A 115,343-nucleotide genomic window follows, 5' to 3' on the forward strand; every position below is an offset into this window, starting at 1 on the left:
GCCCCGGTGCTGGTCCTGCTGATCATCTTCCTGCCCGACGGCATCGTCGGGTCGTACCTGAAGCGCCAGGCACGCCGCACCGCGGCCGCGCCGATGGTGGCCACGCCGCCGCCGATGCGGCCGACGGCAAGGCCGCTGCCCCCGCCCCCGCTTCCGCCGGAGCCGACCATGCTTGAGATCCGCAACCTGACCAAGAAATTCGGCGGGCTGACCGCGGTCAACGACGTCTCGGTGACCTTCGAGGCCGGCCATATCAACGCGATCATCGGCCCCAACGGCGCCGGCAAGACGACGTTCTTCAACCTGGTCGCCGGCACCCATGCGCCGACTTCGGGCGAGGTACTGTTCAAGGGCACCAACGTGGCCGGCAAGCGCGCCGACCACATCGCGCGGATGGGCATCGCGCGGACCTTCCAGGCCACCGCGCTGTTCGATCGCGCCACCGTGCTCGACAACCTGATCGTCGGCCACCGGCTGCGCACGCATGCGGGCCCGCGCGACGTCTTGTTCAACACGAAGCGGTTGCGTGAGGAAGAGCGGCTGTGCCGCGACAAGGCCGAGGAGGCGCTGGACTTCGTCGGGCTGTCGCACCTCGCGCACGAGGTGGCGTCCGACATCACGCAGGAGGAGCGCAAGCGCGTCGCCTTCGCGCTGGCGCTGGCCACCGGCCCCGAGCTGCTGCTGCTCGACGAACCGGCCGGCGGCGTCAACCCCGAGGAGACCGTGGGCCTGGCCGAGCTGATCCGCAAGATGGTCCGGCACGGCAAGACGGTCTGCCTGATCGAACACAAGATGGACATGATCATGCGGCTGGCCGACAAGATCATGGTGCTGAACTACGGCGAGAAGATCGCCGAGGGCACGCCGGCGGAAATCCAGCGCAATCCGCAGGTCATCGAAGCCTATCTGGGAGCCGACCATGTTGCAGCTTGAACGCGTATCGCTTTCCTACGGCAGCTTCCGCGCGCTCGACAACATCACGCTGCACGCCAAGGCCGGCGAACTGGTGGTGCTGCTCGGCGCGAACGGCGCCGGCAAGAGCTCGATCTTCCTGGCGATGAGCGGCATCCACCGGACCAGCGGCGGCAGCATGCGCTTCGACGGCCGCGAGCTTTCCGGCATGAAGCCGTCGCAGATCGTGCAGGCCGGGCTGGTGCACTGCCCCGAGGGCCGCAAGCTGTTCCCGGCGATGAGCGTGCAGAAGAACCTGACGCTCGGCGCCTACGTGCATCGCCGCGACAGCGCCGGCATCAAGCGCTCGCTGGAGGAGGTCTACGAGCTGTTCCCGATCCTGCAGCAGAAGAAGGACGATCCCGCCGGCTCGCTGTCGGGCGGCCAGCAGCAGATGGTCGCGCTCGGCCGCGCGCTGATGGGCCGGCCGCGCGCGCTGCTGCTCGACGAGCCGTCGCTGGGGCTGGCGCCGCTGGTGGTCAAGCAGATGTTCGAGGTGATCCAGCGCATCAACCGTGCCGGCACCACCGTGCTGCTGGCCGAGCAGAACGCCTATGCGGCGCTGGGCATCGCCCATCGCGGCTACGTGATCGAGGGCGGGCGCATCGTGATGAAGGGCGATCGCGATTCGCTGCTCAATGACGAGGGCGTGCGCCGGGCCTATATCGGCGGGTGATGCCGCGCACAACGGCTCGCCCGCGCCAATCGGGACAACACCGCATTCAACCAGGACCATCCGGGCCACGACCCGATGGCACTTTCATCGTTTAAGGAGACGGAACATGCAGAACGCCACCAAACCCCGCCGCAAGCTGTTGCCGCTGGCGGCCACCGCGCTGGCCGCCTTGCTGGCCACCGGCGCGGCCTTCGCGCAGGAAGTGGTCAAGCTCGGCTACACCGGCCCGCTGTCGGGCGGCGCCGCGCTGTACGGCAAGAACGTGCTGTCGGGCATCCAGATGGCGGTCGACGAGCTGAACGCCAGCGGCGTCGAGGTGGGCGGCAAGAAGGTCAAGTTCGAAGTGGTCGCGCTCGACGACAAGTACGCGCCGGCGGAATCCGCGATCAACGCGCGCCGCCTGGTGCAGCAGCACAAGACGCCGGCCGTGTTCGTGCCGCATTCGGGCGGTATCTTCGCGCTGCAGGCCTTCAACGAACAAGAGAAGTTCATCGTGATGGCGTACTCCAGCGTGCCGCGCATCACCGACGCCGGCAACAAGCTGACGATCCGCATCCCGCCGGCGTACACCGGCTATATCGAACCGTTCGTCAAGGCGCAGATGAAGCGCTTCGGCAAGAACGTCGCGCTGGTGCCGGCCGACCACGACTACGCCAAGGCGTGGGTGCAGGCCTTCGTGCCGGCCTGGGAGAAGGCGGGCGGCAAGGTCGTCGGCAACAACCCGATGTCCTATACCAAGGCGACCGACTTCTACAGCGGCGTGTCGCGCGTGATCGCCGACAAGCCGGACGTGCTGTTCGTCGGCGGCCCGTCCGAGCCGACCGCACTGGTCGTCAAGCAGGCTCGCGAACTCGGCTTCAAGGGCGGCTTCATCGTGATGGACCAGGCCAAGCTCGATGAAATGGCGCGCGTGACCAACGGTCTGGGCATGCTGGAGGGCGCCATCGGCGTGCTGCCGCTGAACAGCGACAGCCGGCCGGCGACGCAGGCCTTCAACAACAAGTACAAGAAGCTGCACGACGGCAAGGATGCGACCACCGAGATGTCGCTGAACTACACGATGGTGCATACGCTGGCCAACGCGATGAAGCTGGCCGGCACCACCACCGACGCCACGGCGATCCGCGCCAAGATGCCCGACGCGATGAAGACGCTGCCGAAGGAGCTCAACCCGAACGAGATCGACGGCATCGATGCCAAGGGCGGTTCGATGGCCGATACCGTGGTCGGCTGGGTCCAGGGCGGCAAGATCAGCCAGGTGCGGCTGTCGGAGCTGGCGAAATAAGGGAGCGACCCGCGCAGGCGGCAAAAGGAAAGGGCCCGCAACGGGCCCTTTCGCTGGCGATCCCCGCTGCGGCGGGGATCGTCGTTTTCACGGTCCGGATGTCCGCGCCCTTCGGATCTTCGGCCCTTTCCGGTCCTTTGCGTCTGCGCTCCTTCGTGACTTTCAGTCCCTGGCCAGCCGCTGCTGCTCGTACAAGCGGTCGGTCAGCTGATCCGCCGGCATCGGCTTGCCGTACAGATAGCCCTGGACCTCGTGGCAGCCGTTCGCCAGCAGGAAATCGCGCTGCTCGACCGTCTCGACGCCCTCGGCGATCACGCCGATGTGCAGGCTGGCGCCGACATTGATCACCGAGCGGACGATGGCCGCGTCGACCGGGTCCTGTGTCACGTTGCGGATGAAGGACTGATCGATCTTGATGCGGTCGACCGGGAAGGTCTTCAGGAAGCTCAGCGACGCATAGCCGGTGCCAAAGTCGTCGCACGTCAGCGTCACGCCATCGCGGCGCAGCGTCTGCAGTTGGCCGGACACCTCGTCGCCCTGCTGCAGGGCGATGGTCTCGGTGATCTCCAGTTCCAGCCGGTTCGGCTCCAGCGCAAGCTCGCGCAGCACGTGCCGAACCTCGGTCAGCAGGCGGCTTTCGGCCAGTTGCGCCGCGAACAGGTTGATCGCCACGCGCGGCGCCTGCTCGAACTGCAGCGACCAGGTCCGCGCCTGCGCGCACGCCGTCTGCAGCAGCCACATGCCCACGTCGATCGCGACGCTGCTGGCAGCCAGCGCATCGATAAAGGCTGCGGGAGCCAGCAGGCCCTGGGTCGGATGGCGCCAGCGCATCAGCGCCTCGGCGCCGACGATGCGGCCATCGCGCAGATCGACCTGGGGCTGGTACAGCAGCTCGAATTGCCGCTACGCATAGGCTTCGCGCAAGGCCTGCACCAGCGACAGACGGCTGGTCACGTCGGCGCGCATCTGCGCCTTGAAGAAACGAATCGTGCGGCCGCCATCGCGCTTGGCCCGTGCCAGCGCCAGACTGGCCGAGGCCAGCGCATCCGAGGCATTGTCGCCGCCGGCCGGCATCACGCAGGCACCCAGGCTCGCCAGCACATAGTGGCGGTGGCCATTGCAGTCATACGGCTCGGACAGCAGCGACAGGATCGCCGCGCTGACGTGGCGAACCAGTGTGGGATCGTAGATCGAGGGCAGCAGCACGGCGAACTCGTCGCCGCCGGTGCGGCCGATCACGGCATCGCGCGGCGAAGCGTCGCGCAAGCGGCGGGCCATCTGCTGCAGGATGCGGTCACCCTCGCGATGACCGTGCATGTCATTGAAGGCGCGGAAGTCGTCGATGCCGATCAGCACCAGCGCGCAGCGCGGCACGGCCTCGGTCTGCAGGCGTGCTTCGAGCTTGCTCAAGAAGAATGGGCGGCTTGCTACCCCGGTCAACGGATCGGTGTCCGCCGCCGGAACCGCGCCAGCCGCCATCGCCTCCGACCTGGCCACTATCCCCGCCCCGTTTGTGATTGTCGACATCGTGCTCGGTCAGCTATCCCGGCAAGTGTGACGAAAAATTGGAAAAAAGCAAGCGGGGTGAAGGATGAGATGCCTTGCTAGTTAAAACAATGGCAAACAACGGTAGACGAACTGCTTCTTATTACCCTCGCTCTTCCGCCATGCGGAACTGCGGCGCGCGATTCGTTGCCAGGGCTGGGCTGGCGGGTGTGACGCAGGAGGCTGTCGGATTTCTCCGACAGCTATATCGGAGAGCGCAGCGTTTCGAGTCACCGGCACCCCCACTATCGTTCCATCACGGCACGCGGCCGGACCCGGACCACCACCAGGAATGCGGCAATCCGTTGGCTGACCATGCCAACGGATTCGCCAACCCTTGGCCTCGAGTGGCACGACGCGGGCGGCCCCGTAACTTCTTCGATTTCATTTCACCTGCAAGGGGAAATCCATGAAGCTGTTCTCGAAATCCGGGATTGCACTGGGACTGATGGTGGCGGCCAGCGCCATGCTGGCGGCATGCGGCGGCGGCGATGATGGCATCGACGACCGTCTCGGCCTGAACGAACCACAAACGCGCGTGATTCACGCCGTGCCTCCGATCCCGACCACCCTCAATCTCGACGTCTATCAGAACGGCGCGCGGACGTCCCTGCAGAATATTCCGTACAAGTTCGTCGCCCGCTATTCGGACGTCGATGACGGCAACCACCTGTTCACGTTCAACGCCGCCGGCACGCAGACCGAAGTGGGCCGCGCCCAGGTCGACGCAGCCACCGGTCACAAGTACACGATCGTGGCGCTGCCGGGCGACGATCGCGCCGACACGCTGGTGATCGACGATCCGTACGAGAAGGGCCTGCTGTCGAACAAGGCCCGGGTGCGCGCGGTCAACGCCGCGTTCAATGCGCAGAACGTCGATATCTACGTGACCGCCCCGTCGGTGGATCTGAATACGGTCAACCCGACCTTCGCCAACGTGGCCTACAAGTCGGCGGTGCCGGCCTCGGGCCAGGACTCGAACGAGTTCGACGGCGGCAACAACTACCAGATCCGCATTACCACCGCGGGTACCAAGCAGGTGATCTTCAGCTCGGGCGCGATCACGATCGACAACAACGCCGACTGGCTGATCATGCCGATCCCGGTCGATGGCATCGCATCCGCCGTGCCGAACAACATCAAGGTGCTGGTGGCCAAGGCCAACGACGACTCGCAGACGGCCATCGAGCTGGTCAGCCAGTAACGAGGGCTCGCCTTCTCGCGACGTTGTTCTCCCTCGCCCCTCAGGGGCAGAGGGGTGAACAAGACCGGAAGCTCAAACGACAATCGGCGGCGGCCTCAACGGTCGCCGCCGATTTCGTTTTGCAGCACATCGAGATGGGACAGGTAGGCGTCCAGCTCTTCGCGGCCGCTGTCGGTGATCGAGTAGACCCGGCCGTTGCCTTCGACCAGTTCCGCGGTGATCGCCCGTGCGATCAGCAGGCTGCGCAGGATCGGGCGCAGCGAGCGGATGTTCTTCTCGATGCCATGTTCGCGCAGCCGCTCGACGAGAGCGAGCACCGTGGCCGGACTGGACTGCACGAACTTCAGGATATAGAGCCGGGAAACGAGACTATCGATGGTTGGTCTTTTCATGCAACGATAGACATGCGCAAAACGACCGGGCCGGTCGGCGCCCGGAATGGCTCCGTGGCGCCGGCCGGCCCGGTTTCTCTCTACTCCTCCTGGAAGGCGATTTCGCGCTTGGCCTTGATCGAGGGCAGCGCCACCACCGCCACCAGCGCCGCGGCGGCAATCAGCAGGCCCATCGACAGCGGACGGGTGAAGAACACCGAGAACTCGCCACGCGAGAGCAGCAGCGTGCGGCGGAAGTTCTCTTCCATCATCGGTCCGAGCACGAAGCCGAGCAGCAGCGGCGCCGGTTCGCACTTGAGCTTCAGGAACAGATAGCCCACCACGCCGAAGCCCGCGGCCATGAAGACGTCGAAGGTCTGGTTGTTGACCGAATAGACGCCGATGCCGCAGAACACCAGGATCGCCGGATACAGGAAGCGATACGGCACGGTCAGCAGCTTGACCCAGATGCCGATCAGCGGCAGGTTCAGGATGATCAGCATCAGGTTGCCGATCCACATCGAGGCGATCAGCCCCCAGAACAGCGAGGGGTTGCTGGTCATCACCTGCGGACCCGGCTGGATGTTGTGGATCGTCATCGCACCGACCATCAGCGCCATCACCGCGTTGGGCGGAATGCCCAGCGTCAGCAGCGGGATGAACGAGGTCTGCGCCGCGGCGTTGTTGGCCGATTCCGGACCCGCCACGCCTTCGATCGCGCCCTTGCCGAACTCGTGCGAGTACTTCGACGACTTCTTCTCCAGCGTGTACGCCGCGAACGAAGCCAGCGAGGCGCCGCCGCCAGGCAGGATGCCCAGCGCCGAGCCGAGCGCGGTACCGCGCAGCACGGCCGGCATCATCCGCTTGAAGTCGGCCTTGGTCGGGAACAGGTTGGTCACGCGATCGGTGAAGGTCTCGCGGTTCTCCTTCTGCTCCAGGTTGGCGATGATCTCGGCAAAGCCGAACATGCCCATGGCGAGCGCGACGAAGTCGATGCCGTCGGTCAGTTCCGGGATGTCGAACGAGAAGCGTGCCGCGCCGGAGTTGACGTCGGTGCCGACCAGGCCGAGCAGCAGGCCCAGCACGATCATCGAGATCGCCTTGACCAGCGAACCCGAGGCCAGCACCACGGCGCCGATCAGGCCCAGCACCATCAGCGAGAAGTATTCGGCGGGGCCGAACTTGAAGGCCAGCTCCGACAGCGGGCCGGCAAAGGCCGCCAGGATCAGCGTGGCCACGCAGCCGGCGAAGAACGAGCCGAGGCCGGCGGTGGCCAGCGCCACGCCCGCACGTCCGCGCCGCGCCATCTGGTAGCCGTCGATCGTGGTCACCACCGACGACGATTCGCCCGGCAGGTTGACCAGGATCGCGGTGGTCGAGCCGCCGTACTGCGCGCCGTAGTAGATGCCGGCCAGCATGATCAGCGCGGCCACCGGCGGCAGCGTGTACGTGATCGGCAGCAGCATCGCGATCGTCGCGAGCGGGCCGAGGCCCGGCAGCACGCCGATCAGCGTGCCGAGCAGGCAGCCGAGGAAGGCGTAGGCCAGGTTCTGGAACGACAGCGCGGTCGAGAAGCCGAGCGTCAAATGTTCAAGCAATTCCATCTGCGCGCTCCTTAGCCCGTGATGAACGCCGGCCACACCGGCATCTGCAGGTTGATGCCGTAGACGAAGGCGCCCATGCTGATCAGCACCAGCACCACGCTGTTGAGCAGCGCGCCCTTCCAGCTGAATTCATGGCTGGCCATCGACGACACGATGACCAGCACGAATACCGACAGCACCATGCCGAGCGGCTTGAGCAACAGGCCGAACAGCACCACCGAACCCAGGATCCACAGCAGGATCTTGATGTCCCAGCGCTCCATCCGGTCTTCCTCGCCCTTGCTCGACAGCGAGCTCAGCAGCACCAGCGCGCCGAGTCCGGCCAGCACCAGGCCGAGCAGGAAGGGGAAATATCCGGGACCCATCTTCGCGGCCGTCCCCATCGAATAGCCGCGAGCGACAAAGGAAAAGCCCAGGCCGACCAGCACGAACATCAGGCCGGAGGCGAAGTCCTTTTGGCTGCGTATGCGCAACATGATTCTCCTCGTTAAATGCAAAGCCGCACGGCACAGGCTCTGTGCCGAAAGCGGATGCAACGTTAGAGAAGCGTGCTTTCAGCGCCCTTTCAGTTGTCTGGTTTCAGGGTTAACCACGGCAACAAATGCACGCTTGCATCATGCCGTGATGCTTTTTGAAAGGCATGTGAAAGCGAGATGTAGGCTCGTTGAAAGGAACGGCCATCGAAGGCGCCAGACAGGCGAGCCACGCGTCCATGCCCGACGCGGTAAGCTAACGGGTTCGGAGCCGGGGGGCGCCCGCTCGGCCCCACCCCCAATTCCCGACAGCGGACCCAGCACTTACGACACAGGACACAGGACACAGGAGAAGCCATGTACCAGGACCTCGCCCTTTATATCGATGGGGAGTTCGTCAAAGGCGGCGGCCGCCGCGAACAGGACGTGATCAATCCCGCCACGCAGGAAGTGCTGGGCAAACTGCCGCACGCCAGCACCGCGGATCTGGACCGCGCCCTGGCGGCCGCGCAGCGCGCCTTCGACAGCTGGAAGAAGACCTCGCCGCTGGAGCGCGCGAAGATCCTGCGCCGCGTCGGCGAGCTGACCCGCGAGCGCGCGAAAGAAATCGGCCGCAATATCACGCTGGACCAGGGCAAGCCGCTGGCCGAGGCGGTCGCGGAAGTGATGATCTGCGCCGAGCATGCCGACTGGCATGCCGAGGAATGCCGCCGCATCTATGGCCGCGTGATTCCGCCGCGCAATCCGAACGTGCGGCAGATCGTCGTGCGCGAACCGATCGGCGTCTGCGCGGCCTTCACGCCGTGGAACTTCCCCTTCAACCAGGCGATCCGCAAGATCGTGTCGGCGCTCGGCGCGGGCTGCACGCTGATCCTGAAGGGTCCGGAGGATTCGCCCAGCGCCGTGGTCGCGCTGGCCCAGCTGTTCCACGATGCCGGCCTGCCGCCGGGCGTGCTGAACATCGTCTGGGGCGTGCCGAGCGAGGTCTCGACCTATCTGATCGAATCGCCGATCGTGCGCAAGATCTCGTTCACCGGCTCGGTGCCCGTCGGCAAGCAGCTGGCCGCGCTGGCCGGCGCGCACATGAAGCGCGTGACGATGGAGCTTGGCGGCCATTCGCCGGTGCTGGTGTTCGACGACGCCGATATCGAACCGGCCGCCGAGATGCTGGCCCGCTTCAAGATCCGCAATGCCGGCCAGGTCTGCGTATCGCCGACCCGTTTCTACGTCCAGGAAAAGGCCTACGACCGCTTCCTGGCCCGCTTCACCGAGGTCATGGGTTCGATCAAGGTCGGCGACGGCCTGGAGGACGGCACGCAGATGGGTCCGCTCGCGCACGAGCGCCGCATCGCCTCGATGGAGCAGTTCCTCGACGATGCCAGCCATCGCGGCGGCAAGGTCGTCGCCGGCGGCGCGCGCATCGGCAGCAAGGGATATTTCTTCGCGCCCACGGTGGTCACCGACCTGCCCGACGACGCCAGGCTGATGGTCGACGAGCCGTTCGGCCCGGTGGCGCCGGTGACGCGCTTCAAGGACGCCGAGGAAGCGCTGCGGCGCGCCAACAGCCTGCCGTACGGCCTGGCCTCGTATGTCTTCACCAACTCGCTGAAGACCGCGACGCTGGTCTCCAACGGGCTCGAGGCCGGCATGGTCAATATCAACCATTTCGGCATGGCACTGGCCGAGACGCCGTTCGGCGGCATCAAGGACTCCGGCATCGGCAGCGAAGGCGGCATGGAGACCTTCGACGGCTACCTGGTGACCAAATTCATCACGCAGGTGTGATGACCGCCATGCTGCGATAGCACATCGTCCTCGCGCAAGGGGGGGCGACGTGCCGCCGGCGACCGCCATCGCGCGTTCTCCGGCGCGCAATTCTTACAAGGCTTTCATCGCGCGGGCGCCGACACTGGCGCTCGCGACACCCGTCCAGGCGCATCGCGCCGCACCCCTCCCCGTTGGGCACCGAATTTGCTCGAACGAGGTATTGCCGCCACGTGGCGCGGCAACTCCCGTCGAAGCGGATTGCCCCATGTCCTTGACGCATTCGGAGCCGGCCAGCGCCCTGGCCCCATCTTCGCCCCCTGCCGCCGACACCTCGGCGTTCGCGTCCGTACCGGCCCGCACCATCGAACTGCGCGTCAACGGCGCCTTGCATGTCGTGACGGTCGAGCCCCGCACCACGCTGCTGGACGCGCTGCGCGAACAACTGGGCCTGACCGGCACCAAGAAGGGCTGCGACCGCGGCCAGTGCGGGGCGTGCACGGTGCTGATCGATGGCCGCCGCATCAATGCCTGCCTGACGCTGGCGGTAATGCAGGAAGATCGCGACATCACCACCATCGAGGGACTGGCCGACGGCGGCCGCCTGCATCCGATGCAGGCCGCCTTCGTCGCGCATGACGCGCTGCAATGCGGCTACTGCACGCCGGGCCAGATCTGCTCGGCGGTGGCGATGCTGGCCGAGGCGCGCGACGGCCGGGCCAGCGCGGTAACGCCGCCGGGGCAATCGGCGCACGGGGCGCACTCGGCGGCGGCGCTGACCGACGACGAGATCCGCGAGCGGATGAGCGGCAACCTGTGCCGCTGCGGGGCCTATCCCAATATCGTTGCAGCGATCCGGTCGGTCGCGGCGCACGACGGCGGCGGCGACACGCATCGCGCCGGGGATGGGCATATCGATTCCCGCTGAGCCCGGGACCGCCGCCATGCATTCATTCGACTACGACCGCGCCGACAGCCTCGACACGGCGCTGCAGCTGGGCAAGCAGCCCGGCGCGCGCTTCGTCGCGGGCGGCACCAATCTGCTCGATCTGATCAAGGCCGGCGTCGAACGGCCACAGCGGCTGGTCGATGTCGGCCGGCTGCCGCTGGCAAGCATCGACGCAACGCCCGATGGCGGCATCCGCATTGGCGCGATGGTCGGCAATGCCGATGCCGCCGATCATCCGCTGGTGCGCGGGCACTATCCGCTGCTGCAGGCCGCGCTGCTGGCCGGCGCCTCGCCGCAGTTGCGCAATATGGCGACGATCGGCGGCAATCTGATGCAGCGCACGCGCTGCCATTACTTCTACGACATTGGCTTCGACGCCTGCAACAAGCGCGACCCCGGCTCGGGATGCGCCGCGCGCGACGGCGTGCAGCGCCAGCATGCGATTCTCGGCGCGAGCGAGCATTGCATCGCCACGCATCCGTCGGACATGTGCGTGGCGCTGGTGGCGTTGGACGCATCAGTGGTCGTGCGCTGCGCGGGAGGCGAGCGCCGCATCCCCGTGGAGGACTTTCACCGCCTGCCCGGGGACACACCGGAGCGCGATACCAATCTCGAGGCCGGCGAGCTGATCGTCGCGGTGGAATTGCCGCCGTCGCGCTGCGGCGCCCATTGCCACTATCTGAAGGTGCGCGACCGCGCCAGCTATGCGTTCGCGCTGGTATCGGTCGCCGCCGCGCTGCAACTGGACGGCGGCATCGTGCGCGCGGCGCGCATCGTGCTGGGTGGCGTCGCGCACAAGCCGTGGCGCGCGCAGGCGGCCGAGCAATCGCTGCGCGATCGTCCGCTGGACGGGACCGCGCTGCGCCAGGCCGCCACGCTGTCGGTGCAGGGCGCGCAGCCCTGCCCTGGCAACGCCTTCAAGGTCGAACTGGCGCAGCGCGCGGTGATCCGGGCGCTGTCCATCGCGGGAGGCATGCGATGAGCTTGCGGGAGAACCCCACCGGGAACGTTGGCGGGAGCGTGCCGGATATCGCCCGCCACCATGTCGACCGCGTCGACGGCGTGCTGAAGGTCACCGGGCGCGCGCACTACACCGCCGACCACCAGCTGCCCAACGTGCTGCAGGCGATCATGGTCACCAGTACCATTGCCGCCGGCGAGGTGGCATCGATCGACACCGGCGCGGCGGAGCGGATGCCCGGCGTTCGCCTGGTGATGACCCCGTTCAACGCGCCCCGGCTGCCGAAGAACGGCAAGGCGGCCGCGGGCGAGATGCCTGCCGGCCGCGTGATGAACCTGCTGCAGGACACCAGCGTGCGCTACAACAACCAGCCGATCGCGCTGGTCGTAGCCGATACGCTGGACCAGGCCCGCGAGGCCGCGCGCCATCTGCGCATCGCCTATCGCCGGCAGCCGGCGACGCTGGACTTCGCCAAGGCCAAGGCGCGGGCCTACGAACCGCGCAAGGTCAAGAACGAGTCGGCGGACACCGCGCGCGGCGACCTCAATGCGGCGATGCGCGAGGCCACGACCACGATCGACGCGACCTACACCACGCCGATGCAGCACCACAACGCGATGGAGCCGCACGCCACCATCGCCGCGTGGGACGGCGACACGCTGACGCTGTACGACGCGACACAGTACGTGGCCGGCGTGCGCAAGGCCGTGGCCAAGACCTTCGGCATCCCGGCCGACAAGGTCCGCGTGATCTGCCCCTTCGTCGGCGGCGGCTTCGGCGGCAAGGGCTCGGTCTGGTCGCATGTGGTGCTGGCCGCGATGGCGGCGCGCGCGGTGGGCCGTCCCGTCAAGCTGGCGGTCGAGCGCCCGCAGCTGTTTGGCCTCGCCGGCGAGCGGCCGCCGACCGAACAGCGCGTACTGGCCGCCGCGCGCGAGGACGGCACACTGACCGGCCTGCGCCACGACGTGGTGACGGCGACCTCGTATCTGGAAGACTGGGTCGAGCCCGCCGCGATGATGACGCGGCTGCTCTATGGCTGCCCGACCGTCCATACCAGCCATCGCCTCGTCAAGCTGCATATCGGCACGCCGACCTTCATGCGCGCGCCCGGCGATGCCAGCGGCAGCTTCGCGCTCGAATCGGCGCTGGACGAGCTGGCCCATGCGCTGAAGGTGGATCCGGTCGAGCTGCGGCTGCGCAACGATACCGATACCGACCTGAGCCAGAACCTGCCATTCTCCAGCCGGCGGATGAGCGAGTGCTTTCGTCTCGGCGCGGACGAATTTGGCTGGTGGCAACGCGACCCGACCCCGCGCAGCATGCGCGCCGATGGCAAGCTGGCCGGCATGGGCGTGGCCACCGCGACCTATCCGGCGATGCGGCAGGCGGCCACCGCCACCGCCATCATCGAGCCGGACGGCAGCGCCTGCATCCGCTGCGCGACGCACGACCTGGGCACCGGCACCTATACCGTGATGACGCAGGTCGCGGCCGAAGCGCTGGGAATGCCGCCTGCGCAGATCCGCTTCGAGCTTGGCGACACCGCCTTCCCCGACGCGCCGATCGCCGGCGGCTCGCAGACGGTGGCCAGCGTGGCGCCGGCCGTGCAGGCGGCAGCCAGCGCGGCACGGCAGGTGCTGATCGACCGCGCCGTGGCCGACCGTGCCTCGCCGCTGTTCGGCGCGCCGCCCGAGGATGTCACGGTAGCCGACGGCTGGCTGGCCCGGGCATCCGATCCCGCCTGCCGCGAATCCATCGCGGCGACGATGGCGCGCAATGGCGGTCAACGGATCGAGGCCACGCGCACGGCCGAGCCGGGCGACGAGACGCAGCGCCATTCGATGCATTCGTTCGGCGCGATCTTCGCGGAGGTCCATGTCGACCCCGATCTCGGGGAAGTGCGCGTGCACCGGATGCTCGGCACCTTCGGCGTCGGCCGCTTGCTGAACCGCAAGACCGGCCACAGCCAGCTGATGGGCGGCATGGTGTGGGGCATCGGCCTGGCGCTGCACGAGGCCTCGTTGCTCGATCCGCGCAGCGGACGCATCGCCAACGGCAATCTGGCGGAGTACCACGTGCCGGTGAACGCCGATGTCGGCCAGGTCGATGTCATGGTCGTCGACGAGTTCGACCCGCATATCAATCCGCTCGGCGCCAAGGGCATCGGCGAAATCGGGATCGTCGGCGCCGGCGCGGCGATCGCCAATGCGGTGTTCCATGCGACCGGCAAGCGGATACGGCACCTGCCGATCACGCCCGACAAGCTGCTGTAAGCGGCAGGCCTTCCACCGTGCTTATTTACAAGCCATCCCGGCAAAGATTGCACCGTCGATGGTGGCGGCGCGTCCTGCCAGCGCGACGGCACCGTGTCACCGCTCGCGGCGACGGTACGGTTTTTGCGGCCATTGCCCGGTACGTCCATGATCGATGGAGACCGAAATGAACGGCAGCAGAGACAACGGCAATCGTCCGCCGATGCGGCCCCGGGACACCGGCGAGGACCGGCGCGGACGCGGTACCGTGACCGGCGGCATGGAGTGGTTCCCCGAGGACCCGCGTACCGGCGAGGTCGCGGAAACCTGGCGCCATCGCGGCTATGGCGGATCGCGCGGCATGCGCGACGCCTACCATTATCGGCGCGGCGATACCGGCGCGATGGGCTCCGGCGGCGGCAGCGTCGGCTTCAACGAATTCGGCGAGCGTGGCACGAGCAGCGGCGCGGGCATGGGCGGCAGTACGGGCACGCGGCGCCCGCGCACCTTGCCCAAGGGCTATCGGCGCACCGACGAGCGCATCTGCGACGAGGTCTGCGAACGGCTGGCCGAGGCGCGCGAACTGGACGTGTCCGAGGTCACCGTGGAGGTCGGCTCGGGCATCGTCACGCTGAGCGGCACCGTGTCGGACCGGCGCGCCAAGTACCGCGTCGAGGATATCGCCGAGGAAGTGATGGGCGTCGACGAGGTCAGGAACAACATTCGCGTGCCGCGCTGACGGCGCGGCCGCCGGCTCCGTGCCGCGAGAGACAGCAAGGGGCGGCGCGCGTTACCGGGGGGCCGTCCCGGCTTCGGCCGCGCGAATGCGGTCCGCCTGTTCGCGCAGCGCCTGCATGAAGGCGTGCAGCACCTCGTCGTCGCCGCCCTTGCGCCATACCGCCCCGACCGGGCCGAACGATTCCCGGTCCCCGAGCGGCAGGATATGCAGCAGTCCCAGCGAGGCCAGATGCTCGGCCATCGCCGCGGAGCAGACGCCGACATAGTCGGTCTCGCGCAGCACCGCCTGCATGGTCACGATGGAACCGGTCTCGACAGCCGGGCGCAGACCCGCGGCGCCGTGCTCCAGCAGCACGGTATCGAGCCGCGTGCGCATCAGCGTCTCGCGCTGCGGCATCGCCCACGGATACGAGAACAGCTGGCCCCAGCGCAGCCGTCTGGCGTGCGCCAGCGGATGATGCGGACCGACCACCACCGCCATCGCGTCCTCGAACAGCACCTCATGCGCCAGATGCGGCCCGTAGGCCCGCGCGTCGATCGAACCGACCACCAGATCGAACTCGCGCTTCTCCAGGCGATCGAGCAGCGTGTTGAACGCGCCTTCGGTGACCTGGATCGACACATTGGGCTGCGTCCGCTGAAACGCGACGATGGCCCAGGGAATCAGATGCGCGACGCCGGCCAGCACGCTGCCCACATGCAGGCGCGCCACCGCGCCCCTGGCGATCGCGCCCAGTTCGTCGTGGGCGCGCGATACCTCGCCGAGCACGCGCACGGCGAGACGGCGCACGGCCTCGCCGGCCGGCGTCAGTTGCAGGCGGCGGCCGCGGATGGCCAGCCTGACGCCGGCCAGTTCCTCCATTTCGCTGAGCCAGTGCGACACCGCGGACTGCGTCATATGCAGCCGCGTCGCGGCGGCCGACAGCGTGCCCGCGTCGTGAAGAATCAGGAAGGATTCGAGGTGCCGCACCCGCAGTCGGCGCGCCCAGGCGATGCTGTGGTCGGATGGATCCATGAGCGAATACTAATAGATGGTTCGAAACAATTCACTAGGTGCGTTTGCGGTTCGGCCCAATAATTTCCCGGCATCCAGGCGCCAGACCTGGAATTCGACGGACCTGGACACTGCCACCATCTATGAGAAAAACTTCCCTTTTCCACTTCGCTGTTCCTCTTGCCCTCGCCTTCGGCGTGGCCGCACCGAGCTACGCCTGCGGTGAGCCTGGCGCGTCGTCGCGCCCGATCCGCCTGGTCGTCTCGCAGCAGGCCGGTGGCAGCACGGATACCCTGGCCCGCATGTGGGCCGAGCGCGTCGGCAAGACGCTGCAGACGCCGATCGTGGTGGAGAACCGCGCCGGCGCGGGCGGCATCATCGCGGCCAAGTACGTGCTGAGCCAGCCAGCCGACGGCTGCACGCTGTTCCTTGCGGGCGTCTCGCAGATGGTGCTGAACAAGTTCGTCTATGCGCCGCTGGCCTACAAGCCGGAATCCGATTTCGCGCCGGTGTCGATGCTGGCCACCGTGCCCTTCGTGCTGGTCGCCAATCCGCAATCGGGCCTGCGCAACTATCGCGAGCTGGTCGATGCCGCCAAGGCCAAGCCCGGCAGCATCAGCTTCGCCTCGTCGGGCAACGGCAACTCAACCCATCTGGTGGTCGAGCTGATGCAGAAGCAGCAGGGCATCAAGCTGCTGCACGTGCCGTATCGCGGCGAGCCGGATGGCGTGGTATCGACCGTCTCCGGTGCGACGCAGGTGATGGCGCCGGTGCTGAGCACCGCGCTGCCGCAGATCAAGGCCGGCAAGCTGACGCCGCTGATGCTGTTCGCGTCCAAACGCGTGCCCGAGCTGCCGGATGTGCCGACCGCCGCCGAGCTGGGCCTGAAGGGCTTCGAGAACATCGGCTGGAGCGGCATCGCGGCGAAGGCTGGCACGCCGGCCAACGTCATCGCGCGGCTGCACGCCGCGACGCAGACCTTCCTGGCCGAGCCGGCCGTGGTCGACAAGCTCAAGTCGATGCAGGTGCTGCCGATGCCGGGCCCGTCGGACCAGCTGATGGAACTGACCGTGCGCGACACCGCCAAGTGGCAGGGCGCGATCGGCGACCTGGACCTGAGCGCGAAGTAAGCCTCGCCCCTCCCGTCATCCACGCAATCCCGCGCCGGGATGCGCCATCGGCATCGCCGCCGGCGCATCCCGGCGCAAACCTATCGAGACAAGCAATGACCCGAAGTGGAATGGTGTCCTGCCCGCAGCCGGAGGCGGCCGAGTCCGGCATCGAGATCCTGCGCGCCGGCGGCAATGCGGCCGACGCCGCGGTCGCCTGCGCGCTGGCGCAAACCGTCGTCGATCCGCTGATGTGCGGCATCGCGGGCTTCGGCACCGCCGCCGTCTATATGCCCGGCAGCGGCGCGCACGAATACATCGACTTCCATGCGACCGCGCCGGCGGCGGCGCGCCCCGACATGTGGGCCGATCTGCTGGAAGGCGAAGCGCGCGACGGCTTCGGCTTCTTCATCAAGGACCGGCTGAACGACATCGGCTACCAATCGATCGCGACGCCGGGCACGCTGCGCGGGCTGGAAGCGCTGCATCGCAGCCACGGCAGGCTGCCGTGGAAAGAGGTGGTGCAGCCGGCGATCCAGTGGGCGCGCGACGGCTACTTCGTCCGCCCCGGCATGTATGCGTTCTGGATCGACGAGGCGACGCTGGGCCGCGCCAGCAACCGCGAGCGCCTGGCCTTCAGCGAAAGCGGCCGCCAACTGTATTGCCGGCCCGACGGATCGCCGCATACCATCGGCACCCCGCTGAAGAATCGCGACTACGCCGATACGCTGGAGCGGATCGCGTCCGGCGGCGTCGATGCGTTCTATCTGGGCGAGATCGCGGAGCAGATCGTCGCCGACATGCGCGAACACGGCGCGCTGCTGTCCCGCGAGGACCTGGCCGGCTACCGGGCCGTACGTACCGCGCCGCTGGTCGGCGGCTACCGCGGCCGCCGCGTCACCACCAATCGGCCGCCCGGCGGCGGCGCGATGCTGCTGCAGATGCTGGCCATCCTCGAGCAGTTCGATCTGCGCGCGCTGCGGCACAACAGCCCCGACTACATCCGCGTGGTCTGCGAGGCGATGAAGCAGGCGACCATCGACAAGGACCGCTTCATCGGCGATCCCGCCTTTGTCGACGTGCCGCTGGACCGGCTGCTGTCGCCCGACTACGCCCGCGAGGTCGCCCAGCGCATCCGCGATGGCCAGCGCGCCGAAGTGCCGCGCGTCAATCCGGGCCATGCGGTGCCGCGCGACACCACGCATCTGTCGGTCGTCGACGGCGAGGGCAATTGCGTGTCGCTGACGCACTCGCTGGCGATGCCGTCGGGGGTGATCACGCCGGGCCTGGGCTTCATGTACAACGGCTGCATGGGTGTATTCGACCCGCGCCCGGGACGCGCGGGCAGCATCGCGCCCGGCAAGCGCCGCTTCACCTCGTCGTGCCCGACCATCGTCTTCAAGGACGACAAGCCCGAGATCGTGCTGGGCGCGCCGGGCGGCACGCAGATCGCGATGGGCGTGCTGCAGAGCATCGTCAATGTGGTCGACTTCGACATGCCGATGCAGGCCGCCGTGTCCGCGCCGCGCTTCTCGTCGACCAGCAACGCGATCGACGTCTGCAACCGTATCCCGCGCTATGTCACGCGCGAGCTGGAGCAGGACGGCTATCCCGTGATACGCAACCCGTACAACTACACGATCGGCTGGGTGCACGCGGTGCGGATCGTCGACGGGCGGCTGGAAGGCGGCGCCGATCCGGGGCGCGACGGCGTGGCGCTGGAGATCGAGGTGCCAACGGCATAGCGCGCTGGCTGTCGACAACCGGGCGCGATGCGGGGCACGCCAACCTCACGGGTTGGCGTGCCCCTGTTCCGTCCGGTGTTGTGGCCGAGCGCTCGACTGCTTGTCTGGATACCGAACCACCAGTGCAAAGCTCGCCCAACACAGCAGGGTCATCGACAAGGCCACGGCGCCGAGTTGACCGCTCGGCAGGAACGGCGCCGTGGCCTGTGTCGCCAGGGCGCCCGTCGCGAGCAATGCCAGCACCATCAGCGCCGACGCGCGTCCGAGTTGGGCGTTCGGCACCGACAGCGCCTCGCTGAACGCGGTCGGGCCGCGTATGCCCAGCACCGCGCAGAACGCGGCCCAGAACGCCAGCAGCCACGGATAGGAAAGTCGGTCGGCCCACCATGCCGCCAACAGCGCGGTGCAAAGCAGCCCATGCAGCAGCGCGCCCAGCTGGATCGCATGGCGCGGGCCCAGCCGGTTGCTGATCCGGCCGGCCTGGCTGGCCGCGACGATGAACCCCGCCACGCCGCAGACCTGCGCCAGCGCAAAGCCGCTCTGGCCTGTGCCGGCGAGCGCGGGAAGGACTTGCGGCGCGCTGGCGACGAAGGCGATCAACGCGCCGAACGACAGCGAATGGGCCAGCGCCAGTCCGACGAAATGCCAATTGCACAGCAGGGCGCGATAGCCGACCCGTCCGGCTTTCTCCTCGGTCTCTGGCAGCGCGACCGGTGTAGCCCGCAGTGCGAACGGAGCGGACACCAGCGCGACGATGCCGATGATGGCGAAGGTCGTGCGCCAATCGGCGATCAGCAGCAGCGCGGTGCCAAGGACCGGCCCCGCAGCGGGCACGATCGCCTCGATCATCGCGATCGCGGCGATGCCACGCACCCCGTCCTGCTCGGGCAGCGTCGCGCGCACGACGGTCGGCACGACCACTGTCGCGGCCCCCGCCGCGATGCCTTGTATCAGGCGAAGGCCAAGCAGCACCGGCAGATCAGGTGCCAGCGCGCAGCCGAAGCTGGTCAGGATCAGGGCCAGCAAGCCCGTCTGCACGTAGCGCCTCGGGCCGATCCGGTGCAGCATCTCGCCCCAGACCAGTTGCGAGGCGGCCAGGCCCAGCAGGAAGATCGCGATGGTCAACTGCCCTTGCGCCACCGTGATGCCGAGATCGCGCTGCATCGTCGGCACGGCAGGCAGATACAGATCCATCGTCAGCATGCTCGCCGCCGTGATGGTGGCCAGCGGAAGGACCGTACGAATCGATGGCTTCGACAAAGGAGACTCCTTGCAGCCGGCTCGGACACTAGGTCCGTCGCCGCATCACCAGATACAGCCCGGCGGCGGCGATCGCCATGCCGGGCCAGGCCGCCAGCGGGATGGTCTCGCCCAGCACCGCCCAGGCGATCAGCGCGGTGGTGGGCGGCACCAGGAAGAACAGCGCCGAGACGCGCGAGGCCTCGCCGTGGCGGACCATCGCAAGCAGCAGCGTCATCGCGACGATCGAGTTGGCGACGACCAGATAGGTCAACGATCCCAACAGCGCCGGCGTCCATTGCACCCGCATCGGTTCGAGCCACCACGCCAGCGGCGCGGTGACCGCCAGCCCGACGCCGTATTGCACCAGATTGGCCGTCAGCGGATGGGTGTCCCGGCCGAAGCGCTTTTCCCACAGCGTGCCGGCGGTCATCACCAGCAAGGCCAGCACCGCGAACAGCAGCGCCAGCCGCGACGACAGGTCGATCGACGAGGTGGCGACAATCACCATCGCGGCGCCGCTCGCGCCCAGCAGCAGCCCGATCCAGCGCACCCGCCCGACCCGTTCGCCGGCGATCGCCGGGGCAAGCAGTCCGACGAGAATGGGCTGCTGCGAGGTGATCAGCGCCACCGCGCCCGACGACAAGCCGTACTTCAGGCTCAGATAGGTGAACGAGAAATAGCCCGCCTGCAGCAGCAGGCCAACCATCGCCAGATGGCCCCATGCCGCCCACGTGGCCGGCAGGGCGGGCCGCACCCACAGCCACGGCAGCACCAGCAGCGCCACCACGCACGCGTAGCGCAACGCGAGAAAGGTCAGCGGATCGGCGTAGGCCAGGCCGAGCTTGAGGAAGACGAAGCCGCTCGACCACAGCAGCAGGAACAGCGCGGGCGCGGCCTTCAGCCATGCGGGGACGGCGCTTGCGGAGCGGGTCGGCGGGATCATGGAGGGACGGGATGTCGGTCGGGGGCGGGCCGGTGTCGGTCTGGCGCCGACTACCGTTTCGGTCCAGCGGGAATACTATACGAACTCGCTCCCCGGCTCCCGCCCCCGCGGCTCACCGAACCAATAACAATGAAGCCCGACGCCAGACTCGTTACCGGCCCGATCGGCCGTACCCTGCTGCTGTTTTCGCTGCCCGTGCTCGGCAGCAACATCCTGCAATCGCTGAACGCCTCGATCAATTCGATCTGGGTGGGCCATTATCTCGGCGAGGCGGCGCTGACGGCGACGTCGAACGCCAATATCGTGCTGTTCTTCCTGCTCGGCGTGGTGTTCGGCATCAGCATGGCCAACACCATCATGATCGGACAGGCGGTCGGCGCGCGCGACCTCGACGAGGCCCGGCGCGTGGTCGGCACCAGCACCACGTTCTTCGTGCTGCTGTCAGTGATCGCCGCGGCGCTGGGCTATCTGTTCACGCCGGACATCCTCGGCGCGATGGGCACGCCTGCGGACGCGCGGCCGCTGGCGATCCGCTATCTGCGGATCATCTTCCTGGCGCTGCCCTTCATGTACTTCTACAACTTCGTGATGATGACGCTGCGTGGGGCCGGCGACTCGCGCACGCCGTTCTATTTCATGCTGTTGTCGGTGGTGCTCGACGTCGCGCTGAACCCGCTGCTGATCTTCGGCCTCGGACCGATTCCGCGCATGGACATCGCGGGCTCGGCGCTGGCAACGCTGATCGCGCAGCTGGTCAGCCTGGCGGCAATGATGTGGCTGCTCTATCGCCGCAAGCATTTCCTGACGCTGCATCGGGGCCAGTTGCGCTATCTGCGCCCCGACCTCGGCATCCTGCGCGCGCTGGTGGCCAAGGGACTGCCGATGGGCCTGCAGATGGTCGTGATCTCGTCGTCCGCGATCGTGATGATGGCGCTGGTCAACCAGTACGGCTCGCAGACCGCGGCGGCGTACGGCGTCGCCTCGCAGCTATGGACCTACGTGCAGATGCCGGCGCTGGCCGTCGGCGCCAGCGTCTCGTCGATGGTCGCGCAGAACGTCGGCGCCAGCCGCTGGGATCGCGTCGGGCGCATCACCGGCATGGGGCTGGCATTCAATCTGGCGATGACCGGGGCGCTCGTCGGCCTGGTCTATCTGTTCAACCGGCATTCGCTGGGCCTGTTCCTGCCGGACGACGGCGGCGCAATCGAGATCGCCCAGCACATCAACGCGATCGTGCTGTGGTCGTTCATCCTGTTCGGCTTCACCATCGTGCTGTTCGGCACGGTCCGCGCAACCGGCGCGGTGATGGCCCCGCTGGCGGTGCTGTTCGTGTCGATGTGGGTGGTGCGCCTGCCGTTCGCCTGGTGGCTCGGCCGCACGATGGGCGCGGACGCGGTGTGGTGGAGCTTTCCGCTTGGCTCGGTGGTGTCGATCGCGCTGGCGGCCGCGTACTACCGCTTCGGCAACTGGCGCGCCAGCCAGATACTGCCAGCCGCGCCACCCGCCTGTGAAGTGGTCGGCCAGGCGCCGGATACCAGCATGGGAACGCCGGCGGAGGATGCGTTGAAGCCGGCCAATGAGCCAGCCTGAGCCTCGCCGTTTCCAGGGTGATACGAAGGCGTGCCGCTCGGTGTCCGAAAAACGAGTACAAGATTTCGGACAAGCAGCCTGCCTTTATCGGAAGAACTCGCCCCGCATCACGAACGTATAGTCCGCCTCGACCGCCATCAGCCAGACCAGCACCAGCAGGCACAGCGGCGGCAGCAGGATCGCGTAGACCAGCGCCAGGCGCTCCCACGCCATGTGCATGAACACGGCGACGATCAGGCCGGCCTTGGCGACCATGAAGATCAGGATCAGCGTCCAGCGCAGTGCGCCCTGCACGTGGAAGTAGTCGACCGCATACGACATGGCCGACAGCACGAACAGCAACCCCCAGATCTTCAGGTAGAGACCGATCGGATGGGCCTGGCCGGTGGCGCCGTGCCCCTGGTCGGCCGCGGGCGCGGCGCCGTGCGACGGCATCGGGGAATCGTGCAGCATGGGCTCGGACATGGCGGACCTCACCACAGGTAGAAGAAAGCGAAGATGAACACCCAGACCAGGTCGACGAAGTGCCAGTACAGGCCGGCGATTTCGACGATCTGATAGTTGCCGGTGCGCTCGTAGCGGCCGCGCAGCACGCGCATGGCGACAACCAGCAGATAGATGACGCCGCACGACACGTGCAGGCCGTGGAAGCCGGTGATCATGAAGAACGACGAACCGAACTGCGCCGCGCCCATCGGATTGCCCCACGGACGCACGCCCTCCTCGATCAGCTTGGTCCATTCGAATGCCTGCATGCCGACGAAGGTGGCGCCGAGCGCGGCGGTGGCCAGCATCAGCATCGCGCAGCGGGCCCGGTCGCGCCGATAGGCGAAGTTGACGGCCATCGCCATGGTGCCGCTGCTGGTGATCAGCACGAACGTCATGATCGCGATCAGGATCAGCGGAATCGATTCGCCGCCGATCGTCAGCGCGAACACCTCGCTGGGATTGGGCCACGGCACCGTGGTCGTCATCCGCACCGTCATGTAGCTGATCAGGAAGCAGCTGAAGACGAAGGTGTCGGACAACAGGAAGATCCACATCATGGCCTTGCCCCACGACACCTGGAAGGCGTGCCGGTCCGAACCCCAGTCGGCCAGCATGCCGCGCCAGCCGCCGTGCGCCGAGGCCGCGGTATGCGAGGCGGTGTGTGCCACGGAATCGGTGACGCGATCGCCGGGATGCAGTTGGGTCGCCATATCGCCTCCTTCGCTTGCCTGGCCGCCTGTTACGCGTACTTGCTGCGCGTACTTGCTGCGCGATCAGGCGGTACCGCAGATGTAGCGCACGATTTCCGGGGTCAGCCAGCCGAGCGCGGCCAGCAGCACCAGCCATACCGCCAGCATGAAGTGCCAGTAACGGGCCAGCAGCCGCACGCGCAGCGCGGCCCCGGCCCGCGCGCCGGCGCGAACCCCCTGCCACGCGGCGATCCACGCCACCAGGCCGCCGACCATATGCAGGCCGTGCATCCCGGTCAGCATGTAGAAGAAGCTGCCGGCCGGATTGTTGGCCGGCAGGATCTCGGCGGCGCCCAGCGCCTGCCACGCCCACAACTGACTGGCGACAAAGCCCAGCGCGCCGATCCCGCCCAGCATCAGCGCCCGCCGCGCGTTCGTGTGCTCGCCGGTCCGTGCCGCACGGGCTGCCTGCCACATCGCCACGCTGCCGACGACCAGCAGCGCCGTCGACAGCCACACTTGCCACGGCAGCGCGATCCGATGCCAGTCGGCCGAGTCCATGCGCAGGCCGAAGGCGACGACGAACAGCGAGAACAGCGAGGTGACCACGCCCATGAAGACCCACAGCGCGACGCTGGCGGGCGTCGAGCCGGACGCGTGCTGACGCATCGCATCGCCGCCGCGAGGGGCGGGGCCATCGTCGCCGCGCGTGACTCGGTACAGTGCTCCGGTATTCATGCGACGGCTCCCTGGCTGGCGTGCGGTTCCGGTTCGGCGCCGCCGGCCTCCGGCGGCGCATTCTGCGCGATGAAGTCCTCGCGCGCGCCGGGCACGCTATAGGCGTAGGCCCAGCGATACACCACCGGCAGATGCGGGCCCCAGTTGCCGTGCTCCGGCGGCGTCTGCGGCGTCTGCCATTCGAGCGAGGCGGCCCGCCACGGATTGGCGCCGGCCGGCTCGCCGCGGCGCGCGCTCCGGATCAGGTTCCAGACGAACAGCAACTGCGCCGCGGCCACGACGAAGGCCGCCACCGAGATATAAGCGTTCAGCACGTGTGCCGACTCGGGGATGAACGCGTAGTTCTCGAAGGCGTAATAGCGGCGCGGCATGCCCAGGATGCCGAGGTAATGCATCGGGAAGAAGATCGCGTAGGTGCCGACGAAGGTGACCCAGAAATGCACGCGGCCCAGCGTGTCGTTCAGCATTCGACCGGTGACCTTCGGGTACCAGTGATAGATGCCGCCGAACACGACGAGGATCGGCGATACGCCCATCACCATGTGGAAGTGCGCGACCACGAAATAGGTATTCGACAGCGGGATATCGACGCTGACGTTGCCGAGAAACAGGCCGGTCAGTCCGCCGATCAGGAAGGTGCTGATGAAACCGATTGCGAACAGCATCGGCACCGAGAAGTGGATGTCGCCGCGCCACAGCGTCAGCACCCAGTTGTAGACCTTGATCGCGGTCGGAATCGCGATGATCAGCGTCGTGGTCGCGAAGAAGAAACCGAAGTACGGGTTCATGCCGCTGACGAACATATGGTGGGCCCACACCACCACCGACAGCACGCCGATCGCCAGGATCGCCCACACCATGGTCCGATAGCCGAAGATGCTCTTGCGCGCGTGCACGCTGATCAGGTCCGACACGATGCCAAAGGCCGGCAGCGCGACGATATAGACCTCGGGATGGCCGAAGAACCAGAACAGGTGCTGGAACAGCAGCGGGCTGCCGCCCTTGTAGTCGAGCTGCTGTCCCATCGACACCATCGACGGCATGAAGAAACTGGTGCCGATGGTCTTGTCGAGCAGCATCATCACGCCGGAGACGAACAACGCGGGAAACGCCAGCAGCGCCAGGATCGTGGCCATGAAGATGCCCCAGACGGCCAGCGGCATCCGCATCAGCGTCATGCCTTCGGTGCGCGCCTGCAGCACCGTGGTCACGTAGTTCAGGCCGCCCATGGTCGCGGCGACGATGAAGATCAGCAGCGACACCAGCATCAGGATGATGCCCCAGTCGTAGCCGGGCGTGCCGGGCAGGATCGCCTGGGGCGGATACAGCGTCCAGCCGGCGCCGGTCGGCCCCCCTGGCACGAAAAAGCTGGCGAGCAGCACGATCACCGACAGCAGATAGACCCAGAAGCTCAACATGTTGAGGAACGGGAATACCATGTCGCGCGCCCCGACCATCAGCGGGATCAGGTAGTTGCCAAAGCCGCCGAGAAACAGCGCGGTCAGCAGATAGATCACCATGATCATGCCGTGCATGGTCACGTACTGGTAGTACGCGTTCGCGTCGATGAAATCGAAGCGCCCGGGAAAGCCCAGCTGCATCCGCATCAGGTTCGACAGCACGACGCCGACCAGCCCCACCACGATGGCGACGATCGTGTACTGCACCGCAATCACCTTGTGGTCCTGGCTCCAGACATAACGCGTCCAGAAGCTGGTGGGCCCGTGGTGGACGGCATCGTCGGCGTAGGCCATGGTGATCTCTCCTGCGGTCGGTGACCTGTCGTGGCGGGCCGCATCCGGCTCCGGACACGGCGCTGCCCTCTGTACTGCTGCGCTGCGGTTGCGCCGTGCCTATTTGCCCGCCGCCTCGCGCGGCGCGCCCGCGGTGGACCGGATATAGGCGATCAGCGCGTTGACCTCGTCCTCGGTGAGCGGCATCTTCGGCATGATCGGCGCGAAGCCCTTGACCACACGCTGCTGCGGCTCACGGATTTCGGTACGCAGATAGTCGTCGTCGACCTTGGCGCTGCTGCCGTCGGTGAAGGTCGTCGTATGCCCGTACAGGCCTTTCCAGGTCGGCCCGACGCTCGGCGAGCCATCGATGCTGTGGCAGGCGACGCAGCCCTTGCTCTGCGCCAGCGTCCGGCCCTGTTCGGCGAGATCGGCGGCGGCGGGGCCGGGTCCGCGTGTGCCGATCGGCTGCGCCGGCACCGTGGCGGCGGCGGCGGGCTGCCCCGCGCGCATCGCGACGAAGGTCTGCTGCTTCTGCAGCCAGGCGGTAAAGGCGGCCGGCTCGTCGACCACCACCTTGCCGCGCATGTTGTGATGGCCGACCCCGCACAGCTGCGCGCACAGCACGTCGAAGGTACCGGCCCGCGTCGGCGTGAACCAGAACGAGGTCACCATGCCGGGCACCATGTTCATGCGGGCGCGGAACTCCGGCACGTAGAAGTCGTGCAGCACGTCCTTCGAGCGCGCCAGGATCTTGATGGGCCGCCCCAGCGGCAGATGAAGTTCCGGGCCGGCGACGATGATGTCGTCCTGTCCGTTCGGATCGTCGGGATTCAGTCCGAGCGGATTGCCGGGGCCGACGAAGCGGGGATCGGTGGTGCCGAATTGCCCGCCCGCGCCCGGGAAGCGGAAGCCCCACGACCACTGCTGTCCGACCACCTCGACCAGCATCGCGTCGCGCGGCGGACGCACATAGTCCGCATAGACGAACAGGCCCGGCGCCAGCAGCGCCATGATGCCCAGCGTGGTGCCGCCGATCAGCCAGAGTTCGAGCTTGTGATTGACCGGCTGGTAGGCCGCGCGGCTGCCGTCGCGATGGCGATAACGCCAGACCATGTAGCCGACGAACAGGATGATGCCGATGAAGAAGGCGCCGGTGATGACGATCGTGATGGTCAGCGTGTCGTCCATCTGCTTCCAGTTGGACGCGAGCGGCGTCGCCCACCACGGGCTCAGGAAGTGGAAGAGCACCGAAGCGACAACCATGACCACGAGTGCGATGGCGAGCGCCATATCGACCCCTCCTTCTGTGCCGCCGGCACGAGGGCTGCCCAAGTCACGCAGGTAGGATAAGACTAGTGCATCCGATCAGCCCGATTCAAGGCGGGGCGACGCGCAGGCCGTGCCGCATCGCACAAGCCACGCGCATTTCGATCCAGCGACGACGCACCGGCACCGGCACGCCCAAAAAAAAGCGGCGGCCGGAGGCAAACCCCGACCGCCGCGCATGCGCCGTCGCGCCTCAGTGCGTGACGTCCTTGCTTTCCAGCTTCCAGTACGCCGCTGCCACACACATGCCGAACACGATGTTGCCAAACAGGGTGTGCCAGCCCCGCGCATCCGCAAACCACGGGAAAAAGCGCGTCATGCCATGGAAGTTGATCAGGTAGATCACCAGGCCGAACACCGCGCCGACCAGCAGCGCCATGCCGAGGCTGGAATCGAGCTGGAACGGCGCCATGATCGCCGCCAGGATCATGCCGAGCACGGCGCCCAGCACGAAGTGGATCACCAGTGCGGCCGTGACCGTCGCCAGGCTGAACATGCCGCTCTGCAGCACGTCGGGACCCATGACGATGGCGGCGATCATCCGCGTGGTGGGCCACGGGTTGGTGTCCGCGATCATGGTCGACCAGAACAGCTCGAGCACCAGCAGCAACGCGCCGGCAGCCAGGCCGGACACCGCGGCCGCGCTCCAGTCGGGCACGCGGCGCACATAGTGGTGCGAATGCATGTGAAGTTCCATTGCCACCTCCGTACGCTGTGACGAGACCGGGTCTCGTTCATTTGCACAGCATAGGACACGCGGCCGCGATCGGCGCGAAGGCCTGCATGCCTCGGGTCAACCCCGAGCGGCAAAGACCTTGGATAGTGCGCCCCGCTGCCTATACTGCAGGCATAACAGCATTCCCCACAGAGAGAGAGGAAAGGAGACCGCCATGCCGACCCTGGACATGCACGACCTCGTGTTCCTGATTCCGATGGCGCTGGTTGGGATTATCGTGATGGGCATGGTGCCCGTTGCAGCGCGGCCACTGCAGATCAGTTGCCGCACGCTCGGCGCAATCGCCGGCGCGCTGCTGGGCCTGGCCGTGCTCGAGGCGATCCCGCTGCTGATCTGAACGGATCAGCTGGCCACGGGCTCCGAGCCGGTCCTCGACCGACTCGGCACTTGCCGGTGCGATTTGCATCGCGACCGGCGGGGAGGCTGACATGTCCCTGTTCTGGATCGCCACCCTGCTCGCTGCCGCGCTGGCGCTGACGGTCGGACGCGCGCTGTGGCGCAGCATGCGGCCCACGCGGATGCGCTGGCGCCATTGCCGGCGGATGCGGCGGCGCGCCATGCCGACGCCGCGCAACCGGCCGCACGCCGGCTCGCACGGGGTCCAGCAAAACCGCCTGCACCACGGCTAGCAAGGCTTCCTGCGACGCATCATTCCAAACGCGAAGGGAACGCTCGCGTCGCGTGCCGACGCCGTGCGTCAGATCTCGATCATCGCGAAATCGGCCTTCGCCACATCGCATTCCGGGCAGCGCCAATCTTCGGGAATCTCTTCCCAACGCGTGCCGGGCGCGATGCCGTCGTCCGGCCAGCCCTGCTCCTCGTCATAGACCCAACCGCAAATCAGGCACACCCAGGTCTTGTAGGCGACGGCTTCCTGCTGCAAAACTCACTCCTTTATTCAATCCGGAGCGAATCATACGCGTTTTTGCTGCGGCGCCACGATGAGCAGCCCGCGCGCGGTCCGGACGAATGCGGCTGCGCCCCCCGGCGTGCAGGGGCGTCGGGCTGGCATGCAGGTTGCAGCGGATCGGCGATCCCGCTTCCGATCCGAGCACCGCCGATGCCCGCCATTCCACGCGACGCACCCGGGGACCATAGCCTGGCCATGCTGGCCGACCCCTATCGCTTCATCGCCAAACGCTGCCGCGCGCTGCAATCCGACGTCTTCGAAACGCGCGTGCTGCTGCGCCGCACGCTGTGCATGACCGGGCCCGAGGCGGCCGCGCTGTTCTACGATCCGCAGCGGTTCCAGCGCGGCGGTGCCGCGCCCGAGCCGGTGCGCGCGACGCTGTTCGGCAAGGGCGGCGTGCAGACGCTCGACGGCGACGCGCACCGGATGCGCAAGGCGCTGTTCATGCATGCGACCGCGCCCGAGCGCATTGCGACGTTGTCCGACGCGGTCGCGCAGCAATGGCTGCTGTCCGCGCGGTCTTGGTCCGATGGCCAGCCGGTGGCGCTGTACGACGCGCTGCACCCGCTGCTGACCCGCGCCGTCTGCAGCTGGGCTGGCGTGCCGTTGCGCGAACACGAGGTCGAGCCCCGTTGCCGGCAACTGACTGCGATGTTCGACCAGGCGGCTGCGCCTGGACTGGGCCATTTCCGCTCGCGGCGCGCACGCGATCGCGTCGAGGCGTGGCTGTCGCGGCTGATCGATCAGGCACGGGCCGGGCAGTTCGAGATTCTCGAGCACACGCCGATGCATACGGTGGCGTGGCACCACGATGCGGATGGCCAGCTGCTGCCGCCGCGCATCGCCGCCGTGGAACTGGCGAATCTGCTGCGGCCGACCGTGGCGGTCTCCGTCTTCATCGTGTTCGTCGCGCACGCGCTTCACCTGCATCCGGCATGCCGCGAGCGCCTGCAGCAAGGCGATCCCGCTTATCTCGACGCCTTCGTGCAGGAAGTGCGGCGCTGGTATCCGTTCTTTCCGGCGGTGGTGGCGCGGGTGCGGGACGATTTCGAATGGAAAGGCTATCGCTTTGTGCGCGGCCGGCGAGTGATGCTGGACCTGTATGGCACCAACCACGATCCGCGCAGCTGGGACGACCCGGAGGCGTTCGCGCCCGAGCGCTTCCTGGCCCGCGCGCCGACGCCGTTCGACTTCATCCCGCAGGGCGGTGCGCAGGCCGCCGACCATCATCGCTGCCCGGGCGAGGGCGTCACCGTCGCGCTGATGAAGCAGGCGGTCCTGTTCCTGCTGCGCGGGCTGCGTTATACGGTGCCGGAGCAGGACCTGACGCTGGACTTCGGCAGGCTGCCGGCGCTGCCGCGCGATCGCATGGTGATTCGCGACGTGCGGCTGGTGCACCGGCGCGCCGGCGCCGCTACTGCCGGATCGTGAAGTCCACGCGGTTCGGCGAGCCCTTGTCCTTGATGCCGTCGGTATCGAGCTTGGGTGCGGTCAGGAACAGACGCGCCTCGGGTACCTTGCCCTCGCGCTCGAGCGCCTGCTTGACGGTCAGCGCGCGCCGCTCGGCCAGCTGCCGCAGGCCCGAGTCGGTGACCGGCGCGTTCTGCAGCAGCAGCGCTTCCATTTCCGCGGTCGGCAGCGACTTGGCCATGCCGATCAGGTTGCGCGGCTTCTTGATCGACGAGCGCCGGTAGACCGCTTCCAGGTACTTCGGGTACTCCTGCGGGCTGACGGTCACCTTGGCACCCTGCTCGCCGTCCTCGTCGTCGGCCGCGCGCTGCTCGCGCGCCGACTGCCGCAAGTCGCGCACCTTCTGCTCGGCCACCTGCTCGTCGAGCCAGGCTCGGCGCGCACCGGCGGCATCGGTGGCCGGATCGATGCGGCCGGTGATCTCCAGCCGCAGGCCGGGCCGATCGTTCAGCGCCTTGCCCAGCGTCTCGACCTTCTTGCGCCCGGCATCGGTCAGATTCGCCGAACCGGGGGCAAACTCGACATAGCCCAGTTCGTCGCCGCCGCCGAAGGCCGAGGCGATCAGCGAAAACGGCGAGGTGATGGCCTTGGTCAGCAGATTGATGATCACGCGCACGATGACGCCGCCGATGCTGAACTCGGGGTCCGACAGCGAGCCCGACACCGGCAGGTTGACGTCGATCACGCCATTGCGGTCCTTCAGCAGCGAGACCGCCAGCAGCACCGGCAGCTTGGTCGCGGTCGGGCTGTCGACCTTGTCGCCGAACGTCAGCTGGTCCAGGAACAGATGGTTGCTGGCGTTCAGCTGGCCGTTCTCGATCTTGTAGGCGACGTCGACCGTCATCTTGCCCTTGGTGATCGGATAGCCGGCGTACTTGGTCGCATACGGGGTCAGGCGAGTCAGCTCGACGCCGGCCGCCTTCGCGGCGATATCGAGGTAGAGCTGCTCGCCGAGCGGGTTCAGCTTGCCGCTGATCGTCACCGGGGCATCGTCGTCGAGCCGGCCCTCGAGCACCAGATCCGCCGGTGCCGGATCGCCGGTCGACACCTTCGAGATCGAGCCGTGCATGCCGGTCAGGTTGGCGGTGTAGTTCGGCTTGACGAAGAAGTCCGAGAAGTTGATGTTGCCCTTGTCGATCTTCACACCGCCGATGCGGATCTGCGGACCGGCCGCGGTGCCCTTGGTCGAAGGCGCCGCCGGCGCGGAGGCGCTGGCAGCGACCGTGGCCGAGGCGGACTGGGCCTGGGGCGCGCTGGCCGGTGCCGGCGCGGTGCTGGCCTGCGTCAGGCTGGTAGTCGGCGCCGGCTGGCCCTGCTGCGCGCCGCCGGACACCACGTCCTGCAGATTCAGCCGGCCGTTGGCGTTCAGGATCACGCGCGCATAGAAGTCGTTCAGCGCGATCTGGCCCAGCGCCAGCCGCAACGGCCCCTTGCTGTCGTCCATATGGAAGTCGATGCCGCTGAGCCCCAGCGAGCGCCAGCGGATGAAGTCCTCGCCATTGAGGCGGTCGACCGTACGCACATTGCTCAGCTGCGCGGCGCCGGCGAAGGTCGCGGCCACCGGCTTGCCGCTGGGCACGGCGACCGCGAGCTTGCCGTTGACGGTGGCATTGCCCGCGCGCAGCGCGGCGTTGAAGCGATCGGCGAGATAAGGCTGGAATGGCGCCAGATCCAGTTGCTTCGCATCGACGCGCATCTGCAGTGCCGGCAGCGTGGGCTGCACGGTACCGTCCAGCGACAGCACGCCGCGGCGGCCCGATTCGGCCTTGGCCTTCAGTGCGATCGGCGCGGCGGCCAGGGGCCAGCGGACGGCGCCGGTCTTGACGTCGATCCCGCGCAATTGGTGGACCACGGGGCGATTGCCGTTGGCAGCGGCCGGCTGGTAGTCGGTCAGGCGCAGCTTGCCGCCGTCGATGGCGATGCTGCCGACTTCGACCTGCCACGGTTTGGCGGGCGCAGCGGCGGCGTTCGTCCGCGCCGCCGCGGTCGAGGCCCGGGCGGCCTTCCCGCTCGCGGCCCGCGACTGCGCCACCCAGATGCGCGAGGCCTCGACCAGTTCGCCGCGATGATCGCGCACCGCGGCAAATTGCGGGTGGCTCAGGCCGATCTGTGCGATCTGCAGCGACTGCGCGGCCAGATCGAAGCGCAGGCCGTCCAGCGTCAGCTTGTCGGCGCTGACCAGCGGCAGCTTGTCGCCGACCAGATCGCCGCGCTGGCGGGCGCGTTGCTCGCCACGCCTGGCGGCGGCCTGGTCCGCCGGCGCAGCGGCAACGCGCGCGGCCGCGACCGGATCGCGCAGGGCCACATGGACGTTGCTCATCGCGACGCGCGAATTGTCCAGCGACAGCGCGAAGGCCGGCGCGGCCCACGACATCCGGTAGTTCAGTTCGGCATCGAGCGCGGACTGGCCCAGTTCGATGCGCAGCTCGCCCGGGAACCAGGCGGCGAAGGTCTGCGGCCGCAGTCCGTTGGCGCGCAGCGTGCCGGCCAGCGTGGCGTCCCGCAGCGACAATGTGCCCTGGTGCGCGATGGTCTGGCCGTCGGCGACCGCGAGCGTGGCGTCGAGCCTGGCCGGCTTGTCGCTGTCGCCGGACAGCCCATCGATCTGCACGTCGATCGGGCCGAGCGCCAGCGTGCCGGGGCCGGAGAACGCCGCCTCGTCGCGCAGTGCGACGCGGGCCTGCTTCAGCGCGACGCGATCGATCGTGTAGCGCCAGGGCTTGGCGTCGGCGGCGGGCCGCGCCGTCTGTGCCGTCTGCGCAGCGGCGGGTGCCGAAGCGGCCGGTGCGGAGGCGGAAGCCAGCGGGGCGGAGGCGGAAGCCGATGCGGTTGCCGGGGCCGGGGCCGATGCCGATGCCGATGCCGATGCCGATGCCGATGCCGATGCCGATGCCGATGCGGCTGCGGCGGGCGCAGCGGGTTTCGCCACTGCAGGGGCCGTCGCCGTTGCCCGCGGCAGGAAAGCCGTAGCGAGGTCCAGCGTGCCATCGGCGCGCCGCAGCGCGCGCACGTCCAACCCGTCCAGCGTCACGCCGCGCAGATGGATCAGATTGTCGGCCGGCGCCAGCCGCGCGATATCGACCGTCAGGTTGCCGGCCTGCAGCAGCGGCGTGCCGTCGCGCTTGCGCACATCGGCCTCGCGCAGCGAGGCGGTGCCGGAGACCTCGATCTGCTGCTGGTCCTGCTGCTGGCGAAAGCCCACGACCAGCCGCGTATCGAGCTTGCCGGCCTTGACCTCGGCGTCGGTCAGCCGCGGCGCGAACGGCATGAAGCGGACCAGATCGAGGCCATTCAGATCGAGGTTCAGCTTCGCTTCGCGCGCATCGGCGAACGGCAGCATGGTGCCGCTGACGGCCAGCGGCGAGCCGTTGATATGGGCGCTGATGGTGGGCTGCGTGACGATATTGACGTCGTGCGGCAGGTTCGACAGGAAGGGCAGCGTGACGGTCAGATGATCGACGCGCTGCGTTTCGCCGAGCATCTTGTCGTCGAAGCGCAGCGAACTTTCCGTCAGCGCGATGTTGTTGATCGAGAAGCGGGCCGGTTCGCCATCGTCCGGACCCTTGGGCCTGGCTTCCAGCCGGTCGCGGATATCGTCGAAACTGAGCCGGCCGTCCGCTTCACGGACGACATGGACGGCGAGCCGGTCGATATGGACCGCGTCGACCACCGGAGCGAGGCGCCACAGCGACGCGATCGACGCGTCGATGTCGGCCGACCCCAGCGTCAGCATCGGCGTGGTGCCGTCCGGCTCGAAGATCGTGACATCGCCGACCGTCGCGGCCAGCGAGAACGGCCGCACCTGGGCCGTGCCGATCGTCACCTTGCGTCCCAGCGCCTCGCTGGCCTGGCTCGCCGCCAGCGAGCGGATCAGCGGCGGTCCGCCGAAGTAGCCGGCCAGACCGAAAATCGCCACTGCCGCCGCAATGCCGCCCGCCACGCGCAGGCCGGTACGCCGGCGCGGCGTCGCCGTGGCGGCCTGCATCGAAATCTTGAATGCCATGTCGTCCCGAAGAATTTGACCCCCACAACCGCACGCGCCGGGCGGTTCCGCCTCGCCGTCATCGCGGCCTCGCGCCCTCCCGATACACGTCCTTGGCTCCAGTTGTGCTCTGGATCCCACTTTTTTGGGCATTATGGTAATGCTTCATGACAGTGTGCGGGGGATTATTGCGACCGGCGCGCCGGCGGCAGCGCGTCCGATCTGGTATCGTTTCGCCTTTGCGAAGCGTTCCGTCGCATGCCAAAGGCGCACCCGTCCTCTGGCCCTGCCTCTCTCCCGCGCTGTACCCGCCGGCCGTACCCTCACACTTACCCGTGTTAGCGCGCTTCGCATGCGATCTCTTCCATGCGAGTTTCCCCAATGTCCACCACCAGCAGTACTGTTGGCGCCGGCGGCGCGTCGCTCGAACGCGCCGCGCGCCCGCTGACCGGCCAGGATTACAAGACCCTGTCCCTCGCCGCCCTGGGCGGCGCCCTCGAGTTCTACGACTTCATCATCTTCGTCTTCTTCGCCACCGTGATCGGCCAGCTGTTCTTCCCGCCGTCGATCCCGGACTGGCTGCGGCAGCTGCAGACCTTCGGCATCTTCGCGGCCGGCTATCTGGCACGTCCGCTGGGCGGCATCATCATGGCCCACTTCGGCGACCTGCTCGGGCGCAAGAAGATGTTCACGCTGTCGATCCTGCTGATGTCGGTGCCGACGCTGCTGATGGGCCTGCTGCCGCCTATCATGCGATCGGCCTGCTGGCGCCCGTCGCGCTGCTGCTGCTGCGCGTGCTGCAGGGCGCGGCGGTCGGCGGCGAAGTCCCGGGCGCCTGGGTCTTCGTGTCCGAACACGTGCCGACCCGTCACGTCGGCTATGCCTGCGGCACGCTGACGGCGGGGCTGACCGCCGGCATCCTGCTCGGCTCTCTGGTGGCGACCGGCATCAACACGATCTTCACGCCGGAGCAGCTGACCGACTGGGGCTGGCGCGTGCCGTTCCTGCTCGGCGGCGTGTTCGGCATCGCGTCGATGTATCTGCGCCGCTGGCTGCATGAAACCCCGGTATTTGCCGAGCTGCAGCGCAAGAAGGCGCTGGCCGCGGAAATGCCGCTGAAGGCCGTGGTGCGCGACCATCGCGGCGCGGTGGCGGTGTCGATGCTGCTGACGTGGATGCTGTCGGCCGGCATCGTCGTCGTGATCCTGATGACGCCGACTTTCCTGCAGAAGCTCTACGGCTTCGACGCGCGCACGGCGCTGGTCGCCAACAGCGTGGCCACGCTGTGCCTGTCGATCGGCTGCGTGGTGGCCGGCGCGCTGGCCGACCGCATCGGCGCCCGCCGCACGCTGTTCTTCGGCGGCCTGTTCCTGGCGGTCAGCAGCTATCTGTTCTACACGGTGATCCATCAGCGCCCCGACCTGCTGCTGCCGCTCTATGCGATCGCAGGCTTCGCGGTGGGCACGATCGGCGCGGTGCCGTTCGTGCTGGTCAACGCCTTCCCCGCGCATGTCCGCTTCTCCGGGCTGTCGTTCTCGTACAACCTGTCGTACGCGATCTTCGGCGGGCTGACGCCGATGGCGGTGACGCTGATGCTGAAGAACGATCCGCTGGCCCCCGCGCACTATGTCGTCGCGCTGTGCGCGCTGGGCATGGTGACGGCGCTGTTCGCACGCAAGTCCGCCAGGCTGTAAGCGGAGCGGGCGGCCGGCCAGCGCGGGGCGGACCCTTAGCGCCGATGCTCGCGGAAGAACTCCCACATCAGCATGCTGGCCGCGGGGCCGGTATCGCTGTGGTAGCGATAGGCCGGATCGCCGCCGCTCCACGCGTGGCCGAGCCCGGCCACCTCGCATAGCTGCACCAGCTCCTGGCGCGCATGGCCGAAGCGGGACTCGAGATAGTGGCCGGCGGGCACGCGCGCGGCATCGCCTTCGTCATTGGCCCGCTCGTGCGGCACCGGCTCGCCGTTGCGGCGCTGGCTGTCGACGCGATCGGGCAAGCGGTTGTAGGCCAGGAATTGCCGCGCCAGCAGCCGTGCATTGACCGGATGCACGACCTCGTCGTCCATGCCATGCAGGATCAGCGCCGGCATCGGCTTGCCGGCCAGCGCGGCGCCCGCCGCATCGAGCAGGGTCGCCGGCTCGGCCCGCGAGCCGTGCTGCATCGCCCGCAACCCCGAGCGCGCCGAATCGGCGGCACCGACCACCACGCCGGAATGCAGGCCGACCGCGGCGACCTTGTCCGGATAGCGCAAGGCCACCACCGCCGCCATCGCGGCACCGGCGGACAGCCCGGCCAGATAGACCCGCTGCGGACAGACATCGCGCCGCAGCGCCAGCGCATCGATCAGCGCCGCGATCGCCTGCGCTTCGCGCGCGCCCTCGCTGGCGGCAAGGTCGAACCATTGCCAGCAGCGCTGCAATTGCCGGCGCAGCGGCTGTTCGGCATAGGCGACCAGGAACCCCTCGCGCTCGGCCAGCGCATTCATCCGCGTGCCGGCAGCGAAGTCTTCGGCCGTCTGCCGGCAACCATGCAGCATCACGACCAGCGGCAGCGGCCCCGCGTGCCGGCGCGACGGCTCGTAAAGCCAGTAGTTCATCTGCGAAACGAGTTCGCCCGGCATCGCCGGCAGCTTCAGGCGCCGCTGCGACCACTGGCCCGGCAGCGGCCCCGCGGGCAACGCCAGCGGCGGCGGCACGCGCATGCGCGCGGCCGGTGCCGCGGTGCCCGGCCCATGCAGCCGGTCGAACCAGCGGCCAAGGTGACGGGCCGACTGGCGGGGCAGCGTGCCGATCTGCCGCCATGGGCGCTGCCAATTTCCCATCAAGCTTCTTGCCATGCGCGTGTACGGAAGCGCGAGAACGCTCCGGTTCCATTTTTGCTGCGTTGCAGCATAGCACATGGCGTTGAACGCAATTCGCTTACCAATGTAGGACAGTGACTGACAGCACACCGGCAATCGGCTCGCTATGGTTTCGCCATGGCGAACGGGCAGCCCCGCCCCGCAGCCGCCATTCGAGGCGATTCTCGATACCGGTATCTTCATGCGGAACACGCTTTTGCTTTCGTTGCCCCACCCATGGCGCGCGGCCGCGCTGATCGCCTGCGCATCGTGGCCGGCCGTGGCCCAGCATGGCAACGCCGCCGCCTCGACCACCGCGGCGCCCAGCATGTCCGCACTGGCCCGGCTGCTGGTCGGCGTGGCAGACGGCCGGCCTACCGGCATGAACGGCGTCACCCGGCTGACCGGTTCCGGCGCCAATACCGATGTGGCGCTCGGCTCCGCCTGCCGCGAGCTGACGCGCTCCGGCCCGATCCTTCTCGATACCGCCACGCGCCTGGACGGCTGCCGCGGCGAGACCGGCAAGCGCGTCGTCTTCCATCTGAATCTGGTTCGCTTCGACGCGTCGCGCGAGGGCACCGCCGCCTTCATGGCCAGCGCGACGCCGGCACTGGTACGCGGCATCTGCCGCAATCCCGATGTCCCGGTGCTGGGCCGACTGGGCATCGCGCTGGTGTTTCGCTACACCGGCATCGGTGACCGTCCGGTCGGCGAAATCGCGATCGCACCGGGCCGCTGCGACCAGGAATGAGCGCGGCATCGGACTGCGGGCAACGCGTCCGATAGAACACCGTCCGCGTCGAACTGCGATAGTCGCGGCATGGCGCATTGGCTAGATTCCTCCGCTTCACCGTGTCCGTCCGGAGGTCGCTCGATGCCATCCCCCTTTGCCAATCGCGCGCCGTCCATCGCGGCGACGATGCGCCGGCCTGCCGATGCAGCGCTCTGAGCGCCGGCTGTACGGGCTGATGTCGTGCGGCTGCCTGCTGTGGGCGGCGCTGGTGGCAGCGGAGCTGGGCCGCACGCAGACGCCGCGCGACGATACCGCAGCCGTGCGCGAGCGGCTCGCCGACACGCTGACCGGCGCGGAACGCCGCTGGCTCGCCGCGCATCCGGTGGTGCGCTACAGCGCGTCGCCGATCGGTGGGCCGATGGCCTTCGTCGGTGCCGGCGGACATGCGGCCGGCATCGCGGTGCAGGCGCTGGAGCAGGTCGGCCGCATCACCGGCCTGCGTTTTCTGCCGGTCTGGCAGCAGGACCCGGCGGCCCGCGAAGCGGCGCTGCGCGACGGCACGGTGCTGCTGGTGCCCGCGGTGCCGGCGGACTGGTCCGCACCGCCGTCCGCACTGCCGTCCCCGCCTCCCGATGCCGCCGCGATGCGCGAACCCGGACGGCGCGCGCACCGGCTGCAGCCCTCGCTGCCCTATCTGATCACGCCATGGGTCATCACCACGCACGCCACCAACCGCAAGATCCGCGACGCGACCGCGCTGGCCGGCATGCGCATCGCCGTGCGCCGCGGCAGCCCCGGCCTGGCGGCGCGCCTTGCGCAGGTCCCCAACGCCACCATCATCCACACCAGTTCCACCAGCGAGGCCTACCGCATGGTCGCGCACGGCCAGGCCGACGCCGCGGTCGATACGCTGACCTGCGCCCACTACATGGTCCGATACGCCTTCGCGCCATGGCTGCGCGTGGCCGCCCCGCTGGGCCCGCAACCGGCGGCGATCGGCTTCGGCGTCTCGGCCGCCGCGCCGCAGCTGCGCATGATCCTGAACAAGGCGCTCGCCGCCATCCCGCCGACGCACTGGGACACGCTGCGGGCCGGCTGGGCGCCGTCGGCATCGATGCCGGCCACCGTGCCGGCACAGGTGTCCGCGCAGCAGCGGCAGCGGCCATGGCTGCTGACCGGCTCGCTCGGCACCATGCTGTGGATGACCGCAATGGGGGCATGCGCGGTCGCACTGCATCGCCACGGCCGGCGCATCGCCCGTGCCGCCACCACGCTGCACCGCCGCCTTGACGGCGGGCGCCCGGCCGGCCGCTCCGCGCCGGTACCGGACGTGGCGGCATCGTCCGGCGCGGACCGCCTGGGCTTCCTGGCCACGATCTGCCATGAGATCCGTACCCCGATGCACGCGGTGATCGGCATCCTCGACCTGCTGAAGCACAAGGCCGCGATCCATGGCGAGGCCCGCCACTACATCGACACGGCGCACGACTGCGCCAGGTCGCTGGTCGCGCTGGTCGGCGACCTGCTCGACATGGCCAGGCTGGAGGCGGGACGGATGGAAATCCGGCCGGAGCCGGTGCAGCTCGATACGCTGTTGCGGCAATGGGTCCAGGCGTTCCGTCCGCTGGCATCGTCGCGCGGCCTGCGCATCCGCCTGCAGCTGGACGCGCTGCGGGCCCGGCGCCACCGCGCCGATCCGCAGCGGCTGCGGCAGGTCGTCGGCAATCTGCTCAGCAATGCGATCAAGTTCGGCGGCCATGGCGACATCACCGTCAAGCTCGAGAGCGCGGGCGAGCACGTCGATCGCGAAACCGTGCGGATCATGGTGCGCGACCGTGGTCCGGGCATCGCCGCGGAGCAGATGCCGCGGCTGTTCGAACCGTTCTACCGGGCCGCGGAAGCAGGCGGACCCGGCGGCACCGGCCTGGGCCTGTCGATCTCGCGGCAGCTCGCCCGGCAGATGGGGGGCGAGCTCGAACTGATCAGCCGGCCGGGCCACGGCACCACCGCGCTGCTGACACTGACGCTGGCCGCGGAATCGTGCAGCGCACGCGCGCCGCACGGCAACCGTCATCCGGTCCCTTGCGGCGAGCCCGCCATCGCGCCGCTGGGCAAGCGCTATTGCGCGCTGATCGTCGATGACCATCCGGCCGGCAGGATGCTGCTGGCCCGCCAGCTGCGGCATCTGGGCGTGGAAGCCGTCGCTGCCGGCAACGCGCACGAGGCGCTGGTGCGGTTCGCCTCGCCGGACGCCGCATTCGATCTGGTGATCCTCGACTGCAATATGCCGGGCATGGACGGCTTCACGCTCGCGCGCAGGCTGCGCGTCCAGGAGCGCGCCCTGGCGCGACGGCGCGTGCCCGTGTTCGGCTACAGCGCCGACGCGCGGCCGCATAACCGTCAGCAGGCACTGGCGGCCGGCATGGACGATTGCCTGTTCAAGCCGATCGATCTCGACACGCTCGGCCGCGCCCTGCAACAGTGGCTGGCCGATCCGCCGGACGGGCAGCGCGTGCCGGCGCCGTTCGCCGCGGCCACCCCCGCATCGGCCTCCGATGCCGCGATACGGGCGGCCTTGCTGGCCGGCAACACCGCGGACCTGGCTGCGCTGCGCGTGGCCGTCGCGCGTGCAGACTGGCAGGCGGCCCACGCGGTCGCGCACCGTATCAAGGGCGCCGCCCGGCTGGTATCGGCCGATGCCGTCGCGCAAGCCTGCGAGGCCCTGGAAGCGGCCTGCGGCGACGGCGATGCGGCTGGCGTCGCGGCTGCGATGACGCAGCTGGTGCCGGCGCTGGCGCGGTGGGCCAGGACGCTGTCGCGCTGAGGCGTGCGCGACGACGCGATCCGCCGCGCCTGGCCTGGCCGCAGCATGCGCTCGAGTCCGGCGTTTTGAGATTGGTCTTATCCTTTCGCGCTGCCTTCCCCGCTAATCTGGCGGGGCATTGCAGCGCTTTCGGCCATTTCCCGTTTTTGGTCTGGAGGCGGGCATGCGCGCTGTCGCTGTATCGGGCCGAGGCATCGTCCTGTCCGTAGCCCCAACGTGTCACCGGTTACCCGATACCGATTCGACGCGCCTTGCGCCGCACGGCATTTGCCGCGCGGCGCTTCTTTTCCGATGGGCCGCACGCTCCGGGCACCAGCTGCGCTGCGCGCGGCTGCTCGGCAAGCCGGCGCAGGAGCAATGGCATGGCACTGAACATCGTCGTCGCGGACGACCATCCCGCGATCTCCCTGGCGATCCGTAGCGTTCTGCAGGGGCACGCCGGCTGGCAAGTCTGCGCTGACGCGACGACGCCCGAGGCGTTGTTTCGCGCGATCGCGACGTGCACGCCCGACGTCGTGGTCACCGACTACCATATGCCCGGCGGAGAGGCCAAGGACGGATTGCGGATGCTCGGCCAGATGCGACGGCAGCATCCGCAGATGCGCGTGGTGGTGCTGACGATGATGACCAACCCGCTGATCCTTCGCGCAATCGCCGAAGTGCCGGTGCAGGGCATCCTGCTGAAGGATTCGCCGCTCGACGAACTTGTGCATACGCTGGTCCAGGTCGAGCGCGGCCGCACCTATATCGGCAGATCGGCGGCGCGGATCCTGGCGGAATCGAGCGCGCGCTATCCGTGCCCGGAGGAGCGGGCCGGCATCGGCAGCCTGTCGGTGCGGGAAACGGAAGTGTTGCGGCTCTATCTGAGCGGCAAGTCGGTGACGCAGATCGCCACCGCGCTGAGCCGCAGCGTCAAGACGATCAGCCGGCAGAAGAACTGCGCGATGCAGAAGCTGGGGGCGAGCAACGACAGGGAACTGTTCGACTTTGCCGCCCGCCAGGATTTGATGCTGCCGCAGCCGTCGGCGGGTTAGCCGACGGCGTACGGCCGAGGATGCGCGCTTACTCGGCGGAGCGCGGCGCCGCGATGACCGGCGACACGGCAGTTTCGCCGCCATCCTGATCGTCGCCCGGGCGGCGCTGCTTGGCGCCGGCAGCACGCTGCTCCCAGAAGACCGCGTTGTCGATGCCGAGCGGACCGGGCACGAAGTTCGGATCGATGCCCTGGCGCTTTTGCGCCTCGTAGTCGCGCAGTGCCTTCAGCGCGGGCTTCTGCAGGATCACGATCGCCACGATGTTGAGCCATGCCATCAGGCCCACGCCGATGTCGCCCAGCGCCCAGGCCAGCGTCGCGGTGCGCACGCAGCCGTACAGTGTGGCGGCCAGGATCGCGACCTTCAGCAGGAACACCAGCCACGGGCGGTGGATCTTGCGGTTGATATACGCGACGTTGGTTTCGGCGATGTAGTAGTAGGCGACGATCGTCGTGAACGCGAAGAAGAACAGCGCGATCGCGACGAAGGCAGCGCCGAAGCCGGGCAGCACGCTTTCGACCGCATGCTGGGTGAAGCCAGGGCCCGCTTCCACGCCGGCCAGGCCGGTGTGCAGCGCTTCCTTGGCGGGGCCGACCACGTTGTAGGCGCCGGTGATCAGGATCATGAAGGCCGTCGCCGAGCAGACGAACAGCGTGTCGACATAGATCGAGAACGCCTGCACCAGGCCCTGCTTGGCCGGGTGCGACACTTCGGCAGCCGCCGAAGGATGGGGGCCGGTACCCTGGCCGGCTTCGTTCGAGTAGACGCCGCGCTTGACACCCCACTGGATCGCCAGGCCCAGCACCGCGCCGAAGGCCGACTCCAGGCCGAAGGCGCTACGCAGGATCAGGCTCATGACCTCGGGCAGCTTGCCGATATTGAGCGCGATGATGACGCAGGCGACCAGGATGTAGCCCAGCGCCATGAACGGCACCACGATTTCGGCGAACTTGGCGATACGCTTGACGCCGCCGAAGATGATCAGCCCCAGCAGGATCACCAGCACCGCGCCCGTCACTGCCGGTTCGATGCCGAACGAATTGGCCATGCCGGCCGCGATGCTGTTCGACTGCACGCCGGGCATCAGCACGCCGCAGGCCAGAATCGTCGCCAGCGCGAAGATCCACGCGTACCACTTGGTGCCGAGCCCCTTCTCGATGTAGTAGGCCGGACCGCCGCGATACTGGCCGTCGACCTCTTCCTTGTAGATCTGCGCCAGCGTCGATTCCACGAACGCCGTGCTGGCGCCGAGGAAGGCCATCACCCACATCCAGAACACCGCGCCCGGACCGCCGAAGGTAATGGCGGTCGCCACGCCGGCGATATTGCCGGTGCCGACCCGGCCCGACAACGACATCGCCAGCGCCTGGAAGGAACTGACACCCTGCGCCGACGACTTGCCGTCCAGCATCAGCCGGATCATGCCGAAGAAGTGGCGCACCTGGGCGAATCGAGTGCGAATGGAGAAATACAGACCGACGCCCAGGCACAGATAGATCAGTGCCGAGCTCCAGATGACGCCGTTGATGGCATCGACGATTTCGTTCATGGCGAATCTCCGAGTCGGGTCCGGGCGAGATGGTGCCCGTCATGTCGGCGGTCGAGGTGCCCCGGGGTCGAGGCAAAACCGCCCCCCTGGAAAAAGGCGTAACCATACCGCAACCGATCGTTATCTCCCCACCTAGGGAGAACCCGAATTCGTCGTCCGAAACGGCGCCTGGCGCGTTGTGGGATGGAGGATCGTGCACCACGAACGGGCATGACCCGCGGGGTCGCCGACGCCTGAAATTGTGTCGACGGGAAACAAAAAGCCGGCACTGACAGGCGGTTTTTACGTCACCGAACCACAAGTTACAGAACTGTTTCATGTTGTCGCCGCCGAGGCCGGCCGCAGGCCCGATCGTGCGTCGTAACCTGAACGCTCCCTACCGCTCCGATGGATGCAGAGGAATCTCATGTCTGAACGATTGATCATGCTGGACGTGCCCGGGGTGCTGTTCTCCGAGCGCTCCGCCGCGCGGCTGGGCGGCAAACCGGAAACCGGCGCGGTGCGCGAACTGCGCCTGTTCGATCCCGTCGCACTGGGCTTCGTACGGCGGCTGTTCGGGCTGGCCGGCGCCCGCGTGGTGCTGCCGTACGCCTGGGGCGTCGGCGCACGCTCGGTCCTGGTGCAGCAGCTGGACCTGCAGGTGCATGCGTTTGCGCCGGCCGCCACCGGCGGCTTCGGCGCCGAGGTAGCCGCCTACCTGGCGGCGACCCGGCCGATCCCGCAGAACTTCGTGGTAGTGACCGCCGATGCGGCCTCCGTCGACCCGTCGCTGCAGTCGCGGCTGATCGCACTGGACCCGGCCAACGGTCTGACGCTGGACGACTTCAAGCAGGCGCTGGACCTGCTGGGCGTTGCGTGCCCCAACGGCATGTACCCGCCGACGCAGCCCGACCCGCGCCTGCAGGCCCGCCTGCAGCAGCTGCGCCGCGCCGCGCGCCATGGCGCCCTGCCCGGCCTGGTGCCATCGCCCGTGGCCGAGCCCGCGCACGCCTGATCCAAGCTGTCCGCCCGGCGGCCGCGTGCGTCGGGATCGGCCCGCATAGGCAGGCCGGCCCCCGCGTCTGCATAATGTGGCGCATGAACCGAGGGGGCGGAGATGACAGCAGCCGCGCTGGCTGACCGACGCGGCATCCACTGGCGACGCGGCTGGCCGCGATATCTGCCAGCGGTCCTGGCCGCGGCCTGGACGCTGGGCTTGCAGGCCCAGCCTGCCCGCACGCCGGACACCACGGCCCCCTCCGCCGCTGCTGCCGCCCCGCCCGCCGACGCTGGCACGGCTCCCCCGGTCTGCCAGGCGCCCTGGTTCCGCAGCGGTGCCCGCGCGCAACTCGAGGCCGATGGCCAGATGCCGATGTCGATCACGATGACGGTGCGCCATCCCGGCCCCGTGCCGGGCGGCTGCGCGGCCTGGCTCGACATCCACTCCAAATCCGCGCTGGCGGCGATGATGGGACCGCCGGTCGTCATGGACCAGATGCACCGGCTGACGCTGCTCGGCGATGCGGGCGCCGCCCACGGCCGGATCAGCAGCCAGCACGCGACCATCAATGCGCAGGCGCGCTATGCCCGGCTGTTCGGCGAGGCGTCGTTCGAAGGCACGGGGCTGTTGTCCTATGCCGGCCACGACATCCGCGAAGGGGTCACGTTGCCCGGCGAGTCGCTGCACTCCAGCGCCAACCTGCAGATCAACAGCCTGCATTCGGGCGAAGCGGTGACGACGATCCGCGTGCCGCGCGCCTCGATCCACATCGGCGAGCGACGGGTCGGCCGCCGACAGCACATCGACACGCCGCTCGGCCGGCGCGAATGCCTGCCGATCCGCTACGACAAGCAGGCCTCGCTGGGCGAGGTCCATATCGGCGACGACGTCGAACGGCCCGACCCCTACAGCATGACGGTGACCGACTGGTACTGCCCCAGCGAAGCCTTCGTGTTGCGCACCGAGATCCGCCAGGGCGACCAGCAGCAGGTCATCGAGACCACGGCGATCGGCATGCCGGACAGCGGGCGGTAGCACACCACGGCCCTGTCACGGCCGCGCTACGGCCCGGCTGCCGCGGCGGCTCAGGCCGCCTGCAGGTCCTCGAGCGGTCCGAAGAACTCGAAGCGCAGGCGCTCGGGCGCAATGCCCAGCGCGCGCCCGTCGGCATAGACCGCGCGCATGAAGGCCTTCGGCCCCAGCAGATAGAGATCGACATCGCGATCGGCGGGCAGCCGGTTCGCCAGCAGCTCGCGCGTGACGAAGCCAACGGCGTGCGGGTCATCCCCGGGCCGCGGCGTGTCGTAGACGTAGCAAACGCTCACATTGTCGTGATTGGCGGCGATTGTATCGACGCGCTCGCGAAACGCATGGACGCCGCCGTGCCGCGCGGCATGGATGAAATGGATCGGCCGGCCCGCCGGCGCCGCCGCCTCGAGCATGCTGATCGCGGGCGTGATGCCGACCCCGCCGGTTACCAGCACCAGCGGTCGCTCGTTGGCCGCCGGCTCCAGCACGAAGTCCCCGCAGGGTTGCAGCGCCTCGAGCACATCGCCGACCGCGGCATGGTCGTGCAGCCAGTTCGACGCGCGGCCGCCGGGTTCGCGCTTGACGCTGATCCGGTACCACGGCTTGCCCGGCGCATCGGACAGCGAGTAGTGGCGACGGGTCGGCGCCCCGTCGATCGTCAGCAGCAGCGTCAGGTACTGGCCGGGCCGGAACGCCGGCAGCGCACCGCCGTCTGCCGGCTCCAGGTAGAACGAGGTAATGATCTCGCTTTCCTGCACCTTGCGCGCAATGCGCAGGCCGCGCGTGCCGCGCCAGCCGCCGGGCTGGGCCGCGTTGTCGCGGTAGACCGCCTCCTCGGCATCGATCAGGATCTTCGCCAGCACGCCATAGGCCTCGCCCCAGGCGCCGATGATCTCGTCGGTCGCCGCTTCGCCCAGCACGTCGCGGATCGCCTGCAGCAGGCAGCCGCCGACGATCGGGTAGTGCTCCGGCTGGACGCCCAGTGCGGCGTGCTTCTGCACGATGCGCGGCAGCGCGCCGGCCAGCGCGTCCAGCTGGTCGACATGGCTGGCGAAGGCGAGCACCGCGCCGGCCAGCGCCCTCGCCTGCGTGCCGTGGACCTGGTGGGCCTCGTTGAAGAAGGCCTTCAGCTCGGGATGCTTGCTCAGCAGCAGCCGATAGAAATGTTGCGTGATCGCTTCGCCGTGCTGCTTCAGCACGGGCACCGTGGCCTTGACCAGCGCGATGGTATTCGGGGACAGCATGAAAACGCTCCTGTGATTGGACGTCAATGGGTACCGTACTCATATCAAGCGCCGTGCCAGGGACAACGACCGGCGCAAGCCCTTGATTTCCATGGCATCATGGCGGGCAGTTGTCGAAACGACCACGCCACCATCGAGGTCGCAATGACCTCACCGTTGTCCACATGACTACAAACCCCGATTTCCCGACGCTTGCCGACGACGGCCGCTTCCGCCAGTTGCTGGCCGCCGTCCGCGGCATCGTCCATTGCGATGCCGCGGCCCTGCTGCGGCTGCAAGGGCAGGTACTGGTACCGGTCGCCGTGCACGGCCTGAGCGACGATGCGCTCGGACGCCGCTTCCCCGTGTCGGCCCACCCGCGGCTCGCGCAGCTGCTCGACAGCGAGGAGGGCGTGCGTTTCGCCGCCGACTGCGGCCTGCCGGATCCCTACGACGGCCTGATCGAGGGCCAGCCCGACATCCTGCCGATCCACGACTGCATGGGCGCGCCGCTGCATTGCGGCGGCCGGCTGTGGGGCCTGGTCACGCTGGACGCGCTGCGGCCCGGCGCGTTCGCCGACATCTCGGCGGCCCAGATGCAGGCCGTGGTGACGATGCTCGAATCGGGCATCGAGGCCGACGAGACGATCCGGGCGCTGGCCGAACGGGCGGCGCGCGAGCGCGAGATGAGCCGGGCGCTGCAGGCCCGCGGCCAGCCACGCGAGCTGATCGGCAAGAGCGCGGCAATGAAGCGGCTCAAGCAGGAAATCGACACCGTGGCCGGTTCGGATCTGAGCGTGCTGATCCTGGGCGAAACCGGGGTCGGCAAGGAGCTGGTGGCGCAGCGGCTGCACGACCGCTCCTCCCGCCGCGAACGGCCGCTGGTGCAGATCAACTGCGCGGCGTTGCCGGAGACGCTGGCCGACAGCGAGCTGTTCGGCCACAAGCGCGGCGCGTTTACAGGCGCGGTGCAGGACCGCGTCGGCAAATTCGAGCTGGCCGACGGCGGCACGCTGTTTCTCGACGAGGTGGGCGAGCTGCCGCTGCCGGTCCAGGCCAAGCTGCTGCGCGTGCTGCAGAGCGGGGAAGTGCAGCGGCCCGGCAGCGACCGGCTGCTGCGCGTCGATGTCCGCGTGCTGGCGGCGACCAACCGCGACCTCGGCAAGGCGGTCGCCGAGGGGCGCTTTCGTGCGGACCTGTACCACCGGCTGTCGGTCTATCCGCTGCGCGTGCCGCCGCTGCGCGAGCGCGGCCGCGACGTGCTCGCTCTGGCCGGCGGCTTTCTCGAGGAAAACCAGCACCGTCTCGGGGCACGCAACCTGCGGCTGGCGCCCGACGCGGCGCTGGCGCTGATGGCGTATTCATGGCCAGGCAATGTCCGCGAACTCGAACATCTGATCAGCCGGGCGGCGCTGCGCGCGCTGGCCGAACCGCGCCGCGGCGCGCGCTGGATCGCGATCGAACCGCGCCACCTGGGCCTGGACAGCGGCGCCGGCCGGCTGGCGCACGGCACCGAGGAGATCGCCCCCCACGGCCGGGCCGCCCCGGTGCAGCAGAACGACGGCCCAGCCCCGCGCTTCGAGCCATCGCCGCCGGCAAGCGCACCGCGGGCCGGCCCGCTGCCGGCGGGCGGCACGCTGCGCGAAGCGACCGACGAATTCCAGCGCCGCTGGATCGAAGCCGCACTGGCGCGGCACGGCGGCGCCTATGCGGCCGCCGCGCGCGAGGCCGGCATGGACCGCAGCAACTTCCACCGGCTGGCGCGCCGGCTGGGCGTCGCGCCCGAGATCCCGCTGCAGGCGCGGGCGGGCCGCCGCACCGATCCGCACTAGCGCATCCCGATCTGCCGGCCCTGCCCTTCACCACGAGCGGCGGCCAAGGCATACTTGGCCCTGCGAGCCGTTCGCCTGCCTGCACTCGCCGATCTCGACGGCCCGGCCAGAAAATTTTCTGTCGGCTGTCCCTGTGCAAACGCCGACTAGCGCCAATACTAGAGATCGGAGGCGCGCGGCCCGTAGTGCGCAATGACGCTTCGATCGACCACCCATAGCACCGGAAGCGAACCGTGTCGCGTCGTGTCTGGCCTATCGTTGTCCTGCTGGTCCTGGTTGGCGGCGCCTGCTATTTCGCCGCCCATCTGATCGCCGACGAGGTTCGCACCTCGCGGTGGCAGGCGCGCTATTTCCACGATTGGGGCCAGCGCCTGACCTACACGATCGCGCCCGGCGCCAGCGACCGCATCCGCTTTCCCGACGCCGGCCCCTACGACATGCGGCTCGGCTATGCGCGCATTCCGCACTACACCGAGCTGCTGGAAGCGCGCGGCTTCGTGCGCGAGCATCAGGCGCGGATGTCCAAGGCGATGCTGGAATACCTCGAACTGGGCCTGTACGCGCCGTATCGCGAAAAGACCCGCGCCGGGCTGGCGCTGCTCGATTGCAACGACCGCAGCGTCTCGGTGCAGCGCTTTCCCGAACGCCAGTACCAGGACTACCGCGAAGTGCCGCAGGTGCTGGCCAGCTCGCTGCTGTTCGTCGAGAACCAGGGGCTGCTCAATCCGGAATATCCGACCCGCAATCCCGCGCTCGACTGGCGCCGGCTCTCGCGCGCGGGCGTCGACCAGCTGTTCGCCATCGTCGACCGCGAGCGCGATACGCCGGGCGGCAGCACGCTGGCCACGCAGATCGAGAAATATCGCCATTCGCCGCACGGACGCACGGCGTCGATCTCCGAGAAGCTGCGGCAGATGGGTTCGGCCTCGGTGCGCGCCTATCTCGACGGCCGCGACACGGTGCGCGCGCGCGAGCGCATCGTGGTGGACTACCTGAATACCGTACCGCTGTCGGCCCGCAATGGCCGCGGCGAAATCCACGGCATCGGCGATGGCATGTACTACTGGTACGGGGAAGACTTCGACGAAGCCAACCGGATGCTGCACGAGATCGAGCAGAAGCCGCCGACGCCGCGCGAGGCGCAGGTCTTCAAGCAGGCGTTGTCGCTGATCATCGCGCAGCGCCGCCCCTCGTACCATCTGCGCCGCTACGACACCAACCTGGAGCCGCTGACCGACAGCTATCTGCGCCTGCTGGCCGGCGCCGGCGTGATCTCGCCCCGGCTGCGCGACGCCGCGCTGGCCGCGCGGCTGGACAAGGCGCCGATCCCCTCGCTGCCGCCGGCCGATCCCTTCGTCACGCGCAAGGCCATCAACCAGGTACGCGCCGATCTGTCGCGCCTGCTCGGCGTGTCGAGCCGCTACGATCTGGACCGGCTCGACCTGACCGTCGCCAGCACGATCAATACCGAAGCGCAGCGCCAGATCACCGCGACGCTGATGAAACTGCGCGACAAGCAGGGGGCGCGCGAGCTCGGCCTCTATGGCCACAACATGCTGCGCGACCATGACGATCCGTCGAAGCTGGTAGCCAGCTTCACGCTGTTCGAGCGGGTCGGCAATGCCAGCTATCTGCGCGTGCAGGCCGACAACATCGACCAGCCGTTCGACCTGAACAGCGGCGCGCGGCTCAATCTCGGCTCCACCGCCAAGCTGCGCACGCTGGTGACCTATCTGGAGATCCTGGCCGAGCTGCACGACCGCCATGCCGGCATGACGCGCGCCGAGCTGGAGCGCATCCCGGTCTCGCCGCAGGATGGGCTGACGCGCTGGACGATCGACTGGCTGCTGAAGAATCCGAACGGCGATCGGCGCGCGATGCTCGAGGCCGCGCTCGAACGCAAGTACGCCGGCGGCGCCGGCGAGGCGTTCTTCACAGGCGGCGGACTGCAGACCTTCACCAACTTCGAGCGCTCGGCCAGCGTGGCAAGCCTGACGGTGCGCAAGGCCTTCCAGCACTCGGTCAATCTGGTGTTCATCCGCATGATGCGCGACATCGTCCGCTACGAGGTCCACCGCGCGCATCCCGATGCCAGCGAGCTGCTGGCCGATCGCGATGCGCCAGGCCGCCGCAAATGGCTGGAGCGCTTCGCCGACGAGGAAGGCAGCCAGTTCCTGGCCGGCTTCTACCGCAAGTACAACGCGCTCGACAAGGACGGCCGCATCGCGTTGCTGCTGCAACGCGTGAAGCCTGTCGCGGTGCGCGTGGCAGTGGCCTTGCGCAGCGCCGATCCGGCCATGGACGAGGCCACCTTCGCGCGGCATCTGCGCGCGAAACTGGGCACGAAGCTGGACGACGAGGACGTGTACGCGCTCTACGACAAGTACGGCAAGGACAAATTCTCGCTGAACGACCGCGGCTACCTGTCGCGCATCCATCCGCTCGAACTGTGGTTGATCGACTATCTGGACCACCACTCCGAGGCCGATCTGAAGCAGGTGCTGGAGGCCAGCGCCGATGTCCGCCAGGAGGTCTACACCTGGCTGTTCCGCACGCGCAGCAAGGCTGGCCAGGACAACCGCATCCGCATCCTGCTCGAGCGCGATGCGTTCGAACGAATCGGCGAACGCTGGCGCCGGCTGGGCTATCCGTTCGATACGCTGACGCCCTCCTATGGCAGCGCGGTCGGTGCCTCCGGCGATCGTCCGGCGGCACTGTCGGAGCTGGCCGGCATCCTGCTCAACGGCGGATTGCAGCCGTACACCGAGACCGTGCGCTGGCTCGACTTCGCCGCCGGCACGCCCTACGAAACGCGCTTCGTGCTGCGGCCCGGACAGCGCAAGCGGCTGTTGCCGGAGGACGTCGCCGAACTCGCGCGGCGCTCGCTGCTGGACGTGGTCGAGGGCGGCACCGCGCGCTCGGCGCAGGGCGTCTTTCCGGCCGAGCGCGGCATGGCGCTTGGCGGCAAGACCGGCACCGGCGACCACCGGCACATGGTGTTCGGCCGCGGCGGCTACGTGATCGCATCGCGCGCGGTCAGCCGCTCCGCAACCTTCGTGTTCACCATCGGCGAGCGCTACTTCGGCACCGTCACGCTGCATGTACGCGGCCCCCACGCGGCGCGATACAACTTCACCAGCGCGCTGTCGGTCAAGCTGCTGCGCGGGCTGGCGCCGACCATCGTCGCGATGGACCCGCAGGCGGGTCCGGCAATGCTGGCCTGCACCGGCGGCTGAGAGCGCCAGGCGCGGAGCCGCCGTGCCAATGGCGCGGAGCTCCGATCGCCTGCGCACGGTTGACGCGATCTGTTCGCTGCCCCACCAATTCCCCGCTGCGCCGCGCCCGAAACGTCGCGCCGCGACTTTGCCCGCCCCGCCCCTGCGCTTACCATCAAGCAAACGACGAGCATCGGCACCCGCCGAGACGCAGGCAGAAAATACGTCGCTGTGGAACGGGGGCACCTTGGGCAGCTATATCGAAGACTACTGCGCGCGCATCCGGCAGGGCGGCGCCAACGCCGTCATCGCGCATCCGGTCGTCGTCGACAACGACGGCACCTACGTGATGCACTACGTGCCGTTCGAGCACGTCAACGCGACGGCACGCCTCGTGCTGGTCAGCACGACACCGGGACACATGCACCTGCGGCTCGCCGCCGAACTGACCGAGGCGCTGCTGCGCGCGCATGCACCGGGCCGTATCGTGCAACTGGAGAACAAGCGCCAGATCGAACTGGGCGGACCGCTGGTCAGGCCCAACCTGATCCGCATGCTCGATCATTTCGGCATCCCCTCGCTGGTCGGCGCCGAACGCGCGACCGCCCTGTGGGAGGACGGCTTTCACCTGCTGCAGCCGCTGGCCCTGCTGCCGCAGGCGACGATGCGCCGCGGCCTGGCCTTCGATGGCACGCTGGAAGCGCTGCTGGCCATACCGATGCTGCGCCGCGCGTTCGAGTCGCAGTTCCTCGAGCGGCTGACCCGCGTCCGCGACGATGCCGTGTTTCTGGCGCTGGGCCGCACCGCGTGGGCTGGGCTGTGCCATGCCGCGGAAACGGGCGCGATCGGCGCCGGCCAGCTGCTCGGCATGATGCCGGTGCCGGCGCGCGCCGGCAGCATGGTGCGCTATTTTCTTGGCGAGATCAGCGCGGCGAAGCTCTCGCCCAGGGATCCGGTCAGGCACCGCACCGCCTGGCTCGACGCGGCGCGGCGCGAATTGATCGAGAACGTGCGCCGCCATCGGCAGGCGCAGAGCGGCACGATGACGGGGACCACCACCGGCACCACTACCGGCACCACTACCGGGACCACTACCGCGGCGGCATGAACCCCGGACCGCTGGATACCCCGGCCGCTACAGCGTCTGCGTGCCGCTGACCGGCCGCAGGTCACGCGCGGCCTGCGCGGCCAGCTCGAAGGAACGCAGCCGCGCCTGGTGATCGTAGATCTGCGCGGTCAGCATCAGCTCGTCCGGACGCAGATCGTCGACGAAGCGCTGCATGCCCTCGCGCACCGTATCGAGGCCGCCGACCACCGAACAGGACAGCGAGCGGCGGATATGGGCGGCTTCGGTCTCGTTCCACATCGATTCGATATCGTCGACCGGCGGACGAATGCGCCCCGGCGTACCGCGCACCAATGCCAGGAACTGCTGCTGCAGCGAACTGAACAGCCGCGTCGCCTCGGCGTCGCTGTCGGCGGCGAACACGTTCAGGCCCAGCATCACGTAGGGCCGGGACAGCGCCTCGGACGGCCGGAAGGTCTGCCGATACAGATCGACCGCCTGGCGCATGAAGCCGGGCGCGAAATGCGAGGCAAAGGCGAACGGCAGGCCCATCGATGCCGCCAGCTGCGCGCTGAACAGGCTCGAGCCCAACAGCCACAGCGGCACCTTCAGGCCGGCCCCCGGTACCGCGCGCAGCCGCTGCCCGGGCCTCGGCTCGTCGAAATAGGCCTGCAGCTCCTCGACGTCCTGCGGGAAGGTGTCGGCGGTATCGTGGGTGGCGCTGCGGCGCAGGGCGCGGGCGGTCAGCTGATCGGTGCCCGGCGCACGGCCCAGGCCCAGGTCGATACGGCCCGGAAACAGCGAGGCCAGCGTGCCGAACTGCTCGGCGACCACCAGCGGCGAATGGTTGGGCAGCATGATGCCGCCCGATCCGACCCGGATGGTCGAGGTGCCGTTGGCAACGTAGCCGATCAGCACCGCGGTGGCGGCGCTGGCGATGCCGGGCATGTTGTGGTGCTCGGCCAGCCAGAAGCGGCGGTAGCCCCAGCGCTCGGCGTGCTGCGCGAGGTCCAGCGAATTGCGCATCGACTGTGCGGCGTCGCTTCCCTCGGGAATCGGCGACAGATCGAGCAGGGAATAGGCAGTGGTGGGAGCGGTCATGCGGGAAAGCGGTGCGGGAACGGTTATGGCCGGACATGCGGCGATCGAAGGCTCGTCGGCACTTCGACCCGGATGCACGCCGCGGCGCCGCCAGGGCGCAGGCCGCGGCGGCGATCGAATTGGAACGGCAACTATAGCCGTTCTCTTCCCGCGTTGTCGGAAGGGTCTCCCGCCCCGATCGATGCCGCGCCTGCCCCTTCAGGCCGCCAGCACAGGCTTCCGATGCAGCTGGTTCCAGGCGTCGATGCCGCCCAGCAGCGCCCAGGTATTGGCATAGCCGGCGGCCCGCAGCCGCTCGGCCAGCATCGCGGCGGACAGCTCGTTGGGGCAGGCGCAATAGACGACGATCTCCACCGCAGGCGGATGTTCGGCCAGCAGGTCCAGCGGCGCATCGGGATCGACCGGCAGCGCACCGGGGATGCGCTCGAGCGCGGCGCTGCCCGGGGCGCGCACGTCCAGCACCAGCGGCAGGCGGCCGTCCTGGCGCCGCGCTTCCAGTTCGTCGACGCTCATGCGCGGAATCAGCCGGGTGCGGCGCAGCAGCCGGACCCGCTTCCACCAGCGCCAGACGATGAACAGCGCGAGCGCCAGCAGCGCCAGCATCAGCGCCAGATGGCCATAGGTGCCGAAGGCGTCCAGCACGGCGTCGATGGCATCGCTGAACGCGGCGCCGATCATCAGCGCGCCGCCGGCCCAGACCACCGCGCCGATCGCGTCGTAGAACAGGAAGACCGTGAACGGCGTCGCCGTCATGCCCGCCATCGCGGTCGACAGCGCGCCCGCGCCCGGCAGCAGCTTGGAGAAGATCAGCGAGCGCGGGCCGAGCCGCAGATACAGCGACTGCGTCTGCCGGATGCAGCTGTCCTGCGACAGCGAGACCTTGCAGATGGTGCGCAGCATCGGCTGGCCCAGGCGCCGGCCTGCCACGTACCACAGCGAATCGGCGATCAGGCACGCCACCACCACGGCGCCCAGCACCGCGCCGATCGACGGGCCGGTCTCGCGCATGCCGAGCGCCCCGGCCACCAGCAGCAGCGGATAGGCAGGCACCGGCAGGCCGGCCTGCTCGATCAGCACGTTCAGAAATACCAGCGTCAGTCCATGCTGTTCCAGCAGGACCTGCAATTCGCCCACGGCGGTCTCCCGGTCAATGATCGAAGGCGCGATGATTCGCGATATGGACGGAGTTTGCCAGCATCGGGGCCACCGTGGCCGATCCTGGCCTAGACGATCGTTTCAAAATCTCTGAATGTCGGATGCGCGCGAGCGCTCGCCCTGCGCCGCAAGCCGTGGCAAGATGGCGCCGAAGCGGCTCGGACCCGCCGGCCGCTCGCAACTGGGAGATGCGTATGCTGTCATTCCTCGGTACGGTGATCGTCGGCCTGATCGTCGGGCTGATCGCCAGGGCGATCAAGCCTGGCGACGACAAGATGGGCTGGATCTTGACCATATTGCTCGGCATAGGCGGTTCGCTGATCGCCGGATATGTCGGCCAGGCGCTCGGCTGGTATCGCCCCGGGGAGCCGGCCGGCTGGATCGCCTCGGTGATCGGCGCGATCGTGCTGCTGGTGATCTACGGGCTGGTGCGGCGCAGAGCCTGACGCCTGCCCGACGGGCGGGGCCGTCGGCGGCCCCGCTCATCTTTCCCATCGTTCCTTTGCGCCCCGGCCCCGCTGCCGGACTCGCGCTCCGCTGCTCCCGGTACGCCCCGTCCGCACGACAGTGCCGACGCTAGCAAGACATTCCCATCCGCCGCAGCGCCTCTTCGATCCCCGCCAGTGCGGCGAGCATGCCCGCACCGATCGCCTCCTTGCGCAACGCCATCAATTCGGCCTGTAGTCCGGTACGGCCGCCGTCCGCCGCGCCGCGGCCCAGCGCCGCCAGCACACGAGCGCGCCGAATCTGGAATTGCGCCCACGGAAACGGCTCCGGCCGCGTATAGGCCTGCAGCGCGTCGGCATAGCGGTCCGCGTCGTCCCAGCGGCCATTGCGCAGCGAGACCTCCATCGCGGCTTCATAGAGATCGAGATGGCAATGGCTGACGCAGCTTTGCGCAAGGATCGCCTCGCCCTGCGCCAGCGCGCGGCGCTGCCTGTCCGGATCGCGCGAGGTGCGGGCGAGAAAGCCCAGGATCATCGGGCCGGAATAGCGCATGCCGGTGTCGCGACTCAGGGCCAGCGCTTCGTCGAGCAGCTGCTCTGCGGCTTCCGGGTGTCCCTGGTTGCCGATGGCCAGCGCCCGCCGCCCTGCCAGTTCCGCCTCGAAGCGACGCGCGCCCAGCCGCCGGGCCAGCGCCAGCGCCCGTTCGGCATGCGCCTGCGATTTGGCCCATTCTCCGGTCTGCTGTTCGGTCGACGCCATCACGTCGTAGGCCAGCAGCTCGATGCGGGCATCGCCGATCCGGCGGGCGATGCGCAGCGCCTCGTCGCAACGCGCCAGCGCGGACGACAGCGCATGGCACAGGCTGTCGACCGCACCGACCATCGGCAGGTTCGCCCCTTCGATCCGCACGAAGCCGCGCGCGCGGGCCAGCTCGACGCAGCGGACGAAATGCGCGCGGGCGGTGACCATCCGTCCCTGCTGGTAGTAGGCATCGCCGAGGCCGCCGAGCGCGCGGGCCTCGCCCAGCGCCGAGCCGGCCGCGCCGGCGTGCCGCAGCGCGCGCTGGTGCGCGCTCAGGCAGGCGTCGATATCCCCCATCGGAAAATGAACGTTGCCGCGCAGCGATTCGATCTGCGCCAGCATGTCGTCGTCGCCGATCGCCGCGGCGCCGCGCTGCGCATGCTGCAGGGCGATCAGCGCACGCTCGTAGCGGTCCAGCAGCCGCAGCGCCGAGGCCACGCCGAACCATGCGCGGGTGCGCTGGCCGTGGTCGCCGGCCAGCGCCACGGCATGCTCGAAGGCCTTCAACGCTTCGGCCGGTTGCCCGAGGTTCAGCGTCAGCTCGCCGCGCAGGCAGGCCAGAGACTGCCGGATGGCGCCATCGCCGGCCAGCTGCAGCGCGCGCTCGACCAGGCGCAGCGCCCGCTCGTTGCGAAAGTGGCCCGCCTCGTGCTGCGCCGCCGCCTCGTAGGCCGTCGGGGCATCGGGGTCGCTGGCGGCGTCCAGATGCTCGGCATGCAGCATCGGATCGCGGCTTCGATACCAGTCGGCGGCACGCCGATGCAGTGCGAGCCGGCGCGACTTGAGCAGCGACGCGTAGACGGCCTGATGGATCAGCGCATGCATGAACAGATAGTCTTCGCCCTCGGGCCGCAGCAGCGCGTGCCGCACCAGCGCATCGCAGGGGTCGCCGGCCGTGCCGAGCAGGTGGCGCAGCGCCGCCGGAGAGAAGCGCTGGCCCAGCACCGCGGCCGCCTGCAGCGCCTGGCGATGCGGCTCGGGCAGACGGTCCATGCGCGCCAGCACAATGCTCTGCAGCGTGCCGGGCAGCGCGTCGGCGTCCGTATCGGGCGCCGCGTTGCGCAGCAGCTGATCGAGAAAGAGCGGATTGCCTTCGGCGCGGCGGATGCAGGAGTCCGCCAGCTGCTCGTCGACATGGCGATAGCGCGTCGCCAGCTCGCGCGCCTCGGCATCGTTCAGCGGCCCCAGGTCGATCGTGGTCAGCGACGCGCTGCCGGCGGCCGCGCGCCAGCCGCTGTCGAGCGGATCCTGCTCCGGCCGCACGGTCATCGCCAGCACCAGCCGGCAGGTGCGCGTCGCGGCCGCGATCCGGGCCAGGCAATCGAGCAGCGCGCGCTCGGCCCAGTGCACGTCCTCGACGACGATCAGCAGCGGCTTGAGCGCGCTGCGCCGGGCCACCTGCGCCAGCACGAAGCGCTGCACGCCGCGCTGGCGCGCGCCGGCATCCATCGCCGCCAGCGCCGCGGCCTGCGCCTCGGGCTGCGGTACGTCGAGCAGATCGAAGGCAAACGGCACGTCGTCATCGTCGATGCGGCCGCCGGCGACGGCCTGCGCAATGACGGCGGCACGTGCATCGACGCCGGCGCAGGCATCGATGCCGAACAGTCCGCGCACCAGCACGCGCAACGGATCGCCCGACGTACCGACGCCGAAATCGAGCACCAGCGCGCGCAGCGCTTCCATGCCGTGCTCGCGCCCCAGCGCGACGAAGCGCTCGGCGAGCCGGCTCTTGCCGATGCCGGCTTCGCCACGGATCACGACCACGCGGCCCTGTCCCGAGCGCAGGCAATCGCCGGCGACGCCGGCCAGTTGCACCAGTTCGGCCTGCCGCCCGACGAAGGCGTGCTGCGGCGGCGTCTCGGCGGCATCGAGAAACCGGTGCACACGCCACAGCGGTATCGGCTCGGCGATGCCCGGCATCGACACATCGGTCAGGTGCTCGACCTCCAGGCGCCCTGGCAAGGCCAGAAAGACGCGGTTCGACACCACGGCCTCGCCGGCCTGCGCGTGCTCCATCACGCGCGCGGCAACGTTGACCGGCGGACCGGTCAGCGTCATGGCGCCCCCGTTCGAGGACGCGGCGGCGAACAGTACCTGTCCGCTGGCGACGCCGACCCGCACCGCCGGCGGCGTCGCGCACTCGGGGCACAGGCGGCGCACGCCGTCGTGCAGGCCGACGGCGACGTGCATCGCGCGTTCGGCATCGTTGCCATGCGCCACCGGCACGCCGAACACGACGGTCAGCCGCGCGCCGATCTCGTCGGTCACGGCACCGCCACACGCGGCCGCGAGCGCCCGCGCCCGTTCGCGCCAGCGGATCAGCAGGCCGTGGAGCTGCTCGGCGTCGAGGCCGGCGGCATGGGCACCGATATCGTCGACGCTGGCGACGACGACTACGGCATGGCGCGGCTCCGGCGTCCTCGGCGCGGGCGCCGCAGCGGCGGGGCCGGGATCCGGCGGCGCGATCACCGGACCGGTGCCGGCGGGCGCGTCCCGCGCTGCCGGTGCAGTGGGGGCCATCGGCGGCACCATCGACTGAACCATCGGCGGAACCGCGGGTGGCACCGAGGGCGGCACCGCCGACGGCGCCGCCGAGGACTGCCGCCGCGCGCGCAGGATCTGCTGATGCAGCGCCTCGGTTTCCGCCTCGGGCGACACGCCGAGTTCCCGCTGCAGCGCGGTCCGGCACAGCCGGTATTGCTTCAGCGCCAGCGCCTGCCGGCCCTGCCGGTCGTACAGCCGCATCAGCGCGCGGTGCACCGACTCCTGCAGGGCATCGAGCGTCAGCAGGCGCGTGGCGCAGGCGATCGCACGGTCCAGCTCGCCAGCCTGTTCATGCCGATCCACCAGCCGCGCCAGCGCCTGCAGCGCCAGGCCGCGCAACCGCTCGCGCTCGACCGCGAGCCAATGGTCGAAGGTCGGCGCGGCGGCATCGAACCCTTCCAGCAGATCGCCGCGATACAGCGCGACCGCGGCCTCGAGCGCGTCCGGAGTGGCCGCGCGCAGATGGTCTTCGAAGGCCACCACGTCGACCGCGACGCCGCACAGCGCCACCCGGTCGGCATCGGACAACACCACCGGATAGCCCTCGACGGCCCGGCGCACCGCGCTGAGCGCCTGACGCAGGCTGGTACGCGCCTGTTCGGCATGGCTGTCGGGCCAGAGCAGCGCCGCCAGCTTGTCGCGAGGCTGCGGCCTGCCGTCGGCCAGCGCGAGATAGGCCAGCACCGCGCGGGCCTTGCGCGCGGACAGGGGAAGGGGAGTGCCGTCCGGCGAACTGAGCGTGAAGCCGCCGAACAGATCGAGGTGGACCGCCGCCATCGCTTGGTGTCCTTGCGGTTGCCGATGTCAGAGGCGGGCGCGGCGGCATCGGCGAGCGAAGCTGCCCTGAAAGCTCTTTTATAGGCCACGGATTGACGCAGCGCGGTACTGCCGCCCGAGAACTTTCACGCTTCTTTCACGCCGGCGCGCACGGCCATATCACGCCCGCCCCCTAACCTCGCTACTGCCTCGCTTTCCAAGACACTCCAATGGCGAGGCCAGCCGCGACGCCCGCCGGCCGCACGATGCGGCGCAGACAGCGACATGACCACCGGGCTGCTGGATTGCGCATTAGAAACAAGGATGACTTCCATGGCACACACCGATTCCCGGCACCTGCAGGTTTCGTCGGGCAATAGCCGTTCGATGGAGCGCTTCGAATCCGCCCTCGAACTGTTGCAGGGCTACTACGGCGATCCGCTGACGATGATCGACGAGACCCTGGCCGAAGACCCCGAGTTCGTGATGGGGCACGCGCTACGCGCGGGGATGCTGATCACCGCGGGCGATGGCGCGGTTGGGCCGATGCTGCGCCAGACCGTCGAGACCGCCGAGGCGCTGCACGGCATCGCCAACGAGCGGGAGCGCCGGCATATCGCCGCCGCGCGCGCGTGGCTCGACGGCGAGTTCGCCCGCGCCAACCGGCTGTATGGCGACATCGTGATCGATTACCCGCGCGACGCGCTGGCGCTGCAGGTCGCGCATATCACCGACTTCCTGCTTGGCCAGTCGAGCATGCTGCGCGATCGCATCGCGCAGGTGCTGCCGAACTGGAACGCGCGCGTGCCCGGCTTCAGCCATGTGCTGGGCATGCATGCCTTCGGCCTGGAGGAGACGCATCTCTACGAACAGGCCGAGGAACGCGGGCGTTTCGCGCTGGAGCTCGATCCGCGCGACCCGTGGGCGATCCATGCGGTCGCGCATGTGATGGAGATGCAGGGCCGGCCGGATCAGGGCATCGGCTGGCTGCAGTCGCACCAGCAGGACTGGGCCATCGACAACATGATGGCCGTCCACAACTGGTGGCATCTGGCGCTGTTCCACCTCGAGCTCGGCCATGCGGACCAGGTGCTGGCCCTGTACGACGGACACATCCGCGCCACGCGTTCCGCGGTGGCGCTCGAGGTGGTCGACGCCAGCGCGATGCTGTGGCGGCTGCAGCTGCGCGGCATCGACGTGGGCTCGCGCTGGGCCGAACTGGCCGATACCTGCGAGGCGCGCGGCGCCGAAGGGACCTACGCGTTCAACGACGTGCACGCCGGCATCGCCTATCTCGGCGACGACCGCCCCGCGTCTTTCGCCCGGCTGATGGCCAATATGCGGCGGGCGGCGGCGGGATCGGGCACCAACGCGGCGATGACGCGCGAGGTGGGCCTGCCGGTGATCGAGGCGCTGTATGCCTTCGAGGCTTGCGACTACGACCATGCGATCGAGCTGTTGATGCCGGTCCGGCTGATCGCGCATCGCTTCGGCGGCAGCCACGCGCAGCGCGACATCCTGAACCTGACGCTGATCGAGGCGGCCCTGCGCGGCGGCCGGGCCAATCTGGCCTGTGCGCTGGCGGCCGAGCGGATGGAGCTCAAGCCGATGACGCCCAGCCTCAGCGCGCTGGTGCAACGGGCCTCGACGCTGTACCGCGAGAGCGCCGAGACGCAGGCGCGCGAGCCCGCGGCACGGGCAGCCTGAGTCCGCGCCGAAGATCGGCGCGCCTTGCCCGACGGGCTTGCATATCGGGATCTCCGGGTATCGGAGAAGCGCCGATGCGCGCAAGCCACCGCAGGCGGCCTCGTGCCGCCTGCGGGTTTTTGGCGAGGGGCGGGGGCTGGCGGTATCCTTTGGGTCATTCCCGCCCGGAGCTTCAACATGACAAACCCGACGGAACCGGTGCACGGTACCGAGGCCGCGGCCAACGCGGAAGGCACGCCCAGGCAGCTGGAGGCCAAATATCGCGCCTTGGTGGAAGCGATCCAGGACTACGCGATCTTCACGCTCGACGTGTCGGGCAATATCACCAGCTGGAATCGCGGCGTGGCGAAGATCAAGGGCTACGCCGCCCACGAGATCATCGGCAAGCATTTCTCGGTGTTCTATACGCCGGACGCGGTGGCACGCGGCTGGCCGCAGTACGAGCTGGGGCGCGCCGCGCAGGACGGCCGTTTCGAGGACGAAGGCTGGCGCGTGCGCAAGGACGGCACGCTGTTCTGGGCCAACGTGATCATCACGGCGATGTTCGACGAGCAGAACGTGCTGCAGGGCTTTGCCAAGGTCACGCGCGACATGACCGAGCGCAAGCGGCTGGAAGAACTGGAGCAGTCCAGCCGGCGCATGAGCGAGTTTCTCGCCACGCTGTCGCACGAACTGCGCAATCCGCTCGCGCCGATGCGCAACGCCGTCAACCTGATGCGGCTCGAGACGCTCGGCTCGGGCGACCAGCGTGCGCCGCGCGACAGCGCGACGCTGCGCCAGTGCCAGAGCGTGCTGGACCGCCAGCTGTCGCATATGACGCGACTGGTCGACGATCTGCTCGACATGGGCCGCATCACCTCGGGCAAGGTCGAGCTGCAATACAGCCGCGTGGACCTGTCGGACATCATCGCGCGGGCGGCCGAGGCCGCCAGGCCAACGCTGGAGCGCCGGCGGCAGCGGCTGGAGCTGCAGGTGCCCGAGCGGGTCGCGATGCGGGCGGACCCGATCCGGCTGATCCAGGTGCTGCAGAACCTGCTGCTGAACGCGTCGAAATTCTCGCCGCCCGGCAGCCGGATCACGATCCAGGCCGAACGGCAGCCGCAGGTGGTGGAGCTGCGCGTCAGCGACGAGGGAATCGGCATTCCGGCGAGCGAGATCGAGACCATCTTCGACCTGTTCGTGCAGCACAAGCACGGCAAGGTGTCCGACGACGGTGGCCTGGGCATCGGCCTGTCGCTGTGCCGGTCGCTGGTGGAGCTGCACGGCGGCTCGATTCGCGCCAGCAGCCCCGGCGAAGGCATGGGCAGCACCTTCACGCTGCGCCTGCCGTTGGCGCTGGAGAGCGCCGACGAGAAACGCGATGCGCCGGTGCCGCTGCCGGCCGGTGCGCTGCGCGTGATGCTGGTCGACGACAACCGCGACTCCGCGGACAGCCTCGGGATGCTGCTGCAGGCGATGGGACACGAGGTCCATATCGCCTATGACGCCGAGGGCGCCATCGAGATCGCCGGCGGCTTTGTGCCGCAACTGGCGCTGATCGATATCGCGATGCCCGTGGTCGACGGCTTCGCGCTGCTGCGCGGATTGAAGAGCATGCGGGGCTGGTCCGGCACCGTGTTCGCCGCGATGACCGGTTTCGGCCAGCCGAGCGACCGGGCCGAGACCAAGGCCGCGGGCTTTCATTTCCATATCGTCAAGCCGGTCGAGCTGCCCAAGCTGCAGATGCTGCTTGCGATGGTCGAGCAGGGAACCGTCGCCGGCGCCGCCCCGGCGGGCAAATTGCCGCCGGCATAGTCGTTACCGGCTGCACTTTTCGCTTCCCTCCCCTTTCCCTCCCCCGGTTCTCCCCCTTCGCTTTCCGCCTGGACGCCTCCGCCGCCGGCCCTGCCCGGTCGGCGCGGCGTCGTTTCTCCGCGTGCGTGCCTTTGGCAGCGGGTAGGCGTAAACCCGCAGCCACCGACAAATCGCTTGACCGATCAATTCACAGATATAAACTCTGATTCATCATTCTGAATTCGAGACATTGCCCGTGCCCGACCGCCCCACCTATTTCGTGTCGCTCGACGACGTCCCCGGTTATCACCCCGCCAACCATATCGGTACCCTGAACCGCCGCCTGATCGGGCCCGAAACGGTCGGCGCGCGCCATCTGGAGGTGGTGCACGGCACCATCGAAAAGGGCAAGGGCGCGCTGCCGCATGCGCATCCGGGCATCGAGCAGGTCTGCTACATGCTCGAGGGCCGTGCACTGGCCGAAGTCGGCGGGCAGCGCCGCGAGCTGGGTCCGGGCGACTGCTGCTTCTTTCCGGCCGACCAGATGCATGTGTTCACGGTGATCAGCGACGAACCGGTCAAGGTGCTGGTCATCTATTCGCCGCCGTACGAGGAATCGCCGGAACGCGTGGTGCGGCCCGACTGAGCCGCCCCCCACCCCGAGCCCGCGCCAGTCGGGCATCCCACCAGAACGAGGAGACAGACGATGAACATGCTGACGAGGCAGGGCCTGGGCCGACGCTTGAGCCGACTATTGATGGGCACCGCGGCGGCGCTGGCGCTGTCCGCCCCCACGGCGCAGGCCGACACCTTCCCTTCCAAACCGGTCAAGCTGGTGGTGCCGTTCGCCGCCGGCAGCGGCACCGATGCGGTGGCCCGGCTGACGGCCAAATACCTCGGCGAGTCGCTCGGCCAGTCGGTCGTGGTCGAGAACAAGCCGGGCGCGAACGGCACCATTGCCGCCGAATACGTGGCCAAGGCCGCGCCGGACGGCTACACGCTGTTCATGACCACCAACACCACGCATTCGGCCAATCCGTCGCTGATGAAGCAGCTGCGCTACGACCCGGTCAAGGACTTCACCCCGGTCGCGCGCATGGGCAACCTGCCGTTCATGCTGGTAGTCAGCCCGTCGCTGCCGGTCAAGACGCTGCCGGAGTTCATCGCCTATGCCAAGTCGCATCCGGGCCTGTCCTATGGCAGCGGCAACAGCACCGGCATCGTCGCCGGCGCGACGATGGCGCGGATGGCGGGGTTGAAGATGCTGCACGTGCCCTACAAGAGCACGCCGCCCGCGATGACCGACGTGATCGGCGGCCAGATCCAGGCGATGTTCGTCGACTTCGCCGCCGGCATCGCCAACGTCAAGGCCGGCAAGCTGCGCGCGCTCGGCGTGACCACCGCACAGCGCAGCGAACTGCTGCCCGACGTGCCGCCGCTGGCCAGCGTCCCCGAACTGAAAGGCTTCGATATCACGTCGTGGAACGGCGTGTTCGCGCCGGCCGGCACGCCCGCGCCGGTGGTCGAGCGGCTGAACCGCGAACTGGTGGCGATCGTCTCCAACAAGCAGCACGCCGCGCAGTACTACGCCTTCGGCTTCGAACCGTTCGGCAGCACGCCAGCCGAGCTGGGCAGCTTCGTCACGGCGGAGCTGCGCAAATGGTCGAAGCTGGTCAAGGATGCGGGCATCCAGCCCGAATGACCTGGCGCCGTGACGCCCGCCCCCTGACAACCGCCGCAACACGAGGACAGCGACGTGAATTTCGAACTTTCGGACCAGCAGACCGCCATTGTCGAAGCGGTGCGCACGGTCTGCTCCCGCTTCGACATGGAATATTGGGACCGGCTCGACCGCGACCACACCTTCCCGCACGATTTCCACGCGGCGATGTGCGAGGGCGGCTGGCTCGGCGTGGCGATGCCCGAAGCGCTCGGCGGCGCCGGTCTCGGCATCCTCGAGGCGGCGCTGGTGATGCAGGCGATTTCCGAGTCGGGCGCCGGCATGAGCGGCGCCTCGGCGGTCCATATGAACGTGTTCGGCCTGAACCCGGTGGTCGTGTTCGGCTCGCCCGAACAGCAGGCCCGCTTTCTGCCGCCGCTGATCGCGGGCCGCGAGAAGGCCTGCTTTGCCGTGACCGAGCCCGACGCGGGACTCGATACCACGCGCCTGAAGACGTTCGCGCGCAAGGTCGACGGCGGCTATCAGGTCAGCGGCCGCAAGATCTGGATCTCGACCGCGCAGGTCGCCGACCGCATGCTGCTGCTGGCGCGCACGCGCACGCTGGAGTCGGTCGGCAAGCCGACCGAAGGTCTGTCCCTGTTCTACACCGCGCTGGACCGCAACCGCATCGAGGTGCGCGAGATCGACAAGATGGGCCGCGCCGCCGTCGACTCCAACATGCTGTTCATCGACGAGCTGTTCGTTCCCGACGAGGACCTGATCGGCGAGGAGGGACGCGGCTTCGAATACATCCTGCACGGACTGAATCCCGAGCGCATCCTGATTGCGGCCGAAGCGGTGGGCCTGGGCCGCGCGGCGCTGGCGATCGCCACGCAGTACGCGAAGGACCGTGTGGTATTCGGCCGGCCGATCGGCGCCAACCAGGGCGTGCAGCACCCGCTGGCACAGGCGTGGATGCAGCTCGAAGCGGCCAACCTGATGGTGATGAAGGCCGCGGCGCGCTACGACGCCGGCCTGCCCTGCGGCGCCGAGGCCAACACCGCCAAATACCTGGCAGCCGAGGCGGGCCACAATGCCTGCCAGACCGCGATCCTGACGCTCGGCGGCATGGGCTATTCGCGCGAGTACCGCGTCGAGCGGCTGCTGCGCGAATCGTATATCCCGCGCATCGCGCCGGTCAGCCCGCAGCTGATCCAGTGCTTCATCGCCGAGCGCGTGCTCGGCCTGCCGAAATCGTACTGAGCGCCGGAGGATATCGCGTGATTGATCACGGCATGACGAATCTGCGCTGGGACGCGCTGGACCCCGCCGCCACCGGCCCGCTGGCCGGCGTGCGCGTCGTCGACATGACCTCGGTCGGCATGGGCCCGTATGCGACACAGATCCTGGGCGACATGGGCGCGCAGGTGATCAAGGTCGAGTCGCCGGAAGGGGACGTCTTCCGCCACGCAGAGCCGGCGCGGCATCCGAACATGGGGGCGGCCTTCCTGAACCTGAACCGCAACAAGCGCTTCGTCGTGCTGGACCTGAAGCAGGCGGAAGACCTCGCTGCGCTCAAGCGCCTGCTCGCCGGGGCAGACGTGTTCGTCTCCAACGTTCGCCCCGCCTCGCTGCGCAAGCTGGGCCTGGACTACGCGTCGCTGCGCGAAGACCATCCGCGCCTGATCTATTGCGGCGCCTATGGCTATGCCGAGGACGGCCCGTACGCTGGACAGCCGGCGTTCGACGACATCATCCAGGCGCGCAGCGGCCTGGCGCAGTTCCAGGGCGCCAACGGCGGCCAGGGCCCGCGCTACGTCAACACGATCCTCGCCGACAAGGTCGCCGGACTGACCGTCGCCTACGCGATTCCGATGGCGCTCTATGAACGCGAGCGCTCCGGCCAGGGCCAGGCGATCGAGGTGCCGATGTTCGAGACGCTGGTGTCCTTCCTGGCCGTCGAACAGCTGGCCGGCCGCACCTTCGTGCCGCCGCTGGGCGACGCCGGCTACGGCCGCGTGATGTCGCCCCATCGCAAGCCCTACCGGACCGCGGACGGCTATCTGGCGCTGCTGCCCTACACCAGCGCCCAGTGGGCACGTTTCTTCGCGGTGGCAGGACGGCCGGAGTTGGCGGCCGATCCGCGCTACGCCACGCCCGCGGGCCGCAGCGCGCATATCGACGCGCTGTATGAAACACTGGCCGACATCGTGCTGACGAAGACCACCGCCGAATGGCTGGACGTGCTGCGCGACGCCGACATTCCGCACAGCGAGGTGCCGCGCTTCGACAGCGTGCTCGACGACGCCCACCTGCGCGCGACCGGCATGGTGTTCGAATACGCGCATCCGACCGAGGGCCAGCTGCGCGCGGTCGGCATTCCGACCCGCTTCTCGCGCACGCCCGGCAATATCCGGCATTGGCCGGAGCCGCTGCCGAAGCGGGCGGCGCGGGCGGCCTCCAATACCGCGGCGGACGCGGCCAACGATCCGGCCTAGCTTCGGCGCAAGCCGCGGCGGCGCCCGCCAAGGCCTTACACTGTCGGCCTTGTGCAGCATGCCCCGATCAACAGGCCGACAGGAAACCAGCCGATGCCCGCCGTGGAGCCCGCCCCGGAACCCGCCGATAAAGCCGCCGACAAGGCCGCAAGCGCGAACGTCAAGACCGCGCTGCGCGTGGTCGAGATCATGGAGATCTACGCGCGCGAAGGCCGCTCGCTGACGCTGACCGAGCTGGCCAGGCTGCTGGGCGCGCCGATGTCGAGCTGCCTCGGCCTGATCCGCACGCTGGCGGCGCTCGGCTATCTGTACGAGACCGGACGGCGCCAGGGTTACTACCCGACCGGCCGCCTGCTGGCGATCGCGCAACGGATCGCCGCCAACGACCCGCTGCTCGAGCGGGTGCAGCCGGTACTCGAATCGCTGCGCGACGAGACCGGCGAGACCGTGATCTTCGGCAAGCTGCAGGACGACGGCCGCGTGGTCTATCTCGATGTGGTCGAGTCGAGCAATCCGGTGCGCTACATCGCCACCGCGGGCGAACTGCGGCAGGCCCATACCAACTCGATCGGCCGTGCGATCCTTTCCGCGCTGCCTGCCGCCGACCGTGACGCGCTGCTGGCGCGGGCCTCGTTTGCGCCGCTGACGGCTCGAACGGTAGCCTCGCGCGAAGCGCTGGAGGCCGAACTGGAACGATCGCGCGAGCGTGGCTGGGCGCAGAACTTTGGCGAATCGCTGGCCGACCTTGGCGCGGTCGCGGTGCCGCTGACGCTGGCCGGCGTGGTCTACGGCGTATCGGTAGCCGGCCCGATCCACCGGGTCGAATCGCGCGCGGCCGACATCGCGATGCCGCTGCGCACGGCGATACGCGCGCTGCAGGGCTAGACCCTTCCGCTTCCGCCGCCTTTCCCCGCCTCCTGCGGCCTCTCTGCCTGCGACACCTGTCGCATTCCGGACGCGACACCTGTCGCATGCCGCGACGGCGTCGCGACGTGCCGGGTGCCATCGCGCACGCGGCGAACATCCCGCGCCGCCCCTGAGCCGGCCTCTCCGATCCGCCGCAAAGCCGCGCCCCGCAAGGCTTTGCGGGCTCCCGCCCGGCGCGGGCGGCCCACCGTCATCCCCCTGTTTCCCCGCACTGGCATCGCGCTTGCAATGACATCGCAGCCGCGGCGCCCGCCGCCTCCGCACTTCCCCGAACGCGGACACGGGCGCCACGCCAAGCGAAAGAAACAGGAGACACGACGATGGAACCGACCACGGACCAGTTGCTGTGGATGTACGAAAAGATGGTCGAGATTCGCCATTACGAGGAGACGATGGCGAAGGTGTATCTCGAAGGGAAGCTGCCGCCGAAGATCCAGAAGGGGCTGGCCTTCGATATCGGTGCCGGCCCGGTGCCCGGCGAAATGCATCTGGCCGCGGGCCAGGAGCCGGTGGCGGTCGGCGTCTGCGCGCACCTGCGTACCGAGGACACCGTGGTCGGCGCCCACCGCCCGCACCACTTCGCGATCGCCAAGGGCGTGCCGCTCGACGAGATGACCGCCGAGATGTTCGGCAAGGTCACGGGCCTCGGCCGCGGCAAGGGCGGCCACATGCATCTGTTCCATCCCGAGACCAGGTTCTCGTGCAGCGGCATCGTCGGCGCGGGCGCGCCGCAGGCTTGTGGCGCCGCGCTTGCCGCGCGCAAGCTGGGCAAGGACTGGGTTGCCATCGCCTTCTTCGGCGAAGGGGCGGCCAACCAGGGCGCCTTCCACGAGGCGCTGAACCTGGCGGCGCTGTGGAAGCTGCCGGTGCTGTTCGTCTGCGAGGACAACAAATATGGCATCTCGGTCGAAAAGTCGGCTTCGACGTCGGTCGACAGCAATGCGGTCCGCGCCGCCGGCTACGGCATGCCCGGCGTCCTGGTGGATACCAACGATGCGGTGGCGGTGTTCCGCGCCGCCGGCGTCGCGGTCGCGCGGGCGCGGCGCGGCGAAGGGCCCACGCTGATCGAGGTCAAGACCGACCGCTACCTGGGCCACTTCCAGGGCGATCCCGAAACCTACCGGCCGAAGCACGAGGCGCAGACGCTGCGCCAGAACGATCCGATCGACCGGCTCGGCAAGCAGTTGCGCGAGCAGGGCCTGCTCGACGACGAGGCCGACGCCGCGCTGCGCCGGCAGATCGTCGCGCGGGTCGACGCCGCCTACGCATTCGGCCGCGAAAGCCCCTACCCCGCCCCCGAGGAAGCGCTGCAGCACGTGTTCGCGTGACGGTGCCGGCGACGGCGCCAGCCGCACGCGCTCGCGCCCGATCGCACCCAATCCGCACGCCATCCGCACGCTGCCCGCAATGACAGGAGACAACCAGATGCAACCCAACGACAACAACCCCTCGGCCACGCGCAAGCTGACCATGGCCCAGGCGATCGCCGAGGCGATCGGCCAGGAGATGGAGCGCGACCCCAGCGTCTTCGTGATGGGCGAGGACATCGGCAAGTACGGCGGCATTTTCAGCGCCACCACCGGACTGCTCGATCGCTTCGGCCCCGAGCGCATCATGGACACGCCGATCTCCGAGACGGCGTTCATGGGCGCCGCGATCGGCGCCGCCGCCGAAGGGCTGCGCCCGATCGCCGAGCTGATGTTCGTCGACTTCTTCGGCGTCTGCTTCGACCAGATCTACAACCATCTGGCCAAGAACACCTACATGTCGGGCGGCCGCGTCAAGCTGCCGGCCGTGGTGATGACCGGCATCGGCGGCGGCTACAACGACGCCGCCCAGCACTCGCAATGCCTGTACAGCACCTTCGCGCATATGCCGGGCATGAAGGTGGTGGTGCCGTCGAACGCCTACGACGCCAAGGGCCTGATGATCGAGGCGATCCGCGACGACAACCCGGTGGTCTTCTGCTACCACAAGGGCATCATGGGCCTGTCGTGGATGTCCTACTTCGAAGGCAGCACCACCGCAGTCCCCACCGAGGCGTACACGATTCCGTTCGGCAAGGCGCGCGTGGTGCGCGAAGGCCGCGACGTGACCATCGTCACGCTGAGCCAGATGGTGCAGAAGTCCGTGCTGGCGGCCGAGCAGCTGGCGCAGGAAGGCATCGACGTCGAGGTGATCGACCTGCGCACGCTGGTGCCGCTGGACAAGCAAGCCGTGCTGGAGTCGGTCGCCAGGACCGGACGCCTGCTGATCGCCGACGAAGACTATCTGAGCTACGGCCTGTCCGGCGAGATCGCCGCGATCGTCGCCGAGCATCTCGACACGCTGCGGATGAAGGCGCCGGTGCGGCGCCTGGCCGTGCCCGACGTGCCGATTCCGTTCAGCCGTCCCCTCGAGAACTTCGTGATCCCGCAAGTGGACACGATCGCGGCCAGCGTCCGCGCGCTGATGCAAGCCAACCCCGAACTGAAGCAAGAAGCCAAGAGAGAAGCAGCATGACCGACGTAACGATGGCAGACGACGTGTGGGCCGATGTCGAGGAAGGCACCGAGGCCCTGTTGCAGGACTGGCAGGTCAACGTCGGCGACAGCGTCGTCGAAGGACAGACGCTGGTAGTGGCCGAGCTGGTGAAGACGACCCACGAGATCGTGGCGCCGGCGGCCGGCCGCATCGCCGAGATCCTGGTGCAGTCGCAGGACACCTTCGCGCGCGGCGCCGTGCTGGCGCGCATCGAGGAGTAGATCATGGCCGAAGCCTCACTGACGCTGGCGGCGAAGGACGGAACCGCCGCGGCGCCGCCCGCGCCCGCGCGGCAGACGATTGCCCTGACCGGCATGCGCGGCGCGATCGCGCGCGGCATGACGGCCGGCTGGCAGATCCCCCGCGTCGCGCATTCGCTGGAGGTCGATGTCAGTGCAGTCGAGGCGCGGCGCGCGCAGCTGCAGGCGGAGCTGGGCGACAGCGTCAAGGTCACGCTGACCGCCTATCTGCTGCGCGCCGCCGCGCTGACGCTGCGTGCGCATCCCCGGCTGAACGCGCGCGTCACCGACAAGGAGATCGAGCTGATGCCCGACGTCAATATCGGGCTCGCGGTCAGTCTCGACGATGGCCTGGTGGTGCCGGTGCTGCGCGAGGTCGACCGCAAGTCGGTCGAGCAGATCGCGCGCGAGGCGCGCACGCTGGCCGAGGGCGCGCGCAACGGCACGCTCGGCGCGGGCGCCTACCAGCGCGGCACCTTCACCATCAGCAACCTGGGCATGACCGAAGTCGAGCGCTTCACGCCGATCCTGCATGCGCCGCAGGCCGCGATTCTGGGCGTCACGCGCGTGATCCGCCGCGCCGTGGTCAAGGATGACTGGATCAGCATCGCACCGATGATGGGCCTGCATCTGGTGTTCGACCATCGCGCCGTCGACGGCTACCCGGCCGCGGCGTTCCTCGGCGACCTGAAGCGGCGCCTCGAGTCCGCGGAAGACCTGTGATGGCTGCGCTCGCCCCGACCCTCGTCACCGCGACCCCGCACGCCGAGCAGGCGTGGAACGCGCGGCAGCTGGCCGAGCCGGTCACCGAGCCGCGCCTGCGCCTGTGGACGTATCGCGCGCCCGGCGTGGTGTTCGGCTGCTCGCAGCGGGCGCTGCACGAGCGCACCGCGTTGGCGGACCGCGCGGTCGTGCGCGGCTCCGGCGGCGGTGCGGTGCTGACCGGACCCTGGATGCTGTCGGCCTCGATCGTGCTGCCGCCGGATCACGCACTGCTGTCGAGCGGACCGATCGGCAGCTACCGGTGGCTCGGCGTGCTGCACGCGGGCCTGCTGCGCGACATGGGCATCGCCGCGTTCGCGCTGCCGCCCGAGCAGGCGCACAGCCACCAGGCCGATGCGGCGCTGACCTGGGCCTGCTATGGCGGCCTGTCGCCCTGGGAGGTCGTGGTGGATTCGCGCAAGATCGTCGGCCTCGCGCAGCTGCGCCGCCGCACCGGCGTGCTGCTGACCTCGGGCACGCTGATCGCGCCGCCCGACTGGCGCCTGCTGTGCGAGGCGCTGGGGCAGCCGGCCGGGCTGGGCGATGCGCTCGCCGACCGCACCACCTCGTGCGAGACCGAGCTGGGCGCGCCGGTGATCGCCGAGGTGCTGGCCGACCGGCTGCACCACATGCTGACCGACGTGCTCGGCAGCGTGGCGGCCAACGACCACGAGGCCATGCCGCGGGCTTCCGTCCGCCATGTGCTGCCGCTGCGCGGTGCCGCGGCGCCGCCCGGCTAGCGCGGCGCCCGCCAGGTGGCCGGCGCAAGCGGACCGGGCCAAACAACGATACCGATATCCCACCGAAGGAGACGACAAATGCAAGACGACATCCAGCAAGCGGATGCCGCCGCGCCCGCGGCCGGCATGCGCATCGTGGCCAAGACCCAGCCAGTGACCCGGCGTGGCTTCCTGCGCGGCACGGGCCTGGCCGCCGTCGGCGTCGCCGTGGTCTCGCCCGGCGCGTTGGCCAAGCCGGCCCGCGAGGCGCTGGTCACCGACCTGAAGGCGCTCGGCACGCCGACCGCGCGCACGCTGCTGGTGATGGCGCGCGACATCTTTCCGCACGACCGCTTCGCCGACCGCTACTACGTCGAAGCGATCGCGCCGCTGGACCGCGCCGCCGCCAGCGACAAGGCGGTACGCACGCTGCTGCAGCAGGGCGTGCGCGAGCTCGATGCGGCTGCGCAGCGCAAGCACGGCAAGCCCTATGCGCAGTTGCAGGACGAGGCCGACCGCGTCGCGCTGCTCAAGGCCATCGAGACCACGCCATTCTTCGAGAAGGTACGCGGCGAGATGGTGACCAGCCTCTACGACAACAAGGCGGTCTGGCCGCTGCTCGGCTACGAGGGCTCGTCCTGGGAAAAGGGCGGCTACGCGAACCGCGGCTTCAACGACATCGACTGGATCTGAGCCGTACCCGACGCGCAGGGCTGCGCAGACAGCATCGCGAACCATACAAGGCAGGACACTGGAGACAAACATGGCAACACGGATCGACCTGAACGACCGCGACGCGGTCGTCATCATCGGCTCGGGCGCGGGCGGCGCCACGCTGGCCAACGAGTTGGCGCAGCGGGGCATCGGCAAGATCGTGATCCTCGAGGCCGGCAAGCACTATACGCAGGCCGACTTCGAGAACGACGAATGGGCGATGTTCCGCAAGATCTCGTGGCTCGACAAGCGGATCTCGGCCGGCGGCTGGCACCACACCAAGACCTATCCGAACCTGCCCGCGTGGATCGTCAAGGCGGTGGGCGGCTCGACCATCCACTGGTCCGGCGTCGCGCTGCGCTTCCAGCCGCACGACTTCCGCACGCGGCAGATCTACGGGCAGGTCGAAGGCGCCAACGTGCTGGACTGGCCGATCACCTACGAGGAACTGGCGCCGTACTACGACAAGGCCGAGAAGAAGATGGGCGTGACCGGCAGCGCCGCCAGCGGCCAGCCGCCGATGCCCGAAAGCAACCAGTACAAGGTGGTCGCGGCGGGCGCGCGCAAGATCGGCTATCGCAAGATCGTGCGGCCGGTGGCGTCCAATTCCACGCCCTACGACGGCCGCCCGGCGTGCCAGCAGGCCGGCTTCTGCATGCAGGGCTGCAAGATCGGCGCCAAATGGTCGGCGCTCTATACCGAGATTCCGAAGGCGCTGGCGACCGGCCGCGTCGAGCTGCGGCCCGAGAGCATGGTGCTGCAGGTCCAGCACGACAAGTCAGGCAAGGTCAACGGCGTGCTGTACGCCGACAGCAAGGGCCGCAAGCACCTGCAGAAGGCGCGCGTGGTCTGCGTGGCGGGCAATTCGATCGAATCGGCGCGGCTGCTGCTGAACTCGGCATCCAGCCTGTTCCCGAACGGCCTGGCCAACTCGTCGGGACAGGTCGGCCGCAACTACATGAACCACGCGACCGCGGCCGCGGTGGCGATCCATCGCAAGCCCGTCTACATGTACCGCGGCTTCGATATCGGCGCGGTGGTGGCCGACGAGGTCGCGCTCGATACGAAGCGCGGCTTCAACGGCGGCTACTACCTGGAGGGACTGGCGCTCGGGCTGCCCTATACGGCGGCCTTCATGAAGCCGGGCGGCTGGGGACGCGACGTGACCTCGGCGCTGGAGCAGTACGACCACATGACCGCGATCTGGGTCTGCGGCGAGGACATGGCGCGCGAGCAGAACACCATCACGCTGCATCCGACCGAGAAGGACCAGTACGGCCTGCCGATCCCGATCGTGACCAAGACCTACCACCGCAACGACGAGGCCATCGCGGCGCACGGGCTGCAGCAGTTCCGCAAGCTGTCGGAAGCGGTCGGCGCGACGCGCGTCATCGACATGCCGGCGTATCCCGCCAGTCACAATATGGGCACCAACCGGATGAGCGCCAACGCCCGCGACGGCGTGGTCAACCGCTGGGGCCAGGCCCACGACGTCAAGAACCTGTTCGTCTCGGACGGCAGCCAGTTCACCTCCAGCTCCGCCGCCAACCCGACGCTGACGATCGTGGCGCTGGCCATCCGCCAGGCCGAATACCTGGCCGGCGCGCTGCGCAAGGGCGAGGTCTGAGCCCGGGCTTGTCGGGATTGAAGTCCGGCCCGGGGCTGGTGTAAGGTCGTCGCGCCTGGGAAGGCGTCGCCCTTTCCGCTGCGAAGAAGGCTCCCCTCCCCCGCGTGCGGGAGAGGAGCCGGGGCAGGGGGCAAGGACGCACGCCATGCCCACGGCCTTTTCCGCCGCCCCTGCCTATATTGGATAACACCACGAAGACAACAGCACAAAAGCGTCGTCCGTCCCCGCGGCAAGGCGCAGCGAAGGAGACCCCGTGATCAGTGCCAAGCAAGCCGCCCAACGGCACGCGCATGTCGAGCAGGTGCTGACGCTTGCCAGTCAGGCCGATCCGGAGCGGCCGCCGCTCAGCGAGATCGAGCGCTCGTGGATCCGCTGCGTCAACGAGTACGGCATGGACCCCGGCCGGCGCATGCCCGCGCATATCGTGGAAGCGGGACGGCTGCGCGAGCACAAGGACCAGATCGAGGACTTCCTCGGCGTGGCGCGCACCGGCATGGAACAGCTGTACAAGCGCATGTCGTCGCTCGGCTACGTGCTGCTGCTGACCGATTCGCACGGCATCGCCGTCGACTTCATCGGCAACGACCAGTGGGATCGGGAACTCAAGAGTTCCGGCCTGTATCTCGGCGCGGACTGGAGCGAGCGCCAGGCCGGCACCTGCGCGGTCGGCACCTGCATCGTCGAGCAGCACGCGGTCACCTGCCATCAGACCGACCATTTCGACGTCTCGCATATCAGCCTGACCTGCAACAGCGCACCGCTGTTCGACCCGACCGGAGGCTTTCTCGGCGTGCTCGACGTCTCGGCGCTGACCTCGCCCGGCCCGCGCGAGAGCCAGCATCTGGCGTTGCAGATGACGGCGATGTATGCGCAGATGATCGAGGACGCCAATTTTCTGCGCTACTTCCGCGACCGCTGGATCCTGCGGCTGGGCGCAACCTGGTCGCTGGTCGACGTCAGCGGCGAGATCATGGTCGCCTTCGACGCCGACGGCATCGTCTGCGGCATCAACAGCGGCGCGCGCCGCGCGCTGCGTGCGGCGGACCATGGTCCGGTGATCGGACGGCCGCTGACGATGCTGTTCCGCGAGAGCCTGAGCGACCTGTGGCGCATCGCACGCGCCGGCATGTCGTCCGACCGCGCCACGCTGCGCACGCATGGCGACGAGGTCTACTACGCCAGCGCGATCGCGCCGCGCGTGATGCCGCACCGCATTCCCACACCGGCCGCGCCGGAACCCGGCGACACCGCCGCGCTCGACGCGCTGGGCGCCGACGATGCGCAAATGCAGCGGCTGATCACGCAGGCAAAGCGCCTCGCCAACAAGCCACTCAATGTGCTGATCCACGGCGAGACCGGCACCGGCAAGGAGGTCCTGGCCAAGGCGCTGCATCAGAGCAGCAACCGGCGCGAGCACGCGTTCATCGCGGTCAATTGCGCCGCGATCCCGGAGACGCTGATCGAGAGCGAGCTGTTCGGCTATACCGCCGGCACCTTCACCGGCGCGCGCGGCAAGGGCATGCGCGGCCTGATCGCGCAGAGCGATGGCGGCACGCTGTTCCTCGACGAGATCGGCGACATGCCGCTGCATCTGCAGAGCCGGCTGCTGCGCGTGCTGTCCGAGCGCGAGGTCACGCCGCTGGGCGCGCAGCGTCCGATCGCGGTCGACCTGCGCGTGGTCGCGGCCTCGCACCGCGATCTGCGGCAGCTGATCGCCGAAGGCCGCTTCCGCGAAGACCTGTATTACCGGCTGTGCGGCGCCACGCTGTATCTGCCGACCTTGCGCGAGCGCCAGGACAAGGCCTATCTGATCGAGCGGATCTGCCAGGAGGAAGCGGCCCAGCTGCAGATCGACGCGACGCTGTCGAGCGACGCGCGGCGCGCGATGCTGGCCTACGACTGGCCTGGCAATGTGCGCCAGCTGCGCAATGTGCTGCGCTTCGCGCTGGCAATGAGCGACGGCGGCCATATCGATCTGGGCGATCTGCCGCCGGAGGTGACCGACGCGGGTACGGCGAGCCCGCTGCGCGCGCTGCCCGCGTCCGTGCCCGCATCCGTGCCACCATCCGTGCCACCATCCGTGCCACCATCCGATCCCGCCGGCGCGCCGGTCCCCGACGACCCGAAGGCGCGCCAGTTGCTGGCCGCGCTGCAAGCCCATCACTGGAACGTGACCGAGGTCGCCGCGGCCTGCGGCATTTCGCGGGCGACCGTCTACCGGCAGATGGAGCGGTTCGGCATCGTCGCGCCAAACCGGCGCTAGGGCCCGACCGGGCCAACGCCCTTACGCGGGGCGGCTGGCATGGCAGCCGGGACCGACGTACCATCGCTGCATCGGCCGATTCTTGCGCCCTGTCCTACGCCCCTCGTCGCCACCGCCATGCCGCTACCCGCCGAACGCCTGAACGAATATCTGGACTTCGCCCACCGCCTGGCCGATGCAGCCGCGGCGCAGAGCCTGCCGCTGTTCCGCACTCATGCCGAGGTGCAGGACAAGGGCGGCCGCCGCTTCGACCCGGTCACCGCCGCGGATCAGGCCGCCGAGACAGCGATGCGCGAGCTGATCGCCGCCACCTATCCCGACCATGGCATCCATGGCGAGGAGCATGAGCGCATCGAGGGCACGTCGCCGCTGACCTGGGTGCTCGATCCGATCGACGGCACGCGGGCCTTCATCACCGGCTTGCCGCTGTGGGGCACGCTGATCGCGCTGAACGACGGCGACCGGCCCGTGCTCGGCGTGATGGACCAGCCGTTTACCGGCGAGCGCTTCGTCGGCACCTGCGACGCCGCCTGGCTCGGCAAGACGCCGCTGCGCACGCGGCCCTGCGCCAGCCTGGCCGAAGCGAAGCTGATGTGCACCACGCCGGAAATGTTCGGCGACGAACCCGAATGGAAGGCGTTCCGCTGCGTGGCCGACCGCGCGCGGCTGCTGCGCTATGGCGGCGACTGCTACGCCTACTGCATGGTCGCCGCCGGCCATGTCGATGCGGTGGTCGAGGCCGGCCTGCAGCCCTACGACGTGCAGGCGCTGATCCCGATCGTCGAGGGCGCGGGCGGCATCATCACAAGCTGGACCGGCGACGACCCCCAGCATGGCGGCCGCGTGGTGGCCTGCGGCGACCGCCGGCTGCATGCGCAGATCCTGGCGGCGCTGGCCGAATAGCGCTGGCCGAATAGCGCTGGCCGATTAGCGCGGGCGAGTGGCCGGATCGCACGAGCCCGGCCCGCGGATTTCCCTCCACGGCGCGCGCCGGTTATGATGCGCGATTATCGAACGACCGCCGCCACTCCCGTTCCGGCCTTTTTCCGTATGGACGCCACCCGCTCCACCGCCGCCTCAGTCCCTGCCGTCCCTGCGGCCTCCGATGCTGCTCCGCTGCGCCCGGCACCGGCGCGTCCCGATCAGCTGGACCAGTACGCGGGCGACCCGAACTTCATGCTGTCGCTGGCGCGTGGGCTCCACGTGCTCGAAGCCTTCTCCGAGCGCAGGCGGCCGCTGACCATTTCGCAGATCGCGCAGCGCACGCAGCTGTCGCGCGCCTCGGTGCGGCGCTGTCTCTATACGCTGCAGCGGCTCGGCTATGTCAGCCAGGAGGACGGCCGCTTTGCGCTGCGTCCGCGCGTGCTGCATCTGGGCCACGCCTATTTCTCGTCGACCGCGCTGGTCGCCCAGGCACAGCCGATCCTGGACCGGCTCAGCGCGGCGGTGGGCGAGACCTCGGCGCTGGCGATCCTCGAGGACACCGACATCCTGTATCTGGCGCGCTGCGAAGTGCGCCGCATGCTGTCGCACGCGCTCGGCATGGGCAGCCGCCTGCCGGCCTTCTGCACGTCGATCGGGCGCATGCTGCTCGCTCATCTGGACGAGCCGGCGCGCGACGCGTACTTCGAGCGCGCCGAATTGCGGCCGCGCACGCTGCAGACGAAGGTCTCGCGCACCGAGCTGGAGGCCTGCTTCGAACAGGCCCGCACGCTCGGCTATGTGGTCGTCGACGAGGAACTGGAGCTGGATCTGCGCGCGCTCGCGGTGCCGGTGCATGCGGAGTCGGGCGAGGTCGTGGCCGGCATCAGCGTCAGCGTGCGCCCCACGCAGGTCGGCGAAGCGGAGATGCTGGCCCGCATGCTGCCGCGCATGCGCGAGGCGGCGTCGGAAATGAGCCGACTGATCGCGGCGTGAATTGGCGCCGTGCGAATTGGCGCCGTGCGAATTGGCGCCATGAAATGGCGGCGTGAGGTTGCGGCATGCGTCCGCGGCCCTGCGCCGCTGTCTCCTCGCCACAACGACAAATCGACATGTCGCGCCAATACTGCGCCGCTGATTTGAAGCGAATCATGTCGCAATGCTCACAATCGTGACGCTTTAAAGCGCGAGGCGCGTCGCCGCCATCACTCCTCGGAATAGACCGTAGAAAAGTGGCGTTATTGACTGCATCGCGTTGCGATATACATTGCTAAAATCACCGTCCACAAGTCCGAACCCGAAAGACTCTTGCCAAAAAAGAGACTACCGCAACACCAATATGACTTTTGATGACATCTCGCTTGGCGCAATCGTCGCGGATATGCGCATGGCAGAGAGACCCCTGATGCCCGCCGAACAGGCCTATCTCGCCGAACTGCGCCAACGGATTGCGGCCGGCTCGGAGAATTTGTGGGCGATCCTGGAAGACGCGGGCATGCCATCGAACGGCGGCCGCCTGTCCGGCGATGTGATGCTCGCTCTCACGATGGTGGCGCAGAGCAAGCCGCAATAAGGTAGAAAAGCGCGACGCCGCCACTCACGCGCCGTTCCCCCGAATGTGGGGGGAACGGTGGCCTGCAATGACGCTGGATTTCCGCATTTGCGGGAACGACGCGAATGTTTGTGGCGGCTTTCCGCGGAATTCAGGCGCGCTTGGCTCGCGCCTTTTCTTCAGCCCCGATGGGCCAATTCCAGCGCGAATACCAGCCGCTGCAGCGTATTTTCCAGACGCCCATCCGGATTGACGAACGCGCAGCCGAAATGATGAATCGCGCTGTCGTCGCGGCCGACCAGCCAATGCCCTACCACCTGCAGATCCAGATCGAGCTTGCCGAGCTCGCGGAAATCCAGCCGCGCGCGGGCGATGCGCGTACCGACCGGCAGCTGCGTATCGCCGACCGTGCGCGAGCGCAGCCCCACGCCCGATAGCGACAGATCCGAGATATCGAGCTTGACCACGGTACCGTCGTCGAGCCTTCCCTCGCAGCCATAGCCTCGCGTCACCAGCGTGCGCGCGCGGAAATGCCGGCGGCGCTGGAAGTGATAGAGCTTGTCCGGGAACGGCGCCCTGAACGCCGGGCCGCCCTGGTATTGCACGGGCTCGGGCCGGCCGATGGCAAAGTTCACCGGCACGCCGCGCAGCGACGCCGAGATCGCGTTCTCCTCGGCCTCCAGCACCGCCCGCGCCTCCTCGTCGGTCCGGCACCAGTCGAAGATGAAGGTGCGGCTGGCCGGATCGACGTGCAGCACCGAGGAAACCGTCTCCCGGCCGCGGCCGGAACGCACGTTCAGCGTGCATTTCTGCCAGGCCAGATCGCGCAGCACGGTGCCGATCTGCGAGGCGTGGGTCAGGCGGTACTGTTCGTCGGAAGCAACGTCGGAAGCGGCGGCCGATGCGGCGTCGGACGCGGCTGCGGCCTCGGGCCGGTCGATGGACTCGTGGGAACTCATGAAATCACGCGGGCGGGTGCGGGGATCCAGATGCGGGCGAAGGGGACTCTAGTACAGAATCGGCATCGCCGGCGCAAAACTTGAGCCCGACTTACGGGGGGTTGTCCGGAACCGGCTCGCGCAAGGCGAAGGCCCGGCGGCAGCGATGCTCGGCGCCCTGCCGCTGCAGGCGGCTCTCGAACAGCACGAAGCGCCGCGACAGATAGGGCGGACAGCCCAATTCGCGCTGCGCGGCGAGCCATTCGCGCAGCGGCGGCTCGGGCGCATGCGGTGCGCAGCGCGCCAGCGTCAGGTGCGGGTGGAAGGGACGCGTTTCCCGCTCGACCCCGGCATCGCTCAGCGCGAGATCGATCGCGCCATGCAGCGCCAGCAGCGGTTCGGCGGGCGTGACGCCGGCCCACAGGATGCCGCCGCGCCGGCCGAAGCGCCCGACGCCGGCGACCTGCACCGGGACCGCAACGGCGGCAATCGTGGCCAGCGCATCGTCGATGGCCACGGCCTGTTCCTCGTCGACCTCGCCGACGAAGCGCAGCGTCAGGTGGACCTGCGCGGCCGGCGTCGGGCGGATGCCGCGTTCGCGAGGCAGCGTCGCCAGCAGCGAGGCCGCCAGCGCGGGCGGGGTTTCCAGTGCGACGAACAGCCGTGGCATGTCGGCGGGAGCGTTACGGTTGCGGCGCCGGTAGCGTGATGCGGCTACCGTTATGCGGCGGCCGCCAGCGCGTCGCGCAACAGCGGCAGGTGCGGCGCCGCCGCCGTGCCTTCCAGCCGCAGCAGTGCCTGCTTGCGATCGGTACCGCCGGCATAGCCGGTCAACGCACCGTTGGCGCCCAGCACGCGATGACAAGGCACGATCACCGAAATCGGATTGCGCCCGACCGCGCTGCCGACCGCCCGCGCATGGCCGGGCGGCAGGCCCAGCCCCAGGGCCAGCTGCCCATAACTGACGGTCTCGCCGAAGGGAATCTCGCACAGCGCCTGCCAGACCCGCTGCTGGAACGCGCTGCCAACAAGCCGCAGCGGCACGGTAAAACGCTGCCGGACGCCGGCGAAGTATTCGATCAGTTCCTGCGCCGCCTGCTCCAGCAGCCGCGCATGGCGTGCATCGGCGGGGGCGCCGTCGAACGGTCCGGCCGGATGGTATTTCTGGCCGGAGAAGAACATCCCTGTCAGATAGCCGTCTTCGGCGCGCAACAGCACGTCGCCGAGCGGGCCCGACATCGAACGGTAGTGAATCATGTTGGCTGCTCCTGTGACTGTGGACGGCGGGTGCGGCGCGGTACGGCTTGCTTGCCGCCGGCGCCGCCGACGCCCGCCGGTGCGGCGCGCGCGGTCACACGCTCGCGCTCGCGGCCGTCCTGCAAGTCCTGGTACTGGCGCCACAGATGCATGGCCGCGTAGGCGCGCCACGGCGCCCACTGCGCGGCGTGCCGCAGCATCTCGCCGGTGCGCTCGATGCCCAGAACCTTGCGCAGCGCGTAGTCGGTGGCCGGGAACGCATCGGGCCAGCCCAGCGCCCGCATGGCAATGTATTGCGCGGTCCAGTCCCCCACGCCGTCGATGGTGCATAGCGCCGCAACGGTTTGCGCGGGCTCCACGCCCGGTTCGAGCGACAGCCTGCCATCGACCACCGCCGTGGCGATCGCCTGGATCGCGCGGGCCTTGGCCTGCGGCACGCCAAGCGCATGGATTTCCGTGACCGGCACCGCGGCCAACGTGGCGGCGCTCGGGAAACAGGCGCGCAACTCGTCCATCGGCACGGCCAGCGGCGTGCCATGGGCCAGCACCAGCCGATGCAGCATCGCGCGTGCCTGCGCCAGGGAGACGACCTGACCGAGCACTGCGCGCACCGCGATCTCGAAGCCGTCCACCGTACCCGGCAGCCGCATGCCCGGCATGTCGGCGGCCAGCGCGCCCAGATGGCGGTCGACCACATCGGGCCGGCAACCCAGATCGCACAGGCGCCGGACCTTGCCGAGCACCTGCGGAATGGCATGCGCCAGCGAACCGGATAGCGTCACGCGCAGCACGTGGCGCTGCGGGGCCAGTGCCAGCCGGATCCAGCCGCTGTGCAGCCGTCCGGCCACCTCGATGGCCACGGTGCGTCCGTATTCGCCGCCATGCGCGTCGGGCCGGATCTGCTCGACGCCCGGCACCGCACGCGCGCCGAGGAACTGCAGCAGCGCGGCCCACGCGAACGGCGGCCGATAGCCGAGCTCGAACACCAGGCGGTCTGCCGGCATGCCCGCCGCGCGCTTGCGCATCGCGGTCGGGGCGAGGCCATAGCGCGTCTTCAGCACGTCGTTGAAGCGGCGGACGCTGCCGAAGCCGGCCGCGAGGGCCACCTCGGTGACGGGCAACGCGGTATCGGTCAGCAGCCGCTTGGCCAGCAGCAGGCGCTGCGTCTGCGCGTATTCGACCAGCGAGACGCCGAACTGCGCGGTAAACAGCCGCCGCAGATGCCGCTCGGTGACGCCGATGCGCGCCGCCAGCTCCGGCACGCCGGCATCGGCGAGGAAGCCCTCGTCGATCAGCGTCGCCGCCGCCTGCGCCAGCCGCCCGGACAGATCGGCCAGCCCATGTCCCGGAGCGAGCTCTGGCCGGCAACGCAGGCAGGGCCGGTAGCCATGCTTCTCGGCGGCCGCCGCCGTGGCGAAGAAACTGCAGTTTTCGCGCTTGGGCGTGCGCACCGCGCAGACCGGCCGGCAGTAGATGCCGGTCGACGACACGGCGACGAAAAAGCGCCCGTCGAAGCGGCGGTCGTGCGAAACCACGGCGCGGTAGCAGGTGTCGGGATCGAGTTCCATGGCTGCATGCTACCGCTTTCCGCCCCAGCGACCAGCCGGATTCGGACATGCGAGTCGGCGACGTTCTGCACGTTCTGCACGTTCTGCACGTTCGCCGCGTTCGGCACGCCGCACGTTCGGCACGTCGCCACCTTCGGCCGGGCGCCTGGCCGGCCCGGCAGGCCGGTCCCCCTCAGCGCGACTTGCTCCGCCGCCCGCGCCACTGGCGCGCCGCGATGACGAAGGCCTCGATCAGCGCCGCGGTGGGCGCACGCGACAGCGCCGAGGGGCGCGCCAGCACGCCGACCTCGCGATGGATGGGCCGGCCCGGCAACGGCTCGGCCTGCACGTTCGGGCATTGCGCCAGCGGCAGCAGATCGGCCGGCACGATCGCACAGCCCAGGCCCTGGTCGACCATCTGCAGGATCACCGCGGGCTCGTCGAGCTCCATGCCTTCGTCGACGCGCAGCCGATGGCGCTTCAGATATCGGTCGACCAGATGCCCGCCGGCCGAATGCCGGTTGTAGCGGATGAAGGGCAGCGCGCCGAGCATCGCCTTGAGCTCCCGCGGCGCACCGCGCGGTGCGATCGCAACGAAGGGCTCGCTCAGCAACGGCAGCCATTTGAGCTCGGCCGGAATGCCGAGCCGCGGCTTGATCATCACCGCCACTTCGAGTTCGCGCGCATCGACCTGGGTCAGCAGTTGCGTCGACATGCCGGGCACGATGTTGACGTGGGTCTTCGGGTAATCGGCGCGAAAGCGCTGCATCGCCTTCGGCAGCAGCGTCGACTGCACGGTCGATACCGCGCCCAGGTCGATCGGCGTCAGCGCGGGGGCCGCATGCGCCTGTCCCTTCATCGACTCGTACAGCTCGACGAAGCGGACTGCCTCGGGCAGCAGCTTGCGCCCCTGCTCGCTGAGCGTCACCGATTTGCCGGTGCGATCGAACAGCGCGCAACCCAGGTCCTCTTCCAGCCGCCGTATCTGCGTGCTGACCGCCGACTGCGTCAGCGACAGCCGCACCGCGGCCGCGGAAAACGAAGCCGTCTCGGCGGCGACCAGGAAGGTGCGGAAGTAGCGGATCATGGCAAACGGATCATGGCAAACGGATCATGGCAAGCGGATCATCGCAAAGGGACTATCGGATCCCATCGAAATCTCTGATGCTCAGCGCCAAAATGATTCGCTTCATATCGCGACTTGCGCTGAGTAGAATTTGCGGGACCATACCACGACAGCGGCGCCGCAGACCGGCGCCGCATTGCAGAAAGGCCCCGACATGCAATCCATCCCCCTGTTCCACCTGGCGTTCCCGGTGCACGATCTGGCCGAGGCCCGGCGTTTCTATGGCGAACTGCTCGGCTGCCCCGAGGGCCGCAGCTCGGATAGCTGGGTCGACTTCAATTTCTACGGTCATCAGGTGGTCGCGCACCTGGCGCCCGAGGAGACCGGGCATCGCTCGACCAGCGCGGTCGATGGCGACGACGTGCCGGTGCGCCATTTCGGCGCGATCCTGTCGATGGAGCAATGGGAAGCGCTGGCCGACAAGCTGCGCGCGGCCGGCGTCAAGTTCGTGATCGAACCGCACGTGCGCTTCAAGGGCCAGGTCGGCGAACAGGCCACGATGTTCTTCCTCGATCCGTCGGGCAACGCGCTCGAATTCAAGGCCTTCGGCGATATCGGCCAGGTGTTTGCGAAGTAAGAATTGCCGCGCTGCGCTGCGTTTGCAGGCACTGCAACTCCATAGCGCTGCATCGCTATAACGACAGGCCGCCCAGGTGGTCCGCCAGCAGATCGATGAAGGCCCGCGTCTTGGCCGGAATCGCGCGTGCCGCGGGCCATACCGGCTGCACCGGGATCGGCGGCGCCTCGAAGCGGTCTAGCACGGTCACGAGGCGCCGCTGCTCGAGCAGATGCCGCACCTGCCATAGCGGGCCGAAGCCGATACCGAGGCCCAGCACCACCGCCTCGTTGACCGCCGCGGTGCTGCCCGCACGCAGCCTGCCCTGGACCGGAAAACGACGCTGCTTGCCGTCGACCAGGAACGGCCAGCGCGCATCGTTGCCGTCGCCGCTGCGCACGATGCAGCGATGCGCGGCCAGTTCGCGCGGGTGCGCCGGCACGCCGTGGCGCGCCGCGTGCTGGTCGTCGGCGCCGCCGGACGATTTGCCGGCCTGGTTCCCCAGGCGCTGCGGGACAGCGGCGTGACCGTACGCGGACTGGTCCGCGATGCGGGACGCTCCGCCGTCGCGCTGGCCAATGGCGTCGACGAGGTCGCGGTCGGCGATCTGCGCGCGCCCGAAACGCTGGCGGCCGCGCTGGACGGCATCGATGGCGTCTTCTACATCGGCCCCGCCTTCGCGCCGGACGAATCGCAGCTGGGCGTCAACATGGTCGACGCGGCGCGGCGGGCCGGTGTGCGCCGCTTCGTCTTTTCGTCGGTGATCCAGCCGACCGACGTCACGCTGGCCAACCACGCCAGCAAGATCCCCGTCGAACAGGCGCTGTTCGATTCGGGCCTGCAGTTCACCGTGCTGCAGCTCGCGAACTTCTACCAGAACCTGCTTGGCGCGTGGGCCGGCGTCGTGGCCGAGGGGGTCTTCGCCGAGCCCTACCCGGTCGATGTGCCGGTAGCCCGCATCGACTATCGCGATGTCGCGGAAGTCGCGGCGATGGCGCTGACGACCGATCGGCTGGCGTATGGCTGCTTCGAGCTGGCCGGCGAGCCTGGGCTGACGCGCACGCAGATCGCCGCGATGATGGGCGACGCGCTGGGACGGCCCATCGCCGCCGGCGAGATCGACTTCGAGCGATGGGCGGCGCGCCTGCCGCTGCGTTACAGCGCGGCGCAATGGGAGCTGCTGCGCAAGATCCACGAACACTACGCATCCCATGGATTGCGCGCCAATTCGCTGGTGCTGCAGGCGATCCTTGGGCGGCCGCCGAGGTCGATGCAGGCGTTCCTGCGCGAACTCGCCGGCAGCACGGCCAGGGCGGCGTAGACAGTTGGCCGCGACGCCGACGCACCGTGCGTTGCGGCCCCGATTTTGAGACACCTTCTGCTTGCCGGGTGACCCCAGGGACTGTATATTTGTACAGTCCTTGATCGCCACGGAGGTAAGCATGTCAATCGCACGAGCCGGCAGCAAGAACGAGGCCCTGCGTCTGCTGGCCGCCCGTGAGGTTCTGGCGCTGGAGCTGGACTATGAAACGGGTTGGCAGGACGCCGTCGAACTGGGCCGGCTGGGGGAAAAACGCGGCATCCGCGTCCAGTACCGCGGCCAGGAAAGCATCGCGGTACGCTCGCACGACGCCCTGATCGAAGGGCTCGCCAAACCCAAGACCACCTTCCGTCAGCGCAATCTCTATTGCCTGTTCGATCTCGGCGCCATTCCAGACCAGCAACTGCACGAGCTGGAAGCGCGCGCCAGCCGCCTCGGCGACTACATCCTCGCCGGTCATCTGCTGCGCGAGGTCGATGCCTTCTGGCATTGAGACGGCATTGAGACGCCATCGAGGCGTGACACGGGCGTGACGCAAGCGGGTTCCTGCGACGCCGTGCCGCAGCCTCTGCAATCTCGCCAAAACCACCGCTTTACCCGAAGATCCACCAAATACTTTCGTGAGGTTTTCGAAAGAAGGCGGTAACCGGGCAACGCACGATGGTGCCCCCGATCGCGGGCGCGGTTCGTCCAGCGTCAGCCCAGCGAGCGGTAACGATCAGGCCAAAACACAACAGGAGACTCGCGACACCATGTCAGCCAACCTGTACGACGCCAAGGAACCGCTGCTGCGCTGTCTGCAAGAGAATCTGGCCGGCTGGCATTCGGCCCTGGACCACGTTCTGTCGCAGTCCGGCATCTCGACCGCGGAATGGCATCTGCTGCAACACCTGGCACACCGCCAGCGCGTCGAACCGCACCAGCTCACCGCTTCCTGCGCTCTCCCCTGGCTCCAGGCCGAGGAATTCGAGGCGATGGTCCGCAGCCTGTCGGACCAGGGATGGCTCGAACCCCAGCCCGGCCCGCACGCGGCGCAGCCGATTCCGCTCATCCGCTCGAGCGCCAGCCATCGGATGGACAAGCTGGGTCAGGCCATCAAGGCGCTGCAATCGGTCTGGGTCTCGCCGCTGAGCCTGGAAGAGCGCGGCATGATGATCACCTATCTGACCAAGATGCAGCGCCAGCTCGAGCGGCTGGCGGCCCGCAACCCGGCGAACCGTGGCAGCGCGACGCGGGGCGCCCCGGACCAGCGGGTGCTGATCCGCTGAATTGCCGGCCGCTGCCTGACTACGCTCCAGCGCTGGTGTTGGCGCTGACGCTGGCGTTGGGGCGATACTGCGGCCAGATCGCGCGCGCTTGCGGGCACACCGCATTGCGCGGCAACTGCAGCAAGGTCAATCCAAACCGCCCCTCTCCGCTGTCGACCGCTCCCAACGACGCTTCCATCAGCTGACCTGTGGCCGGCGCCTGGGCAAACCAGTCCGACATCGCCACAAGGCGCTCCTGCACGGCGACAGCCGGCATGACGTCGTTGGACAATTCCATCGCGCGCGGCGTCTCTCGCGCCGGCACCGCATCCGTATCGATACGCCAGCCCGCCGAACACGCCGTCTCGCTGAGCCAGCTGGCCCGTACCGTCCCGGCCTCGTCGAGCACCAGCACGGCCTTCTGCGCCGTGCGCGCCAGCCAGCGGCGCGCGGCATGCAGCAGCGGCACCTGCAGTTGCGAGGCAAAGGCCATCAGCACATCGCCATCGACATGACCCGCCAGGCCGTGCTGGCAAGCGGCGGCCGGCATCGTCAGCCGCGCCGCAAAGCTGTAGGCACGCGCGGCCGGGCTGTCGTCGTCGGCCAGCGAATACAGGCCGGCTTGCCGGCACTCGAACGCGTCGGTATCGGCATGCTCCGCCCGCATCGCATAGCAGGCGAGCAACCAGGCCTGGACGAAGCGGGCCTCGGACGGGCCCAGCGCGGCGCGGTGCAGCAGCGTCCAGCCGCCGGTGCCGGTGCGGTACAACACGCCGTCGATATCGCCGAGATCCGCCGGCTGGACCGACACGATCGGATCGCGGCGGCCCAGGACGACCGCGGCGCCCAGCGCCAGCGCGCCCACGTCGAGCGGTGCGGTCGGCGACGTAGCGCAGGCCGCCTGCAGTGCGGCAATGATCGGAAAGCAGGGCGGACCAGCCGGCTCGTCGCCGGCCAGTGCCAGATGCGGAGCCCAGCCGTGCGCGCCGGCACCGGGATGTGCAATCCCGGGTGCCGTGCCGGCAAGGCGGACGCGTTGAAGCTGTTTCATGCTCGAACCCTCCGCGCCCGGGCCGGCGTCAATCGCGCAACAGCTGCTTGGCGATGATCATCTGCTGGATCTGCGTGGTGCCTTCGTACAGGCGCAGCAGACGGACGTCGCGATAGAAGCGTTCGGCCTTGTACTCGGCGATATAGCCGGCGCCGCCGTGGATCTGCACCGCGCGATCGGCCACGCGGCCGACCATCTCGGTACAGAACATCTTGACGCACGAGGCCAGCATGCTGACTTCGGGATCGCTCTTGCCAGGCTCCTTGGCGTCGTAACGCTGCGCGCAATCGCGCACCATCGACAGGCCGGCGTACAGCTCGGCCTGGCTGTCGGCCAGCATGCCCTGGATCAGCTGGAACTCGCCGATCGGGCGGCCGAACTGCTTGCGGTCCTTGGCATAGGCAACGGCGTCGGTCAGCAGGCGGTGCGCCATGCCGCAGGCCAGCGCCGAGATATGCAGGCGGCCGCGGTCGAGCACCTTCATCGCGGTCTTGAAGCCCACGCCCGGCACGCCGCCGATGATGTTGGCCGCCGGCACACGCACGTTCTCCAGCACCACGTCGCAGGTCTTGGTGCCGCGCTGGCCCATCTTCTTGTCGGGCTTGCCCAGCGAGATCCCCGGCGTGTCGGCCGGCACGATGAAGGCCGAGATACCGGATGCCCCCGGGCCGCCGGTGCGCGCCATCAGCGTGAAGGCGCCGGCGCGCGGCGCATTGGTGATGAAGCGCTTGGTGCCGTTGATCACATAGTGATCGCCGTCCAGCTCGGCCTTGGTTTGCAGCGAAGCTGCGTCGGAACCCGCGTTCGGCTCGGTCAGCGCGAACGAGATGACCAGCTCGCCGCTGGCAATGCGCGGCAGATAGTTCTGTTTCTGCTCCTCGGTGCCGTCCATCAGGATGCCTTGCGAGCCGATGCCGACGTTGGTGCCGAACACCGAGCGGAAGGCGAGCGCGGTATGGCCAAGGTCATAGACCACATCGCATTCCTGCGACATCGACAGCCCGATGCCGCCGTAGTTTTCCGGGATCGAGATGCCGAACAGGCCCATCTCCTTCATGTCGGCCACGATGTCGGCCGGCACGTCGTCCGTTTCCTCGAGGATGTCCTCGGCGGGCTTCAGGCGCTCTTCGATGAAGCGCTGCACCGAGGCGCGCAGCAGGGAAAACGATTCGGTGTCCAGGGTCATGGCGGTCTCCGTGGGAAGGCGGGGAGGAAGGGTGGCAGCCCCGGCCGGCAGTGGCCGAGCAGGCGGCCGTGCCGACAATGCGGGCGAATGCCCGTCATGGTACGCCGCCCCCGGATTTTGACAATCCACGCCAGCTTGGACAGAATGGACAGCCATATTTGACAATCCCCGCCCGGTGCCGCGATCCGGCGCGCCTTCCCGGCCCTTCCCCCCTGTGCCGCCATGATGGATCTGAACGCCCTGCGCCTGTTCGTCGATATCGTCGACGCCGGCAACCTGTCCGCCGCCGCGCGCAAGCTGAAGATGACGCGCGCCAACGTCAGCTACCGGCTCAAGGCGCTCGAGGAAGAACTCGGTGTGCAACTGCTGCGCCGGACCACGCGCCATGTCGAGCCGACCCCGGTGGGCGCCGGCCTCTACGAGCACGGCCGCAACATCCTGGCCGAGGTGGCGGCGGCCGATGCGCTGATCACCAATATGGGCAAGACGCTGCAGGGCCATGTGCGGCTGTCGGTGCCGACGGGCCTGGGGCATGCGCTGCTGTCGCCGCTGCTGGTGCAGTTCAAGCACCGCTACCCGGACATCACGCTCGATGTGGTGTTCGACAACCGCATCCACAACCTGGTCTCGGAGGACGTCGAGGTCGCGCTGCGGATCATCTCGACGCCGCCCGATTCGGTGGTGGCCACCGAAATCGGCGAGGTCGACTGGGTGGTCTGCGCCTCGCCGGCGTATCTGGCCGCGCAGCCGGCCCCGCAAGCACTCGCCGACCTGCAGCGCCATGCGATCGTCTGCGCGTCGCCGGTCGGGCAGAAGCTGAAGGCCTTCGGCACGCGCGCCGGCGAGGACCAGCGCGAGCAGGTCGCGCTGGAACCGACGCTCAGTTCCGAGAATTTCGCCTTCCTGAAGGAGGCCGTGCTGGGCGATGTCGGCATCGGCATCTTTCCGCTGTATGCGATCGGCCGCGAGCTGGCCGCGGGCCTGCTGACGCCGGTGTTGCGCGACTACCGCATCAGCGTGTTCGGCAGCCGGCTCTATATGCTGACGCTGCCGAACCGCTACCAGACCATGGCGACGCGCTGCCTGCTGACGTTCCTGAAGGGCGAACTGCAGGCGATCTGGCCCCGGCTGGCCGCGATGCCGCAGTAACGCAGCAGCGCAGCGATGCAATGACCCGGTCGCCGGCAGGCCGCCGACGGAGGCGCCAACCCCACCGGCGGCCCCACCTCCTCTAATCCGGCCCGCCCGTCGACGCGCGCTCGATCACGCGAAACCCCACGTCGACGACGCGCGGCTCCACCGGCAGCCCCTTGCACTTGTCCAGGATCAGCCGCGCCGCGGTCGCGCCGATGTGCGCGGCGTCGACCTGGACCGTGGTCAGCGACGGCGCCATGTGCGCGGACGCCTCGGCATCGCCAAAGCCGCAGACCGCCAGATCCTCGGGCACGCGCAAACCCCGCGCCTGCGCTTCGACCAGCACGCCCTGCGCCAGCTGGTCCGAACTGCAGCAGATCGCCTGCAGGCGCGGTTCCTTGTCCAGCAGCTCGGCCAGCGCGCGCCGCCCCAACGGCAGATTGCTCGGTGCCGGCACGACCGCGGTCGGCACCGGCCGGCCGAACGTCGACACGAATGCCTCCGAGCGGATCCGCGCGCGGCGATCGTCGCCGGTGGCGATGCCCACGCGCTGCCAGCCCTTGGCGAGGAAATAGCCGGCCACCGCGCTGCCGACCTTGACGTGCGAAAAACCGACCGCCATGTCCACCGGCCGGTCGCTGAGCTCCCAGGTCTCGACGACCGGAATGCCGGACTGCCGCAGCCGCTCGCGCGCCGCCTCGGACTGGATCAGCCCGGTGACGACGATACCGTCCGGGCGCCGGCCGATCATCGCGTTGAGCAGGGCCTCCTCGCGCGAATCGTCGTAACTGCTCTGGCCGAGAATCAGGTGGTAGCCGGCCGCCTCCAGCGTCTCGCTCAACGCCTTGATGGTCGGCAGGAACTGCGTCACGGCGATATCGGGCACGACGGCCGCCACCATCAGGCTGCGCCGCGACTTCAGTCCGCCGGCGATCAGGTTCGGGATATAGCCGACCGCCTCGGCCGCCTGCTGCACGCGTTCGATGGTCCTGGCCGACACCATGCCGGGATTGCTGAGCGCGCGGGAGGCGGTGATCAGCGACACGCCGGCCTCGCGGGCAACGTCATGCAGGGTGACGGACTTGTTCTGCGCTTTGGTGGTGGCCACGTTTTGGGGTTCTGCTCGGGTTCTGCTACCGGACAAGGGATCACGGCGGGCAATTCGGCACCGCGGGCACAGGACCGGCTCAGGGAAACCCAGCGGCGCCCCTGTGCCGAATCGCGTTGACAGCGACGATATGACAACGTTAGCATTTCGCCGAAACGCGCCCGTTCGTGCCGCGCCGTGCCGAAAAATGCTCGACGCATGGCTTGCGACATTGTAACGGGCTTGCTTTGGCGCCGAAATGACAACGTTGTCATACCAGCACAACCGCGCATGCGCGGGGGCCGCCCCAGCCGCATCGAAGCCATTCCAACGGAGACCGCGCAATGCCCCTCGCCGCCGACCGCATCGCCTGGATCCGCCTGTCCAGTTGCTATCTGCCGCTGGCCACCCCGATCAGCGACGCCAAGGTGCTGACCGGCCGCCAGAAGCCGATGACCGAGGTCGCGATCCTGTTCGCCGAGATCGCCACGGCGGATGGGCGCGAAGGCCTGGGCTTCAGCTATTCGAAGCGCGCCGGCGGTCCCGGCCAGTACGCCCACGCCTGCGAACTCGCGCCGACGCTGCTGGGCGAAGATCCCAGCGATATCGCGCGGCTGTGGGACAGGCTGTGCTGGGCCGGCGCCTCGGTCGGGCGCAGCGGCATGGCAACGCAGGCGATCGGCGCTTTCGACGTGGCGCTGTGGGACCTGAAGGCGCGCCGCGCAGGCCTGTCGCTGGCCAAGCTGCTCGGCGCGCATCGCGATGCGGTGCGCTGCTACAACACCTCGGGCGGCTTCCTGCATACGCCGCTCGATCAGCTGTTGATCAACGCCGCGGCCTCCGTCGAGCGCGGCATCGGCGGCATCAAGCTCAAGGTCGGCCAGCCAGACGGCGCGCGCGACCTCCAGCGGGTCGGCGCCGTGCGCAAGCACCTGGGCGACGCGGTGCCGCTGATGGTCGACGCCAATCAGCAGTGGGACCGTCCGACCGCGCAGCGCATGTGCCGGATGCTGGAGCCCTTCAATCTGGTCTGGATCGAGGAACCGCTGGACGCCTACGACCACGAGGGCCATGCCGCGCTCGCCGCGCGGTTCGATACCCCGATCGCCACCGGCGAGATGCTGACCAGCGCCGCCGAACACTGGGACCTGATCCGCCACCGCGCCGCCGACTACCTGATGCCCGACGCCCCGCGCGTGGGCGGCATCACGCCCTTCCTGAAGGTCGCCGCGCTGGCCGAGCACGCCGGGCTGATGCTGGCTCCGCATTTCGCGATGGAGCTGCATGTCCATCTGGCGGCGGCGTATCCGCGCGAGCCCTGGGTCGAGCATTTCGACTGGCTCGAGCCGCTGTTCAACGAGCGGCTGGAGATCCGCGATGGCCGCATCGTCGTGCCGACGCGGCCCGGCCTGGGCGTCTCGATCAGCGAGCAGGCGCGTGCATGGACGCGCGCGCAGGCCGAATTCGGCGAGCGTCCGTAAGGGCCGCCCGCCAATGAAGAACAGGCCGGCGCCAAAGACCGGCCGATCCACGCCAAGCGAGAGACCCATCCTCAAGGAGACACCGATGAAACGCCTGATCGCCACGCTGGCCTTCGGCCTCGCCACCACGCTGTCCGCCCACGCCGCCTGGCCCGACAAGCCGGTCACGATGGTGGTGCCCTTCCCCGCCGGCGGCTCCACCGACGTGATCGCCCGCATCGTCGGCGCCAAGCTGCAGGAGCAGACCGGCGTCAGCTTCCTGGTCGAGAACAAGCCCGGCGCGGCGGGCGCGATCGGCGCCAGCTTCGTCAAGCGCGCGGCGCCGGACGGCTACACGCTGCTCGTGTCGTCGCTCGGACCGCTGGTCATCGCCCCGCATCTGATCAAGAGCACGCCGTACGATCCGGCCCGCGATTTCGACTACATCTCGGTGGCGGTGCAGGCGCCGAACATCCTGGCGGTGCCGGCCAACTCGCGCTTCCAGACGCTGCAGGAAGTCGTCGCGTACCTCAAGACCAATCCCGGCAAGCTGACCTTCGCCTCGGCCGGCAACGGCACCAGCGACCATCTGACCGCCGAGCTGTTCTGGCAGCAGACCGGCACCAGCGGCACGCATGTCCCCTACAAGGGCGGCGCGCCCGCGATGAACGACCTGATCGGCGGCCAGGTCGATGCGACCTTCATGAACATCAATACCGCGATGCCGCAGGTCAGGGCCGGCAAGATCCGCGCACTGGCAATCACCAGCACGCAGCGCTCGCCGGTGCTGCCGTCGGTGCCGACCATGGAAGAAGCGGGCATCAAGAACCTGGTCGTCTATTCGTGGCAGGCCGTGGCGGCGCCCAGGGGATTGCCCGCCGATATCCGCGAGCGGCTGCACAAGGGCATCGTCGCCGCGCTGAACGACCCTGCCGTCAAGAACAAGCTGCTCGAGGTCGGCTTCGAGATCGTCGGCAACACGCCCGAACAATTCACCCGCTTCCAGGCCGCCGAGTCGGCCCGCTGGAAGCACGTCATCGAAACCGGAAAGATCGCCGCCGACTGACGGCGGCACAGGAGACCCACTCATGATGCAAACGGCGAGCCGAAGCCCCGGCCAACCGCTCTATATCCGCATGCACGAGGCCGACAACGTCGCGATCGTCGCCAACGATGGCGGCCTGCCGGCCGGCACTACCTTCCGCTGCGGACTGCAACTGGTCGAGGCGGTGCCGCAGGGCCACAAGGTCGCGCTGGTCGATCTCGACGAGGGCGCGCCGGTGCTGCGCTACAACGTCGTCATCGGCTACACGGTCAAGCCGCTGCCGCGCGGCAGCTGGGTCAACGAGCGCGTGCTCAGGATGCCGTCGGCACCGGCGCTGGACGCGCTGCCGATCGCCACGCGCGTACCGCCCGCGCTGCCGCCGCTGGACGGCTACACGTTCCAGGGCTATCGCAATGCCGACGGCTCGGTCGGCACGCGCAACATCCTCGCGATCACGACCACGGTGCAGTGCGTGGCCGGCGTGGTCGACTTCGCGGTGCGCCGGATCAAGGCCGAGCTGCTGCCGCGCTATCCGAACGTCGACGACGTGGTGGCGCTGGAACACAGCTATGGCTGCGGCGTGGCCATCGACGCGCCGGACGCGGTGATCCCGATCCGCACGATCCGCAACCTGGCGCTCAATCCGAACTTCGGCGGCGAGGTGATGATCGTCAGCCTCGGCTGCGAAAAGCTGCAGCCGACGCGGCTGATCGAGGCCGGCGCGATTCCGCTGCAGGTCGAAGGCGGCGCGCCGGACGTGGTGTGCCTGCAGGATGAGCGCCATGTCGGCTTCGGCTCGATGATCGATTCGATCCTGGAGACGGCCGAGCGCCATCTGCAACGGCTGAACGCACGCCGACGCGAGACCTGCCCGGCCTCCGACCTGGTGGTCGGCGTGCAGTGCGGCGGCAGCGATGCGTTCTCCGGCGTCACGGCCAATCCCGCGGTCGGCTTCGCCACCGATTTGCTGGTGCGCGCTGGCGCCACCGTGATGTTCTCCGAGGTCACCGAGGTGCGCGACGGCATCGACCAGCTGACCGCGCGCGCCGCCACGCCCGAGGTCGCGCAGGCGATGATCGAGCAGATGGCCTGGTACGACCATTACCTCAGCAAGGGCCGCGTCGACCGCAGCGCCAATACCACGCCCGGCAACAAGAAGGGCGGCCTGTCGAACATCGTCGAAAAGGCGATGGGCTCGATCGTCAAGTCGGGCACCGGACCGATCCATGGCGTGGTGGCGCCCGGCGAAAAGGCCAGACAGAAGGGCCTGCTCTATGCGGCGACGCCGGCCAGCGATTTCATCTGCGGCACGCTGCAGCTGGCCGCCGGCATCAACCTGCATGTGTTCACCACCGGACGCGGCACGCCGTACGGACTGGCCGAAGTCCCGGTGATCAAGGTCGCCACGCGCAGCGACCTGGCGCGCCGCTGGCACGACCTGATGGACATCGACGCCGGCCGCATCGCCACCGGCGAGGCCACCATCGAAGAGGTCGGCTGGCAGCTGTTCCACGCGATGCTGGACATCGCCAGCGGCCGCCAGTCGTATGCCGAGCAGTGGAAGCTGCAGAACGCGCTGGTGCTGTTCAATCCGGCGCCGGTGACCTGAGCGCGGCGGCCTCGTCGGCGCCCAGCTCGCCGCTGTCCTCCTTGAGCCGCACGCCGCTGCAGCCGAGCGCGACCGCGCCGCGCAGCAGCCACGCCAGGCGGTCGGCCGCCTGCCGGTACGACAGCCCTTCGGGACGCACGTTGGAGATGCAGTTGCGCTGCGCGTCGGTGCGGCCGGGGTGCGGGTCGTAGGTCAGATAGATGCCGAGGCTGTCCGGCGAGCTGAGCCCGGGGCGCTCGCCGATCAGCATCACCACCTGGCGCGCGCGCAGCAGTTCGCCGATCTCGTCGCCGAGGGCCACGCGCGACTGCTCGGCGATTGCGACCGGGCCGATCCGCCAGTCGGGCAGCCGCTCGCGCACCGCGCGCAGCACCGGTACCGCATGGCGCTGCGCCGCCTGCGCCGACAGCCCGTCGGCGATCACGAAGGCCACGTCGCATGGCTCGCCCGCCGCCTGGCGCAGCCGCTCGCGGCTGTCATCGTCCAGCCGGCGGCCAAGATCCGGGCGGCGCAGATACTGCGCGCGATCCGCCGCCGCGCTATGGACCCGCAGGCTGGCAAACCCCGCCTCGTCCAGCGCCGCCTTGACGGCCTCGCACGACAGCGGCTGGTGCACCGCGTCGCGCGCCTGCGCATGAGCCAGGCCGAACGCGAGCACCGCGTCGGTCGGCTGGCTATGCCCGGCGCGGCCGAGCGCGATGCGCGCCGAGGTGAACTGGCGCAGCCGTTGCCAGGGATGGGGCGGGGCCAGGGTAGAAGGCATCGGTCGCTCCTGAATGAGCTCGAACGAGCTTGAATGGGCCTGAATCGCTTACAGGTCATGCGCCAGTTGCAGCAGCGGCTGGCGCTCGGCCGGCTCGACCAGCCTGCCGTCGCCGCCGAGGATGCCGGTGCGCTGGAGCCACGCCTCGAACTCCGGCGCCGGCGCCAGGCCCAGCGTCTCGCGCAGGTACAACGCATCGTGGAAGGCCGTGCTCTGGTAGTTCAGCATGATGTCGTCCGCGCCAGGCACGCCCATGATGAAGTTGACGCCGGCCACGCCGAACAGCGTCAGCAGCGTGTCCATATCGTCCTGATCGGCCTCGGCGTGGTTGGTGTAGCAGATATCGCAGCCCATCGGCACGCCGAGCAGCTTGCCGCAGAAATGGTCCTCCAGCCCGGCGCGCACGATTTGCTTGCCGTCGTACAGGTACTCCGGCCCGATGAAGCCGACCACGGTATTGACCAGCAGCGGCGAGAACGCGCGCGCCACCGCGTAGGCCCGCGCCTCCATCGTCTGCTGGTCGACGCCGTGGTGGGCATTGGCCGACAGCGCGCTGCCCTGCCCGGTCTCGAAGTACATCAGGTTGTCGCCGACCGTGCCGCGGCCCAGCGACAGCGCGGCGGCGCGGGCCTCGGCCAGCAGCGCCAGATCGATACCGAAGCTGGCATTGGCCTGTTGGCTGCCGGCGATCGACTGGAACACCAGGTCGACCGGCGCGCCCTGCTCGATGGCGCGCAGCGTGTTGGTGACATGGGTCAGCACGCACGACTGCGTCGGCACGCCGTGCCGCTCGCGCAGCTCGTCGATCAGCCGCAGCAGGGCGACGATCGACGCCAGGTTGTCGCCTGCCGGATTGATGCCGATGGTGGCGTCGCCGCAGCCGTAGAACAGCCCGTCGATGATCGAGGCGGCGATTCCCTTGGGGTCGTCGGTCGGATGGTTTGGCTGCAAGCGCACCGACAGCCGGCCCGGCAGTCCGATCGTGTCGCGAAAGCGCGTCACCACGCGGCACTTGCGCGCCACCGCGATCAGGTCCTGGTTGCGCATCAGCTTGCTGACCGCGGCCGCCATCTCGGGCGTGATGCCCGGCGCCACGCGGGCCAGCACCGTGCCGTCGGTCTCGTGCAGCAGCAGCCAGTTGCGGAATTCGCCGACCGTCAGCGCGGCGATCTCCGCGAAGGCGCCGGCGTCGTGGCGGTCGACGATCAGGCGCGTGACCTCGTCGCTTTCGTACGGGATCAGCGCCTCGTTCAGGAAGCGCGACAGCGGCAGGTCGGCCAGCGCCATGCGCGCCGCAATCCGCTCTTCTTCGCTGCCGGCCGCGAGGCCGGCCAGCTGGTCGCCCGAGCGGGCCGGGCTGGCCTTGGCCAGCAGCGTCTTCAGGTCCGCGAACGCGTAGCGCCGCGCGCCGATCGTTTCAGTGAACGCCATCTGTTTCCCCCGGCAAGGAGCGGTGGCCCGGACATGACGCGGCTTGGCGCGACGGCGGGGCCCCTGGTCCGCAATATAGCGCGCAAACGTCATGGAAGCCCGATGGCGACCCTCTGGCGAAGGGCCTAGGCGGCGAAGCGTACCCGTTTCTGCGTGCCAATCTCGCGGACTCACCGGCCGCCAAAACCGGTCCGATTTCCGTTGCGGGAACGGCGGCTGCGGCGTCGGCGAGCGGACAGTCGTGCCACGCCGGCGCCGGGAGCGTACCCGTTTCTGCGTGCGCCTGCCGGGAAGAAACCCGGACTCCGGCGCTCCGAAGAAGGCGCGTCGCTCGACGACGGCCGGCTACTCCGCCCGACTGCGCACGTAGTCGATATGCGCCTGCATCGCCGTGCGTGCCTCTTCCGGACGCCGCGCCAGGATCGCCGCGCACAGCGTGCGATGCTGCAGCAGCAGCTGGTCGGAGGCCTCGGCATCCTGCTCGCGCAGGCCGGTACCGTTGGTCGTGATGTGCTCGCGCAGCATGCCGATCACACTGGTATGCAGGTGCAGGAACATCGTGTTGTGCGAGGCCAGCGCGATCGCCTCGTGCAGCTGGGCATCGGCGTCGGCCTCCGCCCGCTTGTCGTCGTGCTCGCGGGCGCGCTCCAACTGGTCCAACAGCGCGCGGATCCGCCGCAGGTCTTGCGTGTCGGCGCGCAGCGCGGCGAAATAGGCGGTGGCGCCTTCCAGCACGCGGCGAAACTCCAGGATGTCCTCGCGCAAGGCCGGATGATCGGCAACCAGCTGGCGCCACGGTGACGCAATGCCGCTGCGCAGCTGCTCGGTGACGAACACGCCGGCGCCGCGCCGGCTCTGCAGCAGGCCGCGCGCGGCGAGCCGCTGGGTCGCCTCGCGCACCGTGTTGCGTGCGACACCGTAGGTCTCGGCCAATACGCGCTCGGCCGGCAGCCGCGTGCCGGCCGGCCAGGTGCCGTCCAGCAGCGCGGTCTCGACCTTGCGCATCACCTCTTCCACCCGGCCGCGCTCGCGCATGCCTGCCGCCATCGTCTTCTCCCTTTGCATCGCCCCGTCACGTGCTGGCCCGCCGCCGGCTCGCCACCTCGCTCGCCGTCTGGTTCGCCAACCGGTTCGCCAACTGGTCCAACCAATTTGAACCTGGTCGCCGCAGCGGGAATTATGCCGCCGAAGCGGACGCGCCTTGCGGCGCCCGATCGGCCCCGGTCGCACCCATTGCGCCCCATCGCGCCCGCCATCAGACGCATGACGACGTCCCCGACACCACGCATCGAGCCCGCCATCGCAGGCGGGCCATCTCCGGAGCGAGACATGATTCCGAGGCAATACCCCGAGGCCCCCGCGCAGGTGTACCTGTTCGCGACCTGCCTGGTCGACCTGTTCGTGCCGCAAGCCGGCCTGGATGCGGTCCGCCTGCTGGAGCGCGAAGGGTTGACCGTGCATTTCCCGCGCGGCCAGAGCTGCTGCGGGCAGCCGGCCTACAGCAGCGGCAACCCCGAGCAGGCCCGCGCCGTCGCGCGCGCCCAGCTCGATCTGTTCGCGCAACCGTGGCCGATCGTCGTGCCCTCGGGTTCCTGCGCCGGCATGATGCGCCATCACTGGCCCAGGCTGTTCGAGGACGATGCCGTGGCCGGGCCGAAGGCGCGCGCGCTGGCCGAGCGCGTGTTCGAGCTGAGCGAGTTCCTGCTGCGCGTGCTGAAGGTCCGCTATCCGGATGCCGCGCAGGCGGTGACGTCGACGTCGGGATCTGTCAGGCCGGAGACCGTGGTGCTGCATACCTCCTGCGCGGCCCGCCGCGAAATGGGCACGCGCGTGCACGGCGTCGAACTGATCGACGCACTGCCCGGTGTCACACGGCTGGAACACGAGCGCGAATCCGAGTGCTGCGGTTTCGGCGGCACCTTCTCGCTGAAGCATCCGGACATTTCGGGGGCGATGGTGCAGGACAAGGTCGCTTCCGCCTGTGCCACTGGCTGCGACACGCTGGTATCGGCCGATTGCGGCTGCCTGCTCAATATCGGCCATGCCGCGCGCCGGCAGGCGCTGGGGCTCAAGGTCGAGCATATGGCCACGTTCCTGTGGCGCCGTCTTGGCGGCCGGGACAACGGCAGCGACAACCGAGGCGATCGCAGCGGCCGCCAAGACGCTGCGACGATCGGCACGGAGACACAGCGATGATCGCCGACGACGCCCGCACCCGCATTCTCGAACGGCTGCGCGCCGCCGCGCCGAACGCCGCCGACGGCCTCGACGCGGCGCCAACGCTGAGCCGGCGCATCGACGCGCATTTCGACGGCCGGCGCGCGATGTACGCGCCCGCGGACGGTGCCACGCTTGCGGACGCGATGCAGGCCGCCCTGCAGGCGGCGCACGCCGAAGTCTGGCGAACCGACGAGGCCGGCTGGCCCGCGCTGCTGGCAGAGCGCCTCGCCGCCGACGGCGTGCGCCGCCTGCTGTTCGATACGGAGGGCTCCGAAGGCGCTGTGCTGTCGCGCACCCTGCCTTCCACCGTGGAAGCCATCGCTTACCGGCGTCCCATCGAAGACTGGAAACGCGAGCTGTTCGACACGATCGACGCCGGCTTCACGGTGGCGCGCTCGGGCATCGCCGCCACCGGCACGCTGGTGCTGGTGCCGGACGCGCGCGCGCCGCGCACGGTCTCGCTGGTCCCGCCGCTGCACGTGGCGCTGGTCTACACCGACACGCTGCATGCCGACCTGCACTCGGCGATGCGCGCCGCGCGTTGGCAGGAAGGCATGCCGACCAATCTGGTGCTGGTCTCCGGCCCGTCGAAGACCTCGGACATCCAGCAGACGCTGGCCTATGGCGCGCATGGTCCGCGCCGGCTGTGGGTGCTGATCGTCGAGCGCGGCGGCAGCACCGCATCGCCGGCAATACAAGCGTCGGCACCGACATCGGGAGAACCGCTATGAGCGCGGCCCCGATGCATTTCGTGCCCTCCGCCGACTTCAAGGCGCGGGCGCGCGCGGCGCTGGACGATCCCAAGCTGCGCAGCAGCTTCCGCGGCGCGATGGACTTCCTGCAGAACAAGCGCGCGATCCAGTTTCCGGACGGCGACGAGCTGCAGGCCTTGCGCGACCTCGGCGAGGCGGTGCGCCAGCATGCGCTGGCGCATCTGCCGCAGCTGCTGGAGCAACTGGAGGCGAAACTGACCGAGGCCGGCGTGCAGGTCCATTGGGCGCAGACGCCAGACGAGGCCAACGCGATCATCGCGGGCATTGCCGAGCGTCACGGCGCGCGCAGCGTGATCAAGGGCAAGTCGATGGCCAGCGAGGAGATCGCGCTGAACCATTACCTGGCCGAGCGCGGCATCCGCAGCCTCGAATCGGACATGGGCGAGTACATCGTCCAGCTGGCCGGCGAGGGGCCCTCGCATATCGTGATGCCGGCGATCCACAAGACTCGTGGCGATATCGCCGCGCTGTTCGAGCAGCATATCCCCGACACGCCTTACACCGAGGACGTCGACACGCTGATCCAGACCGGCCGGCGCGCGCTGCGGCACGCCTTCGTCGAGGCCGATATCGGCCTGTCCGGCGTCAACTTCGCCGCCGCCGACACCGGCACGCTGTGGCTGGTCGAGAACGAGGGCAACGGCCGGCTGTCGACCACCGTGCCGCCGGTGCATATCGCGATCATGGGCATCGAGAAGGTGGTCGCGAGCCTGGACCATATCGTGCCCCTCGCCACGCTGCTGACGCGCTCGGCCACGGGCCAGGCGATCACCACCTATTTCAACCTGATCACCGGTCCACGCCGGGTGGGCGAGCTCGACGGTCCGCGCGAGATGCACGTGGTGCTGCTCGACAACGGCCGGACGCAGGCCTATGCCGACGCGCAACTGCGCGCGACGCTGCAGTGCATCCGCTGCGGCGCGTGCATGAACCACTGCCCGGTCTATACCCGTATCGGCGGACACGCCTATGGCACCACCTATCCGGGTCCGATCGGCAAGATCATCTCGCCGCATCTGCTGGGACTCGACGCCACCGCCGATCTGCCCACTGCGTCGAGCCTGTGCGGCGCCTGCGGCGAGGTCTGCCCGGTCCGGATCCCGATTCCGCAGCTGCTGATCCGGCTGCGCACCGAGGCCAACCGCAATCCCGACGAGGCGGTACAGCATCCCCTGCGCGGCCAGGGCGCGCGCTACAGCCGCGGCGAACAGCTGATCTGGCGTTTCTGGCGCGGCGCGTTCGCGCATCCGCGCCTGTACCGGCTGTTCCGCTGGGCCGCGACGCGGCTGCGCGCGTTCACGCCATCGCGGCAGATGGGGTGGACCGACCATCGAGAGCCCTTGCGGCCGGCGGCCCGCAGCCTCGCCGACCTGCTGCGCGAGCGCGGACAACCGGAATAGCAAACGCCCTGCCCACCAACGTCTGTCGTCCCCGCGCAGGCGGGGATCCAGCGGCTCCCGAAGACGCTGGATTCGCGCGCTCGCGGGAACGACGCGGTGGTGACCGGAACGTGCTCGGCCCCTTCGCCAAATCCATTTCCCTTTCTAGACTCGCATCCCTCGGAGGAGACCGATATGCAAACCTGGCAACAGGTCTATATGCCGCTGGGCAGCCTGTGGCTGTCCTCGCTGGCCGCCGCCATTCCCATCCTGTTCTTCTTCGTCGCGCTGGCGCTGCTGCGCATGAAGGGCCATGTGGCCGCCGCGATCACGCTGGCGCTCGCGCTGGCCGTGGCCATCGCCGGGTACGGCATGCCGGTGCCGCAGGCGCTCGCCTCGGCCGGCTACGGCTTTCTGTACGGCCTGTGGCCGATCGCCTGGATCATCGTCACCGCGGTGTTCCTGTACAAGATCGTCGTCAAGACAGGCCAGTTCGACGTGATTCGCGCCTCGGTGCTGGCGATCACCGACGACCAGCGCCTGCAGGTGCTGCTGATCGGCTTTGCCTTCGGCGCCTTCCTCGAGGGCGCGGCCGGTTTTGGCGCGCCGGTGGCGATCACCGCGGCGCTGCTGGTGGGCCTGGGCTTCAATCCGCTCTATGCCGCGGGGCTGTGCCTGATCGCCAATACCGCACCGGTGGCCTTCGGCGCGATGGGCATTCCCATCATCGTGGCCGGACAGGTGACCGGCATCGACCCGTTTCATATCGGGGCGATGGCCGGCCGGCAATTGCCGCTGCTGTCGCTGGCCGTGCCGTTCTGGCTGGTGTTCATGATGGACGGCGTCAAGGGCGTACGCGAGACCTGGCCCGCCGCGCTGGTCACCGGCGGCAGCTTCGCCGTGACCCAGTACTTCACCGCCAACCATATCGGGCCGGAACTGCCCGACATCACCTCGGCGCTGGTCAGCCTCGTTTCGCTGTCGGCGTTCCTGAAGGTATGGCAACCGCGCAGCGCCGCACGCGCGGCCGGTGCATCGCTGCGTGCCGGCCACGGCGGCGCCGCGGCGCTGGGCGGCTTCGGCGATATGGGCGGTTTCCCGACGATCGGCGCCAAGGATCCGCGCAACCAGCGCAAGGCGTCGCCGTACACGCTCGCGCAAACCATCCGCGCCTGGGCGCCGTTCGGCATCCTGACGGCGATCGTCACGGTCTGGAGCCTGCAACTGTTCAAGGCGCTGTTCGCGCCGGGCGGCGCGCTGGCGGACACGGTGCTGAAGTTTTCGGTGCCCTGGCTCGACAAGCTGGTCATCAAGACCGCGCCGATCGTCGCCGAGCCCAAGGCCTATGACGCCGTGCTGAAGATCGACCTGCTGTCCGCGGTCGGCACCGCAATCCTATTGACCGCGCTGATCTCGGCCGTGCTGCTGCGCATGTCGCCGCGCACGCTGCTGGCGACCTTCGGCGAGACGCTGCTCGAGCTGCGCCGGCCCATCCTGTCGATCGGGCTGGTACTGGCATTCGCCTTCGTCGCCAACTACTCGGGCATGTCGTCGACGCTCGCGCTGCTGCTGGCCGGCACCGGCGCGGCCTTCCCCTTCTTCTCGCCGTTCCTCGGCTGGCTCGGCGTCTTCCTGACCGGCTCCGATACCTCGTCGAACGCGCTGTTCTGCTCGCTGCAGAGCACGACCGCGCATCAGATCGGCGTCTCGGACACGCTGCTGGTGGCCGCCAATACCACCGGCGGCGTGACCGGCAAGATGATCTCGCCGCAGTCGATCGCGGTGGCCTGTGCGGCAACCGGACTGGTCGGCCGCGAGTCGGAGCTGTTCCGCTTCACGGTCAAGCACAGCCTGCTGTTCGCGGTGATCGTCGGGATCATCACGATGGTGCAGGCGTATTGGCTGACGGGGATGATTCCGGGTTGATCGCCAGGCGAGCGCGGGGCGTCGCGCCAGCGAAGGGAATGTGTCGGGATCGTGTGCACGCTCTTCGATGGACGTCGGAAAAAAGCGAAAGCCGGGCAAATCCTGAGGTGGGATAGTGCGGCATCAGTCGAGTGGTGTGGCGGCAAGGACGTTGATCCTTGTCCCACGCCTCGCCGACCGATGCCGCCCTTCTTATCTCGATGGACGAAGACCATGATCACCACCCCGGACCCGAACGTTACCGATCACGATGCGATGCAAGCCGCCCCTCCTCGCCCCAAGCCCCATCGACGCCGCGACGACGCGCTGTCCCGACACGACGCGCTTCAACTGATCCGCAAGCAGGTGGGGGTAATCATTCCCCCGTGGGGCGTGTTCTCGTCCGTCGGCAGTGGGATCGCGATCGTCATCTCGGTGATGAGCTTCCAAAGCTCCAACATGCAAGACAAGGTCGACAAGAACACCGCACCGTTGCAGGCCCAGCTTATCGAAATGGACAAGCGGCTGACGGGCCGGCTCGATGCGGTCGACAAGAGGCTGGATCGCTTCGGCGCCAGACTTGACGCAGTGGAAGGCCGGCTTGGCGCCCTCGAGGTTCGAGTTGGCGCAATCGATATGCGCCTCCAACAAGTGGACGCCAAGCTTGACCGCCTGCTCAGCAAATAGGTGCCTCGGGCCATTCGCATGACGGCGGATGGCCCAATCCTCCCGCGTTTCGCTACTCCACCGTCGCGTAAGCCAACGTCTTCGGCGTCTTGACGATGACCTCCGGCCGCTCGCCCACGATCACCGTGTCGTCCAGCCGGAAGCCGCCGAGTCCGTAGACATAAAGACCTGGCTCGGCGGAATACACCTCCCCCGCCAGCAGCGGCCGCGTATTGAACGCCATGTCCTCCGGATACTCATGCAGCATCAGGCCAACGGCATGGCCGGTCCGGTGAAAGACGTATTGCGCGCAGTCGGCCCGCTCGATCACCTGCAATGCCGCGGCATCCATGTCGCAAACGCGTTTGCCGAGCACCGCCGCCTCGACCGCGGCATCGGTGGCTTCGGCCGCGACGGAATACAGGCGCGCCTGCTGGTCCGTCGGCTTGCCGCAGAACCACGTCCGTTCGTTCTCGACGTACAGCCCATTCAAACGCGGCAGCACCAGGTTGACGATGGTGTCGCCCGGGGAAATGCGTGCGCCGCAGGCGGCGCCGTCGCCGTGCGGTGAGGCGGAGGCGGGGCCGGACAGCGTCCAGCACTTCAGGATGTCGAAGTCCTCGCCGGGGAAGCGGCGCGCGGCTTCCTCGACCATCAGGGCCGCCATCGCGTGATCGAGTTCCTGGACCAGCCGGCCCGCGCGGATGTTCTCACGGTAGCGATCCTGCACCCAGTCGGTCAGCGCCCCGAGTTCGCGCATGACCTGCAATTCCTCGGGATGCTTGACCCAACGCAGGCCTCGCATGTCCCTCATGGCCGGCCGCAGCGTCAGCTCGGGCAGATAGCGCTGCGCCGCCGTCAGGATGGGGTGTGCGACATCGACGGCGATACGCGACATGCCAAGCCCCTTCTCGGCCAGTAGCCCGGCGACGACCTCGGGCAACTGCGGCACCAGCGGCAGGCGATTGGAAACGCGTGGGTGCTCGGCGTAATAGGTGATATCCGACAACCACACCTTCCCCTTTTCGGTGGCGAAGCGCATATGGTTGGTCGACAGCTCATTCATCACCGCAAAGGTGTCGCCGTTGCGCGGAACGACGACGAACACCGGCCGTTCCCAGGGCCATACGTCCAGCTGGAAGTTGGTCGCGAATTGAAAGAAGTCGGGCGTGCCGAAGACCAGCGCATCGACGCGCAGCCGGTCCATCAGCTTGCGCATCGACGCGAGTCGGTATTCGTGGACGGCTTTTGTCAGATGGGGCATGGCGGTGTCAGAGAGAAATGCCGAGTTTGCGGATGATCGGACCCCAGGCTTCGGAGTCGCGCTTCATGTAGCGCTCGACCTCCGTTGAGGGTCCCTTGATCGGTTCGAGGAACTGGAAGGCCAGCTTCTCCTTCAATTGCGGGTCGTCCAGTGCCTGATTGATGTCGGCGTTGATCTTTTGCACCAGCGCCGCCGGCGTGCCGATCTTGGCGACGATGGCGTACCAGCCCGGCACCGCGACGTCATAGCCCAGCTCCTTGAAGGTCGGCACACTGGGCAACGCGGCGAGCCGCTTGTCACCGGTCACGGCGAGCGGCACCAGCTTGTGTCCGACGATGTTTGCGTGCACGCCGGCCACCACGTTCATCATCACCGGGGTCTGGCCGTTCATCAGGCTGGTGGCGCCGCCCGGCCCATTGAACGGGACGTGCTGCAGCTTGATTCCCACCTTTTCGGCGACCAGTTCCATTGCCAGATGCGTGGAATTGCCGACGCCGCCCGACGCGAAGCTGATCTCGCCGGGACGCGCCTTCGCCACCTGCACGAACTCCTGCAAGGTCTTGACCTTCAGCGACGGCGCCGCGACGAAGACGAACGGCGAGTTCGCCAGCATGGCAACGCCCACCAGATCCTTCGACGGGTTGTACGGCAGCTTCGGATACAGATGCGGGTTGAAGCTCAGGTTCGACACGCCGGCAAAGAACAGCGTGTAGCCGTCGGCGGGTTGCGACAGCACGTAGTTGATTGCCAGCGCGCCGTTGGCGCCGGGCTTGTTTTCCACCACCACCGCCTGCTTCCACGCCTGTCCCAGTCGTTCGGCCAGCGCCCGGGCCAGCACGTCGTTACCCGTGCCGCCTGCCTGGGGCACCACCAGCCTGACCGGCCTCGAGGGATAGTTTTCCGCCTGCGCGATACCGGGCAGCGTGGCGGCCAGCACTGCGCCCGCAGTCCAGCCCAAAAGTGTTCGCCGTTTCATTCCTGCACTCACCGTTTCGTCGATTCGTCCCGCTTGGGATGTCCTTCGGCCGCCTCAGCGGATGGCCGAATCGAGATGGAATGTACCATGTGGTACATCGATCGGTGTAGCGAGGGTATACGCGAAGGATCGCGCGAACAATCGCGAAAGAATCGCGAAAGAATCGCGTGGATGACAGCGCGAACTCAGCGGCTGGAATGCAGGGAAAGCAAGGGTAATCGGCGGATCATCGCTGGCGCGGCCGCGCCATCATTTCGGCGAAATACTCGATCGCGGCGGTGGTGCCCTTGCGGTCGCCGGTGGTGACCAGATCGAGCAGCAGCCCGCGGATCGTCGCCACTTCGACGCGGGCGAGCAGCTTCGCTTCGCTTCGGCTCATGCCGAGGCTGCGTTCGAAGCGTTCGGCCAGCATGCCGGTCCAGCTGCCGATGACATCCTCGAGAAAGCCGCTGAAGCGTTCGCGGTCGCGAATGGCACGGCCGTAGATTTCGAACACCAGCTGCATGATCGGCAGGTAGTTCGATGCCGAGTATCGTTGCCAGGCGGCAACCAGCGCTGACTTCGGATCCGTGCCCTCGGCCAGCGCATGATGTCGCGCCTGCTGTTCGGCATGGCGGATGCGATGCAGCAGCGCCTGCCAGAAGCCGTCCGCGGAGCCGAAGTAGTAGATCAGCATGCGGTGGCTGGTGCCCAGGGCCTCGGCCACGCTGCGCAGCGACAGGTCGCCAAGGCCATGGGTCAGCACGTGTTCGGTGGCCGCGTCGAGGAGTTGAAGGGCTTGCTCGCTGTTCGCGCGTGCGCTGGCGTCGGGCTTCTTGGTCGGCATGGGTGGCGGTCGATATGCGGGTCAACGACGCAAGGGCGTCGCGAACCGCGATTCTAGCCGCGGTCCGCCTCGCTATCGGCCCATTCCGACACTGTGCGCCAGCGCGCAAGCCAGCGGAACGGTCCGGCCTGTCCGCTCAGGCCTGGACGATCGGCTCGAACCCGCCATAGATCATCCGCTGACCGTCGAACGGCATGTTCTGCATGTCGTTCGCCAGCCGCGGATCGGCCATTGCAGCCTTCATGCCTTCGTCGCGCTTCTCGCGCGACGGCCACTCGATCCACGAGAACACGACGGACTCGTCGTCCTTGCGCTGCACCGCCATCGTGAACGACGTGACCTTGCCCTCGGGCACATCGTCGCCCCAGCATTCGAACACGCGCAGAGCGCCGTACTCCTTGAACACCTGCGCGGCCTTCTGGGCCATTTCGCGGTAGGCCTCGCGGTTGGCGGTGGGCACGGCAATGACAAAACCGTCGACATAGGACATGGTGGTCTCCTTGGAATCGATTGGCACCGGCGGTGGGGTCTGCGCCGGGTGGCGCAGCCTCGCCCTCGGAATGCGTCTCGTTACGATAGTGCAAGACCGGGCAATGTCCAAAGTGGACAGCAGCTAGCCCTCTCCCTCGCGGGGCAGGAAGCGGTCGCCTTCGGCCAGCGGCGCGAAACGATAGGTCGCCGGCGTACGCGACAGCTTCACCGGCGCCCCCAGCCCCCGATAGCCGCCCTCCATCTCGACCACCATCTGGCGGTGCGCCGTATGGGGATGCTGCAGCGCATCCGGCACCGACAGCACAGGGGCGCAGGGCACGCCGGCCTGCACCAGCGCATCGGCCAGCGCCTTGCCGTCGCGCGTGCTCAACTGCGCCTCCAGCTCGGCCTTCAGCGCCGACCGATTGACCGAGCGTGCCCCGGCCGTCGCATAGCGCGCGTCGTCGGCCAGCGCGGGCACGCCAAGCTGCTCGCACAGGATGCGGAACTGCCGGTCGTTGCCGACCGCGAGAAAGATCGGATCGGTGGCGGTGGCGACCGTGTCGTACGGATAGATGTTCGGATGGGCGTTGCCGGTCCGCTGCGGCGCCTTGCCGCTGAGGAACCAGTTGGCCGCGTGCGGGTGCAGCAGCGACAGCCCCGAGTCATACAGCGCGGCCTCGACGAACTGGCCGCGGCCGCTGCGCTCGCGCTCCTGCAGCGCCAGCAGCACGCCCAGCGCGGCATTCAGGCCGGTCACCATGTCGACCACCGGCAAGCCGACGCGCAGCGCTTCGCCGTCCGCCTCGCCGTTGATGCTCATGATGCCGGCCATCGCCTGGATCGCGGCGTCGTAGCCCGGCAGGCCGCCCAGCGGACCGTCGGCGCCGAAGCCCGAAACGCGGCAATGCACAAGGCGCGGGAAGCGTTCCGCCAGCGTTTCGTAGCCCAGGCCCCATTTCTCCATGGTGCCGGTCTTGAAGTTCTCGATCAGCACGTCGGCGTCGGCCAGCAGCGCGAGCAAGACCTCGCGCTCGGCCGCCGCAGCCAGGTCGAGCCGCATCACGCGCTTGTTCCGGTTCAGCCCGAAGTAGTAGGACGCCACGCCATCCTTGAACGGCGGGCCCCAGGCCCTCGTGTCGTCGCCCTGCGGCGGCTCGATCTTCAGCACGTCGGCGCCGTGATCGCCGAGGATCTGCCCGCAGTATGGGCCGCCCAGAATGCGCGACAGGTCGACCACCCGGATGCCGGCGAGCGCGCCGGTGCTTGCTTGCGTCATCGAAATTCCTCGGCTCGTTGCCATCGCCGGCGCCGTCGCCGGCGCCGGCGTCCATCCAGGTCAGTCCAGCTGCGCGCCGGACTTCTGCACCACCGCGCGCCACTTGCCCACCTCGGCCTTGATAAAGCCGCCCAGTTGCTCGGGCTTGGTCGACGGTGCGAACTCGAGCCCCTGCCCCTGCAGCGTCTTGCGGACCTCCGGCTGCTTCAGCGCATCGGCGAAGGCCGCGTTGAGCTTGCCGATGACTTCCTTCGGCGTGCCGGCAGGCGCCACCACGCCGAAGAACACCGACACGTCGAAGCCGGCGACGCCCTGCTCCGCGACCGTCGGCACATCGGGCAGTGCCTGCGAACGCTCGCGGGTGGTCACGCCGAGCGCGCGCAGCTTGCCGCTCTTGATGAACGGCAGCGCGGTCAGCACGTCGGTAAAGGTCATGCTGACCTGGCCGCCCAGCAGATCGTTCAGCGCCGGGCCGGTGCCCTTGTACGGGATGTGCTGGAAGTCGGTGCCCGCCAGGTTGTTGAACAGCACGCCGGCCAGGTGCGACGACGCGCCGTTGCCCGACGATGCATAGGTCAGCTTGCCGGGATTGGCCTTGGCATAGGCGGTCAGCTCGCTGACGTTCTTCGCCGGCACCGAAGGATTGACGACCAGCACATTGGGCAGATGGCCGATCTGGATCACCGGCGTGAAGCTCTTGACCGGGTCGTAGTTGATCTTGCGATAGAGACTGACATTGATCGCCAGCGGCGCCGAGGTGCCGAACATCAGCGTGTAGCCGTCGGGCTCGGCGCGCGCGACGGCTTCCGCGCCGATATTGCCGCCGGCGCCGGCGCGGTTCTCGACGATCACCGGCTGGCCGAGCGTGTTCTTCAGCGAGGCGGCCAGCGTGCGGGCCATCGCGTCGGTCGGACCGCCCGGCGGGTAGGTCACCACCATCATGATCGGCTTGGACGGATAGTCCTTCTGCGCGAAGGCGGGAGCGATGCCGGCGCACAGCGTCAGCGTGGATGCGGCGGCGAGCGCCGCGATGCGTTGCCAGGGGGTCATCTGGTGTCTCCTAGTCAGGCCATGCGCCGTCGGATTCGTCGTCCCGGGCGCTTGTGGGGTTGCTTGTTGCGTGGCTTGTTGCCGTGAAATCCGCCGCGATCGCATGCGACTCGCGGCGGGTGAATCCGCGTGTCTTCAGAACAGATCGACCTGATCGACCGCGCCGGCAGGCTGCACCGCGCCTTCGGCCGGCGGTGCCACGGTTTCGGCCAGCCAATCGGGTTCGGCGCCGCCCGCCAGTGGATCGCGCGGCAGCACGCGGTGGATCAGCACCAGCTGGGCCAGACGCATGCGGCGCACCGAGCCGATGCGTCCCGCTTCCCAGGCCATCGCCACCGCGCTGGTCGCGTGGTACAGCGCGGATGCGGCCTGGCGCGCGAGCACATCGCCCGCGGCATCGGCCTGGGCGGCGTCGGCCGCCAGCGTGCAGGCTCGTTCCAGCGCGCTGTCGAACGCCACACGGGCATTGGCGTGCAGCGGCGTCTGCGCCAACAGCTGCTGCAGATGGGCCCGCAGCACTGGCAAGGCGCCCTCGCGCCGGATTGCGCGCAGTACGTCGAGCGCGACGATATTGCTGGTGCCTTCCCAGATCGAGCCCAGGTGGGCGTCGCGCACCAGCCGTGGGTCGCTCCATTCCTCGATGTAGCCACAGCCGCCGCGGATCTCCATCGCATCGCCGGTGACCTTGCGCGCGTCGCGGCAGGCGCGGAACTTGATCAGCGGCGTCAGGATGCGCATCAGCGGATAGGCCTCGGTCTCGCCCGCATCGGCCCGGCGCAGCGCCTCGGCGGTCTGGAACACCATCGTGCGCGCCTGCTCGGTCGGCAGCGTCAGCTTCAGCAGCTGGCGGCGCATCAGCGGCATGTCGATCAGCCGCTTGCCGAAGGCACGGCGCTCCCGCGCGATGAACAGTCCTTCCGACAACGCCCGGCGCATCAGTCCGGCGGCGCGCACGCCGTTGGACAGCCGCGAATTGTTGATCATGTCCGCCATCTGCACGAAGCCGCGTCCCGGCTCGCCGACCAGCCACGCGTGCGCGCCTTCGAGGCGGATCTCCCCGCTCGCCATCGAGCGCGTGCCGAGCTTGTCCTTCAGCCGGATGATCCGATAGTGGTTCGGGCTGCCATCGGCCAGCCTGCGCGGCAACAGGAACAGCGACACGCCCTTGATGCCCTCCGGCGCGCCGTCCGGACGCGCCAGCACCATCGCCAGTTCCGCGTCGGGGTTCGAGCAGAACCACTTGTCGCCGGTCAGGCGCCAGCCGCCCTGCGCGTGCGGATCGGGTATCGCGCGCGTGGCGGTGGCCGCCACGTCGGAGCCCGCGCCCTGCTCGGTCATGAACATCGCGCCCTGGTACAGATCCTCGAATACCTGCGTGGTCAGGTTCGGCAGGAAGCGCTCGACCAGCTCAGGATCGCCGAACTTGCGCAGCGTCCGCGTCAGCGAATCGGTCATCGACAGCGGGCAGCACAGCCCGAACTCGGCCTGCACGAACAGATAGGTCAGCGCGTACTTGGCGGCTGCCGGCATCGGCTGCGGCCAGCCCAGTACGCCGCCGCGGTGCGATACCGCCGCCAGCCCGAACTCGGCAAAGGCCACGCGTTCGAGTTCGACATAGGCCGGATGCTTGTCGATGCGCTGCGCATCGATGCCGGTGCGCGTGCGATGCGTCAGCGTCGGCGGATGGTGGTCGGCGGTATTGGCCAGTGCATCGAGCACGCCGCCGGCCAGCGCGCCCATGCGATCCAGATGCGGCAACAGGTGCTGGTACAGGTCGGCCGGCAAATACAGCGGCAGCAGCGCGCGCAGATCGGGATCGCTGGCAAACAGATTGACGCCATGCTGGTCCGGCACCGGATGGGCGGCGGGCGTCGCGGCGGCGGCGGCTTGCGATGAAACGTCCTGACGGACGGCGCTGGTCGGCATGCTTGTCTCCTCTTCCCACTTCTCGGTCCGCCGGAACGCGGCCGGCTGGATGATGGAATGTTGGAGGAGACGGCGATTTGCGTCCAATACTAAGAATGGCTTGGACGATATGTTTTTCGTATTGACGCGAGTTCTGGTCCGGCTAGGGAAATACCCGCCCTCCCCCACCACCAATGCGCAACGCGTTGCATACTGTCCCGCCACGGCCGAGCCGTGCGAGCCGGGCGGGACAGCCTGGCCGTCGTATCGAGACCCTCGCATCGACACCATACAAAGGAGACAACATGCAACGACGTCAAATCCTGCGCCTCGCCGGCGCGGCATGGGTAGCGGGCGTGGCCGGGTTGCCGGTCGGACGCCTGCACGCCGAGGACTTTCCCAGTCGTCCCATCAAGCTGATCGTGCCCTATGGCGCCGGCGGCATCACCGACCAGATCGGGCGGGCGCTGGCCGATGCGGCGGGGCGCGAGCTGGGCCAATCGATCATCGTCGAGAACAAGCCCGGCGTCAGCGGCACGCTGGGCGCGACGCAGATGGCCACCAGCGAGCCCGACGGCTATACGCTGACGATGGCGCCGGTCGTGATCTTCCGCCTGCCGCACGTGCAGAAGATGCGCTACGACCCGCTGAAGGATCTGACCTATATCTCGATGATCGCGGACTACAACTTTGCGGTCGCGGTGCGCACCGATGCCAAGTGGAAGACGATGCAGGAGCTGGTGGCCGAGGCCAAGGCGTCGAGCCGCGGCATCAGCTACGGCACCACCGGCATCTACGGCAGCCAGCATCTGACGATCTCGGAACTGGCGCGCATCACGCAATCGAACTGGACGCATGTCCCCTACAAGGGCGACGCCGAGGCGATTACCTCGCTGCTGGGCGGCCAGTGCGACGTGGCGATGCTGACCAACACGCTGCTGCCCTATGTGAAGAACGGCCAGTTGCGCGTGCTGGCGGTGCTGTCCGAAAAGCGGGCGCCAGACTTTCCCGATGCGCCGACGCTCAGGGAGATCGGCTATCCGGTCTGGTCCAATTCGCCGTTCGGCATCGTCGGTCCCGCCGGCATGAAGCCCGAGGTCGTGAGGAAACTCGACACCGCGTTCCGCAATGCGCTGAAGGATCCGAAACTGCTGGCGGTGACGCAGCAGTACGGCATGTCGACCAACTATATGGGACCCGAGCAGTACAGCGCCTATGCGCAGAACGCCTTCAAGAGCGAGGGAGCGATCATCCGGCGGCTGGCCGAGGCGATGAAGAACCAGTAAGGTTCATTCGCCGGTGCCGCGGCCGAGTTCGCGCAGCAGCGTCTGTTGCGGCTCGGTCAGCGTGCGCAGCCGCGACGGCAGGTCGATGGCGACCGTCAGCAGCAGGTCGCCGGTCTTTTGCCTGGCGCGATCGTGCAGGCCCATGCCGCGCACGCGGATGACGGTGCCGCTGCGCGTCATCGCCGGAATCTCGGCCATCACCGTCTTGCGAAAGCGCACCACCGGCACGCGCCCGCCCAGGCAGGCCAGCACGAAGTCGATCTTCAGTTCGCGCGTCAGGTCCAGCCCATCGACGCCGAACACGCGGTCCTTGCGCACCCGGACCTTGCACATCAGGTTGCCGTTGGGGCCGCCGTCGATACCGGGGCCGCCCATGCCGCGGGCGCGCAGCACGGTGCCGTCGATCACGCCCGGCTTGATCTGCACGCGCAGCGCCTTGTCGACGCGGACCTTGCCGGTACCGCCGCAGGCATCGCAGGCTGCCGGCTCGACGCCGCGCCCGGCGCAGCGCTCGCAGGCGCCATACGCGTTGAACAGGCCGCGCCGCACCTGCCCCGTACCGGCGCACGTCTTGCAGCCCATCATGCGGATGCCGCGCGCATCGCAGTGCAGGCAGTCGACCGTCATCCTGACCCGCGTCGATGCCATGCCGCCGAGCACCGCCGTCTCCAGCGCGATGCTGGTCTCGCACAGATAGTCGACGCCGGCCTTGCCCGGCGCGTTGCGCCGCGGGCCGCCATGCGGCCAGGCTTCGCGCGCCGGGCGTGGGCCATGGGCGCCGCGGCCGTTGGCGGCGCCACTGCCTGCGCCATTGCCCCCGCCGTGACCGGAGCCGCCGCGCGGCGCCGCGCGCTCGGCGTCGTAGGCCATCCGGCGGCCGGCATCCTTGAGCACCGCGAAGGCATGCTGCAATCGCTTGAACCGCTCTTCCGCGACCTGCGGATCGTCCGGATTGCGGTCCGGATGCCAGCGCATGGCCAGCCGCCGATACGCCTGCCGGATCTCGTCCGCCGTGGCCGTCGGGGCAACGCCTAGGGTCTGGTAGTGGTCATGGTGCGTCACGGGGGCCTTGTGTTCGCCGTTGGCGCAGCCGGCGTT

98 protein-coding genes and 2 pseudogenes are annotated in these 115,343 nt (G+C 68.7%); 58 read left to right on the forward strand and 42 right to left on the reverse strand.

What is annotated here, in order from left to right; genetic code table 11:
• Positions 1-168 precede the first annotated feature (168 nt).
• The 3 genes from F7Q96_RS16025 (at position 169) to F7Q96_RS16035 (ending at position 2,912) form a co-directional block, all read left to right on the forward strand.
• On the forward strand, positions 169-933 hold the full coding sequence (locus tag F7Q96_RS16025; protein WP_151022992.1) for an ABC transporter ATP-binding protein: 765 nt from the start codon (positions 169-171) through the stop codon (positions 931-933).
• A complete protein-coding gene (locus F7Q96_RS16030) occupies positions 920-1,627 on the forward strand; it encodes an ABC transporter ATP-binding protein (protein ID WP_151022958.1) in 708 nt (235 codons plus the stop codon). Before F7Q96_RS16025 ends, F7Q96_RS16030 begins: the two co-directional genes overlap by 14 nt.
• 106 nt (positions 1,628-1,733) lie before the next feature.
• On the forward strand, positions 1,734-2,912 hold the full coding sequence (locus tag F7Q96_RS16035; RefSeq protein WP_151022960.1) for an ABC transporter substrate-binding protein: 1,179 nt from the start codon (positions 1,734-1,736) through the stop codon (positions 2,910-2,912).
• 162 nt (positions 2,913-3,074) lie between these two features.
• On the opposite strand, the pseudogene F7Q96_RS16040 reads toward F7Q96_RS16035, so the two are convergent.
• Positions 3,075-4,322 (reverse strand): annotated as a pseudogene (locus tag F7Q96_RS16040) (putative bifunctional diguanylate cyclase/phosphodiesterase).
• Here F7Q96_RS16040 and F7Q96_RS27200 point away from each other — a divergent pair.
• Both F7Q96_RS27200 and F7Q96_RS16045 read left to right on the forward strand, forming a co-directional pair.
• Complete coding sequence (locus F7Q96_RS27200) at positions 4,315-4,470, forward strand: hypothetical protein (RefSeq protein WP_249041686.1); 156 nt, start codon at positions 4,315-4,317, stop codon at positions 4,468-4,470. The pseudogene F7Q96_RS16040 and the gene F7Q96_RS27200 sit on opposite strands and share 8 nt — an antisense overlap.
• Positions 4,471-4,866: 396 nt before the next feature.
• Positions 4,867-5,661: a DUF4397 domain-containing protein gene (locus tag F7Q96_RS16045; RefSeq protein WP_053823421.1), complete on the forward strand. Its 795-nt coding sequence runs from the start codon at positions 4,867-4,869 to the stop codon at positions 5,659-5,661.
• Positions 5,662-5,756: 95 nt separating this feature from the next.
• Here F7Q96_RS16045 and F7Q96_RS16050 read toward each other — a convergent pair whose 3' ends face one another.
• The 3 genes from F7Q96_RS16050 to F7Q96_RS16060 all read right to left on the reverse strand — a co-directional run bounded on the left by F7Q96_RS16050 (position 5,757) and on the right by F7Q96_RS16060 (position 8,109).
• Positions 5,757-6,053 (reverse strand): helix-turn-helix transcriptional regulator, encoded by a 297-nt coding sequence (locus tag F7Q96_RS16050; protein WP_023264200.1) that lies wholly within the window; start codon positions 6,051-6,053, stop codon positions 5,757-5,759.
• Positions 6,054-6,133: 80 nt separating this feature from the next.
• Positions 6,134-7,636, reverse strand: a complete 1,503-nt coding sequence (locus tag F7Q96_RS16055) for a tripartite tricarboxylate transporter permease (RefSeq protein WP_151022962.1) — start codon at positions 7,634-7,636, stop codon at positions 6,134-6,136.
• Positions 7,637-7,647: 11 nt separating this feature from the next.
• On the reverse strand, positions 7,648-8,109 hold the full coding sequence (locus tag F7Q96_RS16060; RefSeq protein ID WP_053824535.1) for a tripartite tricarboxylate transporter TctB family protein: 462 nt from the start codon (positions 8,107-8,109) through the stop codon (positions 7,648-7,650).
• Positions 8,110-8,466: 357 nt separating this feature from the next.
• Between F7Q96_RS16060 and F7Q96_RS16065 the strand changes: the two genes are divergently transcribed.
• The 5 genes from F7Q96_RS16065 (at position 8,467) to F7Q96_RS16085 (ending at position 14,774) form a co-directional block, all read left to right on the forward strand.
• The gene (locus F7Q96_RS16065) at positions 8,467-9,894 is read left to right on the forward strand and encodes an NAD-dependent succinate-semialdehyde dehydrogenase (RefSeq protein WP_053823420.1); all 1,428 of its coding nucleotides are present in this window, start codon (positions 8,467-8,469) and stop codon (positions 9,892-9,894) included.
• Between the two features lie 106 nt (positions 9,895-10,000).
• Positions 10,001-10,801, forward strand: a complete 801-nt coding sequence (locus F7Q96_RS16070; RefSeq protein ID WP_390885731.1) for a (2Fe-2S)-binding protein — start codon at positions 10,001-10,003, stop codon at positions 10,799-10,801.
• Positions 10,802-10,817: 16 nt separating this feature from the next.
• Positions 10,818-11,804: an FAD binding domain-containing protein gene (locus F7Q96_RS16075; RefSeq protein ID WP_053823419.1), complete on the forward strand. Its 987-nt coding sequence runs from the start codon at positions 10,818-10,820 to the stop codon at positions 11,802-11,804.
• Positions 11,805-11,842: 38 nt separating this feature from the next.
• Entirely contained in the window at positions 11,843-14,056 is a 2,214-nt protein-coding gene (locus tag F7Q96_RS16080; protein ID WP_226995016.1) for a xanthine dehydrogenase family protein molybdopterin-binding subunit, read from the forward strand.
• 166 nt (positions 14,057-14,222) lie between these two features.
• Positions 14,223-14,774 carry a BON domain-containing protein gene (locus tag F7Q96_RS16085; RefSeq protein WP_226995015.1) on the forward strand — a complete coding sequence of 184 codons (552 nt, stop codon included), beginning with the start codon at positions 14,223-14,225 and terminating at the stop codon, positions 14,772-14,774.
• A gap of 51 nt (positions 14,775-14,825) precedes the next feature.
• Here the strand turns inward: F7Q96_RS16085 and F7Q96_RS16090 are convergent, their stop codons facing one another.
• Positions 14,826-15,788: a LysR family transcriptional regulator gene (locus F7Q96_RS16090; RefSeq protein ID WP_053823416.1), complete on the reverse strand. Its 963-nt coding sequence runs from the start codon at positions 15,786-15,788 to the stop codon at positions 14,826-14,828.
• 122 nt (positions 15,789-15,910) lie between these two features.
• Between F7Q96_RS16090 and F7Q96_RS16095 the strand changes: the two genes are divergently transcribed.
• On the forward strand, positions 15,911-16,897 hold the full coding sequence (locus F7Q96_RS16095) for a Bug family tripartite tricarboxylate transporter substrate binding protein (RefSeq protein WP_053823415.1): 987 nt from the start codon (positions 15,911-15,913) through the stop codon (positions 16,895-16,897).
• Positions 16,898-16,992: 95 nt separating this feature from the next.
• Positions 16,993-18,621: a gamma-glutamyltransferase gene (gene ggt, locus F7Q96_RS16100; RefSeq protein WP_053823414.1), complete on the forward strand. Its 1,629-nt coding sequence runs from the start codon at positions 16,993-16,995 to the stop codon at positions 18,619-18,621.
• A 45-nt stretch (positions 18,622-18,666) separates the two neighbouring features.
• Here the strand turns inward: ggt and F7Q96_RS16105 are convergent, their stop codons facing one another.
• Both F7Q96_RS16105 and F7Q96_RS16110 read right to left on the reverse strand, forming a co-directional pair.
• Positions 18,667-19,881, reverse strand: coding sequence for an MFS transporter (locus F7Q96_RS16105; protein ID WP_151022964.1), 1,215 nt, complete (start codon positions 19,879-19,881; stop codon positions 18,667-18,669).
• Between the two features lie 28 nt (positions 19,882-19,909).
• Positions 19,910-20,806, reverse strand: a complete 897-nt coding sequence (locus tag F7Q96_RS16110; protein ID WP_053823412.1) for a DMT family transporter — start codon at positions 20,804-20,806, stop codon at positions 19,910-19,912.
• A 129-nt stretch (positions 20,807-20,935) separates the two neighbouring features.
• On the opposite strand from F7Q96_RS16110, the gene F7Q96_RS16115 reads away from it, so the two are divergent.
• Positions 20,936-22,396: an MATE family efflux transporter gene (locus tag F7Q96_RS16115; protein ID WP_053823411.1), complete on the forward strand. Its 1,461-nt coding sequence runs from the start codon at positions 20,936-20,938 to the stop codon at positions 22,394-22,396.
• Between the two features lie 84 nt (positions 22,397-22,480).
• Here F7Q96_RS16115 and F7Q96_RS16120 read toward each other — a convergent pair whose 3' ends face one another.
• The 6 genes from F7Q96_RS16120 to F7Q96_RS16145 form a co-directional block, all read right to left on the reverse strand.
• Complete coding sequence (locus tag F7Q96_RS16120) at positions 22,481-22,861, reverse strand: cytochrome C oxidase subunit IV family protein (RefSeq protein ID WP_144425919.1); 381 nt, start codon at positions 22,859-22,861, stop codon at positions 22,481-22,483.
• A gap of 8 nt (positions 22,862-22,869) precedes the next feature.
• Entirely contained in the window at positions 22,870-23,595 is a 726-nt protein-coding gene (locus F7Q96_RS16125) for a heme-copper oxidase subunit III family protein (protein ID WP_212762772.1), read from the reverse strand.
• Between the two features lie 63 nt (positions 23,596-23,658).
• Positions 23,659-24,312, reverse strand: a complete 654-nt coding sequence (locus F7Q96_RS16130; RefSeq protein WP_053823410.1) for a cytochrome c oxidase subunit 3 — start codon at positions 24,310-24,312, stop codon at positions 23,659-23,661.
• On the reverse strand, positions 24,309-26,066 hold the full coding sequence (gene ctaD / locus F7Q96_RS16135; protein WP_053823409.1) for a cytochrome c oxidase subunit I: 1,758 nt from the start codon (positions 26,064-26,066) through the stop codon (positions 24,309-24,311). Before ctaD ends, F7Q96_RS16130 begins: the two co-directional genes overlap by 4 nt.
• A 99-nt stretch (positions 26,067-26,165) precedes the next feature.
• Positions 26,166-27,338: a c-type cytochrome gene (locus tag F7Q96_RS16140; protein WP_151022966.1), complete on the reverse strand. Its 1,173-nt coding sequence runs from the start codon at positions 27,336-27,338 to the stop codon at positions 26,166-26,168.
• A gap of 229 nt (positions 27,339-27,567) precedes the next feature.
• Positions 27,568-28,071 (reverse strand): hypothetical protein, encoded by a 504-nt coding sequence (locus tag F7Q96_RS16145; RefSeq protein ID WP_053823408.1) that lies wholly within the window; start codon positions 28,069-28,071, stop codon positions 27,568-27,570.
• 193 nt (positions 28,072-28,264) lie between these two features.
• Between F7Q96_RS16145 and F7Q96_RS16150 the strand changes: the two genes are divergently transcribed.
• Together F7Q96_RS16150 and F7Q96_RS16155 are read left to right on the forward strand one after the other, a co-directional pair.
• Entirely contained in the window at positions 28,265-28,447 is a 183-nt protein-coding gene (locus F7Q96_RS16150; protein WP_006578697.1) for a hypothetical protein, read from the forward strand.
• A gap of 91 nt (positions 28,448-28,538) precedes the next feature.
• Positions 28,539-28,739, forward strand: coding sequence for a hypothetical protein (locus F7Q96_RS16155; protein WP_053823407.1), 201 nt, complete (start codon positions 28,539-28,541; stop codon positions 28,737-28,739).
• Positions 28,740-28,807: 68 nt separating this feature from the next.
• Here F7Q96_RS16155 and F7Q96_RS16160 read toward each other — a convergent pair whose 3' ends face one another.
• The gene (locus F7Q96_RS16160) at positions 28,808-28,993 is read right to left on the reverse strand and encodes a rubredoxin (protein ID WP_023264193.1); all 186 of its coding nucleotides are present in this window, start codon (positions 28,991-28,993) and stop codon (positions 28,808-28,810) included.
• Between the two features lie 177 nt (positions 28,994-29,170).
• Here F7Q96_RS16160 and F7Q96_RS16165 point away from each other — a divergent pair, with 177 nt between their 5' ends.
• The gene (locus F7Q96_RS16165; RefSeq protein WP_053823406.1) at positions 29,171-30,451 is read left to right on the forward strand and encodes a cytochrome P450; all 1,281 of its coding nucleotides are present in this window, start codon (positions 29,171-29,173) and stop codon (positions 30,449-30,451) included.
• Here F7Q96_RS16165 and F7Q96_RS16170 read toward each other — a convergent pair.
• Positions 30,435-34,493 (reverse strand): DUF748 domain-containing protein, encoded by a 4,059-nt coding sequence (locus F7Q96_RS16170; RefSeq protein WP_151022969.1) that lies wholly within the window; start codon positions 34,491-34,493, stop codon positions 30,435-30,437. The two genes, F7Q96_RS16165 and F7Q96_RS16170, sit on opposite strands and share 17 nt — an antisense overlap.
• Before the next feature lie 360 nt (positions 34,494-34,853).
• On the opposite strand from F7Q96_RS16170, the pseudogene F7Q96_RS16175 reads away from it, so the two are divergent.
• Positions 34,854-36,166: pseudogene (locus F7Q96_RS16175) on the forward strand (MFS transporter).
• A gap of 35 nt (positions 36,167-36,201) precedes the next feature.
• Here the strand turns inward: F7Q96_RS16175 and F7Q96_RS16180 are convergent.
• On the reverse strand, positions 36,202-37,296 hold the full coding sequence (locus F7Q96_RS16180) for an extracellular catalytic domain type 1 short-chain-length polyhydroxyalkanoate depolymerase (protein WP_226995013.1): 1,095 nt from the start codon (positions 37,294-37,296) through the stop codon (positions 36,202-36,204).
• 235 nt (positions 37,297-37,531) lie between these two features.
• Here F7Q96_RS16180 and F7Q96_RS16185 point away from each other — a divergent pair, with 235 nt between their 5' ends.
• The 3 genes from F7Q96_RS16185 to F7Q96_RS16195 all read left to right on the forward strand — a co-directional run bounded on the left by F7Q96_RS16185 (position 37,532) and on the right by F7Q96_RS16195 (position 41,905).
• Complete coding sequence (locus F7Q96_RS16185; RefSeq protein WP_244959212.1) at positions 37,532-38,065, forward strand: hypothetical protein; 534 nt, start codon at positions 37,532-37,534, stop codon at positions 38,063-38,065.
• Positions 38,066-38,249: 184 nt separating this feature from the next.
• Positions 38,250-40,871: an ATP-binding protein gene (locus tag F7Q96_RS16190; protein WP_151022971.1), complete on the forward strand. Its 2,622-nt coding sequence runs from the start codon at positions 38,250-38,252 to the stop codon at positions 40,869-40,871.
• Between the two features lie 362 nt (positions 40,872-41,233).
• Positions 41,234-41,905, forward strand: a complete 672-nt coding sequence (locus F7Q96_RS16195) for a response regulator transcription factor (protein WP_053824531.1) — start codon at positions 41,234-41,236, stop codon at positions 41,903-41,905.
• 28 nt (positions 41,906-41,933) lie between these two features.
• Here the strand turns inward: F7Q96_RS16195 and F7Q96_RS16200 are convergent, their stop codons facing one another.
• Positions 41,934-43,454, reverse strand: coding sequence for an alanine/glycine:cation symporter family protein (locus tag F7Q96_RS16200; protein ID WP_053823401.1), 1,521 nt, complete (start codon positions 43,452-43,454; stop codon positions 41,934-41,936).
• 406 nt (positions 43,455-43,860) lie between these two features.
• Between F7Q96_RS16200 and F7Q96_RS16205 the strand changes: the two genes are divergently transcribed.
• Both F7Q96_RS16205 and F7Q96_RS16210 read left to right on the forward strand, forming a co-directional pair.
• Entirely contained in the window at positions 43,861-44,448 is a 588-nt protein-coding gene (locus F7Q96_RS16205) for an HAD domain-containing protein (RefSeq protein WP_053823400.1), read from the forward strand.
• A 102-nt stretch (positions 44,449-44,550) separates the two neighbouring features.
• Positions 44,551-45,468, forward strand: a complete 918-nt coding sequence (locus tag F7Q96_RS16210; RefSeq protein ID WP_144425917.1) for a hypothetical protein — start codon at positions 44,551-44,553, stop codon at positions 45,466-45,468.
• A gap of 50 nt (positions 45,469-45,518) precedes the next feature.
• On the opposite strand, the gene hmpA is transcribed toward F7Q96_RS16210, so the two are convergent.
• Positions 45,519-46,706 (reverse strand): NO-inducible flavohemoprotein, encoded by a 1,188-nt coding sequence (gene hmpA, locus F7Q96_RS16215; RefSeq protein WP_053823399.1) that lies wholly within the window; start codon positions 46,704-46,706, stop codon positions 45,519-45,521.
• Between the two features lie 164 nt (positions 46,707-46,870).
• Between hmpA and norR the strand changes: the two genes are divergently transcribed.
• The 3 genes from norR (at position 46,871) to F7Q96_RS16230 (ending at position 52,840) form a co-directional block, all read left to right on the forward strand.
• The gene (norR, locus tag F7Q96_RS16220; RefSeq protein WP_151022973.1) at positions 46,871-48,517 is read left to right on the forward strand and encodes a nitric oxide reductase transcriptional regulator NorR; all 1,647 of its coding nucleotides are present in this window, start codon (positions 46,871-46,873) and stop codon (positions 48,515-48,517) included.
• Between the two features lie 233 nt (positions 48,518-48,750).
• Complete coding sequence (locus F7Q96_RS16225) at positions 48,751-51,753, forward strand: transglycosylase domain-containing protein (RefSeq protein ID WP_144425916.1); 3,003 nt, start codon at positions 48,751-48,753, stop codon at positions 51,751-51,753.
• 226 nt (positions 51,754-51,979) lie between these two features.
• The gene (locus F7Q96_RS16230; RefSeq protein ID WP_053823398.1) at positions 51,980-52,840 is read left to right on the forward strand and encodes a hypothetical protein; all 861 of its coding nucleotides are present in this window, start codon (positions 51,980-51,982) and stop codon (positions 52,838-52,840) included.
• A gap of 27 nt (positions 52,841-52,867) precedes the next feature.
• Here F7Q96_RS16230 and F7Q96_RS16235 read toward each other — a convergent pair whose 3' ends face one another.
• Together F7Q96_RS16235 and F7Q96_RS16240 are read right to left on the reverse strand one after the other, a co-directional pair.
• Positions 52,868-53,899 (reverse strand): LLM class flavin-dependent oxidoreductase, encoded by a 1,032-nt coding sequence (locus F7Q96_RS16235; RefSeq protein WP_053823397.1) that lies wholly within the window; start codon positions 53,897-53,899, stop codon positions 52,868-52,870.
• 198 nt (positions 53,900-54,097) lie between these two features.
• The gene (locus F7Q96_RS16240; protein ID WP_053823396.1) at positions 54,098-55,033 is read right to left on the reverse strand and encodes a DedA family protein/thiosulfate sulfurtransferase GlpE; all 936 of its coding nucleotides are present in this window, start codon (positions 55,031-55,033) and stop codon (positions 54,098-54,100) included.
• Positions 55,034-55,248: 215 nt separating this feature from the next.
• Here F7Q96_RS16240 and F7Q96_RS16245 point away from each other — a divergent pair, with 215 nt between their 5' ends.
• Positions 55,249-55,500: a GlsB/YeaQ/YmgE family stress response membrane protein gene (locus F7Q96_RS16245; RefSeq protein WP_006577258.1), complete on the forward strand. Its 252-nt coding sequence runs from the start codon at positions 55,249-55,251 to the stop codon at positions 55,498-55,500.
• Between the two features lie 130 nt (positions 55,501-55,630).
• On the opposite strand, the gene F7Q96_RS16250 is transcribed toward F7Q96_RS16245, so the two are convergent.
• Entirely contained in the window at positions 55,631-59,623 is a 3,993-nt protein-coding gene (locus tag F7Q96_RS16250; protein ID WP_053823395.1) for a BTAD domain-containing putative transcriptional regulator, read from the reverse strand.
• A gap of 125 nt (positions 59,624-59,748) precedes the next feature.
• Positions 59,749-59,937 (reverse strand): hypothetical protein, encoded by a 189-nt coding sequence (locus tag F7Q96_RS16255; protein WP_144425915.1) that lies wholly within the window; start codon positions 59,935-59,937, stop codon positions 59,749-59,751.
• Here F7Q96_RS16255 and F7Q96_RS16260 point away from each other — a divergent pair.
• The 18 genes from F7Q96_RS16260 (at position 59,936) to F7Q96_RS16345 (ending at position 79,508) form a co-directional block, all read left to right on the forward strand.
• Positions 59,936-61,309 (forward strand): tetratricopeptide repeat protein, encoded by a 1,374-nt coding sequence (locus tag F7Q96_RS16260; RefSeq protein WP_053823394.1) that lies wholly within the window; start codon positions 59,936-59,938, stop codon positions 61,307-61,309. The two genes, F7Q96_RS16255 and F7Q96_RS16260, sit on opposite strands and share 2 nt — an antisense overlap.
• Before the next feature lie 177 nt (positions 61,310-61,486).
• Positions 61,487-63,103, forward strand: a complete 1,617-nt coding sequence (locus tag F7Q96_RS16265) for a PAS domain-containing hybrid sensor histidine kinase/response regulator (RefSeq protein ID WP_151022975.1) — start codon at positions 61,487-61,489, stop codon at positions 63,101-63,103.
• Positions 63,104-63,338: 235 nt separating this feature from the next.
• Positions 63,339-63,728, forward strand: a complete 390-nt coding sequence (locus F7Q96_RS16270; protein ID WP_053823391.1) for a cupin domain-containing protein — start codon at positions 63,339-63,341, stop codon at positions 63,726-63,728.
• Between the two features lie 66 nt (positions 63,729-63,794).
• Positions 63,795-64,784, forward strand: a complete 990-nt coding sequence (locus tag F7Q96_RS16275) for a Bug family tripartite tricarboxylate transporter substrate binding protein (protein WP_151022994.1) — start codon at positions 63,795-63,797, stop codon at positions 64,782-64,784.
• A 54-nt stretch (positions 64,785-64,838) separates the two neighbouring features.
• On the forward strand, positions 64,839-66,005 hold the full coding sequence (locus F7Q96_RS16280; protein ID WP_053823390.1) for an acyl-CoA dehydrogenase family protein: 1,167 nt from the start codon (positions 64,839-64,841) through the stop codon (positions 66,003-66,005).
• 32 nt (positions 66,006-66,037) lie between these two features.
• Positions 66,038-67,240, forward strand: a complete 1,203-nt coding sequence (locus tag F7Q96_RS16285; protein ID WP_053823389.1) for a CaiB/BaiF CoA transferase family protein — start codon at positions 66,038-66,040, stop codon at positions 67,238-67,240.
• Between the two features lie 93 nt (positions 67,241-67,333).
• Positions 67,334-68,125, forward strand: coding sequence for an IclR family transcriptional regulator (locus F7Q96_RS16290; protein ID WP_053823388.1), 792 nt, complete (start codon positions 67,334-67,336; stop codon positions 68,123-68,125).
• Positions 68,126-68,487: 362 nt separating this feature from the next.
• On the forward strand, positions 68,488-69,495 hold the full coding sequence (locus tag F7Q96_RS16295; protein ID WP_053823387.1) for a thiamine pyrophosphate-dependent dehydrogenase E1 component subunit alpha: 1,008 nt from the start codon (positions 68,488-68,490) through the stop codon (positions 69,493-69,495).
• 97 nt (positions 69,496-69,592) lie between these two features.
• Positions 69,593-70,669: an alpha-ketoacid dehydrogenase subunit beta gene (locus F7Q96_RS16300; protein ID WP_053824528.1), complete on the forward strand. Its 1,077-nt coding sequence runs from the start codon at positions 69,593-69,595 to the stop codon at positions 70,667-70,669.
• Entirely contained in the window at positions 70,666-70,911 is a 246-nt protein-coding gene (locus F7Q96_RS16305) for a lipoyl domain-containing protein (RefSeq protein WP_053823386.1), read from the forward strand. Before F7Q96_RS16300 ends, F7Q96_RS16305 begins: the two co-directional genes overlap by 4 nt.
• A 3-nt stretch (positions 70,912-70,914) precedes the next feature.
• Positions 70,915-71,652, forward strand: coding sequence for a 2-oxo acid dehydrogenase subunit E2 (locus F7Q96_RS16310; RefSeq protein ID WP_082371674.1), 738 nt, complete (start codon positions 70,915-70,917; stop codon positions 71,650-71,652).
• A complete protein-coding gene (locus tag F7Q96_RS16315; RefSeq protein ID WP_211923509.1) occupies positions 71,652-72,431 on the forward strand; it encodes a lipoate--protein ligase family protein in 780 nt (259 codons plus the stop codon). Before F7Q96_RS16310 ends, F7Q96_RS16315 begins: the two co-directional genes overlap by 1 nt.
• Before the next feature lie 78 nt (positions 72,432-72,509).
• Complete coding sequence (locus F7Q96_RS16320) at positions 72,510-73,103, forward strand: gluconate 2-dehydrogenase subunit 3 family protein (protein WP_170265844.1); 594 nt, start codon at positions 72,510-72,512, stop codon at positions 73,101-73,103.
• Between the two features lie 70 nt (positions 73,104-73,173).
• Positions 73,174-74,751 (forward strand): GMC family oxidoreductase, encoded by a 1,578-nt coding sequence (locus tag F7Q96_RS16325; RefSeq protein WP_053823385.1) that lies wholly within the window; start codon positions 73,174-73,176, stop codon positions 74,749-74,751.
• A gap of 253 nt (positions 74,752-75,004) precedes the next feature.
• Positions 75,005-77,014: a sigma-54-dependent Fis family transcriptional regulator gene (locus F7Q96_RS16330; RefSeq protein WP_053823384.1), complete on the forward strand. Its 2,010-nt coding sequence runs from the start codon at positions 75,005-75,007 to the stop codon at positions 77,012-77,014.
• A gap of 117 nt (positions 77,015-77,131) precedes the next feature.
• Complete coding sequence (gene hisN / locus F7Q96_RS16335) at positions 77,132-77,917, forward strand: histidinol-phosphatase (RefSeq protein WP_053823383.1); 786 nt, start codon at positions 77,132-77,134, stop codon at positions 77,915-77,917.
• 147 nt (positions 77,918-78,064) lie between these two features.
• Positions 78,065-78,931, forward strand: coding sequence for an IclR family transcriptional regulator domain-containing protein (locus F7Q96_RS16340; RefSeq protein WP_053823382.1), 867 nt, complete (start codon positions 78,065-78,067; stop codon positions 78,929-78,931).
• Positions 78,932-79,274: 343 nt separating this feature from the next.
• Positions 79,275-79,508 carry a hypothetical protein gene (locus F7Q96_RS16345; RefSeq protein WP_006576881.1) on the forward strand — a complete coding sequence of 78 codons (234 nt, stop codon included), beginning with the start codon at positions 79,275-79,277 and terminating at the stop codon, positions 79,506-79,508.
• Positions 79,509-79,666: 158 nt separating this feature from the next.
• On the opposite strand, the gene F7Q96_RS16350 is transcribed toward F7Q96_RS16345, so the two are convergent.
• The 5 genes from F7Q96_RS16350 to F7Q96_RS16370 all read right to left on the reverse strand — a co-directional run bounded on the left by F7Q96_RS16350 (position 79,667) and on the right by F7Q96_RS16370 (position 84,316).
• A complete protein-coding gene (locus F7Q96_RS16350) occupies positions 79,667-80,446 on the reverse strand; it encodes a flagellar brake protein (RefSeq protein WP_053823381.1) in 780 nt (259 codons plus the stop codon).
• 91 nt (positions 80,447-80,537) lie between these two features.
• Positions 80,538-81,095, reverse strand: a complete 558-nt coding sequence (gene thpR, locus F7Q96_RS16355; RefSeq protein WP_053823380.1) for an RNA 2',3'-cyclic phosphodiesterase — start codon at positions 81,093-81,095, stop codon at positions 80,538-80,540.
• Positions 81,096-81,145: 50 nt separating this feature from the next.
• Positions 81,146-81,682 carry a methylated-DNA--[protein]-cysteine S-methyltransferase gene (locus tag F7Q96_RS16360; protein WP_151022977.1) on the reverse strand — a complete coding sequence of 179 codons (537 nt, stop codon included), beginning with the start codon at positions 81,680-81,682 and terminating at the stop codon, positions 81,146-81,148.
• A complete protein-coding gene (locus F7Q96_RS16365) occupies positions 81,679-83,250 on the reverse strand; it encodes a DNA-3-methyladenine glycosylase 2 family protein (RefSeq protein ID WP_082371673.1) in 1,572 nt (523 codons plus the stop codon). The genes F7Q96_RS16360 and F7Q96_RS16365 overlap by 4 nt, the downstream gene beginning before the upstream one ends.
• Positions 83,251-83,422: 172 nt before the next feature.
• Positions 83,423-84,316, reverse strand: coding sequence for a LysR family transcriptional regulator (locus tag F7Q96_RS16370; protein ID WP_053823379.1), 894 nt, complete (start codon positions 84,314-84,316; stop codon positions 83,423-83,425).
• Between the two features lie 193 nt (positions 84,317-84,509).
• On the opposite strand from F7Q96_RS16370, the gene F7Q96_RS16375 reads away from it, so the two are divergent.
• Complete coding sequence (locus F7Q96_RS16375; RefSeq protein ID WP_053823378.1) at positions 84,510-84,932, forward strand: VOC family protein; 423 nt, start codon at positions 84,510-84,512, stop codon at positions 84,930-84,932.
• A gap of 55 nt (positions 84,933-84,987) precedes the next feature.
• On the opposite strand, the gene F7Q96_RS16380 is transcribed toward F7Q96_RS16375, so the two are convergent.
• On the reverse strand, positions 84,988-85,353 hold the full coding sequence (locus F7Q96_RS16380) for a LysR substrate-binding domain-containing protein (protein ID WP_236902093.1): 366 nt from the start codon (positions 85,351-85,353) through the stop codon (positions 84,988-84,990).
• Between F7Q96_RS16380 and F7Q96_RS16385 the strand changes: the two genes are divergently transcribed.
• From F7Q96_RS16385 to F7Q96_RS16395, 3 genes are all read left to right on the forward strand, one after another.
• The gene (locus F7Q96_RS16385; protein ID WP_151022979.1) at positions 85,321-86,232 is read left to right on the forward strand and encodes an NmrA family NAD(P)-binding protein; all 912 of its coding nucleotides are present in this window, start codon (positions 85,321-85,323) and stop codon (positions 86,230-86,232) included. The two genes, F7Q96_RS16380 and F7Q96_RS16385, sit on opposite strands and share 33 nt — an antisense overlap.
• A 121-nt stretch (positions 86,233-86,353) precedes the next feature.
• Positions 86,354-86,725, forward strand: coding sequence for a hypothetical protein (locus F7Q96_RS16390; protein ID WP_006577941.1), 372 nt, complete (start codon positions 86,354-86,356; stop codon positions 86,723-86,725).
• A 259-nt stretch (positions 86,726-86,984) separates the two neighbouring features.
• Complete coding sequence (locus F7Q96_RS16395) at positions 86,985-87,500, forward strand: hypothetical protein (protein WP_053823376.1); 516 nt, start codon at positions 86,985-86,987, stop codon at positions 87,498-87,500.
• 19 nt (positions 87,501-87,519) lie between these two features.
• On the opposite strand, the gene F7Q96_RS16400 is transcribed toward F7Q96_RS16395, so the two are convergent.
• Together F7Q96_RS16400 and F7Q96_RS16405 are read right to left on the reverse strand one after the other, a co-directional pair.
• Entirely contained in the window at positions 87,520-88,530 is a 1,011-nt protein-coding gene (locus tag F7Q96_RS16400) for a hypothetical protein (RefSeq protein ID WP_053823375.1), read from the reverse strand.
• 28 nt (positions 88,531-88,558) lie between these two features.
• Complete coding sequence (locus F7Q96_RS16405; RefSeq protein WP_006577944.1) at positions 88,559-89,716, reverse strand: acyl-CoA dehydrogenase family protein; 1,158 nt, start codon at positions 89,714-89,716, stop codon at positions 88,559-88,561.
• A 225-nt stretch (positions 89,717-89,941) separates the two neighbouring features.
• On the opposite strand from F7Q96_RS16405, the gene F7Q96_RS16410 reads away from it, so the two are divergent.
• Complete coding sequence (locus tag F7Q96_RS16410) at positions 89,942-90,865, forward strand: LysR family transcriptional regulator (protein ID WP_053824525.1); 924 nt, start codon at positions 89,942-89,944, stop codon at positions 90,863-90,865.
• Between the two features lie 82 nt (positions 90,866-90,947).
• Here the strand turns inward: F7Q96_RS16410 and F7Q96_RS16415 are convergent, their stop codons facing one another.
• Positions 90,948-91,958, reverse strand: a complete 1,011-nt coding sequence (locus F7Q96_RS16415) for a LacI family DNA-binding transcriptional regulator (protein ID WP_053823374.1) — start codon at positions 91,956-91,958, stop codon at positions 90,948-90,950.
• Positions 91,959-92,281: 323 nt separating this feature from the next.
• Here F7Q96_RS16415 and F7Q96_RS16420 point away from each other — a divergent pair, with 323 nt between their 5' ends.
• The 3 genes from F7Q96_RS16420 to garD all read left to right on the forward strand — a co-directional run bounded on the left by F7Q96_RS16420 (position 92,282) and on the right by garD (position 96,051).
• Positions 92,282-93,418 (forward strand): L-talarate/galactarate dehydratase, encoded by a 1,137-nt coding sequence (locus tag F7Q96_RS16420; RefSeq protein ID WP_053823373.1) that lies wholly within the window; start codon positions 92,282-92,284, stop codon positions 93,416-93,418.
• A gap of 85 nt (positions 93,419-93,503) precedes the next feature.
• The gene (locus F7Q96_RS16425) at positions 93,504-94,463 is read left to right on the forward strand and encodes a Bug family tripartite tricarboxylate transporter substrate binding protein (RefSeq protein WP_053823372.1); all 960 of its coding nucleotides are present in this window, start codon (positions 93,504-93,506) and stop codon (positions 94,461-94,463) included.
• Positions 94,464-94,488: 25 nt separating this feature from the next.
• Positions 94,489-96,051, forward strand: a complete 1,563-nt coding sequence (gene garD, locus F7Q96_RS16430; RefSeq protein WP_082371846.1) for a galactarate dehydratase — start codon at positions 94,489-94,491, stop codon at positions 96,049-96,051.
• On the opposite strand, the gene eutC is transcribed toward garD, so the two are convergent.
• The 3 genes from eutC to F7Q96_RS16445 form a co-directional block, all read right to left on the reverse strand.
• On the reverse strand, positions 96,029-96,814 hold the full coding sequence (eutC, locus tag F7Q96_RS16435) for an ethanolamine ammonia-lyase subunit EutC (protein ID WP_053823370.1): 786 nt from the start codon (positions 96,812-96,814) through the stop codon (positions 96,029-96,031). The genes garD and eutC overlap by 23 nt on opposite strands.
• Before the next feature lie 48 nt (positions 96,815-96,862).
• The gene (locus tag F7Q96_RS16440) at positions 96,863-98,245 is read right to left on the reverse strand and encodes an ethanolamine ammonia-lyase subunit EutB (RefSeq protein ID WP_151022981.1); all 1,383 of its coding nucleotides are present in this window, start codon (positions 98,243-98,245) and stop codon (positions 96,863-96,865) included.
• A 345-nt stretch (positions 98,246-98,590) separates the two neighbouring features.
• Complete coding sequence (locus tag F7Q96_RS16445) at positions 98,591-99,292, reverse strand: FadR/GntR family transcriptional regulator (RefSeq protein WP_053823369.1); 702 nt, start codon at positions 99,290-99,292, stop codon at positions 98,591-98,593.
• Positions 99,293-99,574: 282 nt separating this feature from the next.
• Here F7Q96_RS16445 and F7Q96_RS16450 point away from each other — a divergent pair, with 282 nt between their 5' ends.
• The 5 genes from F7Q96_RS16450 (at position 99,575) to F7Q96_RS16470 (ending at position 105,209) form a co-directional block, all read left to right on the forward strand.
• Entirely contained in the window at positions 99,575-100,441 is an 867-nt protein-coding gene (locus F7Q96_RS16450) for a (Fe-S)-binding protein (protein WP_053823368.1), read from the forward strand.
• Positions 100,438-101,196: a LutC/YkgG family protein gene (locus F7Q96_RS16455; RefSeq protein ID WP_053823367.1), complete on the forward strand. Its 759-nt coding sequence runs from the start codon at positions 100,438-100,440 to the stop codon at positions 101,194-101,196. Before F7Q96_RS16450 ends, F7Q96_RS16455 begins: the two co-directional genes overlap by 4 nt.
• On the forward strand, positions 101,193-102,638 hold the full coding sequence (locus F7Q96_RS16460; protein ID WP_053823366.1) for a LutB/LldF family L-lactate oxidation iron-sulfur protein: 1,446 nt from the start codon (positions 101,193-101,195) through the stop codon (positions 102,636-102,638). The genes F7Q96_RS16455 and F7Q96_RS16460 overlap by 4 nt, the downstream gene beginning before the upstream one ends.
• 174 nt (positions 102,639-102,812) lie before the next feature.
• Positions 102,813-104,543, forward strand: a complete 1,731-nt coding sequence (locus tag F7Q96_RS16465; RefSeq protein WP_053823365.1) for a lactate permease LctP family transporter — start codon at positions 102,813-102,815, stop codon at positions 104,541-104,543.
• Positions 104,544-104,756: 213 nt separating this feature from the next.
• Positions 104,757-105,209, forward strand: coding sequence for a hypothetical protein (locus tag F7Q96_RS16470; protein ID WP_053823364.1), 453 nt, complete (start codon positions 104,757-104,759; stop codon positions 105,207-105,209).
• A gap of 52 nt (positions 105,210-105,261) precedes the next feature.
• On the opposite strand, the gene F7Q96_RS16475 is transcribed toward F7Q96_RS16470, so the two are convergent.
• The 7 genes from F7Q96_RS16475 to F7Q96_RS16505 form a co-directional block, all read right to left on the reverse strand.
• Positions 105,262-106,452, reverse strand: coding sequence for a M24 family metallopeptidase (locus F7Q96_RS16475; RefSeq protein ID WP_151022983.1), 1,191 nt, complete (start codon positions 106,450-106,452; stop codon positions 105,262-105,264).
• A gap of 7 nt (positions 106,453-106,459) precedes the next feature.
• A complete protein-coding gene (locus F7Q96_RS16480; protein ID WP_053823363.1) occupies positions 106,460-107,428 on the reverse strand; it encodes a Bug family tripartite tricarboxylate transporter substrate binding protein in 969 nt (322 codons plus the stop codon).
• A 226-nt stretch (positions 107,429-107,654) separates the two neighbouring features.
• Positions 107,655-108,254: a TetR/AcrR family transcriptional regulator gene (locus F7Q96_RS16485; protein WP_053823362.1), complete on the reverse strand. Its 600-nt coding sequence runs from the start codon at positions 108,252-108,254 to the stop codon at positions 107,655-107,657.
• 136 nt (positions 108,255-108,390) lie between these two features.
• The gene (locus F7Q96_RS16490; protein ID WP_053823361.1) at positions 108,391-108,744 is read right to left on the reverse strand and encodes a DUF1428 domain-containing protein; all 354 of its coding nucleotides are present in this window, start codon (positions 108,742-108,744) and stop codon (positions 108,391-108,393) included.
• 123 nt (positions 108,745-108,867) lie between these two features.
• Positions 108,868-110,004 (reverse strand): CaiB/BaiF CoA transferase family protein, encoded by a 1,137-nt coding sequence (locus tag F7Q96_RS16495; protein ID WP_053823360.1) that lies wholly within the window; start codon positions 110,002-110,004, stop codon positions 108,868-108,870.
• Between the two features lie 60 nt (positions 110,005-110,064).
• Entirely contained in the window at positions 110,065-111,054 is a 990-nt protein-coding gene (locus F7Q96_RS16500; protein WP_053823359.1) for a Bug family tripartite tricarboxylate transporter substrate binding protein, read from the reverse strand.
• Between the two features lie 135 nt (positions 111,055-111,189).
• Complete coding sequence (locus F7Q96_RS16505) at positions 111,190-112,980, reverse strand: acyl-CoA dehydrogenase family protein (protein ID WP_053824524.1); 1,791 nt, start codon at positions 112,978-112,980, stop codon at positions 111,190-111,192.
• A gap of 284 nt (positions 112,981-113,264) precedes the next feature.
• On the opposite strand from F7Q96_RS16505, the gene F7Q96_RS16510 reads away from it, so the two are divergent.
• Positions 113,265-114,245, forward strand: coding sequence for a tripartite tricarboxylate transporter substrate binding protein (locus F7Q96_RS16510; RefSeq protein ID WP_053823358.1), 981 nt, complete (start codon positions 113,265-113,267; stop codon positions 114,243-114,245).
• Between the two features lie 3 nt (positions 114,246-114,248).
• Here the strand turns inward: F7Q96_RS16510 and F7Q96_RS16515 are convergent, their stop codons facing one another.
• Positions 114,249-115,307: a DnaJ C-terminal domain-containing protein gene (locus tag F7Q96_RS16515; RefSeq protein WP_053823357.1), complete on the reverse strand. Its 1,059-nt coding sequence runs from the start codon at positions 115,305-115,307 to the stop codon at positions 114,249-114,251.
• Between the last annotated feature and the right edge of the window lie 36 nt (positions 115,308-115,343).

This window comes from Cupriavidus gilardii, from assembly GCF_008801915.1.
Lineage (GTDB): Bacteria > Pseudomonadota > Gammaproteobacteria > Burkholderiales > Burkholderiaceae > Cupriavidus > Cupriavidus gilardii.

Coding starts and splice junctions, on each gene's coding strand:
- F7Q96_RS16025 (WP_151022992.1), top strand. CDS start 169: ATGCTTGAGATCCGCAACCTGACCAAGAAATTCGGCGGGCTGACCGCG.
- F7Q96_RS16030 (WP_151022958.1), top strand. CDS start 920: ATGTTGCAGCTTGAACGCGTATCGCTTTCCTACGGCAGCTTCCGCGCG.
- F7Q96_RS16035 (WP_151022960.1), top strand. CDS start 1,734: ATGCAGAACGCCACCAAACCCCGCCGCAAGCTGTTGCCGCTGGCGGCC.
- F7Q96_RS16045 (WP_053823421.1), top strand. CDS start 4,867: ATGAAGCTGTTCTCGAAATCCGGGATTGCACTGGGACTGATGGTGGCG.
- F7Q96_RS16050 (WP_023264200.1), bottom strand. CDS start 6,053: ATGAAAAGACCAACCATCGATAGTCTCGTTTCCCGGCTCTATATCCTG.
- F7Q96_RS16055 (WP_151022962.1), bottom strand. CDS start 7,636: ATGGAATTGCTTGAACATTTGACGCTCGGCTTCTCGACCGCGCTGTCG.
- F7Q96_RS16065 (WP_053823420.1), top strand. CDS start 8,467: ATGTACCAGGACCTCGCCCTTTATATCGATGGGGAGTTCGTCAAAGGC.
- F7Q96_RS16075 (WP_053823419.1), top strand. CDS start 10,818: ATGCATTCATTCGACTACGACCGCGCCGACAGCCTCGACACGGCGCTG.
- F7Q96_RS16085 (WP_226995015.1), top strand. CDS start 14,223: ATGAACGGCAGCAGAGACAACGGCAATCGTCCGCCGATGCGGCCCCGG.
- F7Q96_RS16090 (WP_053823416.1), bottom strand. CDS start 15,788: ATGGATCCATCCGACCACAGCATCGCCTGGGCGCGCCGACTGCGGGTG.
- F7Q96_RS16095 (WP_053823415.1), top strand. CDS start 15,911: ATGAGAAAAACTTCCCTTTTCCACTTCGCTGTTCCTCTTGCCCTCGCC.
- ggt (WP_053823414.1), top strand. CDS start 16,993: ATGACCCGAAGTGGAATGGTGTCCTGCCCGCAGCCGGAGGCGGCCGAG.
- F7Q96_RS16110 (WP_053823412.1), bottom strand. CDS start 20,806: ATGATCCCGCCGACCCGCTCCGCAAGCGCCGTCCCCGCATGGCTGAAG.
- F7Q96_RS16115 (WP_053823411.1), top strand. CDS start 20,936: ATGAAGCCCGACGCCAGACTCGTTACCGGCCCGATCGGCCGTACCCTG.
- F7Q96_RS16120 (WP_144425919.1), bottom strand. CDS start 22,861: ATGTCCGAGCCCATGCTGCACGATTCCCCGATGCCGTCGCACGGCGCC.
- F7Q96_RS16125 (WP_212762772.1), bottom strand. CDS start 23,595: ATGGCGACCCAACTGCATCCCGGCGATCGCGTCACCGATTCCGTGGCA.
- F7Q96_RS16130 (WP_053823410.1), bottom strand. CDS start 24,312: ATGAATACCGGAGCACTGTACCGAGTCACGCGCGGCGACGATGGCCCC.
- ctaD (WP_053823409.1), bottom strand. CDS start 26,066: ATGGCCTACGCCGACGATGCCGTCCACCACGGGCCCACCAGCTTCTGG.
- F7Q96_RS16140 (WP_151022966.1), bottom strand. CDS start 27,338: ATGGCGCTCGCCATCGCACTCGTGGTCATGGTTGTCGCTTCGGTGCTC.
- F7Q96_RS16145 (WP_053823408.1), bottom strand. CDS start 28,071: ATGGAACTTCACATGCATTCGCACCACTATGTGCGCCGCGTGCCCGAC.
- F7Q96_RS16150 (WP_006578697.1), top strand. CDS start 28,265: ATGCCGACCCTGGACATGCACGACCTCGTGTTCCTGATTCCGATGGCG.
- F7Q96_RS16155 (WP_053823407.1), top strand. CDS start 28,539: ATGTCCCTGTTCTGGATCGCCACCCTGCTCGCTGCCGCGCTGGCGCTG.
- F7Q96_RS16165 (WP_053823406.1), top strand. CDS start 29,171: ATGCCCGCCATTCCACGCGACGCACCCGGGGACCATAGCCTGGCCATG.
- F7Q96_RS16170 (WP_151022969.1), bottom strand. CDS start 34,493: ATGGCATTCAAGATTTCGATGCAGGCCGCCACGGCGACGCCGCGCCGG.
- F7Q96_RS16180 (WP_226995013.1), bottom strand. CDS start 37,296: ATGGGAAATTGGCAGCGCCCATGGCGGCAGATCGGCACGCTGCCCCGC.
- F7Q96_RS16190 (WP_151022971.1), top strand. CDS start 38,250: ATGCAGCGCTCTGAGCGCCGGCTGTACGGGCTGATGTCGTGCGGCTGC.
- F7Q96_RS16195 (WP_053824531.1), top strand. CDS start 41,234: ATGGCACTGAACATCGTCGTCGCGGACGACCATCCCGCGATCTCCCTG.
- F7Q96_RS16200 (WP_053823401.1), bottom strand. CDS start 43,454: ATGAACGAAATCGTCGATGCCATCAACGGCGTCATCTGGAGCTCGGCA.
- F7Q96_RS16205 (WP_053823400.1), top strand. CDS start 43,861: ATGTCTGAACGATTGATCATGCTGGACGTGCCCGGGGTGCTGTTCTCC.
- F7Q96_RS16210 (WP_144425917.1), top strand. CDS start 44,551: ATGACAGCAGCCGCGCTGGCTGACCGACGCGGCATCCACTGGCGACGC.
- hmpA (WP_053823399.1), bottom strand. CDS start 46,706: ATGCTGTCCCCGAATACCATCGCGCTGGTCAAGGCCACGGTGCCCGTG.
- norR (WP_151022973.1), top strand. CDS start 46,871: ATGACTACAAACCCCGATTTCCCGACGCTTGCCGACGACGGCCGCTTC.
- F7Q96_RS16235 (WP_053823397.1), bottom strand. CDS start 53,899: ATGACCGCTCCCACCACTGCCTATTCCCTGCTCGATCTGTCGCCGATT.
- F7Q96_RS16245 (WP_006577258.1), top strand. CDS start 55,249: ATGCTGTCATTCCTCGGTACGGTGATCGTCGGCCTGATCGTCGGGCTG.
- F7Q96_RS16250 (WP_053823395.1), bottom strand. CDS start 59,623: ATGGCGGCGGTCCACCTCGATCTGTTCGGCGGCTTCACGCTCAGTTCG.
- F7Q96_RS16260 (WP_053823394.1), top strand. CDS start 59,936: ATGGCACACACCGATTCCCGGCACCTGCAGGTTTCGTCGGGCAATAGC.
- F7Q96_RS16255 (WP_144425915.1), bottom strand. CDS start 59,937: ATGGAAGTCATCCTTGTTTCTAATGCGCAATCCAGCAGCCCGGTGGTC.
- F7Q96_RS16265 (WP_151022975.1), top strand. CDS start 61,487: ATGACAAACCCGACGGAACCGGTGCACGGTACCGAGGCCGCGGCCAAC.
- F7Q96_RS16275 (WP_151022994.1), top strand. CDS start 63,795: ATGCTGACGAGGCAGGGCCTGGGCCGACGCTTGAGCCGACTATTGATG.
- F7Q96_RS16285 (WP_053823389.1), top strand. CDS start 66,038: ATGACGAATCTGCGCTGGGACGCGCTGGACCCCGCCGCCACCGGCCCG.
- F7Q96_RS16290 (WP_053823388.1), top strand. CDS start 67,334: ATGCCCGCCGTGGAGCCCGCCCCGGAACCCGCCGATAAAGCCGCCGAC.
- F7Q96_RS16295 (WP_053823387.1), top strand. CDS start 68,488: ATGGAACCGACCACGGACCAGTTGCTGTGGATGTACGAAAAGATGGTC.
- F7Q96_RS16300 (WP_053824528.1), top strand. CDS start 69,593: ATGCAACCCAACGACAACAACCCCTCGGCCACGCGCAAGCTGACCATG.
- F7Q96_RS16305 (WP_053823386.1), top strand. CDS start 70,666: ATGACCGACGTAACGATGGCAGACGACGTGTGGGCCGATGTCGAGGAA.
- F7Q96_RS16310 (WP_082371674.1), top strand. CDS start 70,915: ATGGCCGAAGCCTCACTGACGCTGGCGGCGAAGGACGGAACCGCCGCG.
- F7Q96_RS16315 (WP_211923509.1), top strand. CDS start 71,652: ATGGCTGCGCTCGCCCCGACCCTCGTCACCGCGACCCCGCACGCCGAG.
- F7Q96_RS16320 (WP_170265844.1), top strand. CDS start 72,510: ATGCAAGACGACATCCAGCAAGCGGATGCCGCCGCGCCCGCGGCCGGC.
- F7Q96_RS16325 (WP_053823385.1), top strand. CDS start 73,174: ATGGCAACACGGATCGACCTGAACGACCGCGACGCGGTCGTCATCATC.
- hisN (WP_053823383.1), top strand. CDS start 77,132: ATGCCGCTACCCGCCGAACGCCTGAACGAATATCTGGACTTCGCCCAC.
- F7Q96_RS16340 (WP_053823382.1), top strand. CDS start 78,065: ATGGACGCCACCCGCTCCACCGCCGCCTCAGTCCCTGCCGTCCCTGCG.
- F7Q96_RS16345 (WP_006576881.1), top strand. CDS start 79,275: ATGACTTTTGATGACATCTCGCTTGGCGCAATCGTCGCGGATATGCGC.
- F7Q96_RS16350 (WP_053823381.1), bottom strand. CDS start 80,446: ATGAGTTCCCACGAGTCCATCGACCGGCCCGAGGCCGCAGCCGCGTCC.
- thpR (WP_053823380.1), bottom strand. CDS start 81,095: ATGCCACGGCTGTTCGTCGCACTGGAAACCCCGCCCGCGCTGGCGGCC.
- F7Q96_RS16360 (WP_151022977.1), bottom strand. CDS start 81,682: ATGATTCACTACCGTTCGATGTCGGGCCCGCTCGGCGACGTGCTGTTG.
- F7Q96_RS16365 (WP_082371673.1), bottom strand. CDS start 83,250: ATGGAACTCGATCCCGACACCTGCTACCGCGCCGTGGTTTCGCACGAC.
- F7Q96_RS16370 (WP_053823379.1), bottom strand. CDS start 84,316: ATGATCCGCTACTTCCGCACCTTCCTGGTCGCCGCCGAGACGGCTTCG.
- F7Q96_RS16375 (WP_053823378.1), top strand. CDS start 84,510: ATGCAATCCATCCCCCTGTTCCACCTGGCGTTCCCGGTGCACGATCTG.
- F7Q96_RS16385 (WP_151022979.1), top strand. CDS start 85,321: ATGCGCGGCCAGTTCGCGCGGGTGCGCCGGCACGCCGTGGCGCGCCGC.
- F7Q96_RS16390 (WP_006577941.1), top strand. CDS start 86,354: ATGTCAATCGCACGAGCCGGCAGCAAGAACGAGGCCCTGCGTCTGCTG.
- F7Q96_RS16395 (WP_053823376.1), top strand. CDS start 86,985: ATGTCAGCCAACCTGTACGACGCCAAGGAACCGCTGCTGCGCTGTCTG.
- F7Q96_RS16400 (WP_053823375.1), bottom strand. CDS start 88,530: ATGAAACAGCTTCAACGCGTCCGCCTTGCCGGCACGGCACCCGGGATT.
- F7Q96_RS16405 (WP_006577944.1), bottom strand. CDS start 89,716: ATGACCCTGGACACCGAATCGTTTTCCCTGCTGCGCGCCTCGGTGCAG.
- F7Q96_RS16410 (WP_053824525.1), top strand. CDS start 89,942: ATGGATCTGAACGCCCTGCGCCTGTTCGTCGATATCGTCGACGCCGGC.
- F7Q96_RS16420 (WP_053823373.1), top strand. CDS start 92,282: ATGCCCCTCGCCGCCGACCGCATCGCCTGGATCCGCCTGTCCAGTTGC.
- F7Q96_RS16425 (WP_053823372.1), top strand. CDS start 93,504: ATGAAACGCCTGATCGCCACGCTGGCCTTCGGCCTCGCCACCACGCTG.
- garD (WP_082371846.1), top strand. CDS start 94,489: ATGCAAACGGCGAGCCGAAGCCCCGGCCAACCGCTCTATATCCGCATG.
- eutC (WP_053823370.1), bottom strand. CDS start 96,814: ATGCCTTCTACCCTGGCCCCGCCCCATCCCTGGCAACGGCTGCGCCAG.
- F7Q96_RS16440 (WP_151022981.1), bottom strand. CDS start 98,245: ATGGCGTTCACTGAAACGATCGGCGCGCGGCGCTACGCGTTCGCGGAC.
- F7Q96_RS16445 (WP_053823369.1), bottom strand. CDS start 99,292: ATGGCGGCAGGCATGCGCGAGCGCGGCCGGGTGGAAGAGGTGATGCGC.
- F7Q96_RS16450 (WP_053823368.1), top strand. CDS start 99,575: ATGATTCCGAGGCAATACCCCGAGGCCCCCGCGCAGGTGTACCTGTTC.
- F7Q96_RS16455 (WP_053823367.1), top strand. CDS start 100,438: ATGATCGCCGACGACGCCCGCACCCGCATTCTCGAACGGCTGCGCGCC.
- F7Q96_RS16460 (WP_053823366.1), top strand. CDS start 101,193: ATGAGCGCGGCCCCGATGCATTTCGTGCCCTCCGCCGACTTCAAGGCG.
- F7Q96_RS16465 (WP_053823365.1), top strand. CDS start 102,813: ATGCAAACCTGGCAACAGGTCTATATGCCGCTGGGCAGCCTGTGGCTG.
- F7Q96_RS16470 (WP_053823364.1), top strand. CDS start 104,757: ATGATCACCACCCCGGACCCGAACGTTACCGATCACGATGCGATGCAA.
- F7Q96_RS16475 (WP_151022983.1), bottom strand. CDS start 106,452: ATGCCCCATCTGACAAAAGCCGTCCACGAATACCGACTCGCGTCGATG.
- F7Q96_RS16480 (WP_053823363.1), bottom strand. CDS start 107,428: ATGAAACGGCGAACACTTTTGGGCTGGACTGCGGGCGCAGTGCTGGCC.
- F7Q96_RS16485 (WP_053823362.1), bottom strand. CDS start 108,254: ATGCCGACCAAGAAGCCCGACGCCAGCGCACGCGCGAACAGCGAGCAA.
- F7Q96_RS16490 (WP_053823361.1), bottom strand. CDS start 108,744: ATGTCCTATGTCGACGGTTTTGTCATTGCCGTGCCCACCGCCAACCGC.
- F7Q96_RS16495 (WP_053823360.1), bottom strand. CDS start 110,004: ATGACGCAAGCAAGCACCGGCGCGCTCGCCGGCATCCGGGTGGTCGAC.
- F7Q96_RS16500 (WP_053823359.1), bottom strand. CDS start 111,054: ATGACCCCCTGGCAACGCATCGCGGCGCTCGCCGCCGCATCCACGCTG.
- F7Q96_RS16505 (WP_053824524.1), bottom strand. CDS start 112,980: ATGCCGACCAGCGCCGTCCGTCAGGACGTTTCATCGCAAGCCGCCGCC.
- F7Q96_RS16510 (WP_053823358.1), top strand. CDS start 113,265: ATGCAACGACGTCAAATCCTGCGCCTCGCCGGCGCGGCATGGGTAGCG.